The sequence below is a fragment of the Micropruina sp. genome (assembly GCF_047602085.1).
Taxonomy (GTDB): Bacteria; Actinomycetota; Actinomycetes; order Propionibacteriales; family Propionibacteriaceae; genus Micropruina.
In genome coordinates this window covers 286,426-401,768 of the sequence record NZ_JASGID010000007.1, presented here as the reverse complement: position 1 = coordinate 401,768, position 115,343 = coordinate 286,426, and the positions used below count along the sequence as shown (strand labels likewise).

General features: G+C 68.8%; 98 protein-coding genes, 2 tRNA genes, 2 pseudogenes and 2 riboswitches (2 of these 104 only partly in view). Of the genes and pseudogenes, 52 read left to right on the top strand and 50 right to left on the bottom strand.

Annotation, left to right across the window (positions count from 1 at the left end; translation table 11 throughout):
* The 7 genes in view from QM721_RS14370 to QM721_RS14340 are tightly spaced (at most 1 nt apart) and all read left to right on the top strand, a layout consistent with a single transcriptional unit that may run on beyond the window.
* On the top strand, positions 1-388 hold the 3' end of the coding sequence (locus tag QM721_RS14370; RefSeq protein WP_415123175.1) for an AAA family ATPase. Its footprint begins 1,310 nt before the window's first position; only the last 388 of its 1,698 coding nucleotides appear in the window; its start codon lies beyond the left edge, outside the window; its stop codon occupies positions 386-388.
* Positions 385-1,689, top strand: coding sequence for a hypothetical protein (locus tag QM721_RS14365; protein WP_415123173.1), 1,305 nt, complete (start codon positions 385-387; stop codon positions 1,687-1,689). The genes QM721_RS14370 and QM721_RS14365 overlap by 4 nt, the downstream gene beginning before the upstream one ends.
* Positions 1,686-2,816: a hypothetical protein gene (locus tag QM721_RS14360; protein WP_415123172.1), complete on the top strand. Its 1,131-nt coding sequence runs from the start codon at positions 1,686-1,688 to the stop codon at positions 2,814-2,816. Before QM721_RS14365 ends, QM721_RS14360 begins: the two co-directional genes overlap by 4 nt.
* Positions 2,813-5,113, top strand: a complete 2,301-nt coding sequence (locus tag QM721_RS14355; RefSeq protein ID WP_415123170.1) for a tetratricopeptide repeat protein — start codon at positions 2,813-2,815, stop codon at positions 5,111-5,113. The genes QM721_RS14360 and QM721_RS14355 overlap by 4 nt, the downstream gene beginning before the upstream one ends.
* Positions 5,110-6,456, top strand: coding sequence for a protein phosphatase 2C domain-containing protein (locus QM721_RS14350; RefSeq protein ID WP_415123168.1), 1,347 nt, complete (start codon positions 5,110-5,112; stop codon positions 6,454-6,456). Before QM721_RS14355 ends, QM721_RS14350 begins: the two co-directional genes overlap by 4 nt.
* 1 nt (position 6,457) lies before the next feature.
* Complete coding sequence (locus QM721_RS14345) at positions 6,458-7,738, top strand: VWA domain-containing protein (protein ID WP_415123166.1); 1,281 nt, start codon at positions 6,458-6,460, stop codon at positions 7,736-7,738.
* A gap of 1 nt (position 7,739) precedes the next feature.
* Positions 7,740-8,576 (top strand): FHA domain-containing protein, encoded by an 837-nt coding sequence (locus QM721_RS14340; protein WP_415123164.1) that lies wholly within the window; start codon positions 7,740-7,742, stop codon positions 8,574-8,576.
* 181 nt (positions 8,577-8,757) lie between these two features.
* On the opposite strand, the gene QM721_RS14335 is transcribed toward QM721_RS14340, so the two are convergent.
* Complete coding sequence (locus QM721_RS14335; protein WP_415123162.1) at positions 8,758-9,513, bottom strand: dienelactone hydrolase family protein; 756 nt, start codon at positions 9,511-9,513, stop codon at positions 8,758-8,760.
* A 128-nt stretch (positions 9,514-9,641) separates the two neighbouring features.
* Here QM721_RS14335 and QM721_RS14330 point away from each other — a divergent pair, with 128 nt between their 5' ends.
* Both QM721_RS14330 and QM721_RS14325 read left to right on the top strand, forming a co-directional pair.
* Entirely contained in the window at positions 9,642-10,772 is a 1,131-nt protein-coding gene (locus QM721_RS14330) for a DUF3500 domain-containing protein (RefSeq protein WP_415123160.1), read from the top strand.
* Positions 10,773-10,788: 16 nt separating this feature from the next.
* Positions 10,789-12,198 (top strand): HupE/UreJ family protein, encoded by a 1,410-nt coding sequence (locus QM721_RS14325; protein WP_415123158.1) that lies wholly within the window; start codon positions 10,789-10,791, stop codon positions 12,196-12,198.
* Here the strand turns inward: QM721_RS14325 and QM721_RS14320 are convergent.
* From QM721_RS14320 to QM721_RS14310, 3 genes are all read right to left on the bottom strand, one after another.
* The gene (locus QM721_RS14320; protein ID WP_415123156.1) at positions 12,155-12,793 is read right to left on the bottom strand and encodes a vitamin K epoxide reductase family protein; all 639 of its coding nucleotides are present in this window, start codon (positions 12,791-12,793) and stop codon (positions 12,155-12,157) included. The genes QM721_RS14325 and QM721_RS14320 overlap by 44 nt on opposite strands.
* Positions 12,783-13,568 (bottom strand): DsbA family protein, encoded by a 786-nt coding sequence (locus tag QM721_RS14315; protein WP_415123154.1) that lies wholly within the window; start codon positions 13,566-13,568, stop codon positions 12,783-12,785. Before QM721_RS14315 ends, QM721_RS14320 begins: the two co-directional genes overlap by 11 nt.
* Before the next feature lie 133 nt (positions 13,569-13,701).
* Positions 13,702-14,178 (bottom strand): hypothetical protein, encoded by a 477-nt coding sequence (locus QM721_RS14310; RefSeq protein WP_415123152.1) that lies wholly within the window; start codon positions 14,176-14,178, stop codon positions 13,702-13,704.
* A gap of 165 nt (positions 14,179-14,343) precedes the next feature.
* Here QM721_RS14310 and QM721_RS14305 point away from each other — a divergent pair, with 165 nt between their 5' ends.
* Together QM721_RS14305 and QM721_RS14300 are read left to right on the top strand one after the other, a co-directional pair.
* Positions 14,344-14,568: a DUF3107 domain-containing protein gene (locus tag QM721_RS14305; RefSeq protein ID WP_415123150.1), complete on the top strand. Its 225-nt coding sequence runs from the start codon at positions 14,344-14,346 to the stop codon at positions 14,566-14,568.
* An 81-nt stretch (positions 14,569-14,649) separates the two neighbouring features.
* Positions 14,650-16,257, top strand: coding sequence for a DEAD/DEAH box helicase (locus QM721_RS14300; RefSeq protein WP_415123148.1), 1,608 nt, complete (start codon positions 14,650-14,652; stop codon positions 16,255-16,257).
* A 21-nt stretch (positions 16,258-16,278) separates the two neighbouring features.
* Here the strand turns inward: QM721_RS14300 and QM721_RS14295 are convergent, their stop codons facing one another.
* Entirely contained in the window at positions 16,279-16,569 is a 291-nt protein-coding gene (locus tag QM721_RS14295; RefSeq protein ID WP_415123146.1) for a hypothetical protein, read from the bottom strand.
* A gap of 294 nt (positions 16,570-16,863) precedes the next feature.
* Between QM721_RS14295 and QM721_RS14290 the strand changes: the two genes are divergently transcribed.
* The 4 genes from QM721_RS14290 to QM721_RS14275 all read left to right on the top strand — a co-directional run bounded on the left by QM721_RS14290 (position 16,864) and on the right by QM721_RS14275 (position 22,353).
* A complete protein-coding gene (locus QM721_RS14290) occupies positions 16,864-17,799 on the top strand; it encodes a hypothetical protein (protein WP_415123144.1) in 936 nt (311 codons plus the stop codon).
* A 144-nt stretch (positions 17,800-17,943) separates the two neighbouring features.
* Positions 17,944-19,026 carry an S-(hydroxymethyl)mycothiol dehydrogenase gene (locus tag QM721_RS14285; protein WP_415123142.1) on the top strand — a complete coding sequence of 361 codons (1,083 nt, stop codon included), beginning with the start codon at positions 17,944-17,946 and terminating at the stop codon, positions 19,024-19,026.
* Complete coding sequence (locus QM721_RS14280; protein WP_415123140.1) at positions 19,026-19,634, top strand: MBL fold metallo-hydrolase; 609 nt, start codon at positions 19,026-19,028, stop codon at positions 19,632-19,634. Before QM721_RS14285 ends, QM721_RS14280 begins: the two co-directional genes overlap by 1 nt.
* Before the next feature lie 997 nt (positions 19,635-20,631).
* Positions 20,632-22,353 (top strand): alpha-glucosidase, encoded by a 1,722-nt coding sequence (locus tag QM721_RS14275; protein WP_415123138.1) that lies wholly within the window; start codon positions 20,632-20,634, stop codon positions 22,351-22,353.
* A 206-nt stretch (positions 22,354-22,559) separates the two neighbouring features.
* Here QM721_RS14275 and QM721_RS14270 read toward each other — a convergent pair whose 3' ends face one another.
* Complete coding sequence (locus QM721_RS14270) at positions 22,560-23,348, bottom strand: nitrilase-related carbon-nitrogen hydrolase (RefSeq protein ID WP_415123136.1); 789 nt, start codon at positions 23,346-23,348, stop codon at positions 22,560-22,562.
* A 20-nt stretch (positions 23,349-23,368) separates the two neighbouring features.
* Between QM721_RS14270 and QM721_RS14265 the strand changes: the two genes are divergently transcribed.
* Positions 23,369-24,001: a GntR family transcriptional regulator gene (locus QM721_RS14265; protein WP_415123134.1), complete on the top strand. Its 633-nt coding sequence runs from the start codon at positions 23,369-23,371 to the stop codon at positions 23,999-24,001.
* 14 nt (positions 24,002-24,015) lie between these two features.
* Here QM721_RS14265 and QM721_RS14260 read toward each other — a convergent pair whose 3' ends face one another.
* On the bottom strand, positions 24,016-25,341 hold the full coding sequence (locus tag QM721_RS14260; protein WP_415123132.1) for an MFS transporter: 1,326 nt from the start codon (positions 25,339-25,341) through the stop codon (positions 24,016-24,018).
* Positions 25,342-25,451: 110 nt separating this feature from the next.
* On the opposite strand from QM721_RS14260, the gene QM721_RS14255 reads away from it, so the two are divergent.
* Entirely contained in the window at positions 25,452-26,147 is a 696-nt protein-coding gene (locus QM721_RS14255) for a DUF2848 family protein (protein WP_415123130.1), read from the top strand.
* Positions 26,148-27,717: 1,570 nt separating this feature from the next.
* Here QM721_RS14255 and mnhG read toward each other — a convergent pair.
* The 11 genes from mnhG to QM721_RS14200 all read right to left on the bottom strand — a co-directional run bounded on the left by mnhG (position 27,718) and on the right by QM721_RS14200 (position 38,783).
* Complete coding sequence (gene mnhG, locus QM721_RS14250; RefSeq protein ID WP_415123128.1) at positions 27,718-28,128, bottom strand: monovalent cation/H(+) antiporter subunit G; 411 nt, start codon at positions 28,126-28,128, stop codon at positions 27,718-27,720.
* The gene (locus QM721_RS14245) at positions 28,125-28,445 is read right to left on the bottom strand and encodes a monovalent cation/H+ antiporter complex subunit F (RefSeq protein ID WP_415123126.1); all 321 of its coding nucleotides are present in this window, start codon (positions 28,443-28,445) and stop codon (positions 28,125-28,127) included. The genes mnhG and QM721_RS14245 overlap by 4 nt, the downstream gene beginning before the upstream one ends.
* Positions 28,442-29,002 carry a Na+/H+ antiporter subunit E gene (locus QM721_RS14240; protein ID WP_415123124.1) on the bottom strand — a complete coding sequence of 187 codons (561 nt, stop codon included), beginning with the start codon at positions 29,000-29,002 and terminating at the stop codon, positions 28,442-28,444. Before QM721_RS14240 ends, QM721_RS14245 begins: the two co-directional genes overlap by 4 nt.
* Positions 28,999-30,516 (bottom strand): Na+/H+ antiporter subunit D, encoded by a 1,518-nt coding sequence (locus QM721_RS14235; protein WP_415123122.1) that lies wholly within the window; start codon positions 30,514-30,516, stop codon positions 28,999-29,001. Before QM721_RS14235 ends, QM721_RS14240 begins: the two co-directional genes overlap by 4 nt.
* Entirely contained in the window at positions 30,513-30,941 is a 429-nt protein-coding gene (locus QM721_RS14230) for a Na(+)/H(+) antiporter subunit C (RefSeq protein WP_415123120.1), read from the bottom strand. Before QM721_RS14230 ends, QM721_RS14235 begins: the two co-directional genes overlap by 4 nt.
* Positions 30,938-33,898: a Na+/H+ antiporter subunit A gene (locus QM721_RS14225; protein WP_415123118.1), complete on the bottom strand. Its 2,961-nt coding sequence runs from the start codon at positions 33,896-33,898 to the stop codon at positions 30,938-30,940. The genes QM721_RS14230 and QM721_RS14225 overlap by 4 nt, the downstream gene beginning before the upstream one ends.
* 428 nt (positions 33,899-34,326) lie before the next feature.
* Positions 34,327-34,977 carry a uridine kinase gene (locus tag QM721_RS14220; RefSeq protein ID WP_415123116.1) on the bottom strand — a complete coding sequence of 217 codons (651 nt, stop codon included), beginning with the start codon at positions 34,975-34,977 and terminating at the stop codon, positions 34,327-34,329.
* Positions 34,961-36,670 (bottom strand): type II CAAX prenyl endopeptidase Rce1 family protein, encoded by a 1,710-nt coding sequence (locus QM721_RS14215; protein ID WP_415123114.1) that lies wholly within the window; start codon positions 36,668-36,670, stop codon positions 34,961-34,963. Before QM721_RS14215 ends, QM721_RS14220 begins: the two co-directional genes overlap by 17 nt.
* Complete coding sequence (ndk, locus tag QM721_RS14210; RefSeq protein ID WP_415123112.1) at positions 36,667-37,077, bottom strand: nucleoside-diphosphate kinase; 411 nt, start codon at positions 37,075-37,077, stop codon at positions 36,667-36,669. The genes QM721_RS14215 and ndk overlap by 4 nt, the downstream gene beginning before the upstream one ends.
* A 33-nt stretch (positions 37,078-37,110) precedes the next feature.
* Positions 37,111-37,446 (bottom strand): DUF4233 domain-containing protein, encoded by a 336-nt coding sequence (locus QM721_RS14205; RefSeq protein ID WP_415123110.1) that lies wholly within the window; start codon positions 37,444-37,446, stop codon positions 37,111-37,113.
* A gap of 5 nt (positions 37,447-37,451) precedes the next feature.
* Positions 37,452-38,783 (bottom strand): bifunctional folylpolyglutamate synthase/dihydrofolate synthase, encoded by a 1,332-nt coding sequence (locus QM721_RS14200; RefSeq protein ID WP_415123108.1) that lies wholly within the window; start codon positions 38,781-38,783, stop codon positions 37,452-37,454.
* Between the two features lie 512 nt (positions 38,784-39,295).
* Between QM721_RS14200 and QM721_RS14195 the strand changes: the two genes are divergently transcribed.
* The 5 genes from QM721_RS14195 (at position 39,296) to QM721_RS14175 (ending at position 44,709) form a co-directional block, all read left to right on the top strand.
* Entirely contained in the window at positions 39,296-39,826 is a 531-nt protein-coding gene (locus tag QM721_RS14195) for a MauE/DoxX family redox-associated membrane protein (RefSeq protein ID WP_415123106.1), read from the top strand.
* Positions 39,823-40,596, top strand: a complete 774-nt coding sequence (locus tag QM721_RS14190; protein WP_415123104.1) for a DsbA family protein — start codon at positions 39,823-39,825, stop codon at positions 40,594-40,596. The genes QM721_RS14195 and QM721_RS14190 overlap by 4 nt, the downstream gene beginning before the upstream one ends.
* Positions 40,589-41,329, top strand: coding sequence for a DsbA family protein (locus QM721_RS14185; protein WP_415123102.1), 741 nt, complete (start codon positions 40,589-40,591; stop codon positions 41,327-41,329). Before QM721_RS14190 ends, QM721_RS14185 begins: the two co-directional genes overlap by 8 nt.
* 327 nt (positions 41,330-41,656) lie before the next feature.
* On the top strand, positions 41,657-44,245 hold the full coding sequence (valS, locus tag QM721_RS14180; protein WP_415123100.1) for a valine--tRNA ligase: 2,589 nt from the start codon (positions 41,657-41,659) through the stop codon (positions 44,243-44,245).
* Entirely contained in the window at positions 44,242-44,709 is a 468-nt protein-coding gene (locus QM721_RS14175) for a septum formation family protein (protein WP_415123098.1), read from the top strand. Before valS ends, QM721_RS14175 begins: the two co-directional genes overlap by 4 nt.
* Positions 44,710-44,921: 212 nt before the next feature.
* On the opposite strand, the gene ptsP is transcribed toward QM721_RS14175, so the two are convergent.
* A complete protein-coding gene (gene ptsP, locus QM721_RS14170) occupies positions 44,922-46,607 on the bottom strand; it encodes a phosphoenolpyruvate--protein phosphotransferase (protein WP_415123096.1) in 1,686 nt (561 codons plus the stop codon).
* Positions 46,604-46,873, bottom strand: coding sequence for an HPr family phosphocarrier protein (locus QM721_RS14165; RefSeq protein ID WP_415123094.1), 270 nt, complete (start codon positions 46,871-46,873; stop codon positions 46,604-46,606). The genes ptsP and QM721_RS14165 overlap by 4 nt, the downstream gene beginning before the upstream one ends.
* Positions 46,874-47,286: 413 nt before the next feature.
* Between QM721_RS14165 and QM721_RS14160 the strand changes: the two genes are divergently transcribed.
* Positions 47,287-47,988 carry a helix-turn-helix transcriptional regulator gene (locus QM721_RS14160; RefSeq protein WP_415123092.1) on the top strand — a complete coding sequence of 234 codons (702 nt, stop codon included), beginning with the start codon at positions 47,287-47,289 and terminating at the stop codon, positions 47,986-47,988.
* A 19-nt stretch (positions 47,989-48,007) separates the two neighbouring features.
* Here the strand turns inward: QM721_RS14160 and clpX are convergent.
* From clpX to QM721_RS14135, 5 genes and pseudogenes are all read right to left on the bottom strand, one after another.
* Positions 48,008-49,304: pseudogene (gene clpX, locus QM721_RS14155) on the bottom strand (ATP-dependent Clp protease ATP-binding subunit ClpX).
* Positions 49,305-49,380: 76 nt separating this feature from the next.
* Positions 49,381-50,031, bottom strand: a complete 651-nt coding sequence (locus QM721_RS14150) for an ATP-dependent Clp protease proteolytic subunit (RefSeq protein ID WP_415123090.1) — start codon at positions 50,029-50,031, stop codon at positions 49,381-49,383.
* An 8-nt stretch (positions 50,032-50,039) separates the two neighbouring features.
* The gene (locus QM721_RS14145) at positions 50,040-50,672 is read right to left on the bottom strand and encodes an ATP-dependent Clp protease proteolytic subunit (RefSeq protein WP_415123449.1); all 633 of its coding nucleotides are present in this window, start codon (positions 50,670-50,672) and stop codon (positions 50,040-50,042) included.
* A gap of 200 nt (positions 50,673-50,872) precedes the next feature.
* Positions 50,873-52,252 carry a trigger factor gene (gene tig, locus QM721_RS14140; protein ID WP_415123088.1) on the bottom strand — a complete coding sequence of 460 codons (1,380 nt, stop codon included), beginning with the start codon at positions 52,250-52,252 and terminating at the stop codon, positions 50,873-50,875.
* Between the two features lie 64 nt (positions 52,253-52,316).
* Positions 52,317-52,387: transfer RNA gene (locus QM721_RS14135), tRNA-Gly, on the bottom strand.
* 131 nt (positions 52,388-52,518) lie between these two features.
* Here QM721_RS14135 and QM721_RS14130 point away from each other — a divergent pair.
* Both QM721_RS14130 and QM721_RS14125 read left to right on the top strand, forming a co-directional pair.
* Entirely contained in the window at positions 52,519-53,052 is a 534-nt protein-coding gene (locus QM721_RS14130; protein WP_415123086.1) for a GNAT family N-acetyltransferase, read from the top strand.
* 353 nt (positions 53,053-53,405) lie between these two features.
* Positions 53,406-54,557, top strand: a complete 1,152-nt coding sequence (locus QM721_RS14125) for a hypothetical protein (RefSeq protein WP_415123084.1) — start codon at positions 53,406-53,408, stop codon at positions 54,555-54,557.
* Between the two features lie 181 nt (positions 54,558-54,738).
* Here QM721_RS14125 and QM721_RS14120 read toward each other — a convergent pair whose 3' ends face one another.
* On the bottom strand, positions 54,739-55,230 hold the full coding sequence (locus QM721_RS14120) for a MarR family winged helix-turn-helix transcriptional regulator (protein ID WP_415123082.1): 492 nt from the start codon (positions 55,228-55,230) through the stop codon (positions 54,739-54,741).
* Between the two features lie 105 nt (positions 55,231-55,335).
* Between QM721_RS14120 and QM721_RS14115 the strand changes: the two genes are divergently transcribed.
* From QM721_RS14115 to QM721_RS14105, 3 genes are all read left to right on the top strand, one after another.
* On the top strand, positions 55,336-58,959 hold the full coding sequence (locus QM721_RS14115; RefSeq protein ID WP_415123080.1) for an efflux RND transporter permease subunit: 3,624 nt from the start codon (positions 55,336-55,338) through the stop codon (positions 58,957-58,959).
* Between the two features lie 269 nt (positions 58,960-59,228).
* Positions 59,229-60,011 carry a YggS family pyridoxal phosphate-dependent enzyme gene (locus QM721_RS14110; protein ID WP_415123078.1) on the top strand — a complete coding sequence of 261 codons (783 nt, stop codon included), beginning with the start codon at positions 59,229-59,231 and terminating at the stop codon, positions 60,009-60,011.
* 164 nt (positions 60,012-60,175) lie between these two features.
* The gene (locus tag QM721_RS14105) at positions 60,176-60,748 is read left to right on the top strand and encodes an HdeD family acid-resistance protein (RefSeq protein ID WP_415123076.1); all 573 of its coding nucleotides are present in this window, start codon (positions 60,176-60,178) and stop codon (positions 60,746-60,748) included.
* Between the two features lie 182 nt (positions 60,749-60,930).
* Here QM721_RS14105 and QM721_RS14100 read toward each other — a convergent pair whose 3' ends face one another.
* Complete coding sequence (locus QM721_RS14100) at positions 60,931-61,431, bottom strand: hypothetical protein (RefSeq protein WP_415123074.1); 501 nt, start codon at positions 61,429-61,431, stop codon at positions 60,931-60,933.
* Positions 61,432-61,580: 149 nt separating this feature from the next.
* Here QM721_RS14100 and QM721_RS14095 point away from each other — a divergent pair, with 149 nt between their 5' ends.
* Positions 61,581-62,462, top strand: coding sequence for a hypothetical protein (locus QM721_RS14095; protein WP_415123072.1), 882 nt, complete (start codon positions 61,581-61,583; stop codon positions 62,460-62,462).
* 504 nt (positions 62,463-62,966) lie between these two features.
* Here the strand turns inward: QM721_RS14095 and QM721_RS14090 are convergent.
* Positions 62,967-63,042 (bottom strand) — tRNA-Pro (locus QM721_RS14090).
* A gap of 118 nt (positions 63,043-63,160) precedes the next feature.
* On the opposite strand from QM721_RS14090, the gene QM721_RS14085 reads away from it, so the two are divergent.
* Together QM721_RS14085 and QM721_RS14080 are read left to right on the top strand one after the other, a co-directional pair.
* Entirely contained in the window at positions 63,161-65,215 is a 2,055-nt protein-coding gene (locus QM721_RS14085) for an alpha/beta fold hydrolase (protein ID WP_415123070.1), read from the top strand.
* A 269-nt stretch (positions 65,216-65,484) separates the two neighbouring features.
* Entirely contained in the window at positions 65,485-66,807 is a 1,323-nt protein-coding gene (locus QM721_RS14080) for a threonine/serine ThrE exporter family protein (protein ID WP_415123068.1), read from the top strand.
* Between the two features lie 56 nt (positions 66,808-66,863).
* Here QM721_RS14080 and QM721_RS14075 read toward each other — a convergent pair whose 3' ends face one another.
* Genes QM721_RS14075 through QM721_RS14060 form a run of 4 tightly spaced genes read right to left on the bottom strand, consistent with a single transcriptional unit; the run spans position 66,864 to position 70,211 of the window.
* Positions 66,864-68,294: a hypothetical protein gene (locus QM721_RS14075; protein ID WP_415123066.1), complete on the bottom strand. Its 1,431-nt coding sequence runs from the start codon at positions 68,292-68,294 to the stop codon at positions 66,864-66,866.
* Entirely contained in the window at positions 68,267-69,085 is an 819-nt protein-coding gene (locus QM721_RS14070; protein ID WP_415123064.1) for an Fpg/Nei family DNA glycosylase, read from the bottom strand. The genes QM721_RS14075 and QM721_RS14070 overlap by 28 nt, the downstream gene beginning before the upstream one ends.
* Positions 69,086-69,110: 25 nt before the next feature.
* Positions 69,111-69,566, bottom strand: a complete 456-nt coding sequence (locus QM721_RS14065) for a ribose-5-phosphate isomerase (protein WP_415123062.1) — start codon at positions 69,564-69,566, stop codon at positions 69,111-69,113.
* Positions 69,567-69,611: 45 nt separating this feature from the next.
* Positions 69,612-70,211, bottom strand: coding sequence for a DsbA family protein (locus QM721_RS14060; protein WP_415123060.1), 600 nt, complete (start codon positions 70,209-70,211; stop codon positions 69,612-69,614).
* A gap of 284 nt (positions 70,212-70,495) precedes the next feature.
* On the opposite strand from QM721_RS14060, the gene pepN reads away from it, so the two are divergent.
* Positions 70,496-73,051: an aminopeptidase N gene (gene pepN / locus QM721_RS14055; RefSeq protein WP_415123058.1), complete on the top strand. Its 2,556-nt coding sequence runs from the start codon at positions 70,496-70,498 to the stop codon at positions 73,049-73,051.
* A gap of 167 nt (positions 73,052-73,218) precedes the next feature.
* Here pepN and QM721_RS14050 read toward each other — a convergent pair whose 3' ends face one another.
* Positions 73,219-73,389, bottom strand: coding sequence for a hypothetical protein (locus QM721_RS14050; protein WP_415123056.1), 171 nt, complete (start codon positions 73,387-73,389; stop codon positions 73,219-73,221).
* Between the two features lie 168 nt (positions 73,390-73,557).
* On the opposite strand from QM721_RS14050, the gene pyrR reads away from it, so the two are divergent.
* From pyrR to QM721_RS14030, 4 genes are all read left to right on the top strand, one after another.
* Positions 73,558-74,103, top strand: coding sequence for a bifunctional pyr operon transcriptional regulator/uracil phosphoribosyltransferase PyrR (gene pyrR / locus QM721_RS14045; protein ID WP_415123054.1), 546 nt, complete (start codon positions 73,558-73,560; stop codon positions 74,101-74,103).
* The gene (locus QM721_RS14040) at positions 74,103-75,032 is read left to right on the top strand and encodes an aspartate carbamoyltransferase catalytic subunit (protein WP_415123052.1); all 930 of its coding nucleotides are present in this window, start codon (positions 74,103-74,105) and stop codon (positions 75,030-75,032) included. Before pyrR ends, QM721_RS14040 begins: the two co-directional genes overlap by 1 nt.
* Entirely contained in the window at positions 75,029-76,297 is a 1,269-nt protein-coding gene (locus tag QM721_RS14035; protein ID WP_415123050.1) for a dihydroorotase, read from the top strand. Before QM721_RS14040 ends, QM721_RS14035 begins: the two co-directional genes overlap by 4 nt.
* A 142-nt stretch (positions 76,298-76,439) precedes the next feature.
* Positions 76,440-76,742, top strand: coding sequence for a GIY-YIG nuclease family protein (locus QM721_RS14030; RefSeq protein WP_415123048.1), 303 nt, complete (start codon positions 76,440-76,442; stop codon positions 76,740-76,742).
* Between the two features lie 118 nt (positions 76,743-76,860).
* Here QM721_RS14030 and QM721_RS14025 read toward each other — a convergent pair whose 3' ends face one another.
* From QM721_RS14025 to QM721_RS14015, 3 genes are read right to left on the bottom strand one after another with little or no spacing between them, the layout of a single operon-like run.
* Entirely contained in the window at positions 76,861-77,502 is a 642-nt protein-coding gene (locus QM721_RS14025) for an FGGY-family carbohydrate kinase (protein WP_415123046.1), read from the bottom strand.
* A complete protein-coding gene (locus QM721_RS14020) occupies positions 77,499-78,386 on the bottom strand; it encodes an FGGY family carbohydrate kinase (protein WP_415123044.1) in 888 nt (295 codons plus the stop codon). Before QM721_RS14020 ends, QM721_RS14025 begins: the two co-directional genes overlap by 4 nt.
* Before the next feature lies 1 nt (position 78,387).
* Complete coding sequence (locus QM721_RS14015; RefSeq protein ID WP_415123042.1) at positions 78,388-79,749, bottom strand: mannitol dehydrogenase family protein; 1,362 nt, start codon at positions 79,747-79,749, stop codon at positions 78,388-78,390.
* A 129-nt stretch (positions 79,750-79,878) separates the two neighbouring features.
* Here QM721_RS14015 and QM721_RS14010 point away from each other — a divergent pair, with 129 nt between their 5' ends.
* The 3 genes from QM721_RS14010 to cobU all read left to right on the top strand — a co-directional run bounded on the left by QM721_RS14010 (position 79,879) and on the right by cobU (position 82,918).
* Positions 79,879-80,631 (top strand): hypothetical protein, encoded by a 753-nt coding sequence (locus QM721_RS14010; protein ID WP_415123040.1) that lies wholly within the window; start codon positions 79,879-79,881, stop codon positions 80,629-80,631.
* Between the two features lie 190 nt (positions 80,632-80,821).
* Complete coding sequence (gndA, locus tag QM721_RS14005) at positions 80,822-82,270, top strand: NADP-dependent phosphogluconate dehydrogenase (RefSeq protein WP_415123038.1); 1,449 nt, start codon at positions 80,822-80,824, stop codon at positions 82,268-82,270.
* A gap of 114 nt (positions 82,271-82,384) precedes the next feature.
* Complete coding sequence (gene cobU / locus QM721_RS14000) at positions 82,385-82,918, top strand: bifunctional adenosylcobinamide kinase/adenosylcobinamide-phosphate guanylyltransferase (protein WP_415123036.1); 534 nt, start codon at positions 82,385-82,387, stop codon at positions 82,916-82,918.
* 208 nt (positions 82,919-83,126) lie between these two features.
* Here cobU and QM721_RS13995 read toward each other — a convergent pair whose 3' ends face one another.
* Positions 83,127-83,885 carry an adenosylcobinamide-GDP ribazoletransferase gene (locus QM721_RS13995; protein ID WP_415123034.1) on the bottom strand — a complete coding sequence of 253 codons (759 nt, stop codon included), beginning with the start codon at positions 83,883-83,885 and terminating at the stop codon, positions 83,127-83,129.
* Positions 83,882-84,919, bottom strand: a complete 1,038-nt coding sequence (gene cobT, locus QM721_RS13990; protein ID WP_415123032.1) for a nicotinate-nucleotide--dimethylbenzimidazole phosphoribosyltransferase — start codon at positions 84,917-84,919, stop codon at positions 83,882-83,884. The genes QM721_RS13995 and cobT overlap by 4 nt, the downstream gene beginning before the upstream one ends.
* A gap of 143 nt (positions 84,920-85,062) precedes the next feature.
* Between cobT and QM721_RS13985 the strand changes: the two genes are divergently transcribed.
* Positions 85,063-86,532 carry a cobyric acid synthase gene (locus QM721_RS13985; protein ID WP_415123030.1) on the top strand — a complete coding sequence of 490 codons (1,470 nt, stop codon included), beginning with the start codon at positions 85,063-85,065 and terminating at the stop codon, positions 86,530-86,532.
* Between the two features lie 93 nt (positions 86,533-86,625).
* On the opposite strand, the gene QM721_RS13980 is transcribed toward QM721_RS13985, so the two are convergent.
* From QM721_RS13980 to cbiT, 4 genes are all read right to left on the bottom strand, one after another.
* A complete protein-coding gene (locus QM721_RS13980) occupies positions 86,626-87,171 on the bottom strand; it encodes a histidine phosphatase family protein (protein WP_415123028.1) in 546 nt (181 codons plus the stop codon).
* 133 nt (positions 87,172-87,304) lie between these two features.
* A complete protein-coding gene (locus QM721_RS13975) occupies positions 87,305-88,102 on the bottom strand; it encodes a CbtA family protein (protein ID WP_415123024.1) in 798 nt (265 codons plus the stop codon).
* A gap of 19 nt (positions 88,103-88,121) precedes the next feature.
* Positions 88,122-88,343, bottom strand: a complete 222-nt coding sequence (locus tag QM721_RS13970) for a CbtB domain-containing protein (RefSeq protein ID WP_415123021.1) — start codon at positions 88,341-88,343, stop codon at positions 88,122-88,124.
* 29 nt (positions 88,344-88,372) lie between these two features.
* A riboswitch (cobalamin riboswitch) is annotated at positions 88,373-88,512 on the bottom strand.
* 21 nt (positions 88,513-88,533) lie between these two features.
* Complete coding sequence (gene cbiT, locus QM721_RS13965; RefSeq protein ID WP_415123019.1) at positions 88,534-89,103, bottom strand: precorrin-6Y C5,15-methyltransferase (decarboxylating) subunit CbiT; 570 nt, start codon at positions 89,101-89,103, stop codon at positions 88,534-88,536.
* 58 nt (positions 89,104-89,161) lie between these two features.
* Here cbiT and cobO point away from each other — a divergent pair, with 58 nt between their 5' ends.
* The 3 genes from cobO to cobC are packed head-to-tail and all read left to right on the top strand — an operon-like array spanning position 89,162 to position 92,185.
* Positions 89,162-89,767 (top strand): cob(I)yrinic acid a,c-diamide adenosyltransferase, encoded by a 606-nt coding sequence (gene cobO, locus QM721_RS13960; protein ID WP_415123017.1) that lies wholly within the window; start codon positions 89,162-89,164, stop codon positions 89,765-89,767.
* Positions 89,764-90,585 carry a cobyrinate a,c-diamide synthase gene (locus QM721_RS13955; RefSeq protein WP_415123015.1) on the top strand — a complete coding sequence of 274 codons (822 nt, stop codon included), beginning with the start codon at positions 89,764-89,766 and terminating at the stop codon, positions 90,583-90,585. Before cobO ends, QM721_RS13955 begins: the two co-directional genes overlap by 4 nt.
* On the top strand, positions 90,530-92,185 hold the full coding sequence (gene cobC / locus QM721_RS13950) for an Rv2231c family pyridoxal phosphate-dependent protein CobC (protein WP_415123013.1): 1,656 nt from the start codon (positions 90,530-90,532) through the stop codon (positions 92,183-92,185). The genes QM721_RS13955 and cobC overlap by 56 nt, the downstream gene beginning before the upstream one ends.
* On the opposite strand, the gene QM721_RS13945 is transcribed toward cobC, so the two are convergent.
* Together QM721_RS13945 and QM721_RS13940 are read right to left on the bottom strand one after the other, a co-directional pair.
* A complete protein-coding gene (locus QM721_RS13945) occupies positions 92,169-92,906 on the bottom strand; it encodes a cobalt-precorrin-6A reductase (RefSeq protein ID WP_415123011.1) in 738 nt (245 codons plus the stop codon). The two genes, cobC and QM721_RS13945, sit on opposite strands and share 17 nt — an antisense overlap.
* Entirely contained in the window at positions 92,903-93,838 is a 936-nt protein-coding gene (locus QM721_RS13940; protein ID WP_415123009.1) for a cobalamin biosynthesis protein, read from the bottom strand. Before QM721_RS13940 ends, QM721_RS13945 begins: the two co-directional genes overlap by 4 nt.
* A 41-nt stretch (positions 93,839-93,879) precedes the next feature.
* Positions 93,880-94,009, top strand: a riboswitch (cobalamin riboswitch).
* A gap of 30 nt (positions 94,010-94,039) precedes the next feature.
* On the opposite strand from QM721_RS13940, the gene cobI reads away from it, so the two are divergent.
* The 6 genes and pseudogenes from cobI (at position 94,040) to cobF (ending at position 100,994) form a co-directional block, all read left to right on the top strand.
* Positions 94,040-94,807, top strand: coding sequence for a precorrin-2 C(20)-methyltransferase (gene cobI, locus QM721_RS13935; protein WP_415123447.1), 768 nt, complete (start codon positions 94,040-94,042; stop codon positions 94,805-94,807).
* Positions 94,804-95,614 (top strand): annotated as a pseudogene (gene cobM / locus QM721_RS13930) (precorrin-4 C(11)-methyltransferase); the annotation flags it as partial. The gene cobI and the pseudogene cobM, both read left to right, overlap by 4 nt.
* 184 nt (positions 95,615-95,798) lie before the next feature.
* Entirely contained in the window at positions 95,799-98,327 is a 2,529-nt protein-coding gene (gene cobJ, locus QM721_RS13925) for a precorrin-3B C(17)-methyltransferase (protein WP_415123007.1), read from the top strand.
* Complete coding sequence (locus tag QM721_RS13920) at positions 98,324-99,589, top strand: CbiX/SirB N-terminal domain-containing protein (protein WP_415123005.1); 1,266 nt, start codon at positions 98,324-98,326, stop codon at positions 99,587-99,589. The genes cobJ and QM721_RS13920 overlap by 4 nt, the downstream gene beginning before the upstream one ends.
* Positions 99,586-100,233 carry a precorrin-8X methylmutase gene (locus QM721_RS13915; RefSeq protein WP_415123003.1) on the top strand — a complete coding sequence of 216 codons (648 nt, stop codon included), beginning with the start codon at positions 99,586-99,588 and terminating at the stop codon, positions 100,231-100,233. Before QM721_RS13920 ends, QM721_RS13915 begins: the two co-directional genes overlap by 4 nt.
* Positions 100,230-100,994, top strand: a complete 765-nt coding sequence (gene cobF, locus QM721_RS13910; protein ID WP_415123001.1) for a precorrin-6A synthase (deacetylating) — start codon at positions 100,230-100,232, stop codon at positions 100,992-100,994. Before QM721_RS13915 ends, cobF begins: the two co-directional genes overlap by 4 nt.
* 163 nt (positions 100,995-101,157) lie before the next feature.
* Here the strand turns inward: cobF and QM721_RS13905 are convergent, their stop codons facing one another.
* Positions 101,158-102,030, bottom strand: a complete 873-nt coding sequence (locus QM721_RS13905; protein WP_415122999.1) for an acyl-CoA thioesterase — start codon at positions 102,028-102,030, stop codon at positions 101,158-101,160.
* The gene (locus tag QM721_RS13900) at positions 102,027-103,847 is read right to left on the bottom strand and encodes an AMP-dependent synthetase/ligase (protein ID WP_415122997.1); all 1,821 of its coding nucleotides are present in this window, start codon (positions 103,845-103,847) and stop codon (positions 102,027-102,029) included. Before QM721_RS13900 ends, QM721_RS13905 begins: the two co-directional genes overlap by 4 nt.
* Before the next feature lie 470 nt (positions 103,848-104,317).
* On the opposite strand from QM721_RS13900, the gene QM721_RS13895 reads away from it, so the two are divergent.
* From QM721_RS13895 to ettA, 3 genes are all read left to right on the top strand, one after another.
* Entirely contained in the window at positions 104,318-104,776 is a 459-nt protein-coding gene (locus tag QM721_RS13895) for a MarR family winged helix-turn-helix transcriptional regulator (protein ID WP_415122995.1), read from the top strand.
* A gap of 4 nt (positions 104,777-104,780) precedes the next feature.
* Positions 104,781-107,741, top strand: a complete 2,961-nt coding sequence (locus QM721_RS13890; RefSeq protein ID WP_415122993.1) for an FAD-binding and (Fe-S)-binding domain-containing protein — start codon at positions 104,781-104,783, stop codon at positions 107,739-107,741.
* A 255-nt stretch (positions 107,742-107,996) separates the two neighbouring features.
* The gene (gene ettA / locus QM721_RS13885; RefSeq protein WP_415122991.1) at positions 107,997-109,679 is read left to right on the top strand and encodes an energy-dependent translational throttle protein EttA; all 1,683 of its coding nucleotides are present in this window, start codon (positions 107,997-107,999) and stop codon (positions 109,677-109,679) included.
* Between the two features lie 189 nt (positions 109,680-109,868).
* Here ettA and QM721_RS13880 read toward each other — a convergent pair whose 3' ends face one another.
* The 4 genes from QM721_RS13880 to QM721_RS13865 form a co-directional block, all read right to left on the bottom strand.
* Positions 109,869-110,366 carry a single-stranded DNA-binding protein gene (locus tag QM721_RS13880; protein ID WP_415122989.1) on the bottom strand — a complete coding sequence of 166 codons (498 nt, stop codon included), beginning with the start codon at positions 110,364-110,366 and terminating at the stop codon, positions 109,869-109,871.
* A gap of 296 nt (positions 110,367-110,662) precedes the next feature.
* The gene (locus QM721_RS13875) at positions 110,663-112,252 is read right to left on the bottom strand and encodes a GTPase (RefSeq protein WP_415122987.1); all 1,590 of its coding nucleotides are present in this window, start codon (positions 112,250-112,252) and stop codon (positions 110,663-110,665) included.
* Positions 112,249-114,105, bottom strand: a complete 1,857-nt coding sequence (locus tag QM721_RS13870; protein ID WP_415122985.1) for a GTPase — start codon at positions 114,103-114,105, stop codon at positions 112,249-112,251. The genes QM721_RS13875 and QM721_RS13870 overlap by 4 nt, the downstream gene beginning before the upstream one ends.
* Before the next feature lie 9 nt (positions 114,106-114,114).
* A protein-coding gene (locus tag QM721_RS13865; protein ID WP_415122983.1) for a PrsW family intramembrane metalloprotease crosses the window boundary here: on the bottom strand, positions 114,115-115,343 show its 3' portion. It continues 190 nt past the right edge of the window; the window shows 1,229 of its 1,419 coding nt (coding positions 191-1,419); its start codon lies beyond the right edge, outside the window; the stop codon is at positions 114,115-114,117.

Here is a 115,343-nt window from a genome sequence, read left to right as displayed (position 1 = left end):
CGGCGCCGACTACGACCTGGGCAAGGGCTGTCTCGACACGTTCCGGGCCCTGCTGGGTCGCCAGGTGCGCGACCAGACCTTCGGCAACGGACGCTTCGCCCGCAATGTGCTCGAGGCCGCCATCGGCAAGCACGCCTGGCGGTTGCGCGACGTCACCGAGCCCAGCATCGACCAGCTACGCACCCTGCTGCCCGACGATCTAGAGACCGATCCGGCGCCGGTGGTCGACTGGACGGGCGTGCCCGGTGCAGGTCTGCAGCCACCGGCCGATCCATCGGCCACCACCGGCGCTCGGCCGTCTCCTGCTGCCTCGTCGCCCGACACGCTGTCGGCCGCGCCACCCCCCGGCAGCGCCGCTGACCCCAGCCAGCCGGGCGGAGCGGCATGAGCCCCACCCCTGTCACCGTGACGACGCTCCGCGGGCCTACCCCCACGGCGCCCGGCACTCCCCCCGCTCCGGGCACCCTCGGCGTACTGCCCCGCACCTCGCCGCCTGCCCCGCCGCGCCGCGCGTCCACCCCGCGCTCGGTGCGCCGGTTGCGTCGTCTGCAACTGGCCGCGGTGGCACTGCTGCTGGCCTTCGGCGCGTTCGCGATCACAGCCCTGGCGGTGTCGTTCAACGCTGCCGCGCACGCCGCGGAGAGCCTCACCCAGTACCACCGGCTGGCCGATGCCCGGGTGCAGGCGTTGCGGGTGCAGCAGAGCGCCAATGCCTGGGCGCTCACCCCCACCACCGCCGTTCGCGACCAGCTCGACGACCAGTTGGGCACGCTGGCCACCACGCTGGCCGACGCTGCGGGGGTGGCCGACGACCGCGACCGGGTGGTGCCGCTCACCGGCGCACTGGTCAACTACGCCATGACCCTGCAGAACGCCCTGAACGCCGACGGAACCTCGTCGGCAGCCATCGCCAGCAAGGCCAACGACCAGTTGGCCATCGACCTGATCACCCCGCTCGAGGCGGCCACCGCGGCTGCGGGCGATCGGGTGGCGAGCGACCTGAACACCAACTGGGTGTACTGGGTCGCCGGGGCCGCGGTGCTGGCGGTCGGCGCCCTGGCGGCGATCGGCGTCGCGCTGGCCCGGGCCTCGCACCGCTACCTGAACATCGGCGTTGCCGCCGGGCTGCTGTGCGCGGTGGTGTCGGCGGTGGTGGTGTGGTCGGTTGCCGGGGCCGCCAGTTCGGTGGCCTTCGACTTCACCGACTCAAGCCGCGCCGACCTCGACAACATCGCCGTCGCCCGCCAGCAGATTCATCAGGCCCGTGCCGACGAGTTGCTCGCCATCGGCCTGCAATCGGACGGCGGCAGTTACCTCACCCAGTGGACCGCCGGCTACACCGCGGCCACCTCCGCGGTGGCCGAGGTGACGAAGTCGAGCAAAGTCACCAAGGCGCTGACCACGTACAACACCGCGCACACCACGGTGGCGAACCTGATCGCCAAATCGCAGTGGGCCCAGGCCAGCAATGCCGCGATCGGGTCGTCCGGAGCCGGCGCAGAGGCCTTCGCCAACCTCGACAGCGCCCTCAGCACGTTGAACACCACCCTGCGCAGCCCGGTCATCTCGAGCGTCACCGGCGTCGGCAATGCGGTGATCAGCGGCATCGCCGGGGTGATCCTGCTCACCCTGGCCGGTGCCGGGCTGACATTCTGGGGCGTGGCCCGGCGCATCGAGGAGTACCGATGAGCCCGGTCATCGCACCGTCGGCGCCGGGCCGGCTGAACGAACCCGTGCAACCCCAGGCGATGGTTGGCTACCTGGCCGAACTCGACGCCTGGGTGGCTGCGCGGCGCAGCGAACTGGCCGCCATCGATACCGAGATCCTGGGCCGCAAGCTCGACACGCTGACCGCCGACCTGCAGTTGTCGCTGGCCCTTTGGCAGGCGGTGAAGAGCCGCTACGACCTGCTGCTGGTTACCTGGGACTCCGGACGGGTCGGGCCCGCCGAATGCGCCCGGCTGTCGTCGCTGATCTGGGGACGGCTCGACCCCGGCCCCTCACCCTCGGCCCAGTTGGCCGGTATGGCGGTGTCGCTGCCCGAGGCCAGCCGGCTCTCGGACGCCCTGGTCGCCCAGTTGCGGCAGAAGCTGAACTTCGACCCCAATGCCGAGCAACTGGCCCGCCGGTTGCTCGACCTGCGCGCCCAGGTGGAACGCATTCGCGAACAGGCGGCCAACGAGCCGTCCACCGCGCGGCCGGCTGCCGCCGCGCAGGTGTCGCAGATGGCCGCGCGAGTGAGCGACCTGGAGGGCAAACGGGAGCGCGGCGGCGACATCGGCGGCCTGCTCGGCCCGCTCGAGATCGACGCCGCCCGCTACGAACGCGACCTGATCGTGGGGGGCGCCAAGCGGCGCGAGAACCGCGACGCGCTGGCCCGGGCCCGCGAGCTGACCGACGAGCTGACCGCGCGCGAGCTGGCACTGCGCCAACTGGTGGCCAACACCGTGGCTGCGGTGTCGCCGGCCCCCAAGTACGCGGTGCCGGACGTCGCCGCACTCGGCCCCGTGCCCAACACCCGGCAGGCGATCGACGTTCACCTCGAACGGCTCGGTCAGGTGGGCCGAGCCATGCAGGTGGTGCAGGACGCCTACTCCGGGGCGCTGGCCGAGCGTGACGCCCAGTTGGGGCTGGTGGCTGCGCTGCGCGCCAAGGCCGATGCGCTGGGCTTGGGCGGCAACCAGGATTTCACCGCGATCGCCGATCACGCCGAGCGACTGTTGCAGCGCCCTCCGGCCCCGATGGCGGTGGTGCGGCAGTTGCTGCCGGCCGCGCAGGCGATGCTCGACTGGCTGGCCGAAGGGGGCAGCCGATGAAGTGCCGCCAGCCGGGTTGCACCGGAACCATCACCGACGGCTACTGCGACGTCTGCGGCATGCCCGGCAATGCCGCCACCATGCCGGTCGGGCGCGGGGTGGCCGGGCGCAAGCCGTCCGCCACCGGCAGCGGGCCGTGCCGGCAGCCCGGCTGTTCGGGAGAGATCGTCGACGGCTACTGCGACACCTGCGGCATGCCGCCCGAGGCGGCGCTGACGCCCACCGTGTCGTCGGTCACCCGGGCCTCGGTGCAGTTGGGGTCGACGGCCCTGGGTTCGGCCCGCGCCACCTCGTTCGGCGCCCGTCCGGCCAGGCGTCCGGCAAGCGCGGCGCGGCTGCGCATGGGCCGCATCGGCCAGGGGCTCACCGTGGTTCCGCCCGCGCCGGCGGTCGACCCCGCCAAGGCCGTGATGGTGCGCGCCGAACTGCCCGAAGACAAGCGCATCTGCCCCAACTGCGGCGCCCACGTCGGACGCTCCCGCGACGACGCCGCCGGACGCTCCGACGGTTTCTGCCCCCAATGCGGCGCCGGCTACTCGTTCAGCCCCAAGCTTGCCGCCGGCGACCTGGTGGCCGGCCAGTACGAGGTGGTCGGGCCGCTGGCGCACGGCGGCATGGGGTGGATCTACCTGGCCCGCGACAAGAACGTGAGCGACCGCTGGGTCGTGCTCAAGGGTCTACTCAACACCGGCGACGCCGACACCCTGAAGGCCACACTGAGTGAGCAGCAGTTCCTGGCCCAGGTGGAGCACCCGCTGATCGTCGAGATCTACAATTTCGTCAGCCACGACAAATTCGCCTACATCGTGATGGAGTACGTCGGCGGTCGCTCGCTGAAGCAGTTGCTGCAGCAGCGCATGGAAGCAGGCGGCGGCAGCTACGACCCGCTGCCGGTCGACCAGGCGCTGGCCTTTCTGATCGAGATTCTGCCGGCCTTCAGCTACCTGCATGACTTGGGCCTGCTGTACTGCGACTTCAAGCCCGACAACGTGATTCAGGTGGGTGACTCGCTCAAGCTGATCGACCTCGGCGGGGTGCGCCGAATCAGCGACGACGATTCGGCGATCTACGGCACGGTCGGCTACCAGGCACCTGAGGTGGCCACCGCCGGTGCGAGCATCGCCGCCGACATCTTCACCGTCGGACGCACCCTGATGGTGCTCTGCGCCGAGGTGCCCGGCTACCAGACCGAGTTCGAGTTCAGCACTCCGCCGGCCGACCAGTTGCCCGCGTTTGCCCAGAACGACTCGCTGTATCGGCTGCTGCTCAAGTGCTGCGCCCACGACCCCCACGACCGGTTCGACTCGGCCGAAGACCTGCGGCTGCAGATGCTCGGGGTGCTGCGTGAAGTGGTGGCCACCCGCACTGGCACGACCGCCAGCACCTCGGTGTCCTCGCCACTGTTCGAGGCACCCACCGTGTCGGGCAACCGGTTCGACTGGCGGCAACTGCCGCAGTTGCGCACCGATGCATCCGACCCGCAGGCGGCGTGGCTGGCCTCGCTCGACGCCGGCGACCCGGTGGAACGCCTCGGCGACCTGCTGCGGGCGCCTGCCGCGACCAGCGGCGTACTGCTGGCCCGCTGCCTGGCGGCGCTCGAGACCGGCAACCAGCGGGTGCTGGACGACGCAGTGAACACCCTGCTGACCAACGATCCGTGGGAGTGGCGGGCGGTGTGGATGGCCGGCCTGGGCGCGCTGCTGCGCGGCGACCACGCCACCGCGCTGTCGTCGTTCAACGCCGTCTACGGCCAGCTACCCGGCGAGCTGGCGCCCAAGCTGGCGCTGGCCGTGGCCTGCGAGTTGGCCGGGCAGGCCGAGGTCGCAGAGCGGCTGTACCGCAGTTGTGCCGCCACCGACGCCAACTACGTCACCCCGGCCGGCTTCGGGCTGGCTCGGCTGCGCGCCGCCCGTGGCGACCTGCCCGGGGCGCTGGCGGCACTGGAGCTGATTCCGCAGACCTCGCGCGGATTTCTGGAGTCGCAGAAGCTGAAGACCGAGGCGCTGATCAGCCTGGGCAACGACGCGGCGCACCTGGGTGAGGCGCTCAAGGTGCTGCAGCACGCCCGGTTCGACGAGCACAGCCAGCTCGGGTTCGAGTCGGCGATCTACGAACGGGCGCTTCCGCTGGCCGCGAAGGGGTCGGTGAAGTTGGGGTCGGCCACGTTCACCGAGGCCAACCTGCGCGACCGGCTCGAGGCCGGTTTCCGTCGGCTGGCCCAGTTGAGCGCCGACCCGGTGGAGCGTGCCGAGCTCGTCGACCGGGCCAACGCGATTCGAGTCTGGAGCCTGTTGTGAACGATCAGGGTGCGAACTGGCCGCTGTGGACGACCTCGCAGCGGGCCCGCGAACTGGCCGCCGAGCGGCAGCCGGTCGTCGAGCAGCAGCCGGTCGTCGAGCAGCAGGCGGTCGTCGAGCAGCAGGCGACAGCTCAGGCGCTGCCCGGCCAACAACAGTTTCCGGCCGAGGCACTGGTCGTCGGCCAGGAGTTCTCCAGTCTCGCCCTGGCCGCGCCCTGCCCGCGCTGCCTGCGCCAGGTGAGCCCCGACGTGCGCTATTGCGAGAACTGCGGCTACGACGTGCACCCCGAGGTGGGCGCGCTGGCCGCAACGGGCGTGGCGTCGGAGGCGACGGTGAAGCTGAACCGGCTGGCTCAGCGGCGTCCGGCCTGCCTGGAGTGCGGCGGCCTGGTGGACGCCGACGGCTACTGCCAGACCTGCGGCAGCAAGGCCCCCTCACCCCGTGACCACTTTGAGAGTTCACCGGCCGACTGGGTCGGCGGGGTCTGCGACCGAGGTGTGCTGCACGACCGCAACGAGGACGCGATGGCGTTGTGGGTCGCGCCGGCCCCAGACCGCGCCGCGGTGCTGGTGGTCTGCGACGGGGTGAGCACGTCGCAGGACTCCGACGTGGCTGCGCTGGCCGCCGCCGAGCGGGCCCGCGACGTGCTGGCCGACCGCTGGTCGAGCGATCGCTGGTCGAGCGATCGCTGGTCGAGCCCGTCGAGACCCACCGACCCGAACACCGACCCCCTGATCGACGCGGCCGCTGAAGCCCAGGCCGCCGTGGTCGCCCACACCGCCCCCGAGAGCCCGAACGCCGCCTCGTGCACCTTCGCGGCAGTACTCGTCGACGGCGACCGGGTGCACTGGGCGTCCCTGGGTGATTCGCGCATCTACCTGCTGGGCGATGAGGCGGCGCAGTTGAGCACTGATGACTCGTTGGCCGAAGAGTTGATCCGCGGCGGATCGTCCCGCACCGACGCCGAGACGGGGCCGCGGGCGCACGCGATCACCCGCTGGCTCGGCCGTGACGCCGATGACGTCGTGCCGTCCACCGGCAGCTACCGGGTGAACGGCCCCGCCTGGCTGCTGGTCTGCTCCGACGGGCTGTGGAACTACGCCTCAGAACCGGCTGCGCTCGCGGCGCAACTGGCGCGGGCCGCCGCACCGGGCGGCAGCCCCACCGAGATCGCGGCCCGGCTGGTCCGCTGGGCCAACGACCAGGGCGGAAAGGACAACGTCACCGTGGCCCTGGCTCGGCTCGCGGCTAACCTGAGCGATGCAGCACCAGCACGTGCGGACGTCCAGGCTCGGGCCGGGGCGCAGCCGTCACCGATGAACGTGGAAGAGAAGATCTGAGATGGCCCTGTTCACCTCCGCGGTGTACCAGAACGAGTTTCTGCCCGACGGTGGCACCGACGTCAACGCGATCGTCACGATCGCGTGCAGCGGCGCGGGCGCGGCCGGGCAGACCGGCAGCGGTGACGCCGGCGAGATCATCATTGTCGACACCTCGGGCTCGATGGGCAGCGCGAACATGCAGGCCGCCAAGCAGGCAGCGATGGTGGCTCTCGACCACATTCTCGACGGCACCTACTTCGCCGTGGTGGCCGGCAACCACAAGGCGTATCTGGCCTACCCGATGGTGCAGTCGGGTGCCGGGATGGTGCGGATGAGCGCCCGCACCCGGGCCGAGGCGCGACGCGCGATCAGCTTCTTCAGGGCCGACGGCGGCACCGCGATGGGCAACTGGCTGAACCTGGCCCGGGCCCTGTTCGACTCGATCGGCGGCCTGGCTCAGAAGCACGCGATCCTGCTCACCGACGGCGAGAACCACAATGAGACCGAGCAGCAGCTCGACCTGGCGATCCGGGCCAGCATCGGGCAGTTCCAGGTCGACTGCCGCGGCGTCGGCGTCGACTGGAAGGTCGCCGAGATTCGCAAGATCGCCCAGGCGCTGCTGGGCACCTTCGACATCATTCCCAACCCGTCGCAGTTGGGCCTGGCCTTCGCCGAGCTGATGCAGAAGTCGATGGGCCGGGGCGTGGCACAGGCCGACCTGCGGGTGTGGATTCCGCAGGGGGCCCAGGTGCTGTTCGTGCGGCAGGTGTCGCCCACCGTCGAAGACCTGAGCACCCGCGGCGTTCCGCTGAACCCGCTGACGGCGGCCTACCCCACCGGCTCGTGGGGCGACGAGGAGCGCGACTACCACCTGCAGGTGCGGCTGGCGGCCAAGTCGCTGGGCCAGGAGCAGTTGGCGGCCCGAGTGCAGTTGGCGGTGGGCAATGAGGTGCTCACCCAGGGCCTGGTCAAGGCCAAATGGAGTTCAGACCTCAACCTGACCGCCCAGATCAACCCCGAGGTTGCCCACTACACCGGCCAGACCGAGCTGGCCACCGCGATCCAGGAGGGCCTGCAGGCCAAGGCGGCCGGCGACGAGCGAACCGCCACCACCAAGCTGGGCCGGGCCGCTCAACTGGCCGCGCAGACCGGCAACGCCGAGGCCACGGCCAAACTCCGCAAGGTGGTCGACATCGACAACGCCGAGACCGGTACGGTGCGATTGAAACGCACGGTTGAGAAGGCCGACGAGATGGCCCTCGACACCGCGTCCACCAAGACCACCAGAATCAGGGGCTGAGATGGTGACATGCCCGGCAGGTCACACCACGGCCGCCAACGACTATTGCGACGTCTGCGGGCTGCCGATCGGAGCGGGCCAGACCGCGCCGGCCACCGAATCGGCACCGAGCCGTCCGGCCGGGGCGCGGTGCCCCAATTGCGCGGCCCTCAATGCCCCGGACGCCTTGTTCTGCGAGGCCTGCGGTTACGATTTCACCACCGGAACGCTCCCCCGGTCTGCAACGCCCCCGCCGACCGCCGAGACCCCACCCTCGCCGGCCGAGACCCCACCCTCGCCGGTCGAGCTTGTCGAGACCCCGCCCCAGGTCAGCTCCGCCCCGATGCCGTCCCAGCCCTGGGACGCGCCCGCCGCACTCGAGGCGTCCCCCGTGTCGCTCCCCCCGCACGCCGGACGCCTGCTGCACCCGCAGCCCACGACGCTCGACTGGGTCGCCGAAGTCTGGATCGACCCCGACTGGTACGCCACCCAGGGTTCGACCGATGCGCTGCCCTCGCCGGGGCTGCCCGAGGTGGTGCCGCTGCGGGCGTCGTCGGCGCTGATCGGTCGGGTCTCGGTAAGCCGCAACATCCACCCCGACATCGACTGCGACCCCGACACCGGCGTCAGCCGGCGGCACGCGCAGATCAGCACCGACGGCACCCGGTGGTGGATCGAAGATCTCGAGTCGGCCAACGGCACCTTCATCGGGGCCTCCGCCGGCCCGCTGCCCCAGCAACCGATCGGACGTGGCCGCGTCGAGTTCGCCCCCGACCAGCGGCTCTACTTGGGCGGCTGGACCCGCATCGTGATTCGCCGGGCCACCGACGACGAATTGCAGGCATTCACCGCCCACTGACCACGCTTGGCCGGCAGGCTATCGACCACCGCTGGTTGCGCTTTTCGAAACCCCTTGCCAAAGCCCATACCCGTGGTCTCGCCAAGCTCGACCCGCGAAGTGCGCGGTGAGCGCCGGCGAGATCGAGGTATTCCCAAGGTCTCGACAAGCTGTGACCAACTCGACCAGCGAAAATCAGCGTCTAGTCCGGCGTGCCGCACCCGGAGCCGAGCGTCCGGGCGAAAAGGTCTCTGAGCTGGCCAAAGGCCCACTCGGTGGCGTCGGCATTCCACGCTGCCGTGTCCGACATCGTGTAGCCGTGAGCCGCGTTGGGCACAATCACGTTCGTGCCGCTCAAACCCGCCGATTGCAGCGCCTGGTCCAGACTCTTCACGTTGTCAGGCGTCATCATGGCGTCGTTGTCGGCGTTGGCGAACAGGTACTGTGCGCGGGCCGTCGCCAAGGCGAGATGCGGCGAGTCGTCCTCGTCGCCGACCAGGCTGGCCGTGTGTAGCGCCGCGCACGCAGCGACATCGTCGGGGAGCGCTCCTGACAGGCGCACCGCGTACCGTCCGCCCATGCAGAAGCCGACCGTGCCGATCGGGCCGGGCCGCACCCCGGGAACCGCACGCAGGGCGTCCAGATACGCCGAGAAGTCGCGCTCGGCCAACTCGGTGGTCAGGTGGCCCATCCGCGGCACGCAGGTCTGAAAGAACGCACCCATGCCTTCGGGGGTCGCAATGTCGCCGGGTGGCGTGAACTCGGCCACCGTGCCGGCGCGGTAGAACACGTTCGGCGCGAGCACGACGTAGCCCCAGCCGGCGATCCGCTCGGCGATCTGCTGAATCCGCGGACGCAACCCGAACGCGTCCATGAACAACAACACGCCGGGGCCCCCACCCGGTGCCGACGCGACGATGGCTTCGGCTGTGCCGTCGGCAGTGGTGATCTGCAACATGAGTGAACCCTAGCCGCGCTGTGCCCACCGTCGGTCGCGAGGTTCACGTGGTCACATCGCTTGTTCCCGTCTCGCCGGGGTGAGAGGCTGGGGTGCCGCTCCCGATGGATTTTGCGAAAGGTGACATCGTGACGAACGACGCATTCGTCAAGTTGAGTAAGGCGGCGATCGCCCTCGGATCGGCGGTGCTGCTGGCGCTGGCGGGGTGTACCGCCACCACGACATCTGAGACGGCCACGGCCTCAACAACCGCCACGGCCTCAACAACCGCGACCAGCACGGCCACGGCGAGTTCCGCGGTCGCCGCCGTGGTGACGGCCGCCGACGCCTTTTTGGCGACCTTGGACTCGAGCCAGGTCGCCGAGGTCGTGCTCGAGATCACCAACGACAATGCGGCGGCGTGGTCGAACCTGCCGTGCGGGTCGGACTGCCGCAACGGCATCGAGTTCAGCACCCTCAGCGACACGCAGCTCACGGCGGCGAAGGCCGTGCTGCAAGCCGCGCTCAATACCTCCACCGGGGCCGGTTACGACCAGGCGATGCAGATTCTCCTCGCCGACGACGTGCTCGGCAGCGCCGGCAGTGGTGGCGGCGGCGGGGGCGGCAACTACTCCAGCGGCACGTATTTCATGGCCTTCCTCGGCCAGCCGAGCGCCGACGGAACGTGGATGCTTCAGTTCGGCGGGCACCACCTCGCGGTGAACGTGACCTATTCCAAAGGAGCGGTCGAGGGTGGTTCCCCGTACTTCATCGGGGTGGAGCCGACCTCGTGGACTGGCTCGGACGGCACGGCGTATGCGCCCCTGGACACGATGAAGGATGGCATTGAGGCGATGATCACGAGCCTGTCGTCCGACGAGTTGGCCCAGGCGAAGCTGGCGGAGTCGTACACCGATGTGCTCCTGGGCCCTGATCAAGACGGAGCGTTCCCCGAGACGAAGTCCGGCATCAAGGTCTCGTCGCTGTCGGATGCCCAGAAGAAGCTCGTGCTGGCTGCGATGACACCGTGGGTGTCGATCGTGGATGATCACAGTGCCGAAGACCTACTGGCCGTGTACGAGTCCGAGTTGGACGACACCTACATCTCGTACTCCGGATCCACCGACCTGACTGCACAGGGCGACTACGTCCGCATCGACGGGCCGAGCGTCTGGGTCGAGTTCGTCTGCCAGAACGGCGTGGTCTACGCCGACCAGATTCATTACCACACCGTCTATCGCGACCACACGCGCGATTACGGCGGCGAGCTGTCGTTCTGAGCGGCGGAGCCCGCCCATGAAGACCTGGGCACAAGCGGTGGCCGCCGGACTGCTCGCCATCGCCGGCGCCCTGGCGGCGGCCTGGCCTGCATCGGCGCACCCGATGCCGCACTCGGTGGTGGCCCTGAGCGTCGCCGACTCGCACGTCACCGCCGCCATCGAGCTGCCGCTGACCGACCTGACCCTGGCGATGGGATCCGACCCGCTGGGCAGAGACGGCGTGCTGGAGGCCGCCGAGGCCGATCAGGTCGCCGACTACCTCGCCGGCCACCTCGCGGTCACCTCACCCAACGGTGCCGCTTGGGCCGATGAGATCACCGGGATCGAAGCTTCCCAGGCCGAGCAGAGCGACACCGGCGTCTACCAGGAACTTGTCGCCCAGGTCGTGCTCACCCCGCCGGACGGCGAGTCGACACGAGCCTTCACTCTCGACTACGACGCGATCATCCACCAGGTCATCACCCACCGCATTCTCGTCGTCGTCGACAGTGACTGGTTCGGCGGCAACGTGGAGCAGACCACCGAGGTCGGGGTCATCCGAGTCGACTCGGCCACCGGCAGCATCGCCCCGCTCAAGGTCGAACTGGGCTCCGGCAGCGCCTGGGCTGGATTCGCGGCGATGTTCGGTCTCGGTGCCTCCCACATTCTCGAAGGCACCGACCATCTGCTGTTCCTGCTCGTGCTGCTGCTGCCCGCCCCGCTGTTGGCAAGCCGGCGCCGCTGGGCCGAACCGGCACCGGTCCGGCAGGCTTTCAGGCGCATTCTCGGCATCACGATCGCCTTCACCATCGGCCACTCCGCGACCCTCGCGATGGCATCGCTGACCCGGGTCGAGATCCCCGCCGCCCCCGTCGAGGCGTTGATCGCGGGCAGCATCCTGGTGGGCGCCCTGCACGCCCTCAAGCCGATCTTCCCCGGCCGCGAGGCCCTCATCGCGGGCACCTTCGGCCTGGTCCACGGCACCGCCTTCTCGTTCACCCTTGCCGAGTTACACCTGGACGCCGGGCAACTGCTGCTCAGCCTGCTCGGCTTCAACCTCGGCATCGAAGCCATGCAGCTCGCCGTGGTCGCCCTCGTGCTGCCCGCCCTGGTGCTCGCTTCCCAGAGCCGGGGTTACGCGACCCTGCGGGTCGCCGGCGCCACCCTGACCGCGATCGCCGCGATCGGCTGGATGCTCGACCGGCTCGGCCTGGCCAACCCGATCGCGCGGCTTGCCGACGGAATCGTCGGCTACCAGTCCATCGTCCTCGCGGCGCTCTGGGTCTGCGGCCTGCTGTTGTGGACACACTCCCGCCGCAAGCCTGCGGCCGACCCGCTGGCCGTTGCGGTTGGCGGCGACCAGCCCGATGGCGAACCGGTGATCGCCGACCCTGTCGGAGCAGTCACAGCATCAGCGGCACGTACTTCACCACCACCATCGCGGTGACCGTCAGGAGCCACACCACCACCAGCAGCACGTCGAGGTCGTGAGAGATCAACTTCTTCGCGACCGCGCTGGCCCGCTGCGGCAACGGCAGATTGCCGTCGCGAATGTTCACGTGGGTGAGCGAGGTGAACACCAGCGTGGTCGACAAGGTCACCAGCAGGCACCACGGGCACAGCGCCCCGATCACGAAGTAGGCCTGAAAGAACAGCCAGTAGGCGAAGATCACCCCCAGGGTGTAGACGATTTGTGCCGACAGCATGAACCAGCGCGGAAACCGCACCCCGCCGAGACTGGCCACCGCGATGGTGATCACCACCGGCTCGGCCACCAGACCCAGAAACGCGTTCGGAAAGCCGAACAGGCTGGCCTGCCAGGCATTGGCAACCGTGCCGCAACTGATCACCGCGTTGATGTTGCACGACAGGTCTGCCCCGGGGTCGGCGGCCAGCAGCACCGCGTCGATCGACAGCACGAACGACGCGGTGAGGCTGATCAGCGCCGAGAACAGCATGGTGGCGAAGATCCAGCCGTTCGACTGCCGTACCCGGCGCACCCGCTGCAGCAGCCCGCCGCCGGCCCACGCGTTACTGGCCACTCTTGCCCGCCTCGTCGATTGCGGCCTTGAGCGCGCCCGCGGTGAACAGGTTGCCGGTGAACTCGGTGCCGTTGATCTTCACCGTCGGGGTCTGCTTGATGCCAGTACCGAACGCCTGCTGGGTGATCTGCTCCACCCAGGGGGTGTAGGTTTCGCGGCTGATCGAGGCGGCCACATCGGCGGACGCCCCGGCCTGGGTCGCAAAGGCCGTCAACTGCTCATCGGTCAGGCCCGAAGACCCCTCGCTGGGCTGGTTGGCATAGACCAACTGGTTGAATCGCAGGGCCGCGGACGGGTCGGCGTTGGCGACGGTGGCGAGGGCGTTGGCCGCACGGGTGGAGAATCGGGCGCCGGACGACTGTTCGTCGAGAAACGACAGCGGGTAGATCTCCAGGGTGATGGTGCCCGCGGCCACCGCCTGGTCGAGGTAGTCGCTGTTAGCCCGCTCGAACTGGCCGCAGTAGGGGCACATGAAGTCGGCGTACACGCTGACCGTCACCGGGCCGGTGCCGAAGCGCAGGGCACCGGTGTCGGTGGCGATGGCCGGGGCGATCACCGTCGAACCGGACGAGCTGGTGGTGGTGGCGGCCGGGCGATTGCCCAGTACCGCCCACGCCATCACGCCGATCAGGACGACGATGACGGTGATGCCGCCGATCCAGGCCGAGGTCACGATGCGCTTCATTCGCCGCTCGGCGGCGGCCTGCCGTTCGCGCTGTCGCCGCAGCGCCTCGCGTTGATTGGTGTTGTGGGTGGTGTGTTGGGTCTTGCTCATGGCTTTCCTGATCCGGGCTGATAGGCCCTGCTGAGGGTTCGGGACGGCGTTTGGTCGCCGCTGCGCCAGCCGAGGGCTTGGGCGCGGGGAACGTTCCGGTGCGTCGTCGTCGGTGGGACGAGGCGTGGCCGGGTCAGGAACGCCGCGGCGGGCCGCGGCGCGGATTGCTGCGGCGGTGGGCCGGCGTGCTGCCGGCGACCGGAATCGGTGCCGGAGCAGCCGGCCACGACACAACCACCACCAGCGTGGCCAGCCGGCCGAAGATCAGCGCGAGCAACTGCCGTCCGGCCTCGGCCAGGCGGTGCGCGTGACGCAGTAGCACGGCGGCCGCGAACAGGCCGGCCGGCAAGAGCACGGCCTGCACCAGCAATGTGGCAGCCACCATCAACGTCCAGGTGACCACCGGCGCCGGAGCGGTCACGCAGTTGGCGGGGTTCCCGGCAGCGTGGGTCTCGACCAGCGTGTACAGCGGGTGGGCGGTATCGAAACAGGCAACCACCGCCACCCGCGGCAACCGGGCCAGCAGTGGCAGCAACGCCACCAGGGTGAGCGAGGCGGCAATCAGGTGCGACGCCCATCGGGACGATCGCAGCAGGCGCCACGCTCTCATGGCCTCGACCATACCCACTGATGTCACGTCGCATGCCCCGAACGAAGATTCCGGCTTCGGTCGGAACCGAAGCCTCACACGACCGATTGCGCTGACGGCGTACCGCCCACCACGGGCACCACGGCAGCGACTAGATTGGGCCAGTCATCGCGATGAGGAGAAGTCATGGAAGTCAAGGTCGGCATCGTGCAGAGCGGGCGCGAGATCGTGCTCGAGTCTGAAGAGACCGCCGCGGCGGTCGAATCGGCCTTCGCCAAGGCGGTTGCCGACGATGGCGTGCTCAGCCTCATCGACGAACGAGGCCGCAAGGTGCTGGTGCCCGCCGCACGCATCGCCTACCTCGAGATCGGCCAAGAACACGTGCGCCGGGTGGGCTTCGGCGCGCTCTGACCGGCGGCGACTCCCCGACTGAGCGCCTGGTTCGGCCGGTCGGCGCCGCACGGGCTAGACTGCCAAGTACGTACGCACACGATGTGCGTCCCCACGACCGTGGCAGCCAGTCCGCCGCCGGAGTGGGCGTTCCGATTTTCCGGCCTTGCGGCCGGTGCACGTAAGGCCACCGCCCTGAGCGACATCGCTACCCAGGAGCTGCCCGAGGCAGCACCTGAGAACCAGACCACCTTCGCCGATCTCGGCGTCATCGAACCCATCGTGCAGGCGCTGCAGAACGTCGGCATCGAGCACCCGTTCCCGATTCAGTCGCTGGCCATTCCGATCGCCATCAATGGCACCGACATGATCGGCCAGGCCCGCACCGGCACCGGCAAGACGCTGGCGTTCGGCGTCAGCCTGCTGCAGCGCCTGGTGGCCAAGAGCGACGAGGCCTACGCCGATCACCACCCCAAGGGCAAGCCGCAGGCACTGGTGATGTGCCCCACGCGTGAGCTCGCCCTTCAGGTGACCGCCGACCTCGAGGTCGCTTCGGCCGTGCGCAACGTGCGGGTGCTCACCGTCTACGGCGGTGTCGGCTACGACGTGCAGACCAACACGCTCGGCACGGGAGTCGACGTGGTGGTGGGCACCCCGGGCCGGTTGCTCGATCTGGTCACCCGCCGCACGCTCGACCTGTCGGCAGTCAAGGTGCTGGTGCTCGACGAGGCCGACGAGATGCTCGATATGGGCTTTCTGCCCGACGTGGAGCGGCTGATCAGCAAGACCCCGCCCACCCGGCAGACCCTGCTGTTCAGTGCCACCATGCCCTCGGCCGTGATGGGCCTGGCCCGTATGTACCTCAACCAGCCGGTCAACGTGCGCGCCGAAACCCAGGACGCCTCGGTCACCGTGCCCGAGGTCGACCAGTTCGTGTACCAGGCCCACGACCTCGACAAGCCCGAGGTGGTCGGACGCCTGCTGCAGGCCGAGGGCTGTACCAAGACGATCATCTTCACCCGCACCAAGCGGTCGGCCCAGCGCCTCAGCGACGAGCTCACCGAGCGCGGCTTCAGCGTCGGATCACTGCACGGCGACCTCAACCAGGTGCTGCGCGAGAAGTCGTTGAAGCGGTTTCACGAGGGCAAGGTCGACGTGCTGGTGGCCACCGACGTGGCCGCTCGCGGTATCGACGTCACCGGCGTGTCGCACGTGGTGAACTACGAGTGCCCCGACGACGACAAGACCTACGTGCACCGCATCGGACGCACCGGCCGCGCCGGGGCCAAGGGCGTGGCCGTCACCCTGGTCGACTGGGCCGACATGACCCGGTGGAAGGTGATCAACAAGACCCTCGACCTGGCCTTCGCCGAGCCGCCCGAGACCTACTCCACCTCGCATCACCTGTTCACCGACCTGGGCATCGCGCCGGGCACCAAGGGCCGCATCGCTCCCCCGAAGCCGGCCGAGCCGCGCGAGCCCCGTCCGGCCCGCGAGCGTGGGCCCAGGGCCGAGCGCGTCGAGACCACCGACGGACGGGTGCGGCGCCAGCGCCGCCGTCGCTCCGGTGACAAGCCCGCGCAGCCGGAGACCACCGAGCCCACCACCGGCGTCGACGCAGCCTCGGATTCGCCGGCCGACAAGCCCCGCCGGCGCCGGCGCCGGCGCTCGTCCGGCAATCAGTCGGCGCAGCAGGCGTCCGCGGAATAGTCCACGCCAAGAAAGCGCCGATCACCCTAACTCCGCCTGGTCGAGCCCGTCGAAACCACCCCGCTGGTCGAGCCCGTCGAAACCACCCCGCTGGTCGAGCCCGTCGAAACCACCCCGCTGGTCGAGCCCGTCGAAACCACCCCGCTGGTCGAGCCCGTCGAAACCACCCCGCTGGTCGAGCCTGTCGAGACCTCGAGGGAAGCGCTGGTCGAGCCTGTCGAGACCTCGAGGGAAGCGCTGGTCGAGCCTGTCGAGACCTCGAGGGAAGCGCTGGTCGAGCCTGTCGAGACCTCCGTCATCACGCTGGGGCAAGCGTCTTCGACAAGCTCAACCAGCGATGGGCGCATTGATTGGCAATCCCCCCAACGAGAGCACTTCGTTTGAGGTCTCGACAAGCTCGACCGGCGCGATTCAGCACTTCCCTGAACCCAAAGGAACCGTCGCCCTAACCGTTCGTGGACGGTTCCCTTCGTTCGGGGGACGAGTCCTTCGGTCACCTGCTGCTGCTTGGCGAGAGCGCGACAAAGTTGTGTCAGAGGAGCCCCCTAGCGTCGTTGTTGCTGTAGACGTCGGCGAGACAGTTGCTGCAAGAGAGGGGCCCCCACCATGTACCGCGTACCGACCATCGAGAGCATCGCCATCGGCAAGTCCGCGGTGACGGAGTACGTGACCCCCGTTCGTCTGGCTGGCAATTGCCTGGTCGTCGCGTTCGGCGGAGGCGTCCTGGCCTATGCCATCCCGGCCGCCCACCCCATCGTCTCGGTCGTAGTAACCCTCATTGGAGTCGCTGCCGGCTTCTGCATTCCACTCCTGGGGTCACGACCGGCGGAGTTCAGACGACGCCGGGCCCGTGATCTGGAGCCCGGCGAACTCGTCGAGCACGGGGCCGGATCGATGGGCTCCGTCAGCACGGCACCCGTGTTGTGCCGACTCAACGTCGACGACGGAGCCGCCCAGGTCGAGGTCACTCTCGCTGGAATCTCCAAGCCGATGATCTTGCGGCCCGATGCGGTCGTCACCGTGGTCGAGCCGCTCTGGTCCAGCCCGGCAGCCCCCAGCGAACAAGACGCCTGCGCCACACTCGACGAGATCTATACGGGGCTGCTGTCCGAGCCCACCTGGTTGACCGATCAGACGAGCACAGTGGTCGAGGCGGCGGAACGTCTCGGTCTGGTGGAGCGGGCGGTGTGGACGCGCGAACTACGGTGGACCGAGGCTGGTCAGGCTGCACAGACCTGCCTTCTCGCGCTCAGCGAAGCCAACCATCAAGTCACCGAGCCTGCGGTGGTGGTTCGGGTATCGGGCGACCTTCATCTGCACGTGGCCGGCGCCACCATCAATGCCGATCGGTTGATCGAGCAGGTGTTCGAACGTGCCACCACCGAGGCCCAGCGGGTGGCCGCGGAGGCCCTTCGCGCGGCAGTTCAGCAGGAGGATCCGCAGCGAATCCGCAACGGGTTGCTCGGTGTGGGGCGCGACGTGGTGATCGGAATTCTCGGCTCGGCCGCCTGGGAGGCCATCAGAATCAGTAGCGGTTTGTAGACTCGGTCGACGCAGCATCGCCCACAAGGCAGCCGTACCAGACAAGCACCGCAGGGAATTGATCGGGTGCCGGTTGACCGTCCGGTCGGGGCCTTCCACGATCGAACCAGGGCAGTAGTGCCGACGACGGGAGATTCGACAGACATGCAGCAGGTCAAGGGCCTCATCGCTCGCAGCAAGGGCGCACCGGTTGAACTGGTCACGATCAATGTGCCCGACCCGGGACCGGGCGAGGCGGTGGTGAAGGTGCAGGCCTGTGGCGTGTGCCACACCGACCTGCATTACCGCGAGGGCGGCATCGGCGATGACTACCCCTACCTGCTGGGGCACGAGGCTGCCGGCGTCGTCGAGTCCGTGGGGCCCGACGTTCACAATCTGGCCGCGGGTGACTACGTGATCCTCAACTGGCGCGCGGTCTGCGGCGCCTGTCGGGCGTGCCTGCGGGGGCGTCCGTGGTACTGCTTCAACACCCACAACGCCACCCAGAAGATGACCCTGGAGGACGGCACGCAGCTCTCCCCCGCCCTGGGCATCGGGGCATTCGTCGACAAGACGCTGGTGGCGGCCGGCCAGTGCACCAAGATCGACCCACAGGCCCGACCGGCCGCCGCGGGCCTGCTGGGCTGTGGCGTGATGGCAGGCCTGGGGGCCGCACTCAACACCGGCGACGTGGCCCGGGGCGATTCGGTGGCGGTGATCGGGTGCGGCGGCGTCGGTGCCGCAGCCGTCGTGGGTGCCCGGCTGGCCGGGGCAGCACAGATCATCGCTGTCGACATCGACGACCGCAAGCTCACCAGGGCGGTCGAGCTGGGCGCCACGCATACGGTCAACTCCGCCCGGCACGACGCGGTCGAGGCGATCCAAGAGCTGACCGGCGGGTTCGGAGCCGATGTGGTGATCGACGCGGTGGGCCGTCCGGAGACCTGGAAGCAGGCGTTCTACGCGCGCGACCTGGCCGGCACCGTGGTGCTGGTCGGCGTGCCCACCCCGGCGATGCAGCTCGAACTGCCGTTGCTCGACGTGTTCGGCCGGGGCGGGGCGCTCAAATCGTCGTGGTACGGCGACTGCCTGCCCAGCCGCGATTTTCCGATGCTGATCGACCTGTACCGCCAAGGCCGGCTGCCGCTGGACTCCTTCGTCACCGAAGAGATCAGCATCGACGACGTCGAGGCCGCCTTCGACAAGATGCACGGCGGCGACGTGCTGCGTTCGGTGGTGGTCTTCTGATGCCCGCCCGCATCGATCACGCGGTCACTTCGGGCACCTTCTCGCTCGACGGTGAGACCTTCGACGTCGACAACAACGTGTGGGTGATCGGCGACGACTACGAGTGCGTGGTGATCGACGCCCCGCACGATCTGGCCGCGATCACCAGACTGATCGATGGCCGCCGGGTGAAAGCCGTGATCTGCACGCACGCCCACGACGACCACGTGCGCTACGCGCCGGCGCTGGGCCGGGTGACCGGTGCACCGGTACTGCTGCACCCGGCCGATCTGCCGGTATGGCATTTGACTCACGAAGGTCCCCCCGACGGCGAGTTGTTCGACAGCGAGACGATCACCGTCGCGGGCCAGACCCTGCGCATTCTGCACACCCCGGGCCATGCACCCGGAGCGGTCTGCATCTACCTACCAGGCCTCACCACGGTGTTCACCGGCGACACACTGTTCAACGGCGGCCCAGGCGCCACCGGCCGCAGCTTCAGCGACCGCGACACCCTGGTGGCCTCGATTCGCACGACGCTGTTCACCCTGCCGGACGACACGGTGGTCAAGACCGGCCACGGTGACGACACCACCATCGGAGCCGAAAAGGCTGCCCTCGGGAACTGATCAGGGGACGGTTCCCCAGACTTGCAACCGCAGGTTTCACGCGGTCGTCTGCGACACCCGGCCAATTTGCGCATGGTCGGCTCCCTACCGGGATGCGGCGAACCGGGTTGATCTTCTCGATCTTGTCGTCGACCGCCGTGCGAACCCTTGTGCCGCCTCTCGCCGTCAGGAAAGCCCTGATTTTCGCTGGTCGAGCAAGCCGAGACCCCGGTTCGCTGGTCGAGCATGCCGAGACCCCGGTTCGCTGGTCGAGCATGCCGAGACCCCGGTTCGCTGGTCGAGCATGCCGAGACCCCGGTTCGCTGGTCGAGCATGCCGAGACCCCGGTTCGCTGGTCGAGCATGCCGAGACCCCGGTTCGCTGGTCGAGCATGCCGAGACCCCGGTTCGCTGGTCGAGCATGCCGAGACCCCGGTTCGCTGGTCGAGCATGCCGAGACCCCGGTTCGCTGGTCGAGCATGCCGAGACCCCGGTTCGCTGGTCGAGCTTGCCGAGACCCCGGTTCGCTGGTCGAGCTTGCCGAGACCCCTGATAGGGGGCTCCGATAAGGGGTTTCGACAAGCTCAACCGGCGGGGATTGATGTGAGCAGCGCTTCGCCAAAGTCGAGGAAGCACCACGGGTAGCTCCGCTAAACCACAGTCGAGCATCACCAGAGGTCCGGACCGGGTTGTCGGCTGGGCCGGCATTACCACGGTGGTCACGATTTCTCCGTCAAGGGTGACGACGACAAGGGCCACGTGCAGGGCCCAACACCGGTGCCGGTGAGCGCGCTGGGCCCGTCCGGGGTGGGCCCACGTGATCGCACGCCGGGCCGGGCCGGACGTCACCCGCCGCTAGAACATTTCCCAGACGATGATCGTCGGGGTGGTCAAGTAGGCTGACCACCGGTTCTCGCAACGAAGCCCAACCGAGCGCAGGTCTCTGGACAGGAGCGTCACATCGGCCGTGGCGGGTCTGTCCAGGGGGCACGCATTCGTTCCCGACAAGGAGAAACATCATGAGCAGCCCGGCAGAGTTCGATGGTGCGGCTCGTCCAGACCTCTGGTGGCGCTCCGCGGTCGTCTACCAGATCTACCCACGCTCGTTCCAGGACTCCAACGGCGACGGCATCGGCGACATTCCGGGCATCACGAGCCGGCTGGACTACCTCGCCGAGCTCGGGGTGGACGTGCTCTGGCTCTCGCCGGTGTACTCCTCGCCGCAGGTCGACAACGGCTACGACATCAGCGACTACCACGACGTCGATCCGCTGTTCGGCACCCTCGCCGATCTCGACGAACTGATCGCCCAGGCGCACACCCGCGGCATCAAGGTGGTGATGGATCTGGTGGTGAACCACACCTCCGACCAGCACCCCTGGTTCGTCGAGTCCCGCCAGCCGGGCTCGGCGAAACGGGACTGGTACTTCTGGCGTCCGGCCCGACCGGGTCACGAACCGGGAACTCCCGGCGCCGAGCCCGATGACAGCCAGGCCGCGTTCGCCCCGTCCACCTGGACCTACGATCCGCGCAGTGGCGAGTACTACCTGGGCATCTTCAGCTCCGCCCAGCCCGATCTGAACTGGGAGATGCCCGAGGTTCGCCACGCCGTCTACGCGATGATGCGCTGGTGGGTCGACCGCGGCGTCGACGGCTTCAGGATGGACGTCATCAACCTCATCTCGAAGCCGCCGGCGTTCATCTCGGGCGAGCCGCTCGACCCCGGCTCGGCGGGGCTCGGCCAGATTGCGAATGGGCCCCGACTGGACGAGTTTCTGGCCGAGATGAACCGCGAGGTCGGCCTCGACGTGCAGAACCTGCTCACCGTTGGCGAGATGCCGGGTGCGACGATCGAGGTGGCCCGCCGGGTCACCGACCCCGCGCGGCGTGAGTTGAACATGGTGTTCACCTTCGAACACGTCAGCCTCGATCAGGTCGACTGGAACAAATGGCATCTGGCTGACTTGCCGCTTCCGCGGCTCAAGCAGAACCTGGCCCATTGGCAGGACGGGCTGGCCCAGGCCGGCTGGAACTCGCTGTACTACGACAACCACGACCAGCCGCGTGCGGTCTCTCGGTTCGGCGACGACTCCGCGGAGCATCGGGTGAATTCGGCCAAGACGCTGGCCACCGTGCTGCACCTGCACAAGGGCACGCCGTACGTCTATCAGGGTGAGGAGTTCGGCATGACGAACGCCCCACTCACCCAGATCGAGCACTACCTCGACGTCGAATCGCTGAACTACGCGACCCAGGCGGCGGCGGCCGGCGTGCCCGAGGAGCAGATCCTGCGGTCGCTGGCCCGCAAGGCCCGCGACCATGCCCGCACCCCCGTTCAGTGGGACCAGAGCCCCCACGCCGGCTTCACCACCGGCGTGCCATGGATGGGTGTCAACCCGAACTACCGCCAGATCAATGCCGAGGCGGCACGCCGCGACCCGGATTCAGTGTTCGGGCACTTTCAGCGGCTGATTCGGTTGCGGCACACCGACGAAGTGGTGCGCGAGGGCCACTTCGTCCTGCTGCTGCCTGAGCACGACCAGCTCTGGACGTTCACCCGCAGCCTGGGCGATCGGGTTCTGCTGGTGATCGCCAACTGCTCGTCGACGCCGGCCGAGCTGCCGCCGGGAGCACTGCCGAACCTGGACCAAGCCATGCTGCTGCTAGGCACCCATCCGGACTCCGCCGGCGGCACGCTGGCCCCGTGGGAGTCACGGGTGTTGCGGCTTGCCGCCGACTAGGGAAGCGCTGATCCGCGCCGGTCGAGCCTGTCGCGACGCCGACCATGCCGCTGGTCGGGCGATCGAAATCCCTTGCCACGGTGACATATTCGCGGTCTCGACAAGCTCGACCAACGGGGTCGACCGACGGGCTCGACAAGCTCGACCAACGGGGTCGACCGACGGGCTCGACGAACGGGGTCGACGAACGGGGTCGACGAGCGGGCTCAGGGCCTCCGCAGCACCGGCACCCGGGCCCGGACGTCGGCCACCAGGGTGGGTTCGACGTCGGCGAGCAGAATGCCCTCCCCCGCCGCCAGCCGGGCCCGAACCCCGCCGAGCGGATCGATGCAGGCGCTGCGTCCGATGCCCAGCGGGTCGGTTCCCGACGGCGCCGTCCAAGCCTGGTCGCAGGCCAGCAGCCAGGCCTGGGCGTCCATGGCCCGGGCCCGAACCAGCAGATCCCACTGCTCGGCCTTGCCCGGCCCCTCGCCCCAGGACGCCGGCACCAGCACGATCTCTGCGCCCCTTCGCCCCAGCTCGGTGAACTGGCCGGAGAACCGCAGGTCGAAGCAGGTGGCCAGCCCGAAGGTAGTGCCGAAGGCTGAGAAGGTGACCAGCGAATCCCCCGGCGCGACCGTGTCCGATTCCCGGGAACCGAAGGCGTCGAAGAGGTGGATCTTGTCGTAGCGGGTCTCCACGCCGGCCCCGGTGACCAGCAGCGTATTGTGCACCCGGCCGTCGCCCGACGGGGTGAACATGCCGGCCACGATCAGCAGCCCGGTCTCGGCTGCTACGTCGCGGACGCCGGTCGCGAACGGGCCGTCCAGTGGCTGGCACAGCGCGCGAAGGTCGCTGCCGAAACAGGCCATGCTCGCCTCGGGAAAAACCGCGACCCGGGCGCCACCCTCGGCCGCGGCCCGGGCGTCGGCACGCACCCGTTCCAGGTTCGCCACCCAGTCGCCGCCCGCATTGGACTGACAGGCGGCAAGACGCAGTGCTGTGGTCATCGTCATCTCTCCGGTATACATGCCTCATGTCGCCTCGGACAGGACGTGAAGCCGCGTATCAGCATCTCTTGACCGCACTGCTGTCCGACCCGTCCATGGTCGGCACGTTCATCGACGAGGCTACGATCGCGAAGCGGATCGGAGTGAGCCGGACGCCGGTTCGCGAGGCATTGCTGCTGCTGTCCGCGCAGGGCCTGGTGCAGCTCATTCCCAACCGAGGCGCCTTCGTGCCGGCTCTGTCGGCCGAAGAGGTGCACCAGATTCTGCAGGCCCGCTCGGTGATCGAAGTGTGGGCGGCTCGTCAGGCGATGCGCAACCTGGCCGTGCCGCTCGACCAGATGCAGGCGGCTCTGCAACGACAGCGACAACTGCCTGCCGATACTCCCGCCCACGAGTTCGTCGCCCTGGACCGCGACTTTCACACCGAACTGGTGGCAGCAGGAGGCAACCCGATCATCACCCAGATGTACGAGGCTGCCCGGGTGCGACATGTGGTGATCGGGGTCGCCGCTTTGGAACGCGACCCCGACGGACGCCACCAGGTGATCGCCGAACATCAGGCCATCGTGGACGCTCTCGCCTCGGGTGCCGAGAACGCCGTCGAACACGCCCTGCGGGCCCATCTGCTGCACACCGCCACCCGGCACGCGCGCGGCTGACCTGGCGGTATGGGTCACGACGCCACGTTCTCGAGTAGTGCCTCGTCGACATCATCGACCACGGCCCGCCCCATGGCCAAGCCGACCAGGGTGAGCAGGCAAGCGCCGGCGATGTAGATGGCGATCGCCCAACTGTTGTGGCCGTTGGCCCAGAACAGGGCGAACATGGTGGGCGCCAGCCCGCCGGCGAAGATGCCCGCGAACGTGTACGCCAGTGAACTGCCGGTGTACCGCAACCGCGCCGGGAACTGTTCGGCTACGTGTGCCGCTTGTGGGGCGTACATGAACGAGTGGAACAGCAGGCCCACGATGACTCCGAAGATCGCCAGCCCGAATGAGCGTTCTTGCTGCATCCCGATGAACACGAACCCCCAGATCGCACCCAGAACGCAGGCGACCGCGTACAGCATCCGGCGATTGATCCGGTCCGACAGCCAGCCGGCGAACGGCATCGTGAACACCTGAATGAGGCCGGCCGTCATGGTCGCGGTGAGGGCCTGTTGGTTGGTCAGCGGGTTGGGTCCGTTCTGCAGCCAGGTAATCACGTACACGGCGAAGAAGGCATACAGCACGTCGGGCCCGAAGCGCACCAGAATGGCACCCAGCAGCGCGCGGCCCTGGGTGCGGAAGACCTCCGAGACCGGGGCCTCGGGCGCGTCGCCGAGTTCCACGATCTTCTGAAAGACCGGTGTCTCCTCCAACTGGTGACGAATCCACAGCCCGAACCCCACCAGCACCAGCGACAGCATGAACGCCACCCGCCAGCCCCACGAGAGGAAGGCCTCAGGCGACATCGAGATAGTCATCACGACCAGCAGCAGGTTGGCCAGGAAGCTGCCCAGCGGCACCCCGGTCTGTGCCGCGGACGCCCACAGCCCGCGGGTGCCGGGCCGGGCGAACTCCGAGGACAGCAGCACCGCGCCGCCCCATTCGCCACCGACCCCGACGCCCTGGGCGAAGCGGAGCACCACGAGCATGATCGGCGCCCAGATGCCGACCGTCTGGTAGGTGGGCAGCAGGCCGATCGCGAAGGTGGCCACGCCGATCAGCGTCAGCGTCCAGACCAGCACCTTCTTGCGGCCGATCACGTCGCCGAGCCGGCCGAAGACGATCCCGCCGACGGGCCGGGCGACATAGCCGGCGCCGTAGGTCAGGAACGCCTTGATCATGTCCATGCCCGGGTCGGAGCCGTCGAAGAATAGTTTGCTGAACACGGTGCCGGTGACGGCTCCGAACAGGGCGAAGTCGTACCACTCCAGTGCTGTGCCGGACAGGCTGGCCACGAACGCCTTGTGCAGGTTCCGACGCTCGGCGGCTGTGTGGGGAACTGTGTCGGTCATTATTCCGTCTCCCTTGTCATGGCCTCATGCTCTTGCTTGTCGTGGCTTAATACTCGTTGTATACAGATGGGGAGGCAAGGCATTCAGCCAATCCGATACAAGGAGGAAACATGGCCACCCTGGCCTTCAGGCTCGCCGGCGACGGCACCGCGCGGCTCGACCCGAGTTACGTCCTCAACGGCGGCTACGCCGGTCGTGACATCGAGCAGGCCCAGCACCACATCGACGAACTCGCCGAGCTGGGCATTCCGGGGCCGGCCACGATTCCCACCCTCTACCCGCTGGCCCGGTTACTGGCGGTGCAGGGCGATCACGTTCAGGTTCCCCATGGCCGCACCTCGGGCGAGGCCGAGTGGGCGCTGCTGGTGCCGGCGGACGCGACCTCGCCCGACGACTACCTGGTGACCGCCGCCTGCGACCACACCGACCGTGCCCTGGAGGTGCATGGGGTGGCCTGGAGCAAGCAATCGGCGCCCGACTTTCTCGGCGACGTGGCCTGGCGCTGGGGCGACGTGCGCGACACCTTCGACTCGTTCACGCTGCGCGCCTGGGTCACCAACGACGGCGTCGAGCAACTCATCCAGGACGGCTCGCCGGCATTGCTGCTCTCCCCCGACTACTGGATCGAGCGGCTGGCGCAGGCGGGACGGCTGCAGCCCGGCACCGTGGTGATGAGCGGCACCATTCCGATGCTGCCCGGCATCGACCAGTTCGCCGACGCCTGGCGGGTCGAGCTGGCCGCCCCCGACAAGACGGTGAGCCGGGTCGGTTACACGGTGGAGGTGCTGCCTCCGGCCTGGGACTGAGCCCGGGAAGCCAGCAGTCCACTGGCGGGTCCGGCTGGCTGGTGCGGCTCAGCACCGACCAGGTCCACCGGCATCGCGTTGAGCATGGCGACCAACAACACTGCTCGACGCAACCGCCGCTGGCTGGGCTTTTCGAAACCGCCTCACCATCCGCGACTTCCTGCAACGCCTTCGTGACCGCGTCAAGCAACACTGCGACGACCGCCACCAGGCATGGCCACCCAGAGCGCGATTCAGCCGATACCTCGCCGAATCCGCCAGGCGATCAGACGTCGATCAAACTTGCGAAGCAATGGCAACAGGCGGCTGGTCGGCGGATCACGAAAGCATGGCGGGCTCGATCGTGGCCCAAAGCGGGCTCGAGAAACGTGACCGAGACTCGGTGTGAACGGAAAGACGCTGGCCGATGCCGTGGCTTCCGTATTACAACCGGACACGCCGACACTCCACACTCGGCTATTTGACACCACACGAATACGAGCTAGGATACAGAAACATCAATCAACTCGCGGCATAAATACCGCACCTCTACCTTTTCGGGAACACTCCACTGTCGTGCTGACCAGCCAGAAAGGGTGCAGGTGTTGCTGTCGACTTTGGCGGCCAATGCTGCCTGGAGAGATCCCGACGCAACCTGCGCCACGCCTCTGGCGCTCGCTAATCTAATGAAGAGTCTGGATAAGCGGATAAAGATAGGATTGAAGTTCCGACGGGGGGGACTCCAGAACCCAGCCTTCATTCTCCGAAACAAGCAGGTTTGGCCACACGTTGCGCCTTGTATATGCGTAATGAACTGTCTCAACTGTTGTGGCCCATACATCCCAATCCCAGTCAGTTTCTGGGTGAAGTGTGCATCGAAATGCAGCGGAACCGAAGAGTTCCTGCGCTTGAGGTGGGGTTCCAGTGTGGAAGTAGCCCACAAGAACGACATCTTGAGGGCGATGAGCGACCAAGTCGAGGAATCTCTCAAGCCTTGGCCACGCGTCTTCACCGCCGCTCCCTTGTAGATGCATCACCACGCAGAGCGCGGATTGCGAATCCGACGCAAAGGGATTTCCCAGACTGGCGCGTAAACGCTCCGGCCAGCGCGCCAACTCTAATCTAGATTCTCCGGTACTGCCCATCCGCCGCCTCCCCCGCCACCATTTCCGACGCCCGCGATCGGAGTCGTCGCGCTGTACTGCCATGAGGACTGGGTGTTGACACGTCGCATCCGTATGTATCTGCATGCGCCGGGCTGGCGAATGCCATTCGTAGACGCAAGCAATCCTGCTCTCGCCAGCAGAGCTGTAGACACACGGAAGGGTCCACGCTTCATGATGACCTCCTCGAAGCTCCTAGGGTGCGCCAAACATACAGACATCGCCACTATCTAGCGAGGCTCCGCCTCAGACCGCGGGACAACTTTTCCGCTTCTTCGTTCCCATCAAGGACATCCTCTCCGGCGGACGCTGACAATGGGAACCCGCCAAGACGGTGTCCGGGCTACGGGGTCAACCTCACGCATCCAGTCTTCGCTGCGGGTGGGGTCGATCCCTGCCAACTCCATCGAACCGGGGACGACCCCCGCTCACTCCGATGACGGCCGGGGCCGGTCCTGCTCCCGCTCGGGCTGGAACTCCTCGTTGCGCACGAAACCCGCGTCACGCAGGTCGTCCGACAGTTCGTCGACCACCAGGTCGTCGGACTCCCAGGCGCCGGAGCGGTAGGCGGTGCGTCCGATCAGGTGGCCGGCCACCGGCGCGGTGAGCACCTGCAGCACCATCACCAAAGCCAGAGTGAGCCAGGTCTTGCCGTCGTGTATCGAGAAGCCGACACCGGCGAGCACCAGCAGCAGGCCGAATACCTGCGGCTTCGTGGCGGCGTGCATGCGGGCCAGAATGTCGGGAAAGCGCACCAGGCCCAGCGCACCGCCCAGGCAGAAGAAGGCACCGCCGGCCAGCAGTGCGGCACCGATCAGGTGAAACCACTCCTCGCTCACGCCGCACCCCCTCGGTCGCGGCGGTAACGCTGCCGATCGGCCGACTTGGGTGCCATCAGCCGGGCAACGCTGACGCCACCGGTGAAAGCGACCATCGACAACACCAGCAGAATCGGCAATGCAGTGGTGTTGTGGAACACCACCATCGACACCCCGATGCCGGCCAGCACGGTCGACACCATCACGTCGGCGCTGACGATCCGGTCGAGGGTGGACGGGCCGTTGGTCAGCCGCCACAGGGTCAGCGCGGCGGCGGCCCCGATCATGATCACCGCCGCCCACAGCAGCACCTGGGTCAGCACGGCGACGACGCTCACGACTGCTCCTCTTTGCCACGCAGGGCGGCGATCTCGGCCTTGCTGCCCATCGCCTGGAGCACCCGTCGCTCCACCCGCACCGCCTCAGCCTTGGCCTTCGCGACCCCGTCGCTCGCGCGGACGTCCAGCAGGTGCAGGTAGAGCACCCGTGTCGCCCGGCGGGCGTCGATCACGATCGAGCCGGGCACGATCGAAATGATCTCGGACGTCTCCACCTGGTACAGGTCACTGTTGGTTCGCAGCTTCACCCGCACCACCGCCGGGTTGAAGTCGATGCGGGGGGCGAACGCCGACAGGGTCAGCCGCCACGAGGCCACGGCCAGGTCGCGCAGCACGGTCGCGCCCAAGACGACCACCCCGACCGGATGCAGCCGTCCGTGGTAGCGAATCGGGGGCAGCGGAAAGGTGACCGTGATCAGCCACGCCACGGCCACCCCGACCAGCAGGTCGACCAGCGAGTAGTTGCCCCACAGCACCACCCACACCAGCGCGAGCACCACGATCGCCCGCCACTGCAGCCGAAACCGCAGTCGGCGACGATAACTCGAGCCCTTCATCGCACCACCCCCGACAGCACGGCCTCGATGTAGGAGTTGCCCAGCAGCCCCAGCGCCGCCCGGTTGACGTAGTCGTACAGCGGGCCGGCCACCAACGTCAGCGTCAGGCCCAGCAGCACCAGCGCGGCCGTGCCGGCCACCATGATGCCGGGCAGCCGACCAGGCACCGCACCGTCATCGGAGGGCCCGTGCGGGCCGAGCATCGGTGTGCCCCAGAACGCCCGGTTCCACACCTTGGCCACCGTGTACAGGGTGAGCAGGCTGGTCAGCACGCTGCCGGCCACCAGTGCCCAGGCCAGCGGGGTGCCGACCTCGACGCCCGCGCCGAGCAGGGCCAGCTTGCCGACGAACCCCGACAGCGGCGGAATACCGGCCAGGTTCATCGCCGGCACGAAGAACAGCACCCCCAGCACCGGCGAGAGCGAGGCCAGCCCACCCAGCCGGTCGAGCGACGTGCTGCCGCCGAAGCGTTCGATCAGGCCGGCCACGAGAAACAGCGACGCCTGCACGGTGATGTGGTGGGCGGTGTAGAAGATCGCCCCGGACAAGCCGGCCGGGGTGGCCAGCGCGATGCCGAAGATCATGTAGCCGATGTGCGACACCAGCGTGAACGACAACAGGCGCTTGATTTCGGACTGTGCCACCGCGCCCAGAATGCCGATCAGCATGGTGGCAAGCGCCGCCCAGCCCAACAGGTCGGTGAGCGGACGGTCGGGAAAGATCGCGGTCTGGGTTCGCAGAATCGCGTAGACGCCCACCTTGGTGAGCAGTCCGGCGAACACCGCGGTGACCGGCGCCGGCGCGGTCGGGTAGCTGTCGGGCAGCCAGAACGAGAGCGGGAACACTGCTGCCTTGATCGCGAAAACCACCAGCAGGAGCAGTTGAATCGGCAGGGTCACGTCGGGTGGCAAATCGGCGAACCGCAGGTTCAGTTGCGCCATGTTGACCGTGCCGGTGGCGGCATAGATCACGGCCAGCGCGGTGAGGAACAGTAGCGAGCTGACCAGGTTGATCACCACGTAGATCGAGCCAGCGCTGATTCGTTGCCCAGTGCCGCCCATGGTGAGCAGCACGTAGCTGGCGAACAGCAGCATCTCGAACCCGACGAACAGGTTGAAAAGGTCGCCGGCCAAGAACGCGTCCGACACCCCGGCGCTGAGCAGCAGAAAGGTGGGGTGGAAGATCGACACCGGGGTTTCGCGGTGCACCTCCTCCTCGTCCTGGCCGGTGGAATAGATCAGCACGCCGAGGGTGACCAGCGAGGCGACCGTCAGCATCAGGGCGGCCAGCCGGTCAGCAACCAGCACCACGCCCAAAGGCGCCCAGGCACCCACCCACAGCGCCTGCACACCGTAATTGTCGGTGATCCAGATCAGACCACCGGCCACCGCGCAGACCGCTACCAGGGTGAGAATCGACACCGCGCGCTGGGCCCGCGGACGACGTCCGAGCAGCAGGGTCAGCGCGGCCCCCAGCATGGGCAACAGCACCGGCAGCGGCAGCAGGTTGTTCATTCGCTCACCACGTCCGCCCCGGTGTCTGAGAACCGGATCTCTTCGAACGAGTCGGACGCTTCGTCGAGTTCGGCCAGTTCGCGAATGCGGGCGTCCTCGACGTCGTCAGCCACCTCGTCGTGGCCGTTCAGTTGAAACGACCGGTAAGCCATGGTGACCAGAAAGGCGGCGGTGGCCAGGGCGATCACGATGGCGGTGAGCACGAACGCCTGGGGCAGTGGGTCACTCATGTCCGCTTTGGCGGTCACCCCGATCAGGGGTGGGCCGCCCGCCCGTCCGGACGCCATTAGGAACAGCACGTTGACGCCGTTGCCGGCCACCATGACGCCCATCAGAATGCGGCTCAGAGAGCGCTCGGTGATCAGGTACACCCCGCACGCCACCAGCGCGCCGGCGATGATCGCCAGGGTCAGGTTGGGGCTCACGGCGCCACCCCCGACGTGCTGCCCGACAGCGCGGGCGGGCCCGCCTCGACGGCCGGATGTGCCCGGGTCGACTCCGGCTGCGGCACCGGTGCCTGGTCTTGCTCGGCCTGCACGTCGATGCCCGCACCCAGACTGCGGGTGAGATCGAGTACGACGCCGATCACGATCAGGTACACACCGATGTCGAAGACGGTCGAGCTGACCAGGTGCATCTGGCCGAAGAGCGTCCAGTCACCCCACGGCGTACGCAGATACTCCCAGCCGGGTATCACCAGCTCAAGGTCGTAGCTTTGAAAGATCTTGCCGCCGAGCAGGGCCGGGGTGACCGCGGCGAACACCGCGACGGCCAAGCCGATGCCCAGCAGCCGTCCGGCATCGAACGGGGCGGCCTCGTCGAGCTCGCGGCGTCCGGCGGCCAGGTAGCGCACCATCAGTGCGATGCCTGCAACCAGCCCCCCGGCGAAGCCGCCGCCGGGTGCGTTGTGGCCGGCGAGCAACAGGTAGACCGACACCAGCATCATGACCGTGAACATGATCCGAGTGACCACTTCGAAGATCAGCGAGCGCGAGATCGGGTCGAGTGCCCCGCTGGTCCGCAGCCACAGGCCACGGGCGCCGAAGGCCTGGTCGCCCTGCCGGGCCGCCACCCGCTGCACCCGCGAGCGCAGAAAGATCAAGCTGGCCACGCCGGTGGCGGCGATCACCAGCACCGAGATCTCACCGATGGTGTCCCAGGCACGGGTGTCGACCAGCGTGACGTTGACGATGTTCTTGCCGTAGCCGAAGCTGTAGGACGCCTCGTAGTAGTCGACCGAGACCGGCTCGGCCACCCGCGCACCGGCCGCGACGATCGCCAGCAGGGCGACGGTCAGCCCGACACCGGCAGCCAGAATGATGCGCCACCAGCGGGTGGAACCCAGCGGCCGGTTGGTGAAGTACTTCGGCAGCCGGCGCAGCACCATCATGAACACGATCAGCGACACCGTCTCGACCAGCACCTGGGTGAGCGCCAGGTCGGGGCCACCGTGCAGCAGGAACAGCAGCGCGGTGCCGTAACCGGTCACCCCCACCAACAGCAGCGCCCGGACCCGCCCGCGCGAGGTTGCCGCCAGCACGCCGGCCGTGATGATCAGCACCCCGACCAGCGCCTGCGGCAGGTAGTCGAACGGGGTGACCGAGGCCGGCCAGTGCACCGTCCACAGCAAGGAGCCACCCGAGAGCACCACCACGACGGCCAGCACGATCGCGGTGTAGCTGGCCAGCGAGCCGCGCTGCACCCGGGCGGTCACCTCGACGGCGAGAGTGTCGAGCTTGCGAATCGCGTCGATGTACAGTTCGTCGGCGCCCTTGACCACCGGAAAGGTGGCCTGGGCCGCGGCAATCGCCGAGCGCTGCCAGAACAGCACCGCACCCAGCCCGATGGCCAGCAGCGACAAGCCCAACGGCAGGCTCAGCCCGTGCCACAATGCCAGCCCGTGGCTGGGGTGACCGGTGCTCAAGGTGACCGAGTACACCTCGATCAGGCCGGTCAGCGGCCCACCGAGAAAGCCGCCGGCCAGGCAGGTCGCCGCCAGCAGCGCCGGCACGCTCACGAAGCCGACCGACGGCCGGTGCAGCGGCGGTGCCGTGACGTTGCGCTTGTCGGCGAACGCGCCCCACCACCAGCGCAGCGAGTAGCCGACGGTCAGCATCGAGCCGGCCACGACCGCGGCGAGCAGCAAGACCGCCAACGGCGGCGTGAGGTGCGTGCTGTCGCCGTCGTAGGTGACCAGGTAGCTGAGCGCCTCGAGGGCAGACTCCTTGGCGATGAAGCCGAGGGTGGGCGGCAGCCCGGCCATGGACGCCGCCGCCAGGCCCCCGATCACGGCCACCGCCGGCATGGCCCGGGCCAGCCCGGTCAACTGGGTGAGGTCGCGGGTGCCGGTGGAGTGGTCGATCACCCCCACCACCAGAAACAGGGTCGACTTGAACAGGGCATGACCGACCAGCATGGCGATGCCGGCCAGTGCCGCGGCCTGGGTGCCGAAACCGCTGAGCAGCACCAGAAAACCGAGTTGGCTGACCGTGCCGTAGGCCAGCAGCAGCTTGAGGTCGTTTTGCCGCAGTGCCCGCCAGCCGCCGACGATCATGGTGGCCGCGCCCAGCAGACTCACAGCGGGACGCCACAGCGGCACGGACGCGAACGCGGGGGCCAATGCCGCCACCAGGTACACCCCGGCCTTCACCATGGCGGCCGCGTGCAGGTAGGCCGAGATCGGCGTGGGCGCGGCCATGGCGCCCGGCAGCCAGAAGTGGAACGGCACCAGTGCTGATTTGCTCAGGGCGCCCACCAGCATCAGCAGGGCGGCGGCGGTGGCCACCGGGCCGATGGGTGGCGCGTCCAGAATCGCCGAGAGCCGAAACGAGCCGCTCAGCACGCCCAGCGACACGATGCCCACCAACATGGCCAGGCCGCCGGTGGTGGTGACGATCAGAGCGGTGAAGGCGGCCGAACGGTTGGCGCGGCGGGTCGGGTCGTAACCGATCAGCAGGTAGCTGAACACGGTGGTCAGCTCCCAGAACACGTACAGCATCACCAGGTTGTCGACGGTGACCAGGCCGAGCATGGCGGCCGCGAACGCGGTGAGTACGCCCATCGCCCGGCGGCTGGCAACCCCCGCGAAGTACCAGCGACAGTAGACCAGCACCAGTGCCCCGATGCCGGTGACGATCAGCGCCAGCAACCACTGCAGCATGCCCATGCGGTGGTCGATGCCAACACCGAGCTGCGCGATCCAGGTGGTTGACTCGGTGTAGTAGCCGCCGGCGATGACCACCGGTGCCAGCGTGAGCAGCCAGCCGAAGGCCAGCGCCGGCACCAGCGCCATCACCAGATAGCCGCGAGCGCCGATGCGCGCCGAGAGCACCGGCGCGCACAGTGCCACCGCCAGGTGGGCGACGATGATGGCGCTGAGCACGGCTTGCCTCTCTCGACCGGACGGACGGGGTTGGGGGGTGAATGGGTGAGTCTAGCGGGGCGCCGTCAACCGATGGTCGAACTGCTCGACGGCTTGGGCGTGCCGATCAGGACACCGGTTTCGACACGTTCCACGTGCCGCGGCCACGGCAACGAGGCCGCCTGTGGGTACCAGGCCTGCGGCATGCCCGCGGGCTTGGTACCAGCGGGTCGTGACGTGACGAGTGCTCGTGGCTGCCGTCCTCGTTTGCGCCGGCCGTGGCCAGGCACCTCGGTCGATGTTCGATGGAAGCTGCCGGCCGTTCAATGGGCACCCGGCGCGTCGGGGTGAGCGACACCGTCACCGTCCCAGGGTTGTTCCCAGAGCCGGTTGTTCCCAGAGCCTTTGCAGGCAACGAAATTCGCCAGTCGACCTGCTTGCGGAGCCGCTCAGAAGTTGTCGATCACCAGATCGGCCCGATCTGCCGGGTGGATCATCGCGATGTACAGCTTCTGGCCTTCGACGTAGCGGGCGATCCGCTGGTCGTTGGGGTCGTCCGGGGTGCCGTCGCGCTGAGCCAGCCGGTGCACCGACACCTCAAACGGGACTTCGAGCCACACCGACAGATCCCAGATCTTGCGACCCCGCGCGTTGCGCAGCCGGTTGCGGTGCAAGAACATGCCGTCGACGATCACCACGGCCTGGTCGGGCGCCACTTGCCAGGGCGGGCTGAGCGGGCTCTCGGTGGCGGGGTCGTACGACTTGGCCCGGTACCGTCCGCAGCCCTCGGGGCCCAGTGGGTCGAGCACGTCGTCGATGAACCGCTCGTAGTCGTAGGTGTCGGCCACGAAACCCTCGGGCGAGTTGCGGCCCTGCCGGTGCCTGATCGTCGGCGGATTGAGAAAGTCGTCGAACGAGATCCGAATCACGCTCAGCCCTGCATCGGTCAACTCGGCGGCCAACTCGTCGGCGAAGGTCGTCTTGCCTGCACCGTCCACGCCGTCGATGGCGACCATGGTGCGTCCGGCCCGCTGGCGGATGCGTGACCCCAGCCAGGGCAAGGCGGCCGCGCGGCCCAGGTGCTCAGGCTTGGTTTCCATGGTCCTGCCTCCACGGCTGTGGCCACGCCGCCGGTTGGGTGAGTTGCGGGGCAGATTGGGGTTCCGGACGGCGCCCGTCACCGGCCGCCATCGCCACCACGTTACGCCGCCGGGCCCGCCACAGCACCAGGGCTGCGGCGCCCAGCATGATCGCCACCTGAACCAGTACCCACGGGCTGCCCACTCCGGCTTCACGGTTGAACATCTCAGAGATGTCGCTGAACGGCAGAAAGGTCATCGACACCACATTGTTCACCACGTGCATGGCAATGGCCGCCTCAAGACCCCCGGTGCGCCAGACCAGCACCGAGGCGGTGACGGCGAAGAGCAGGTAGAACACGTTGAGCCACGGGTCTCCGGCGCCGTGCAGCCACATGAAAATGCCCGCCGTGACCACCGCGCTGACCACCAGCCCGGCCCTACGAGGCAGCCAGGCGCCGATCGCCCGGGCGCCCAGCCCCCGCAACAGATATTCCTCGCCGGCCGCCTGCAACGGTGTGGTGAGCAGAATGGCCGCGATCATGAAGCCGGTGGACGACGTGATCTCGAGGGCCGGCGGGCCACCCAGCACCACCTCGACCAGCAGGCTCAGCACGAACACCGGCAGCAGCCACGCCACGCACTCGCCGAACCAGCGCCAGCGAAAGCGCCCGACCACCGAAGCCATCCAGCGCGGACTCTGGCCGAAGCAGGCCCACTGGGTGAGGCCTGCGATCGGAACCGCCGCCGCCAGCGCGAGATTGTTGCCCAGAAAGAAGGCCGGTGTGGTCTTCAAGTCGTCCATCGAGGTGTAGTCGGCCCACGTGGTGTTGCCGACCGCGATGTCGTAGGCCATGGCTGCCCCGGTGAAGACCACGTTCGCCACCAGAAACAAGACCGCGGCCATCGCCAGGGCCAGCACCGGCCGCCACCACCGCAGGCGGGGGGCGCGCAGAAACTCGTGGTACTGGCGCGGCTGGTCGGGCAGCGCGGACGGCTTCGGCTGGGGCATGTGCGGCCCCCAGGGTTGGGCGGTCGGCTGGGCGCCCAACGGATAGCCCAGTGCGCCCTTCGGGTCAGCGGCTGGATCCACCGCGTAGCCGGGTGCGTCGACCGGGTAGCCGGGTGTGCCCGAATGATCCGGCGTTGCAAAGCGGCCGCGCGTTCCCGAATAGTCCGGCATTCCCGAGTGACCGGGTCCGTCCACGTAGTCCGGCATTCCCGAATAGTCCGGCGTTCCCGCGGGCTGGGGCGCAGCCCCGCCTTCTGGGTAGCCGGGCATGGCAACCGGAGCGCCCGACGCCCTCACTGGGGCGCCCGGCGTACCGTGCGGGTTGCCCGGGTTGCCCAGGTTGCCCGGGTTGCCCAGGTTGCCCGAGTTGCCCAGGTTGCCCGAGTTGCCCAGCGAACCCTGCGAGTAGCCCGACGGACCAGCCGGGTACCCCGGTGATCCCTGCGCATAGCTGGGCATCCCCATCGAGTGGCCCGGCCCGCTCTGCGGGTAGCCCGACACCCCCGCCGAGTGACTAGGAGCACCCTGCGGGTAGCCCCGCTCGCCCTGCCCCGGCGGCTGGTCCACCCCGCTGCCAAACGCTCGTGTCGGCTGCCACGACTGCCCGTGCGGCGCCGGCACCCAGCCCCGACCCAAGGATCTCGGGGTGCCGCCGCCGTCCGCCACGTCGCCAGGCACGTTGGCCGGTGAGGGTTGGTTCACGACAGTCCCGGAAACCACAGCGCGATCTCGCGCTCGGCCGAGTGTGGCGAGTCGGAGGCGTGCACCAGGTTCTCCCGGTTCGACAGCGAGTAGTCGCCACGAATCGAGCCGGGCGCGGCAGCCACACCGTTGGTCGCGCCGTTCATGGTGCGCACCGCTTCGATCGCCGCGGGCCCCTCGAGCACCACGGCCAGCAACGGCCCGGAGGTAATGAATTCGCGCAGTGCGGGGTACCACGGCTGCGCCACGTGCTCGGCGTAGTGCTGGTCGGCCATGGCCGCGTCGATGGTGCGCCAGTCCAGCGTCACGATCTCCAGGCCTTTGCTCTCGTAGCGGGCGAGCACGACGCCGACGAGCCCACGGCGGACGGCGTCGGGCTTGATGATGACGAAGGTCCGATCGGTCATGGTGCACCACCCTACCGGCGCGCCGGCATCGGCTCAGCCGGCGGCCTTGATCGCCTCGAGTCGCTTGCCGAGGGCGAAGGTGATCACGAACAGCACCAGGAACATGCCCCCCACGGCGAACATCATCTCGACCACGAACCCCAGTGCCACACAGGCGGCCTGCGCCAACCAGGCGAGCACCCAACCGAACGGACGCCGCAAGGTACCGGCAGCGGTCAGGCAGAGCAGCAGCGCCAGCCCGCCGGCGCTGAAGGCCAGGGCCAACGACACACTGGAAACCTGGATCATGCCCGGAACGGCCAGCCCGCAGCAGATCGCCTCGAAGCCCAGAATCGCCGCGAGCACCCGGTTCATCGGATTGGTGGGCACCAACCTCACGATCGGCCCTCTCGCACCAGCAGCGCCCGGGCCTCGCCGGCGGCGATCACCGACCCGGCGATCAGTACCCCGGCCCCCGGGCCGGCCTCGTCGGCCAACGTCACAGCCAACTCGATCGCGTCGGCCATGCTGGACGCCACTCGTACCCGGTCGTCACCCACGATGCCCGCGGCTCGCTCGGCCAGTTTCTGGGCCGGCAGCGCCCGCGAGGTGCCCGCCACGGTGGTGCACACGATCGTGGTCATCTCTTCGGCGAAGACCTGCAGCAGGCCGTCCACGTCCTTGTCGGCCATCGCCGCCACCACGCCGATCAGCGGTGCGAAGGTGAACGATTCGGTGAGCGCGTCAATGGTGGCGCGGGCGCCGTGCGGGTTGTGGCAGGTGTCGAGCAGCACCGTCGGCGAGCGTCGGACGACTTCGAGCCGGGCCGGTGCGGCCACTGCCGCCAGCCCTTCGGTGACGATGTCGGACGCCAGTGGCTTGCCACCCAGAAACGCCTCGACGGCCGCCACCGCCAAGCCGGCATTGCGGGCCATGTGCGCGCCGAACAGCGGCAGCAGTACATCGTCCACGGGCCCACCGGCGGCATCAAGTCGCAGCACCTGCCCACCCACGCCCGGGGTGCGCTCCAGCAACGCGAACTCGATGCCCTCGCGGTACACAGTGGCACCCACCTCGGCGCAGCGTTCGATCAGCACCGCCGCCACCTCGGGGTGTTGGGCGGCCAGCACCACCTGCGATCCCGGTTTGATGATGCCGGCCTTCTCGCGGGCGATCTCGGTGAGCGAGGTGCCCAGCAGGTGGGTGTGGTCGTAGTCGATCGGGCAGATCACCGCTACCGCGGCGTCCATCACGTTGGTGGCGTCGGTGCGGCCGCCGAGGCCCACCTCGACCACCGCCACGTCGACCGGCGCCTGAGCGAACGCCTCGTAGGCCAGCGCGGTGATCACCTCGAAGAAAGTCATCGGCACCCCGTCGATGGCCCGGACGTCCACCAGGTCGTTCAGCGGCTGGGTGTCGGCCACCAACGCGTCGAAGGTGTCGTCGGCGATCGGCTCACCGTCGATACAGATGCGTTCGTTCAGCTCCACCAGGTGCGGGCTGGTGAACCTGCCCGTGCGCAGGCCCAGCGAGCGCAGCAGCGCGTCGATCATGATCGCGGTGCTGCCCTTGCCGTTGGTGCCGGCGACCTGAATCACCGGGTAGGCCCGCTGCGGCGAGCCGAGCAACTCGCACAGGGCCTCGACCCTGGCCGTCCCGGGTGCGATGCGGTGCTCGGGCCAGCGGGCGATCAGCCGCTGAACGATCTGCTGGTGTGTCTCGGCCATGGTGGTCTCAGCCTAATGCCAGCCGTCCGCCACCCGGCGAGCAGACGCCCCGACAGCCCGTCCGACCCCCCAGCCTCCAGCCCCCAGCCCCCCCAGCCCCGACGTTGCTCAGGTTCGGGTTCGTTGCAGGGGTTTGAACCTGCGCAACGAAGCCAAACCTGAGCAAGGTGGACGGGGCCGGGCCCGGCCCGGCTGTCCGGTGCCCGGTGCCCGGTGTCCCATGGGGCCGGTGGGGCCGACGGGTTCGGCCTCGGGTTCGCCACCAGCGCGGAGGCAGCGCGAGCGGCGCGTCCGGAGGGGCGTCTGGCATTGGCACCTCCGCCTGGCCGACACCCGGCACCGCAACGCCTGCCCCGACGTTGCTCAGGTTCGGGTTCGTTGCAAGGGTTTGAACCTGCGCAACGAAGCCAAACCTGAGCAACGTGGGACGGGGGCGGGCTTCCCGCCCCTGCTGCCATTCGATCAGACCCAAGCCCGATCCACGGATCGAGGCTTCGCCTACAATGCGATGCATGCTGCACCCACCTGCCGGACGCCGCTGGGTGTGTTGGGCGACATTCGGCGCGCGGCAGATCCTGGGCATCACCCTTATCGTCGCCGGGGCACTGAAGCTGCCCTGGCCGGAGGCGTCCGTTCAAGCGGTGCGGGCCTATCAACTGCTGCCTTTCGACATCACCCGGCCGGTCGGCTACGTCCTGCCGGTGCTTGAGGTGGTGATCGGCCTGCTGCTGGTGCTGGGCTTGTTCACCCGCCTGGCGGCCTGGCTCGGCGCGCTCACCATGGTGGCCTTCATCATCGGCATCTCGTGGGTTTGGGCAAACGGCATCTCCATCGACTGCGGCTGCTTCGGCGGTGGCGGCGCCAGTGAGAACGGCATGGCCCAGTACCCTTGGGAAATCGCACGGGACGTGGGGTTGCTGGCCTGCGGCGTGTGGGCTGGGGTCTTCCCCCGCTCGCCGCTGGCATTGGACAACTGGCTGTTCGCAGTCGGACCCACCCCGGCCGAGGCCGACAACGAACAACGCGAGGAGTCCCGAGCATGACCCAGAGCCGACGCGAAGCCCTTCGCCGCCAGCAAGAGGCGCAGGCCCGCGCCAAGCGCATGCAGCGCATCTTCATGGTGGGCGCCATCGTGCTCGCGGTCGTGGTGGTCGGGGTGTTCGGCAGCATCTTCTTCAGCCGGCTCAACCAGAGCGACACCACCAGCACCGGCACCGCGGCCACCCCGGCCAATGCCACCTCGGATGGCAGCGGCATTGTGGTGAACCCGGGCGCGTTCAAGGATGGTGTGCCCAAGGTCGAGATCTTTCTCGACTACCAGTGCCCGATCTGCAAGCAGTTCGAGACGACGTTCGGCGGCACGCTCGATGACATGGCCAGCAAGGGCGAGATCGAGTTGATCTACCGCACCATGACCTTCCTCGACACCAACCTGAAGAACGACTCGTCGCTCAAAGCGGGCATCGCCGCTGCGTGCGCCGACAACGCCGGCGCCTACAGCGCTTACCACAACGCGATCTTCGCCGGGCAGCCGACAACCGAGGGCGCCGGGTACACCACCCAGCAGTTGCGCGTCGACTTCCCCGCCACCGCGGGCATCACCGGCGACAAGCTGACCGACTTCCAGCAGTGCTACGACACCCGTGCCACGTCCGCCTTCGTGAATGGCACCAACGAGAAGGCCTCGGCCGCCGGCGTCACCTCGACCCCGACGCTCATGGTGAACGGCACCAAGCTCGACAACAACACCGTCTTCCAGCAGACCACCGACGCCTTCCGCCAGACGGTGCTGAGCACCAAAGCCAATGGCTAACTCGTCGCAGCGCGAACGACTGCGCGCGGCGCAGGTGGCTGATCAGAAGCGTCGCAGGGTGCGAGTCGGGGCCGCGATCGGCGTCGGCGTCGTCGCCCTGGTCGCCATCGGGGCGATGATCTGGTCGTCGCTCGGCGCGGCGAGCCCGGGCGCGGTGCGTCCGCCCAATGCCACCGCCGCCGGTGACGGCATCGTGGTGAACCCGAGCACGGCACAGCCGAATGCCCCCGTTGTGGGCCTGTACTTCGACTATCAGTGCCCGCACTGCGTCACGTTCGAAGAGAAGTACGGCCTCACCCTCAACAACCTGGCCAACGCCGGCGACATCGAACTCGTGCATCACACCAAGGTGTTTCTCGACAAGGGCAACGCCGATGGACTGTCACACAAGGCCGCCAACGCCGCAGCCTGCGCCGATGTCGCCGGCGTCTACAAGGACTACCACCAGGGCATCTTCACCTCGGCCTATCAGGGCGCCTACACCGACGAACTGTTTCGGGTGACGCTGCCCGAACAGGTGGGCATCACCGGCGAGGCGCTGACCACATTCCAGGCCTGCTACGACAGCAAGACCATGGCGAGCTTCGTGCAGGGCGTGGAAGACGCGGCCGCCAAGGCCGGCGTCACCAGCACCCCGACACTGATGATCAACGGCAAGGCGCAAGATCTGTCCACCCTGCCCGACGACGTTTCTCAGTTGAAGAGCTTCATCGACGCAGCCGCCAAGGGCTGACCACGCCGGAAGGAGTGGACCTACCGCGGCGCCGGCAGAGGCGGACGAGCCGATCAGCGCAGCCCCGCTGGCTGAACTCCGGGATTTGTGGTTGGGGAGCCGCACGCGGGTTCTCGTTTTACTCGATGCGTGCGACGTCGAGCCGCCGGCACCGCTGGTCAATGGCCGAAGCCCCCGATCGGCGCCCGCGTCGTGGGCTCGCCACGCTCACCACCAATGGCGTTCACCTTCCAGGTCCGGCACCCGGACGCCGGTTGGTGAACCCGGTGCCGTGCTGCGAGCTTGGCGATTGGGTAGCGACCGACCCCCTTTCGTAAGATGCAGCCCATGACCCTGTCTTCGCATCCGACCGTGCCCGCCGCGACCCCACAGCCGGGTTCGGTAGCCGTACCGGATCGTCCGGCGCTGGAGGGACTGGAGTCCAAGTGGTCCGCGACGTGGGCACAGGACGGCACCTACACCTTCGTCCGGCCGGACTCCCGCGAGCAGGTGTTCTCGATCGACACTCCCCCGCCGACGGTGTCCGGGTCGCTGCACGTCGGGCACGTGTTCAGCTACACCCACACCGACCTGGTGGCCCGCTACCAGCGGATGCAGGGCAAGCACGTCCTCTACCCGATGGGCTGGGACGACAACGGCCTGCCCACCGAGCGCCGGGTGCAGAACTTCTACGGCGTCCGTTGCGACCCGTCGGTCCCCTACGACCCGGACTTCACCCCGCCGGCCAAGCCGGACCCGAAGCGCCAGGTGTCGATCAGCCGGAAGAACTTCATCGAGCTGTGTCACCAACTCACCCAGGTCGACGAGCAGGCGTTCGAGAACCTGTGGCGCACCCTCGGACTGAGCGTGGACTGGGACAACCACCTCTACGCGACCATCTCCACCCGCTCGATCCTGATCTCGCAGAAGGCCTTCCTGCGCAACTGTGCCCGCGGTGAGGCGTACCTGGCCGAGGCTCCGACGGTATGGGACGTCACCTTCCAGACTGCGGTCGCCCAGGCCGAGCAGGAGGCCCGGGACTACCCCGGCCACTACCACCGGGTCGCGTTCCACCGTCCGGACGGCGAGAAGGTCTACATCGAGACCACCCGGCCCGAGTTGCTGCCGAGCGTGTGTGCGTTGATCGCCCACCCCGACGACGCCCGCTACACCCACCTGTTCGGCACCACGGTGACCTCGCCGGTGTTCGGCGTCGAGATCCCGGTGCTGGCCCACCCTGCCGCCGAGCCCGACAAGGGCGCCGGCATCGCGATGTGCTGCACCTTCGGCGACGCCACCGACGTGCAGTGGTGGCGCGAGTTGCGGCTGCCGATGCGCACCGTCATCCAACGCGACGGACGGCTCGCCCGGGACACCCCGGAGTGGCTGGCCAATCCAGGCCCGTACGCCGACCTCGCCGGCAAGACGCCGTTCTCGGCCCGGGCCGCGATGGTCGAGAAGTTGCGCGAATCCGGCGACCTGGACGGCGAGCCGACCCCGACCACCCGGAAGGCGAACTTCTACGAGAAGGGCGACAAGCCGCTGGAGATCGTGTCCAGCCGGCAGTGGTACATCCGCAACGGCGGCCGGGACGACGACCTCAAGCAGGCCCTGCTGGCCCGCGGCGACGAACTGAACTGGGTGCCCGACCATATGCGGCACCGCTACTCCAACTGGGTGAACGGACTGAACGGCGACTGGCTGATCAGCCGGCAGCGCTACTTCGGCGTCCCCTTCCCGGTGTGGTATCCGACCGATTCCGACGGCGAACCGGACCTCAACCGCCCGATCTTCGCCGCCGAGGATTCGCTGCCGATCGATCCGTCCTCGGACGTCCCGCCCGGCTACACCGCCGAGCAGCGCGGTATGCCGGACGGCTTCGTCGGCGACCCGGACATCATGGACACCTGGGCCACCTCGTCACTGACCCCGCAGATCGTCTGCGGCTGGGAGTCCGACCCGGAGCTGTGGAAGCTCAGCTTCCCGATGGATTTCGCCCCCTCAGCACACGAGATCATCCGCACCTGGGTGTTCGGACGGGTGGTACGCGCCCACTTCGAAGAACACCAGCCCCCGTGGAAGACCGTCGGCATCTCGGGCTTCGTGGTCGACCCGGACCGGAAGAAGATGAGCAAGTCGGTGGGCAACACCATCGTGCCGACCGACGTGCTGGAACGCTATGGTGCCGACGCTGTCCGCTGGCGGGCCGCGATGGCGCGTCCGGGCATGGATTCGCCGTTCGACGAGACCGGAATGAAGGTCGGACGCCGGCTGGCGATGAAGCTGCTCAACGCGTCCAAGTTCGTGCTCGGCATGGGCGACGGCCCGGTCGGGCCGGAGGCGATCACCGAAACCGTCGACCTGTCCATGCTGGCCGGTCTGCGCCAGGTGGTGGTGCGCGCCACCGACGCCTTCGAGGCGTTCGACTACAGCACTGCACTGGAGGTCGCCGAGCGGTTCTTCTGGTCGTTCTGCGACGACTACCTGGAACTGGTCAAGGAACGTGCCTACGGCGCCCAGGGCACGGACGCCGCGGCGTCCGCCCGCGCCGCGCTGCAGCTCGCCCTGACCATTCAGCTGCGGCTGTTCGCCCCGTTCATGCCCTACGTCACCGAAGAGGTGTGGTCGTGGTGGCAGGCCGGCTCGGTGCACCTCAGCCGGTGGCCGCTGCCCGAGGAGATCCCGGCCGGTGGCGATCCGGCGGTGCTCGCAGACCTGGCCGAGGTGCTGATGGGCATTCGGGGCGCCAAGTCGACGGCGAAGGTGTCGATGAAGACCGAGGCGAGTTCGGTCACCATCACGGGCGCCGAGCCGACGCTGTCCCGGCTGACCCCGGCGCTGGCCGATCTTGCGGCCGTGGGTCGCGTCACCGGTGAAATCGTCCTTACCCCAGCCGATCAGCCGCTCCAGGTCGCCATCGAGCTGGTCACCCCGTGAGGCGCCTGGGTGCCGGGGCGGCCTCGGCGTTGCTGGCCGGGTTGACCCTGGCCGGCTGCAGTACCGACGCACCACGCGACAACGCAGGTCAGGTGACGGCCACGGCGTCCATCGACGCGTTTCAGATCGCCCTGGGCGACTGCACCGGCCCGATGAAGGAGGGCAATGTGATGAGCCTGCAGGTGGTGCCCTGCGAACAGGAGCACTACTTCGAGGCCTACGCCCGCACCGACCTGCCCGATGGTGATTACCCGGGTGAGGACTCCGTGGCCGACAAGGCCGATTGGTTTTGCTCCGACGAGTTCAAGACGTTCATCGGCGTGACTGCCACCAAATCGGACTACGACATGTTCTACCTGTACCCGATCGAGGACTCGTGGGCGACCGGCGACCGCGAGGTGATGTGCCTGGTGGGCTCGTCCAAGGGCGGCGTCAAGGGCACCCTGAGGGGCGCCGAGAAGTAGTTGGACGGCGGTTCCGCCGTTTACCCGGGGAACGCTGATTTTCGATGGTCGAACTCGTCGAGGCCCTCGAACAAGCCCCTCCGGCAGAATGTTTCGACACGCTCAGCCAACGGTGGTTGCGTCGATCAGCATTGCCAAGGAGGAACCGTCCCCTGAACCAAAAGGAACCGTCCCCTTGGTTCAGGGGACGGTTCCTTTTGGTTCACACTGCCTCAGAGCAGATCGATCAGCACCGGATCGGCCATGCTGATCACGATGTCGCGTGCCTCCTTCGGCCCGACGGACGCCCGCGCTGCCGCGGCCATCTGCTGACACTGGCGCAGATCGTGCAGCGCCAGCGCCGTACGCACCGCGCGCACCTTGCTGGGCGCCATCGACAGGCTGGCCACGCCAAGGCCGGCCAGCACCAGGGCCAGCACCGGATCGCCGCCCGCCTCACCACACACCCCGACCGGGTGACCGGTCTTGGCGCCGCCGTCGCAGGCGTAGGCGATGATGTCGAGCAACGCCGGCTGCCACGGGTTGAGCAGTTCGGAAAGCTCGCCCTGCATGCGGTCAGCCGCCATCGTGTACTGCCCGAGATCGTTGGTGCCAAGGCTGGCGAAGTCGACCTCGCTCAGCACATCGAACGACCGCAGGGCCGCCGCCGGAACCTCGATCATCACACCGACCTTGGGCAACCCCTTGGCTCGCACCAGGCCGGCAAACCAGGCCGCCTCTTGCCGGGTGGCGATCATCGGCGCCATCACCCACAGGTCTGCACCGGTGGCCTGGTAGGCGTTGGCGAGGGCCTGCAACTGGTCGTCGAGCAGATCGGTGCGCACCGCACCGAGACGGATGCCGCGACGGCCGAGCGCCGGGTTCTCTTCATGCCCCAGATCGGCGAAGGCGAGCGGCTTGTCGGCGCCGGCGTCGAGCGTGCGCACGACAACCTTGCGGTCGCCGAACGCCTCGAGCACCTCGGTGTAGGTGGCGGTCTGCTCCTCGACTGTCGGTGCGGTGTCACGATCGAGGAACAGGAACTCGGAGCGGAACAGCCCGACCCCCTCGACATCTTGCGCCGCCGCCTTGCGGGCATCTGCCGCCGTGCCGATGTTGGCCAGCAGTGCGACCGGGTGACCGTCTTTGGTCATGCCCTTGCCGGAACCGGCCGCCAGCGCCTTCTCACGGCGGGCCTTGCGGTCGAGCAACAGTTGCTGCTCGTCGCCGCTGGGGTCGATGATGATCTCGCCGACCCCGCCGTCGAGCGCTACGGGGGTGCCGAACGGCACGTCGAGAATGCCCGCCGCCTGCACGATCGCCGGAATGCCCAACTGCGCCGCGAGGATCGCGGTGTGGCTGGTGGGCCCGCCTGCCGAGGTGATGATGCCCAGGCAGGTCTCGACCGACAGGGTGGCGGTTTCAGCGGGCGCGAGGTCGACCGCCGCCAGCACGCTGGGTTCGGTGAGCGACGGCACGCCCGGTTCGGGCTGGCCGAGCAACCGGGCGATCGTGCGGTCGCGGACGTCCTTCAGGTCAGTGACCCGCTCGGCCATGTAGCCGCCCAGCGACTCGAACATGGCGCAGTACTCGTCCACCGCTGCCGCGACGGCATTGGTGATCCCCTTGCCGGTTTGTAGCTGGGTGTCGATCGCCCCCGCCAGCCCGGGGTCGCCCGCCATCATGGCGCCGGCCTCGAGAATCGGTTTGGCGTGTGCATCGGCCTTCGCGGCCTTGGCCAATAACCCGTCGGCCACCGCCTTCAGCGTGTCCCGCACCTGCGTCGAGGCAGCAGCGGCATCGGTGGTGGGCGCCTCGTCGGACGGCGCGCTGGGCGGCGGGCTGACGATGACCAGCGGCCCGACCGCCACCCCCGCACTGACTCCGATGCCACTCAGCGTGGAGTGGAGTGCGCTCATTCGGCGTCCAGATCCCGCTCGAGCAGGGCAACCAGCGAGTCGAGGGCTGCGTCCGCGCCGTCGCCGTCGGCCGACAGGGTGACGACCTCGCCGTTCTTGGCGCCCAGTGCCATCACGCCGAGAATGCTGCGGGCGTCGACCGGGTTGCCCCCTGCCTTGGCGATGGTGACCGGCACACCGGTGGCCGTTGCGGCCTGGACGAAGATCGAGGCGGGACGCGCATGCAGACCGACGGACGAACCGATTGCGACTTCACGGGTAGCCATGAATGGAACTCCTTTGTACGTGTGGCCCAGAGGACCTGAGTGGTGACCGGGCAGGGCTTGTCTACGATCTGAACGGCTCCGGTCCCTGCCAATATATGGCGCCGCGCCACGGGCTCACAAGGAAACTCGCACGTCCGTGGGCACTTGGCACCCTTCCCGTCGATTCACCGATCTGCGGCAACCGCGTGCCGCCTGGGTGGATCGGGGCGGAATCTCGACGCTCAATGACCCCGCGCCCCTTGTTACCGAAGATGCGCGTGTGCCACCGTATTTACCCAAGCCTGTGTGGCTCCTGTGATCAAACAGGAGGAGCTGCGATGATTGACACTTGCACTATTGCCCGAAGGGACCAGCAGGTGGCTCGGGATGAGACGCGTCTGACGCACGCCGATCCAGCTGGGGTCGTCCTTGACATGCTGTGCGAGGTCATGCACGCCCTCACCCTGGGGTGCCCTGCCGACGACATCGTCTGCCGCCACTTGGGCCGCGCGCTGGGTGCCGACGCCTCGGTGACCTTTGCAATCGCGCCCGACCTGTCACCTTCGGTCGTCACCCTCTACCCCGAGACCGCCGAATCACACGCCGTTGGGCTGCAACTGCTCGCACGCGGGCTGCAGTCGGGCGAAGAACAATTTTGTGTCGAGTACATCGAGGGAATCGGGCACGTGGCGTCGATGTCCATTCAACCCCTCGCCCCGCAGCACCGGGGCCAGTCGTCCGGCCACGGCCGCGTGCTGATCTATGCGCGCAGGGTGCCGTTCGACGCCGGAGACCGGCTGCTGCTCGACCGGGCTCGTGACGCCCTGGTGGCCCTATGGCCGCACGCCGAACGCTCCATACGTGCCCACCAGGCGAAGGAATGGGTCCGCGAGACGGTGGACGAGACCCGCATGACCGAGCGTGAGTTGCAGGTGCTCAGCCTGCTGGCCGAAGGGTTGCTGGCCACCTCGATCGCATCGCGGCTGCGGCTGTCGCCACGCACCGTGCACAAACATCTGGGCAACATCTACCGCAAGCTCGGCGTACACGACCGGCTGGTGGCGGTGAGCCTGGCCCGCTTGCAGGGCCTGGTCGACAGTTACCCCTCGAGCCCGAGCAGCCCGATGCACGAATAGCTGGGCTGAAGGCGTCGGGTCAGGCGCTCTTCTCGCGCCGGTCGGTGCGAGCGACCTGCGCCCGCGACACCAGCGTGGGCGCGACCCCATCACGCACCACGTCTTCGGTGACCAGCACCCGCGCCACGTCGTCGTCACTGGGCACGTGGTACATCACGTTGAGCAGGATCTCTTCAAGAATCGAGCGCAGGCCGCGCGCACCGATGCCGCGGTGCAGTGCCATCTCGGCCACCGCACCGATCGCCTCTTCGGTGAACTGCAGGTCGACGCCGTCCATTTCGAACAGCTTGCGGAATTGCTTGATCAGCGCGTTCTTGGGCTCAACCAGAATGCGGACCAGCGCGGTGGAGTCGAGCGAGGCCACGGTTGAGATCATCGGCAGCCGGCCGATGAACTCGGGGATCAGCCCGTACTTGTGCAGGTCTTCGGGACGGACCTCTTCGAACGGGTTCGCCGAGGCCGGCTTGCGGACGGCGGCGTCGTTGTTGAAGCCGAGCGGGCGCTTGCCGACCCTGGCGTTGACGATCTCTTCCAGCCCGGCGAAGGCACCACCGACGATGAACAGGATGTTCGTGGTGTCGATCTGAATGAAGTCCTGGTGCGGGTGCTTGCGGCCGGCCCTGCGGCGGCACCGACGCGGTGGTGCCCTCGAGGATCTTCAGCAGCGCCTGCTGCACGCCCTCGCCCGACACGTCGCGGGTGATGGACGGGTTCTCGCTCTTGCGGGCCACCTTGTCGATTTCGTCGATGTAGATGATGCCGGTCTCGGCCTTCTTGACGTCGAAATCGGCGGCCTGGATGAGCTTGAGCAGAATGTTCTCGACGTCTTCGCCGACGTAGCCCGCCTCGGTGAGGGCCGTTGCGTCGGCCATTGCGAAGGGCACGTTGAGCATCCGGGCCAGGGTCTGGGCCAGGTAGGTCTTGCCGCAGCCGGTGGGCCCGATCAGCAGGATGTTCGACTTGCCCAACTCCACCGATTCTTCTTCGGCGGCGCGGCGGCTGGGGGTGGTGTTGGCTTGAGCCTGTACCCGCTTGTAGTGGTTGTAGACGGCGACGCTGAGCGCCTTCTTGGCCACGTCCTGCCCGATCACGTAGGAGTCGAGGAACGAGCAGATCTCGCGCGGCTTCGGCAGATCGTCGAGCAGGCCCACATCGGCGGCCTCGGAGAACTCCTCCTCGATGATCTCGTTGCACAGATCGATGCATTCGTCGCAGATGTAGACACCCGGACCAGCGATCAGCTTCTTGACCTGCTTCTGGCTCTTTCCGCAGAACGAGCATTTGAGCAATTCGGACGTCTCTCCGATTCGTGCCACGACCCCCTCCTTTCCGTGCACGCCACCCTAGCCCGCTGGCGAGCATCCGCAAGGGACGCGCGCCAGCAACGCGAGGTCAGGCGTTGGCGTCCTTGAGCGAAGTCAGAATGGCGTCGACGATGCCGTACTCGACGGCTTCCTCGGCGGTCAGGTACTTGTCGCGCTCGATGTCACGCGAGATCTTCTCGACCTCCTGACCGGTGGCTTCGGCGAGCATGCCCTCCATCAGCGACCGGATGCGCAGGATCTCGCGGGCCTGGATCTCAAGATCGGAACTCTGCCCGTAGCCGCCCTCGGTGGCCGGCTGATGAATCAGGATGCGGCTGTTCGGCAGCGCCAGCCGCTTGCCCTTGGTGCCTGCGGCCAGCAAGACCGCGGCCGCCGATGCGGCCTGGCCCAGGCAGACCGTCTGCACGTCGGGCTTGATGTAGCGCATGGTGTCGTAGATCGCGGTCAGCGCCGTGAACGAGCCACCGGGGCTGTTCAAGTAGATGCTGATCGGTCGTTCCGGGTCCATCGACTGCAGGCACAGCAACTGGGCCATCACCGCGTTGGCGATGTCGTCGCTGATCGGGGTGCCCAGAAAGATGATCCGGTCTTCGAACAGCTTGGTGTAGGGGTCGACGCGCCGAACGCCGTAACTGGTGCGCTCCTCCCACTGCGGAATGTAGTAGTCCATGGAGGGACCGGCGGGAGCCAGTCCACCGGGCAGGGCGGGCATGGTCATGGCTGGCCTCACTGGTTGGGCGAATCGGTGGAGATCTGGGCGGCGCGTTCGTACACGTGGTCGATGAACCCGTACTCGAGCGCCTGTTCGGCGGTGAACCACCGGTCGCGATCCGAGTCGGCCTCGATCTGTTCGACGCTCTGCCCGGTGTGCTCGGCGATCAGGTGCGACATCGTCTTCTTGATGTGCAGCGACTGCTCGGCCTGAATGCGAATGTCGGACGCCGTGCCGCCCAGGCCACCGGACGGCTGGTGCATCATGATCCGCGCGTGCGGCAGCGCGAACCGCTTGCCCTTCTGGCCGGCGCTGAGCAGGAACTGCCCCATCGACGCGGCCAGACCCATGGCGACGGTGGCCACGTCATTGCTGATCCACTGCATAGTGTCGAAGATCGCCATGCCCGAGTCGACCGAGCCACCCGGGGAGTTGATGTAGAGGTAGATGTCTTTGTGCGGATCTTCGGCGTTGAGCAGCAGCATCTGGGCGCAGATGGCGTTCGCGTTCTCGTCGCGCACCTCGGAACCCAAGAAGATGATTCGGTTGGCCAGCAGGGCCTGGTAGACCGAATCGTTGATACCGGCCGGACTGATACCGGCCGCGGCCCGCAGCGGTGCGGCGGCCGTGAATGGCAGGGGTCGCATCTCGTTCACGACGCCGAACCTATCGGGCGGCGGCGACAAACCTAAGGGCATCCGCGCGCTGTTCGCTGACGGCGCAGCCGGGCGGCGCCCCTCCTCGTCCGGCTCACCGGCCCCACAACGCAACGTAGCTGCCCGGGGCACGTGACTGCCTGGGTTACAGGCGGCCACGTGGCCCCGAGCAGCTACGTGAGAAGTGCCGGTCAGGCGTTGGCCGGCTGCGCGTCGTCCGCGTCGGCCTCGGTGGGCTCTTCGCTGTCGATCGCCTCGGGCTTCACGTCGACCACCGCGCCGGCCTCGTCGGTCACCGTGGCCTGTTCCAGCACGAGGCTGAGCGCCTTGTTGCGACGGATCTCCTGCATCCAGGCAGACATGTGGTTGTGGTCCATCATGTGCTGCAGTTCTTGCTCGGGTGAACTGCCGTTGGCCTGCGCCTTGCGCACGATCAACTCGGTCAGTTCCTGCTGCTCGACCCCGACCTCGTTGCGGTCGGCGATGGCGTCGAGCAGAATCTGCGCGCGCAGGCCCTGCTCGGCCCGTGAGTCGACCAGTGCCCAGAACTCGTCCGGCGTCGAGGCCTCGTCGTCGGCGGACTCCAGGTAGCGCTCCAGGGTCATCCCGGCGCGCTTCAGTTGCTCGTCGATCTGGCTGCGCCGGGCCTCGGTCTCGTTGGCCAGCAGCTTGGCGGGCAGTTCGAACTCGACCTTGCCGACCAGGTCTTCGAGCACCTTGTCGCGCGCGTCGTTCACCTGGTCGTAGCGCAGCATCTGGGCCACGCCGCCGGCCAGGTCGGCCTTCATCTCTTCCACGGTGTCGAACTCAGACACTAGCTGGGCGAAATCGTCGTCGAGGTCGGGCAACTGCTGCTCTGACACCTTGCTGACGGTGACATGAATGTCGGCCTGCTCACCGGTCAACGGGCCGCCGACCAGGGTGGAGCTGAAGTCGGCCGACTCCCCCGCCTTCAGGCCGGTGACGGCCTCGTCGAGACCGTCGAGCATGCCGCCCGACCCGATGGTGTAGCTGATCCCCTCGGCGGTGGCGTCCGGCAGCGGGTCGCCGTCACGGGTGCCGACCAGGTCGATGGTGACGACGTCGCCCGCGGCGGCCGGGCGCTCCACCTCGGTGCTGGTGGCGAACCGCTCGCGCATCACGGCGATCCGGTTGTCGACCTCGGCGTCGAGATCGACCAGCACCGGCACGGTGGCGCTCAAGGTGCTGAACGCGGGCAGCTCCAGCTCGGGGCGCACGTCCACCTCGGCAACGAACTCAACCAGGTCGCCGTCGTCGAGCTTGGTGATCTCGACCTCGGGATCGCCCAGCGGAATCAGCTTGTTGGCCTCGATCGCCTCGCCGTACGCGGTCGGCAGGGCGGCGTTGATCGCCTCCTGCAGCACCATGCCGCGGCCGAACCGTTGGTCGATCACGGCCGAGGGCACCTTGCCCTTGCGAAAGCCGGGAATGGTGACGCTCTGCGCGATCTCGCGGTAAGCCTTGGTCAGGTGGGGCTGGAGGTCACTGAACGGGATCTCCACGGTCAGCTTCACCCGGGACGGGTTGAGCTGCTCGACGGTGCTGGGCAACGTGATGCTCCTGGTGGTCGTTGGTGTCTGTTGTCGTCGGTCTGGTGGTGCGGTGGTGAACCGGAGCGGATGACGGGAATCGAACCCGCGTAGCCAGTTTGGAAGACTGGGGCTCTACCATTGAGCTACATCCGCAAGAGTCACCAGCGTAGCGGGCGCCGCCCGGTGCGGCCTAAACGCCGTAGTCCCGTGAGCGTGCGGCGCCGTGGCCCGGCACGATAGACCCGGTTCGTGACAGCGGCCACGATCGGTGCTGAACTGACCCAGTGAACGAGCCCGAGGTGCGGCTGCGTCCGTTGCGCGCCGGCGACGCCGCGGACGTACTGGCCGCGTTCACCTCTGCCGCCGACATGGCACCCCAGGGCGATGTGACGAGCCTGGCCGCCGCCACCGCGTATGTGCGGCGGCTGCGGGAGCGGCATCACCTGGCGTTCGGGGTGATCTTCGGCGACCACGTCGTTGGCGCGGTGGGCATCACCGTCGACCACGCCAACCGCAACGGGTGGCTCTGGTACTGGCTGCACGCCGACTACCGCGGCCGCGGTTGGGCCTCGCGAGCTACCGCGACCGTGGCGGACTGGGCTCTCACCGATGGAGGACTCCAGCGGCTCGAGTTGGGCCACCGAGTGAACAACCCGGCCTCGGGCAGAGTCGCGCAAGCGGCCGGCTTCGTCTGCGAGGGCCTGCAGCGGCGCAAACTGCTGCTCAACGGTGAGCGCATCGACGTGCTCAGCTACGGACGACTCTCCGACGATCCCTGGCCGGCCTACCAGCCGCTGCCGTTGTCACTGCCGTTGTGACCGCAATCACCGCTGACTCATCGCTGGTCGAGCCTGTCGAGACCTCGACCTGAGCCCTCTGACTAGGGGTTTCGGCGCACAACCGGCGACGGTTGCGTTGATCAGCGCTTCCTGTTCGAGGTCTCGACAAGCTCGACCAACGAGAAGAAGACGCATGGTCGAGGTCTCGACAAGCTCGACCAACGAGAATCAGCGATTCCCGAGGGGCCGAGAACATGCGTGGCGCGCACACGGTGCGAGCCGACGTCGCGCCGAACGTCATAATGAATGCGCGCCGCGCCCCCAGGACCGGCCGCCCCAGCCCGGCCGCCGTGCCGGTGCACATTCAGCACCAAGGCCAGAAAGCACCAGCAGTGACCGACTTGAACCAGGCGTCGCAACCCGATCATGAGTTGCCCCGCCCGATTGGCACACCCACCCCCGAGACGGACCAGAAACCGCAACCGAGGTCTGGCCGTGCGCTGTTCGCCAAGCTCAACCCGGAGGCCCTGAAGGCGGCCTGGGTGGGCCGGTTGGTGATGATCGTGCTGGCCGCGCTGCTGGTGATGCTGATCGGGCGGCTGATTCGCCGGATCGACTGGGCGTACGTGTGGGCGGCGCTGAGCCAGTTGTCGTGGTGGCAGCCGGTGCTGTTGTTCGTCATCGTGTTGCTGCGCCAAGTCGCCAACGGGGCGCCGCTGATGTACAACATTCCCGGCACCAGCCTGCGGCAGGCCGTCATCTGCGACATGGCCGCCGCCACCATGGGCGTGCTCGCCCCGCCACCGTCCGAATCGGGGTTGCGGATCGCCATGTTCCGGTCGTGGGGAACCGCGATCTCGGTGGCCGTGTCTGGCGCGGTGCTCAACTCGGTGACATTCTTCTTGATCCGCTTTTCGGCTCCCCTGCTGGGGTTCATGATTGTGGCCGTGGCCGGACGACCCCTCGGGTTTCGCTGGCTCGACGTGTTCAGCCTGCTGATCGCTGCCGTGCTGTTGGTCGGCGTGCTGCTGGTGGTGCGCTCGACGAACCTGGCGCGCTGGGTCGGGCGGCAATCGGGGCGACTGGTGCGACTGGTGCGGCCCGGGGTCGATCCCGAAGCATGGGCGGACACCTGCGCCGACTTTCGTCAGGACGTGGCCGGCCGGTTCGGCTACGGCTTTCCACGCTCGCTGTTGGCCAACCTGGTGATGCTGGTGCTGGACGTGCTGATCTTGTTCCTGTCGCTGCGCTTCGTCGGGCTCACCCCCGAACAACTGCCCGCCGCCGACATTCTGATCGCCCACCTGTTCGCGTTTCCGCTGACCGCTTTTCCGATGTCGGGCATCGGGGTAATGGACGCGGCCGCGCTGGCGTCCATGGTCGAGGCCGGAGGCCCCGGCATCACCGAACGTGTCCTCGCCGGCCTGATCATCTGGCGGGTATTCACCGTGCTGTTGGTGTTCGGCCTGGGCCTGATCGCCCTGGTGGTGTGGCGCCGGTCCGGCGCCACAGCCACCCCCGACGACGAGCCTGCCGCCGGTTGAGCTTGCCGAAACGCCTAGGGCGGGCACTGTGTCCGAGGTCTCGACAAGCTCGACCGAGGATGCTGAGGTCTCGACAAGCTCGACCGACCATGCTGAGGTCTCGACAAGCTCGACCGACGATGCTGGGGTCTCGACAGGCTCGACCGACGATTGGGCAACGGTGCGCTGAGCAGGGGCCGGGTCAGTCCGCTTCGCGCTCACCCCGGGCCCGTACGCGCTCGACCGCGGCCAGCATCACCCGCGCACCCTGGCGCAACAACTCAAGGTCGGCGGTGGAAAGCTCACCCAGCACCACGCCGAGCGCACGACCGAACATCGAGTCGAGCTCGCGCATCACCGCCAGGCCCGCCTCGGTGGGCCGCAGCCGGCGAACCCGGCGGTCGTCGGGATCGTCGGTACGGCTGACCAGACCCTTCTCGACCATGCGATCGACCAGACCGCTCCCGGTCGGGGCGCTGACCCCGAGCAAGCCACCCAGCTCCTGCCCCGAAAGGCCCGGCCGCTTCACCACGTGATCGAGCACCCGAAGCTGCTGAATGGTCAGATCGGCGGGCACCGGCATCGGCCCGACCAGGCCGATCGCCCGGTCATGGATGCAACCGTTCAGCCGCACCACCTCGGCGGCCAGCACGGCTCGCTGCGCATCGACCTCGACCCCATCGATTGGTCCCACCGGATCGCTTTCTGTGACAGAAATAGTTAGGGTTACACTAACCAATGTGGTCGGCACGGGCCACGCATTGCCCGTTGATTTTCGAGGGCCGGCGAAGGGGAAGAAGTGCTCCGCCTGACCAAACTAAGCCTTGCCAACCGCACCGTGGTGCTACTGCTCAGCCTGCTGACCGTCGGCCTGGGGCTCTACGCCACCACCGCGCTGAAGCAGGAGCTGATCCCCTCGATCGACGTGCCCCGCGGCAACGTCGTGAGTGTGTACGCCGGCGCCAGCCCCGACGTGGTCGAGGCCCAGGTTTCGAAGCCGATCGAGACTGCCGTCAAGGCGGTGGACGGCGTGACGTCGGTCACCTCGGTGAGCTCGAGCGGGGTCTCGCAGGTCACCGTGCAATGGGACTACGGCATCGCCGCCGACGACATGGCCGGCAAGCTGCGCAGCGCGATCGACTCCATCTCGGGCGGCCTGCCGGCAGGCGTCGAGGCGACGGTGATCACCGGCGGCACCGACGACATACCGGTGGCCGTGCTGGCATTGTCGTCCGACGAAGACCTGAACGCGCTCTCGCAGAAGGTGACCGATACTGTCGCTCCCGACCTCCGGTCGGTGCCGGGCGTGCGCGACGTCACGGTCTCGGGCAAAGAAGAGCACGAGATCGTGATCACCTACAAGCAGGCGAAGCTGACCGAGTACGGCGTCGACCCCACCACCATCGCGCAACTGTTCGCAGCCAACGCGACCGCGATTCCGTCCGGCACGATGCGCACCGACACCACCAACCTCGACGTGCAGACCGGCACCACCTATGCGAGCGTCGAAGAGATCGAGAACCTGCGCCTGCAGGGCACCGACGGCCCGGTCAAACTCAGCGCGCTGGCCACGGTGAAAGAACTACCGGTCGACACCACCAACATCTCGCGGGTCGACGGACGCACGTCGCTGACCCTGTCGATGACCAAGACCCCCGACGCCAACACTGTCACGGTCGCCCACGGCATCAACGACAGGCTGGCCGACTTGGAGCATGCCCTGGGCAACAACGCACGGTTCGTCACCGTCTTCGACCAGGCCCCCTACATCGAGCAGTCGGTGCACGACCTGACCGTCGAGGGCGGCATCGGCCTGGCCATGGCGGTGCTCGTGATCCTGGTGTTCCTGGGGTCACTGCGGCCCACCCTGATCACCGCGATCTCGATTCCGCTGTCGCTGCTGATCGCGCTGATCGCCCTATGGGTGGGCGGCTATACCCTCAACATGCTCACCCTGGCCGCGCTGACCGTGGCCATCGGACGAGTTGTCGACGATTCGATCGTGGTGATCGAGAACATCAAGCGGCACCAGGGCTACGGCGAGTTCGGCCGCCGGTCGATCACCAACGCGGTCAAAGAGGTGGCCAGCGCCGTCACCAGTTCGACCTTGACCACCGTCGCGGTGTTCCTGCCGATCGGCCTGGTCGGCGGGCAGGCGGGCGAGATCTTCCGTCCGTTCGCCGTTGCCGCCGTGGTGGCGCTGCTGGCTTCGCTGGTGGTGTCGCTCACCGTGGTGCCGGTCTTCGCATCGTGGTTCATGAAGCCCACCGCAAAACAGCAGGCGAAGATCGCCGCGGCGGGGGCGTCCGAAGCCGAAGACACCTGGCTGCAGCGGGCCTACCTGCCGGTGCTCAACTGGTCGCTCGGACACCGCTGGCTCACCCTGCTGCTGGCCGTGCTGGTGTTTGCCGCGACGCTGGCTCTGGTGCCGCGGCTGAAGACCGACTTCATCGGCGGCACCGGCACCGAGAGCCTGGCGATCACCCAGAAGCTGCCGGCTGGCACCGGGCTGAGCGAAACCGACAAGGCCGCCCAGAAGATCGAGGGGTTGCTGTCGCAAGACCCGTCGGTTCAGACCTATTCGACCACGATCGGTAGCGGCAGTTCGGCGGTGTTCCTGGCCGCGCGAGCCGACTCGAACGAGGCCCGGTTCACCGTGCCGCTGAAGGCCGGCAGCAACGCCACCGACACCGCCACCCGGCTGCGCCAGCAGATCGCTCAGCTCGGCACCGACGTCGGCGAGGTCGAGGTGGCGATCGGGGCCGGCAGCTCGAGCACGGGGGTCGTGGTCTACGTCGAAAGTTCAGATTCGGCGCAACTCCAGGCTGCCAACGACAAGGTACTGGCGATGATCCAGGGCGTCGACGGCCTGACCAATGTGACCAGCGACCTGGCCGAGGCCCGCGAGATGCTGTCGGTGAACGTCAACGAGGGCAAGGCCGCCGACCTGGGCATGACGCAGGCGTCCATCGGGCAGGCGGTCGCCCGCTCGGTGCGCGGCCAGTTGATCGGCACCCTGGCCCAGGGCGACACCACGCTGAACGTGTTCCTGCGCTCGCAGACGCCGGTGCAGAACATCGACGAGCTGCGCGACATCAAGCTGCCGGTCACCCAGGTGATGAACGCCAACGCGAAGTCGGACGCCGCCGACGCCGTCCAGAAGCGCTCCGACAAGGTGACGGCCGACTCGAAGCGCGATGCGACCACCGCCTACAACGACCAGGTGGCGGCGCTGAAGAAGAGCCGCGCGCAGGCGGTGAAGGCGCAGAAGACGCTGACCAAGCAACTGAACCGCTCCAAGAAGAAGCTGGTCACCCTGCAGAAGAAGCTGGCCGCCCTGCAACAGAGCCTGCCCACCCGCTGCGCCAAGAAGCCGCTCGATCAGGCGTGCACCGCGGTGCCGTCCAGCGTCTATGCGCTCACCGCCCAGCTATCGGCCACCGGTGCGCAGGTGGCGCAACTGGCCACCGCGCTGGCGCAGGCCAAGTCGGGCGTCACCACCATCGACAAGCAGCTCGACGCGCTGGCCGAGTCGCGCAGCAAGTCATTGGACGCCCAGGCCACCCAGCAGTCCATTCAGGACGACAGCAGGGACGCCGCCAAGGCGACCGCCGACCCGGTGAAACTGTCGCAGGTAGCGAGCGTGAAGCTGGTGCAGGCACCGGCCTCGATCACCCGCGTCGACGGCATCCGGGCCGCGACCATCTCGGCGAGCTCCGAGTCGTCCGACCTGGGCACCACGACCACCCTGATCACCCAGGGCATCGCCGCCCTCGACCTGCCCGACGGCGTCACCGTGCGCATCGGCGGGGTATCGCAGCAGCAGCAGGAGTCATTCGCCCAGTTGGGGCTGGCGATGGTGGTGGCCATCGCGGTGGTGTACCTGATCATGGTGGCCACCTTCGGCTCGTTGCTGCAGCCGTTGCTGCTGCTGGTGTCGATTCCGTTCGCGGCGACCGGCGCGCTGGGGCTGTCGCTGATCACCGACACACCCCTGGGCGTGGCCAGCATGATCGGCCTGCTGATGCTGATCGGCATCGTGGTGACGAACGCGATCGTGCTGATCGACTTGATCAACGCCAAACGCAAGACCGGCGCGGGCGTCGACGAGTCGATTCAAGCCGGAGCGCGGCTGCGGGTGCGTCCGATCGTGATGACGGCACTGGCCACCATCTTCGCGCTGGTGCCGATGGCGCTGGGGCTGACCGGCGGCGGCGTGTTCATTTCGAAGCCGCTCGCGATCGTCGTGATCGGCGGCCTGGTCAGCTCGACGCTGCTGACCCTGATTCTGGTGCCGGTGCTCTACGACCTGCTCGAAACCTGGCGGCAGAATCGGCGCGACCGCAAGACCCGGCGCGCTGCAGACAGCCAGGCGAGCGGCGACGAAGCGGCAGTGGACACCGAGGATTCGCCGAAGGCATAGAGCCCCCGCCCGCACGACCCGACCCGCGGACGACCCCGCTGAGGGAAGCCCTGGTTTTCGCCGGTCGAGCATGTCGAGACCTCAGAAACGCCCCTGCGACAACCCCACCGGGCAGCTGCTTTTCGCCGGTCGAGCGTGTCGAGACCTCAGAAGCGCCCCTGAGGCAAAGGGTTTCGAGGTAGCTCACACAGCGGTGGTCGCGTTGATCGCCGCTCCCCTCTGCCCAGGCCCGCCGAGCAAAGGGAGCCGATCGGGATAGCGTGTGAGTCATGACCGCCGACGACCAAGCTGCACAGCCCGGCTACCAACCCGCGGTCACCGTGGACGACTTCGTAAGCAACCTCGCGGGAGTCCGAGCCCGCATGGCGCAGGCGGCGGCCCGGGCCGGACGCGACCCGCTGGAGGTCCGGCTGCTGCCGGTGAGCAAGACGGTGAGCGAAAACCGGCTGCGCAACGCGATCGCGGCCGGGTGCCACCGGCTGGGCGAGAACAAGGTGCAGGAGGCAAAGCGCAAGAACGACAACCTGGGCGACCTCGACGTGTCGTGGGCCGTGATCGGGCACCTGCAGACCAACAAGGCGCGCGATGTTGCCGCGTTCGCCGCCGAGTTCCAGGCTCTCGACAGCCTGCGGTTGGCCGAGGCGCTCGATCGCCGGCTACAGGCCGCCGGCCGCGGGTTGGACGTGTTCGTGCAGGTGAACACCTCGGCCGAGCCGTCCAAGTACGGGCTGGAGCCTGCCGCCCTGCCGGCGTTCTTGGCTGCGCTGCCGCAGTACACGTCGCTGCGGGTGCAGGGCCTGATGACCCTGGCCATGTTCACCAGCGACCTCGACCGGGTGCGCGCCTGCTTCGTGCAATTGCGCAGGCTGCGCGACCAGGCCCGCGACACCGACCCCGACCTGATCGGGCCGGGCGGGTTGTCAATGGGCATGTCAGGCGACTTCGAGGTGGCGATCGAAGCGGGAGCCACCTGCGTACGCGTCGGCCAGGCCATCTTCGGCAGCCGGGCGCCACGTCACGACGACCAGCACTACTGGCCACCGGGCGGTTGAGGCCGGCTAGAGGCTCTGATTATCGTCGGTCGAACTGGTCAAGACCGCACCGGACCACCCAACGGCCGTCGCGCGGCGACACCCGGCGGTAAGCCTAGATTGAGGTCAGGGTCGGCCTGAGCCGGCACCGCAACCCGAAGTTCCAATCAGACCAAGGAGTAACGATGGCTGACTCAGCCTTCGATAACAACATCAACAACCCCGACCGCACCGCCACGAATGGCATTCGCTCGGCCCTGGGCATCGCAGGCACAATCTCGCTCATTGTCGGCATCGTCATTCTCGTCTGGCCGGGCAAGTCGGCCATGGTGGTCGCCGGCATCATCGCTGTCTGGCTGCTGCTGGCCGGCATCGTGAACCTCGCGATCGGCGTGTTCTCACGTCAGGTCGGCACCAGGCCGCGGATCGGCTACCTGGTGCTCGGCGCTCTGCTGCTCATCGCAGCCGTCTTCACCTTCGGCAACCTCGGCACCGCGGCCGCGAGCCTGGGCGTTCTGCTCGGCATCATCGTGGGCATCTCGTGGGTGATCGAGGGCCTGGTCGGTCTGACCATGCTTGGTGACACCGCCTCGAAGGTGTGGACTCTGCTGTTCTCGCTGCTCAGCATCGTCGCCGGCATCGTCGTGCTGTTCTCGCCGCTGTGGGGTGCCACCGTGCTGTGGCTACTGCTGGGCTTCTCACTGGTGATTCTGGGCATCGCCCAGATCGTGCGCGGGCTGCGCTTCGGCACGCGGTAGCACCAGAGGCGAGGGGCTGCCCCACCGTCCCCGCCGTCAACCCGACGAGAATCGGTCGCCCGCCCATGGGCGTTCCGCCACCGCTACGCACCTGGCGCCCGGCTACAGACATATTCGTGGCCGGGCGCCAGGTGCATGGCATCGCGGCCGCGGTTCGGCCTGGAGTGCCCGACCAACCCGAGTCAGGGCGGCAGCAGCATCGAACACACCAGCACCGCACCCTCCCGTCGGGCGGCAGCCAGCACCGCCTCGACGTCGGCCAGGGTGCCCTCGACGAGCAGCGGCTGGTCTTGGCTGGTGTCGCCCGACCAGGTCACCGCGGTCTCGGGCGGTGGCACGAAGCGGTGCCCGGGGCGGGTGTGCACCACACCGGCGGCCAGCACCTCGGGCGAGTCGGCAGGCACCATGGTGACCGACTCGACCCCAGACAAGCCCATCAAGGTGCGTTGGATCTGACCGTGCAGACGCGGGCTGGCCGCGAACACGAATATGAGCAGTACGCTGCTCCCTCGTCGCTCGCCGCTGACGAAGAACTCCACGCTGACGCCACGCCCACTCACCACCTCGGCGACCGCGGTCAGCGAGCCCGGACGGTCGGCGGCACGCACGTAGGCCACGAAACGCACGCGCCCTTGGCCACTCGCCGCCACGTTTCGCATCGGCTGGGCACCCATCGGGTCCATGTTCGCCACCTCCTGCGTGCAGGGTAGGCGGTGGAGATTTCGCCCGTGTTGCGGGGGCCTTGCGCGCCCGGTGCAAGAGCAACCACGACCGCACGCGCCTACGCTGGTGCCACTGCCGTGCCCGCCATCGGGGGACGAAGGAGGAGACCATGGCCGGAGCCCAGCACCCCTCGGCGACGGGGATGGATGAGCGCACGCTCGGCCGTATCGACCTGATCATCTTCGACGCCGATTATCACGACGCGAAAGCCGCCATCGAAGATTCCTGGCGGGTCGCAGTGCTGGCCTGCGACCCGCGCACCCGCGCCGCGCACGACCGGGTGCGCGCCGCCGCGGTCGGGGCTGCGAACCAGCGCCGCGACCCCAGCGCTCCCACTGTGCCCACCTCCACCGCCTTGCACCGCGCAGCGCTGGGTGTTGCCCTGGTCGCCGGCGTCTTGGCGGCGGCACTGCTGACCGCCCCGCGCAGCAGCGGCCTCTCGATCACCGACGCAATGCTGCCCGCCGGCTTGCTCGCTGTGGGCTCGGTCATCCTGCTGTGGTGGCTCGAGCCGCGTCGCGCCAACGGATCCCTGTGGGGCTCACGGGCACCCGCGCTGATCCATCTCGGCGCCGGAGGCCTGTGGCTGCTCACCGCTGCCGTCGCGTTTGTCTTTCGTTGGGCTGAGGTCGGCACCGTGGGCGCCTTGCCTGCCCTGGCGGGTCTCGCCCTGCTGGTCAGCGCCGGTCTGGCCGTCCTGATCCTGGGTGAGCATGCTCGCCGGGCCGATCGATCGGGACGGCAGACCGGTCTCGCCCAGCTCACCGGTGACTTGATCGACCAACGGGACGCGCCCGAGGTCGTCGATGCACTGGATGCCTGGTGGTCAGCGGCGGGCCCCGAGGCGCTACAGCATTCCGGGGCCCGCGTCCGGGCCGTCCGGCGCGAGGTGCTCGCCCGGCTGAGAGCCGGCAGGGTGATCACCGAGCGAGAGGAGCGAGGGGCCTGTTTCGACCCAGAACCCGTTGGGTGGGCCGAACGCCGGCGCTGATTCGCGGGCGGGCGCGTCAACCCGGCCCCAGCGCCTGCGAGTAGCACGATGACCGAGTGGGCCCGACCGTGGGCCAGGGCAGCTTTTGCCGGCGGACCACAGCAGCGCATGCACCGGACGCATCCGCCGGCGCGGTTGACCCAGAAGGCCAGCCGAACTGCCCAGTGGCAAGCAGCAGAGCCACCGCCTGACCATCCACACGACCGTCGCCGTTGGGGGCGCGGAGCCTCGTAGCTCACTACCCATTCGGGTAGACATCTCGCGCGGAACTACTCAGTACGGCGTTCGATGCTGCCGACGGCCGGCGCTGCCGGCTCATGAAAACCTCCCGATCGGCAGCAAACCCGACACCCAAACCACGGGTTTCGCGTGCCCCCGCTACGCCCCCAACTGGCAGCCCCAATGTCTTGACATGGGCTCTTGCGACTACTGGCCGCCTGTCACCACTGCGGCGTTTCGCCTAGTCAGCAAGGTGCAATAGCGTGCCCCAACGGGCGGCATCAATGGTCGGGGCGACAGGACTCGAACCTGCGATCTCCTGCTCCCAAAGCAGGCGCGCTAGCCACTACGCTACGCCCCGGCAGTCGACCCACCGACCGACCAGCCGCCACGATTCTAGGGCAGCAGCGAAGGAGTCAGGTAACCGACCTCCACAGTTACGTTCGTGCCTGACCTTTGTTCGCACTAAGGTCGACAAGATGCAGACACCCTTCCACGATCTGGACGCCTATCTCGATCTGCCCCGATGTTCCGGCCTGCGCCTCTCACCCGACGGCACCCGCCTGATCACCACCGTCACCACCCTCAACAGCACCCGCAGCCAGTACCGCAGTGCCATCTGGCAAGTCGACCCCGCCAACACCGAACCGGCCCGACGGCTGACCCGATCACGCAAGGGCGAGTCGTCCCCGGTGTTCACCGACGCCGGCGACGTACTGTTCACCTCCACGCGCCCCGACCCCGGGGCCGACGACGACGATGACGGGCCCGCCACCCTGTGGCTGCTACCCGCGAGCGGCGGCGACGCGCGGCTGATCGGTAGCCGGCTGGGCGGCTTCGGCAAGACGCTCAGCCACGCCGACGTGGTGGTGACGGCGGCCTCGCGACTACCCGGCAGCGCCGACGATGTGGCCGAAGACCTACTGCGCAAAGCGCGCAAGGACCACAAAGTTGCGGCCATTTTGCACAGCAGCTACCCGATTCGACACTGGGACCACGATCTCGGCCCGGGCGCCGTCCATCTGCTGTCGGGCCTCCTGCCCGGCCCCGGCGGCACCGATGCCGACCAGAACCGGTTGGAGCTGACCGACCACACCCCACAGGCTAAGGCCAACCAGCTGCAGGACTTCGACCTCTCCCCCGAGGCAGGCTTCGCCGTGACCTCCGAGGCCAGGATCACCACCGTCGGTGAGCGTCGCACCGTGCTCACCAGGGTTGACCTGGCTACCGGCGAGTCGACCACCCTCTACGACGACCCGGACGCCGAGGCCGATGCCCCGCTGATCTCTCCCGACGGCTCGTCGGTGCTGTTCGTCCGCTCGTCACTGACCAGCCCGACGCGTCCACCGCACATCGAGCTGCACCTGCTCGACCTCGTCGACGGCAGCTCCCGCCGGCTCGTCGCCGGCTGGGACCGCTGGGCCGCCGGCTACACCTGGCTCCCCGACTCCACCGGGGTCGTGCTCACCGCCGACGACAACGGCCGTTCGCCGGTTTTTCTGCTCGACCTCGGCTACTCCGCGATCAGGCAGGTGACCAGCGACGACGCCGCGTTCACCGACCCGCAGGTCTCGCCCGACGGGCGCTGGGTGTACGCCCTGCGCACCTCGCACGCCGCGCCGCCCGAGGTCGTCCGGATCGATCTGGACGCCTTTCGCGCCTCCGGCGAGCCCGTCGCTGCCGAGCCGCTGCAGCACCCGACACCCGCGCCGGCACTGCCCGGCACGCTCACCGAGGTGTGCGCCGAGGCGTCCGACGGCCACCCGCTGCGGGGCTGGCTGGCCCTCCCCGAGGGTGCGGACGCCGCTCACCCCGCCCCGCTGTTGGTATGGATTCACGGCGGTCCGCTGAGCTCGTGGAACGCGTGGAGCTGGCGCTGGTGCCCGTGGCTGCTGGTCGCCCAGGGGTATGCGGTGCTGTTGCCCGACCCGGCGCTCTCCACCGGCTACGGCGAGGCGTTCATCGCCCGTGGCTGGAGCCGCTGGGGCGCCGAGCCGTACACCGACCTGATGGCGATCACCGACGCCGTCGAGGCCCGCGACGACATCGACCACACCCGCACCGCGGCCCTGGGCGGCTCGTTCGGCGGCTACATGGCCAACTGGTTGGCCGGCCAGACCGATCGGTTCTCAGCGATTGTCAGCCACGCCTCACTGTGGGCGCTCGACCAGTTCGGCCCCACCACCGATCACGCCTACTACTGGGCACGAGACATGAGCCCCGCGATGACGCGTGACCATTCACCGCACGCCTTCGTCGAGAACATCAGCACCCCGATGCTCGTCGTGCACGGCGACAAGGATTACCGGGTGCCGATCGGTGAGGGCCTGCGGCTGTGGTGGGAACTGCTCAGTCGCTCCCAGCTCGCGATGGACGCCGACGGCAACACCCCGCATCGGTTTCTGTACTTTCCCGACGAGAACCACTGGGTGATCGGCCCGCAGCACGCGGCGATCTGGTACGGCACCGTCTCGGCGTTCCTCGCCGAGCACGTCCTCGGCGAGCCGGTGCCGTACCCGAAGCTGCTGGGCTGAGAGATTCCGCGAAGAGCGCTGATCATTCGATGGTCGAGCTTGTCGAGACCTCGGACGTGCCACAGACGCAAACGGTTTCGACGCAGCTCAACCAGCCAAATCGATGGTCGAGCTTGTCGAGACCCCGCACGCACCACAGACGCAAGGGGTTTCGACATAGCTCAACCAGCGGTCGGGACGTGACCAGCCCCCAGCGTCACGCTCGGCTCCGGGCCGAACCGAATTCGGAACCGTCCCCGTGTTCCATGCGCCCGGTCTAGCGTGGAGCCATGGCTGAAGTGCAGGACGAGCCGAGCCCCCCGATCAGCGACCACGAGTACGAGGACCAGCTCGAGCCCACACATCTGATTCGCCGCTCGCACGTGGTGCTCCGGGCCGGAACGATGATGCTCGGTGCCGGCACCAGCGCCCTGCGAGTGCGTGAGGTGATGGCGTCGGTAGCGCGCACGGTGGGCATTCAACAGATCGACGCGCAGGTCACCTTCACCCAGATCGTGCTCACCGTCGGACGCCGCGGCATCTTTCGCACACAGGTCGGCGAGACCCGTCCGAGCGTCAATGCCGACCGCATCGCCCGGCTGCACCAGTTCAGCCACGAGCTGCCCGAGCGCGAACGCACGCTCGACGTCGAAGCCCGGCTCAATGCCATCGACGATCGACCATTGCGCTACCCGGCCTGGCTGTTGGTGCTGCTGGTGGCCCTGGCCTGTGCCTCGGTAGCGGTGCTCTCGAACGGCGGCTGGCGCGAGACGTCGGCCATACTGCCGGCCTCAGCTTTGGCCTACGGGCTGCACCGGCTGCTGACCAGGCTGCAGCTCAACCTGCTGGCCGTGGTGCTCACCTCGGCAGCCCTCGCCTCTGCCCTGTACGTCGCGTTCGCCGCACTCATCACATTGCTCCTCGGCTCGCCCAGCCCGCGCTTCGCAGCTGGGTTCATCTGTGCCTCGATCTTTCTGATTCCCGGCTTTCCGCTGGTAACGGCCGGGCTCGACCTGACCCGGCTTGACCTTGATGCCGGCGTGCCCCGCCTGACCTACGCCGCCATGGTGCTGCTCGCCATGGCGATCGGCGTGTGGTTGGTGGCCTCACTGACCGGCGTCTCACCCGACCCGGTGGCCGCCCTGGACGGCCCACCCGCACTGGTCTGGACGGCACTGGTCGCGGCCAGCTTCCTGGCCGTGTTCGGCTGGGCGAGCATGTTCAACGTGCCGCCCCGCACCGCAGTGGCGTCCGGCGCGATCGCGATCGTCGGCAATGTGCCACGCGAGCTGCTACTGGGCTTCGGGATCAAGCCCCACGTGGCCACATTCGTCGCCTGCGTGATCATCGGACTGGCCTGCGGCCTGGTGGCCCGTTGGTTCAAGATGACCAAGATCATCATGACCGTACCGACCCTGCTGGTCTCGATTCCCGGCTCGTCGGCGCTGCGCACCCTGATCTACTTCGACCAGGCCGACATCACCGCCGCCATCGAGTCAGGCGTCTCGACCGTGCTGGTGGTGGTCGCGATGGTGGCGGGCCTGTCCGGCGCCCGCATGCTCACCGACCCCGAATGGGCCTTCACCCGAGCCCCCGGCAAGTCGGACGCCTGACGAGGTCTCGACAAGCTCGTCCACCAGGGGTCTCGACAACGGCAATGAGACAAGGCTCAGACGAGCGACTCCCCCAGCGCCAGCCAGGCCAGCACCGCCAGATCGTCCGGCCCGCCGAAGCCCGATGATGCCACCGCGGCGAGCAGCCGCCGCGAGTTCTTCGTGGCGCACACCGCCGCAGCCCCGGCCATCGGCCACTCCTCGGGGCACAACTGCAGCAGGCCCGTCAGTTGCGCCTGCTGGACGGCGCTCAGCCCGACCGGCTCCCCCGGCAGGTCACCGCCCAATGCGTTGATCAACCCGTCGAACAGCGGGCCCGCCACCTCGACGCTGCGCAGGTTGAGCACGTTCAGTTCCAGGCCCACCCAGTCGGCGCCGCTCGGCCTGGTCAGCAGTGCCACGGCGTCGTCGCGCGCATCGTCGCCCAGAGCCAGCCCAGCCAGCCAGGCCGCCATCACCACCCGTCCGAATCCCAATTGCGGGTGCACCACCCGCAGTCGTCGCAGCGCCGCCCGCACCGGACGCGCGTTGCCCGCCCGCTGGCCTCGCACAATGCCGCTGGCGATGGCGAGCAGGTCGGTCTCGCGTTGCCAGTCATAGTCGTCGAGCCATTCCTCGGCGGCCAGGGGCTGGCTGATCAGGCTGCGGCCCAGGGCCTCGGCCACCACGAACGCGGCAGCCGGGCTGGCCGGACGGTCGCCGCGCAGCACGGCCGAGGCCACCGCCGCCAGCAGCGTGTCGAGCGTGGGCGCGAACGACAGGGTCAGCGCGGTCAGCCCCCGAGCCGAATGCAGCAGGACGCCGGCCCGCCCGGCCCCGCCGAGCACCTGCACGGCGTCACCCTCGGCGCGGGTGGTGGCGGGCGGCTGCACGACCAGGGCCTGGTCGGGCTGCCGAAACTCCCAGGGCTGGCCCGCGGTCAGCTCCAGGGGGGCCAACCAGGCGGGCAGCCGGGCCCCGATGCCACGCAGGTCGGGGAGCAGTTCGGCTCGCAACGAACCCACCCAGCGCCTGCCGGGCGCCAGCAACAGACCCTCGGGGGCTAGCGCGAAGCCGTCGCAGTCGGCACCCAGCCAGCCCTGGGTGAGCCGCAACCCCACCACCGGACCGCCCCGTCGCCGCGGCCCGATCGCCAGCACCGCCTCGGCCCCGGCCGGCCACGCCCACACCACGCTCGCCGCCCCCGGACGCACCCGCAGCAGGGGCGGCTCGTCCAGCTCGGACGGCTGGGCGGCACGCAGCGCCCAGCGGATCGTCCAGTTCTGCGCGATCGAATGCCGTACCGCACCGTGCAGGTCGTCGAGGGCGAAGCTGTGCTCGACCTCGTCGGCGTCATCGGTGAACCGTCCGGTCGGAGTCATCCGGTGCAGGCTGAACGCCGCCCACTCGTCCGCGCCGTGCAACAGCCGGAAGCCGGCCCCGTCGGGAGCCACCTCGACGGTGAACGCGCCCCACTGCATCAGCGTTTCCGCTGGCAGCGCGGACACCAGTAGAGGTTGCGGCCCTCGAGCAGCTGGGTTCGCACGGGCGTGCCGCAGACCAGGCAGGGCAGACCGGCGCGGCGGTACACGTAGACCTCGCCGCCGTGCCGATCGACCCGGGGCGCCCGACCCATCACCTCGGGCAGATGCTCCTCACGCACCGAGTCGATTCGGCCCTCGCTGACACCGTCGCGCATCAGCCCCACCAGGTCGGCCCAGACGGCGCTCCAGGTGCGCCGGGTTATCGTTTGGCCCGGGCGGAACGGGTTGATCCGGTGCCGGAACAGCACCTCGGCGCGGTAGATGTTTCCGACTCCGGCGGTGACTCCTTGGTCCATCAGCAGCGCCGCGATGCTGCGTCCACTACGGCTGATGCGCGCCCACGCCCTGTCGCCGGTGGAATCGGAGCGAATCGGGTCGTCGCCCGACTTCGCGATCACCGCGTCGCGGGTCTGGTCGGTGATCAGTCGGCACCACTGCGGGCCGCGCAATTCGGCGCTCAGCTCACCGCGGGCGATCCGCAGCCGCAGGGTCTCGGGCCCGGCCGGCGACGTGGGGTCGCCCTCGATCAGCCAGAGCTTGCCGATCAGCCCGAGGTGAATGTGCACGATGCGGTCGGGGCCGAAGTCGACGAACAGGTGCTTGCCGTAGGCCTCGGCACCGTTCAGCACCCCGCCGTCAAGCAGCGCCGCCTCGTCGGCGAACCGACCCTGCGGACTGCTGACCCGCACCGGACGGCCCCCGAACCAGTCAGTCAGGCCGATGGCGAGCCGATGGATCACGTGCCCCTCGGGCATGGGCTACTCCTGCCTCACCGGGCGGTCAGCGCTGGTGCTGGGCCTCGTAGTCGTCGAGCATCTGCAGCCGTCGCACCTGCCGCGGATCGTTCGAGAACGGCGTTTCGAGGAACATCTTCACCATGGCCAGCGCGTCGCTGAGCGACTGCATGCGTCCGCCCAGGGCGACGATGCGGGCGTCATTGTGCTCGCGGGCCAACCGGGCCATCACCGTGTTGTACACCAGGCCTGCACGCACGCCCCTCACCTTGTTCGCCGCGATCTGCTCACCGTTGCCCGAGCCGCCCAGCACGATGCCGCGGCTCTCTGGGTCGGCAGCCACCGCCTCGGCGCAGGGCAGCACGAAGACCGGGTAGTCGTCGGACGAGTCGTAACTGTGCGCCCCGTGGTCGACCACGTCATGCCCGGCCGCAGTCAACTCTTTGGCCAGGAACTCCTTGAGGTCGTAGGCCGCGTGGTCGGCGGCGATGTGAACGCGCATGCCGCCAACATAGCCGACCCCGCCGACGTCGCCCGAACGGCACCGTCAGTCGAAGATCGGCCCGACAGTGCGGGTTCGCTTGGCCTCGAAGAAGCCCGGGTAGGCGGTCAGTTTGACGAAGCCGTCGAACAGTTCACCGGCCTGTTCGCCCTTGGGGGCCGGCGAGATCACCGGGCCGAACAGCGCCATGCCGTTGAGGTGGATCACCGGGGTGCCCACCTCGTCGCCCACTGGATCCATGCCCTCATGGTGCGAGGCGCGCAGCTCGTCGTCGGCCGCGTCGGTGTGGGCGGCGTCCAGCAGTTCGCCGGGCAGCCCCGCCTCGGCGAGCGCCGCCGCGATCGTCTGGTCGCTGAGCTCTTCGTGCCCGGGGTGCAACCGGGTGCCGATCGCGGTGTAGTAGTCGGTGAGCCGATCGGGGTGGTCGCGCTGCACGGCCAGCGCCACCCGAGCCGGCCCCCACGCCCGGGCCATCGCCTCTTGGTAGCCCTCGGGCAGGTCGCGGCCCTCGTTGAGCACCGACAGGCTCATCACGTGGAACTGAACCTCGACGTCGCGCACCTTCTCGACCTCGAGCAGCCAGCGCGAGGTGAGCCAGGCCCAGGGGCAGATCGAGTCGAACCACATGTCTACGCGTTGCGTCATGAGCTCAAGCCTAGTCAGCGCCGCGAGCCGGGTGGCCGGGTCCGAGCCTTGGTCGCCGGCATGTATCAAGACCGGCTACACGCGTTCATCACGAGCGCCAGAGAGGGTGCCTCACGGAAGTGCCGATCAACGCACCCACCGCTGGTCGAGCGTCGAAACCCGTTGCCACAGCGGTACATCTGAGGTCTCGACACGCTCGACCGACGATTGATCAGCGCTTCCTGATCCTGCCCGACCGGCTCCGGTACTGTGCAGGGCGGAACCGATACCGTTACGGGAGGAACATGTATCCGGCCAATATCACCCGTGCTGAGGCTCGCGCCCGCGCGGAACTGCTGCAGACCCGCAGCTACCACGTCACCGTCGACCTGACCGGATCGCCGACCACCTTCACGTCGACCTCGACGGTCACCTTCAGCTCAGGGGCGGGCAGCAGCTTCGTCGACCTGATCGCGGAGTCGATCATCCAGGCCACGCTCGACGACCGGGCGCTCGACACGTCGGCCTACGACGGTGAACGGCTGCTGCTCGAGCTGACCGAGGGCGAGCACGTGCTGGCCGTCACAGCCGTGTGCCGCTACAGCAACACCGGCGAGGGCCTGCACCGGTTCGTCGACCCGGTCGACGATCGGGTGTACTGCTACACCCAGCTCGAGGTCGCCGACGCCCGACGGGTCTACGCCTGCTTCGACCAGCCCAACCTGAAGGCGACCTTCGAGTTCGCGGTGATCGCCCCCGCCCACTGGACGGTGCTGTCGAACTCGCCTGAGGTTGAGCCCTTGGTGGCGGGCGCGCTGGGCCGCTGGCAGTTCGCTCCCACCCCGCCGGTGTCGACCTACATCACGGCCTTGATCGCCGGCGAATACCACACCGTTCGCTCCGGCTTCCGCGGCCGCGAGGCCGACATCCCGTTCTCGTTGAGCTGCCGGGTGTCGATGGCACCCCATCTGGACGCCGACCGGCTGTTCGAAACCACCCGGCGCGGCTTCGAGGTGTTCGAACAGCACTTCGGCGAGGCGTACCCGTTCACCGACTACGCCCAGGTCTTCGTGCCCGAGTTCAACGCCGGGGCGATGGAGAACGCCGGTTGCGTGACCATTCGCGACGAGTACCTGTACCGCTCGCGGGTGACGGCCGCCGCCTACGAATCCCGCGATAACACGATCCTGCACGAGCTGGCCCACATGTGGTTCGGCGACCTGGTCACCATGACCTGGTGGGACGATCTGTGGCTGAACGAGTCGTTCGCCGAATGGGCGTCCCACTTCGCCCAGGACGAGATTCGCCAGGTGCACGGCGGCACCGACCCGTGGGCGACGTTCTGCAACCAGCGCAAGACGTGGGCCTACCGGCAGGACCAGTTGCCCTCCACCCACCCGATCGCCGCCGACATGGTCGACCTGCAGGCGGTCGAGCTGAACTTCGACGGCATCACCTACGCCAAGGGGGCTTCGGCGCTGCGGCAACTGGTCGCCTTTGTCGGCCTGGAGCCGTTCCTGGCCGGGGTACGCACCTACTTCGCCCGGCACGCCTGGGGCAACACCACGCTGGCCGACCTACTGCGGGCACTCGAGGAGTCCTCGGGTCGCGACCTGTCGTTCTTCACCGGTCAGTGGCTGCAGACGGCCGGGGTGAACACGCTGACCAGCGACTACGAGATCGGCGCCGACGGCAGGTTCACCCGCTTCGCCGTGGTGCAGCAGGCTGCCGAGCAGTGGCCGACGCTGCGCCGGCACCGGATCGGCATCGGCTGCTACCAGGCCGACGATGACGGCATCGAACGAGTGCACCAGATCGAGCTCGACATCGACGGCGAACGCACCGACGTGCCCGCCCTGGTGGGCGTGCCGGCACCGTTGGTGGTGCTGCTCAACGACGGCGACCTGTCGTATGCCAAGATCCGCGTCGATCGTGGGCTGGACGCCGTGGTCGAGCACATTCAGGACTTTCGCGACCCGGTGGCCCGTGCCCTGCTGTGGGGCGCGACCTGGGACATGTGCCGCGACGCCCAGTTGAGCGCATCCGACTACGTCGATCTGGTGGTGCGCGGGGTGGCGATCGAAACCGACCTCACCGCGGTGACCGCGGTGTTGAACCAGGCCGAGAGCGCCGTGCGCCACTACACGCCCCGGCAGCGACGCGCCGAGGTGTCGGGTCGCTGGACGGCGGGGCTGGCCCGGCTGCTCAAGCAGGCCGAACCCGGCTCGGACCATCAACTGGCTATCGTCCGGGCCCTGGCACTGTCACTCACCACACCGCAAGGGGCTGAGTTGCTACGGGCCTGGCTGGCCGGGGAAGAGGTGCCGTCCGGGCTGGTGGTCGATGCCGACCTGCGCTGGCGGTTCGTCACCCATCTGGCCCGGCTCGGCGGGCTGGACGATGCCGGCATCGACGCTGAACTGGCTCGCGACCACACTGCCACCGGTGCCGAGAAGGCGGCCGGCGCCCGGGCGGCACGGCCGGACTCGGAGGCGAAGGCGGCCGCATGGCGACGGATCATCGACGATCCGTCGGTGCCCAATGAGACGCACACCCAGCTCTGTCTGAACTTCTGGCAGTTCGACCAAGAGGCCGAACTGAAGCCGTACGTCGACGCATGGTTCGAGGTGATGGGCGACATCGCCGCGCAACGCCACGGCTGGGGTCACCGGTCACTGGCGATTCGCCGCAATGTGGGCGAACTGCTGTTCCCGCGACCGTTCGGCGACCAGACACTGGTGCAGCGCATCGACGACTGGATGGCCAGCACCGAACTCAACGACTCGGTGCGGCGCATGGTGAGCGAGCGGCGCGACGACCTGCAGCGTGCGCTGCGCTGCCAGAAGACGACCGAACGCTGATCAGCACGACCACCGCAGGTGGTGCGCATTGATCAGGGCTGAGCGTCGGTCGAGCGTGTCGAGACCCCTAGCGAGAGCACGTCGTCTGAAGTCTCGACAAGCTCGACCCGCGAAACATCGGCGCCTCCTTAGCGAAGCGCAGGAGCCGCAGATCGGTGGGTCGATGCTTACCCGCGGCCTTTGCCGAACCAGGTCGGCGCCAGGCCGAGCAGCAGAATCACCGCGAAGATCGAGGCAGGAACGCCGAGCAGCAGGGTCAGTACCTCGATCGCGGACGGGTTGGCGGCCGATTCCCAGCCCGGCAGCGTCTGGGTCTCGAGCGGGATCAGTCCAGTCATGCGCACACAGTACTGGGAGGGTCCGCTCCGGTCACGTGTCGACGCCGCAAACCCTCACCCTGGTCACCCGGTTGGCGCGGCCATGACGACCGGCGCTAGATTGCGGTCCTGAGGCGACCCTCCGCCGGTGCGGGTGGGGGTTGCCGAAGACCTGCTAGGAGCTTTCGCGTGACCAACACCACCGCCCGTGTCGTGTGGGACGGCCATCAGATCGCCCGCGCCATCGCCCGGATGGCACACCAGATCGTCGAAGCCAATGCGGGCGGCGAGGGTCTGATGTTGTTGGGCATTCCCACCCGCGGGGTGCTGCTGGCCCGGCGGCTGGCCGATCAGATTCGCAGCATCGAGGGCGCCACGGTCGCGGTCGGCGAACTCGACATCACCATGTACCGCGACGACCTGCGCAGCCAGCCCACCCGAGCCGTCGGACGCACAGCGATCCCCCGGTCGCTCGACGACCAGACCGTCGTGCTGGTCGACGATGTGCTGTTCACCGGACGCAGCATCGCCGCTGCCCTGGACGCCCTGAAAGAGGTCGGACGCCCCCGGACCGTCCAACTCGCCGTGCTGATCGACCGCGGGTACCGCCAACTGCCGATTCAGGCCGATCATGTGGGCCGCCAGTTGCCGGTGCCGGCCGAGGCGCGGGTGAACGTCCGCCTGACCGAGATCGACGACGGCGACGCCGTCACGATCAGCCTGACGGAGGCCTGATGCGACACCTGCTGAGCGCCGGAGACCTGAGCCTGGCCGAGGCCAGCGCGATACTCGACGTGGCCGACGAGATGCACACCATTCAGCAACGGCAGATCAAGAAACTGCCCACGCTGCGCGGCCGCACCGTGATCAACATGTTCTTCGAGGACTCCACCCGAACCCGGACCAGCTTTGAGATGGCCGGCAAGTGGATGTCGGCCGACACCATCAACATCTCGGCCAAGGGGTCGTCGACGTCGAAGGGCGAGTCGCTGCGCGACACCATGCTGACCCTGGACGCCATGGGCACCGACTGCTTCGTGATCAGGCACGGGTCGTCGGGCGCGGTGGCGCAGGCGGCCGGCTGGGTGCGCGCCCACGTGGTGAACGCCGGCGACGGCACCCACGAGCACCCCACCCAGGCCCTGCTCGACGCCTTCGCGATGCGCCGTCACTTCGGCGAAGGCGGCGAGGATGCCTTCGCCGGCAAACGGATCGCGATCGTCGGCGATCTGCTGCACAGCCGGGTGGTGCGCAGCAACGTGCTGCTGCAGCGCACGCTCGGCTCGCAGGTCACCCTGGTCGCTCCCCCGACCCTGCTGCCGACCGGGGTCGAACAGTGGGGGGTAGCGGTGACCAGCGACTTCGACGAGGTGGTCGGCGCGGCCGACGTGGTGATGATGCTGCGGGTGCAGCGTGAACGCATGCAGGGCGGGTTCTTCCCCACGGCACGCGAGTACACCGAGCTGTACGGGCTCACCCCCGAACGGCTGGCCCGGCTGAAGCCCGGCGCGGCGATCTGTCACCCCGGCCCGATGAACCGTGGGCTCGAGATCAGTTCCGAGGCCGCCGATGCCGCCAACTCGCTGATTCTCGAGCAGGTCACCGCCGGCGTCTCGGTGCGGATGAGCGTGCTCTACCACCTGCTGGGAGGAAGCTCCGAATGAGAGACCTGCTGATCACCGGGGCTCAGTTCGCCGACGGCTCGACCGCCGACCTGGGGGTCTCGGCCGGGCGTTTCGTGGCGCCGTCCGAGGTGCACGATGCCGAACACATCGGCGCCGACGGCCTGCTCGCACTGCCCGGCCTGGTCGACTCGCACACCCATCTGCGTGAGCCCGGACGCGAGGACGCCGAGACCGTTGCCACCGGCACGCTGGCGGCCGCCCGCGGCGGGTACACCGCGGTGCACGCGATGGCGAACCTCGACCCGGTCACCGACTCCGCCGAGGCCGCCGAGCACCTGGCCGCGCTGGCCGGACGCACCGCCAGCGCTGAGGTGATCGTGGTCGGCTCAGTGACCAAGGGCCTGGCTGGTGCAGAGCTGTCCGAGATGGGCTTGATGCATCGCTCGGCGGCCGGCGTCCGAATGTTTTCCGACGACGGCAAATGTGTGATGGACTCGCTGGTGATGCGCCGGGCCCTGACCTACGCCAAGACTTTCGACGCGGTGATCGCCCAGCACGCCCAAGACACCCGGCTGGCCGGCCCCGGCGCCTGCTGCCACGAATCCGAGATCTCCGGACGGCTCGGCCTGCCCGGCTGGCCCGCGCAGGCCGAGTCGGCGATCATCGCCCGCGACGTGGAGCTGGCTCAGCTCTCGGGCGGACGGCTGCACGTGTGTCACGTCTCCACCGCCGAGGGTGTCGAGGTGATCCGCTGGGCCAAGGCCCGCGGGGTGAACGTGACCGCCGAAGTGACCCCGCACCACCTCTACCTGGGCACCCGCGAGGTCGAGCGTTACGACACCACCTTCAAGGTGAACCCGCCGTTGCGTACCGACGAGCACATCGAGGCCGTCCGGGCCGGCCTGGCCGACGGCACCATCGACATGGTCGGCACCGACCACGCCCCGCACGCCCGGCAGGACAAGGACCACCCCTTCGACATCGCGTTGCCCGGCATGCTCGGCCTCGAGCAGGCCTTGGCCGTAGTAATCGAAACCATGGTGAACTCCGGACGTCTCGACTGGCCCGGCGTGGTGCGGAGCATGTCGGCGGCGCCGGCGGCCCTGACCCGCTCAGCCACGCAGGGCCGTCCGATCGCCGTCGGGGAGCCGGCCAACCTGGTGCTGGTCGACCCGTCTGCCCGGGCGGTGGTCGACCGCGACGACTCCGCCTCCAAGTCGCGCAACAACCCCTACCACGGCCGCGACCTGCCCGACCCGATCGTCGCGACGATCTGGGCCGGACGGATCACCCACCGCCGCTGACACCGGTCGAGTTTCCACCGCCGGTCGAGCTTCCATCGCCGGTCGAGCTTGTCGAGACCCAAACCCCCACCGCCGGTCGAGCTTGTCGAGACCCATCCGCCGGAGATGAACACTCTTGGCGGCAGTGGCACACACTGACGGCATGGCTAGCGTTTACATCCTCCAGTGCGCCGACGGCTCGTTCTACGTCGGCAGCACCACGGACGTGGATCTTCGCCTCGAGCAACACCAGCGCGGCCTCGGCGCCGCGTACACCCGACGTCCGGGTCGTCGGCCAGTCGAACTGGTCTGGACGCCTGACTGCGACAGCGTCGGTGAGGCATTCCAGTTGGAGAAGCAGATCCAAGGTTGGGGACGGGCCAAGCGCATCGCACTCATCGAGGGGCGGTTCCGCGACCTTCCGGAGTTGGCTCGGGGCCGAACTGGACGCCCGCGCAACGACTGAGCGGGGGTCTCGACAAGCTCGACCAGCGGTGGATCAGGGCAGGCGAAATCCCCCAGGAACGGTCTCGACAAGCTCGACCAGCGCCACTCCCGTCTCGACAAGCTCGACCAGCGGCGGATCAACTGAACAGGGTTCGGACCTCGTCGTAGCGGGCTAGCAGGGCAGGGATCTGGGCACGGACGGCACGGTAGGCGGCCACCTCGTCGGGGTCGGGCACCAACTCGTCCGTGCCGGCATCGGGGTCGGCACCGAGCGCGATCAGCGCGTCGCGCAACGATCCGGCCTCGCCCAACCCGTACAGAGCGAGGGCGGACGCCCCCAGTGCGGTGCCCTCGGCACCGTCGGTGACCACCAGTGGACGCCCCAACGCAGCCACCAGCACGTCACGCCACACCGTGGAGCGGAACACCCCGCCGGTCGCCCTGATCTGCCGCACCGGCGTCACTTTGCCCAGTTCACCCACGATCGTGGCCAGCATCAGCGCCACCCCTTCGACCGCCGCCCGCACGAAATGCTCCCGCCCGTGGCCGCGACGCACCCCCAGGTACCCGCCCGGAATGGTCGGGTTCCACAGCGGTGCTCGCTCGGCCATCAGAAACGGCAGCATGACCAGGCCGTCGCAGCCGATCGGCACCTCGCGCGCCAGGTCGAGCAGCATGCCGTCGGGGTTGCCACCGGTCTCGGCGGCGAAGTCCACCCCGAAAACGTCACGGCCCCAGCGCGCCACGATGCCGCCGTTGCTGACCGCCCCGCCGATCACCCACGCTCCCTCGGCCAGGTTGTAGCAGAACAATTTCCGGCCTCGTCGACGTAGGGCCGGTCAGTGATCATCCGCACCGCGCCGGAGGTGCCCAGCGAGAGCCCCACCACACCCGGCTCCAGTGCGCCCACGCCGAGGTTGCCCAGCGGCCCGTCGCCCGCGCCCAGCACCACCGGCAAACCGGCCGGCAACCCCACCTGGTCGGCCAGCGCCCGCGACAAGGGCAAAGACTCCGTCGTGGGCCTAACCGGCGGCAGCCGGTCGGCCGTCAGCCCGACCAGTTCGAGAGCCTCCGGGTTCCAGTCCAGCGTCTGGAGGTCGAGCAACCCGGTACCGGACGCGTTCGACACCTCGGTCACCAGTTCACCGGTGAGCTGGAACAGGATGAAGTCCTTCAACCCCACCCACCAGCGAGCGCTGCGCAGCAGCTCGGGTTCGTGCTCGCCGAACCAAAGCAGCTTGGTCAGCAGCGACATCGAATGCACCGGGGTGCCCGAGGTTCGGTGCAGCCGCCGGCCCAGCTCGGTGTCACGCAACCGCATTGCCTGGTCGGCCGCCCGCGAATCGGCCCAGGTCAGCAGCGGGGTGAGCGGACGGTGGTCGGCGTCCAGCCCGATCAGCCCGTGCATCGCGGTGGAGACCCCGATGCCGATCAGTTCGGCCTCGCCACAGGCCTCGGCCACCTCGGCCAGACCCTCGCGCAGGGCCCGCCACATGGCGTCCGGGTCTTGCACCTCCCACCCCGGCTGCGGCTGCTGCAACGGGTACTCGTTCGCCACGCTGGCACGCCAGCCGCCGCCCAGGGCGAAGGCCGACACCTTGGCGGCGGTGGTGCCCACATCAAGACCGATCACCACCCGGGCATCGGACGGCGCCACTGTCATATCAGCCTCCCAACTGCTGAGCCAGGGCCAGGATGCTGGCCTTCGAATCCCGGTCGTCGATCTCGAGAAACTCGCACACCTTGCCGACCGACTGCTGCAGCGAGCCGTTGCCCAACTCGGCAACCTTGTCGGCCCGGGCGTCGTTGACCGGGGCGCCCCGGCCGCGCAGATGCAGCGTCCAGGCGGCGATCGCACGTTCGGCACCCAGTGGGCTGTGGCCGGCCTTCCGGTCGGCGAGCAGGGCCGGCACGATGCGAATCGGGAGCTTCTGCGACCCGTCGGCTGCGATCCGGCTGAGCTGGTCGCGCATCCGGGGGTTGCCGAACCGCTGCAGCAGGGCGGCCCGATAGTCGGCCACGACATGCTCGTCCAGTGGCAGTTGACGTTGCGCTACATCCCACCACTCGTTCACCCAGCCCCGCACCACCGGGTCGGCGATCGCCTGCGCAACCGTCTGGTGCCCCTTGATCGTGGCCGCGTAGGCGAGCAGCGAGTGGGCGCCATTGAGCAACCACAGCTTGCGCAGTTCGTGCGGCACCACGTCGTCGACCAACGTGGCACCGGCGCCGGCCCAGTCGGGGTGCGGCGAGGTGAACCTGCCTTCGAGCACCCATTCGCTGAACGGCTCGGTGGCGATGGCGGCCGGATCGTCGACGCCCTGCTGGTCCAGCACCGCCTGGCGGGTGGCATCGGTGGCCCGCGGAGTGATGCGGTCGACCATGGTGGTGATGAAGCCCACCTGGTCGGTCAGGTAGTCCGACAGGTCGGGGACGGCCTGGTCCGCGAACTCGCGCAGCACCCGCTCCAACATGGCGCCGTTGTCGGGCACGTTGTCGCAACAGACCAGGGTGATCGGGCTGGCCCCGGCGTTGCGCCGGGCGATCAGGCCCGCCACCAGCTTGCCCGGTGCCGTGCGCACCGCCTGAATGGTGCCGGCCGCGACCGCGGCCAGGTCAGCGGCGACGTCGGGGTTGGCGGTGTCGAGTCCCCCGCGCTCGGTGCGCCGGTAGCCGGCCTCGGTGATCGTGATCGTGACGATGCTCACCTGCGGGTCGGCACAGTAGCCGAGCAGGGCGGCGACATCGGTTCCGCTGTGGGTGGCCGCCAGCGAACCGATCACTCGGTACTCGTTACCCTCGGGCCCGACGCTGACCAGCGTGTAGAGGTTGTGCTGCCGCTGCAATTCGGCAGCAATCCCCATCGAGCGGCCGGCGAAGGCCGCGATGCCCCACTGGTCGGCGTCCGGGGCCCGGTCGGTATACCAGGCCTGATGGGCCCGGAAGAAGTTGCCCAGCCCCAGGTGGACGATGCGCACCGGAGGCGTCGGACGCCCGTCCTGGGGGCGGGAGAGTCGACGGGCCACGTCGCCTGCCTTTCATCGGTGAGATCACCGAGCCTATGGCATGGCTGCCGTCCGGTAGCACGGCGTGCCGTTGGTTGCCCACCGCCTGGCCGGTGGTCGAGGGACGGTCGGGTCACTACTGTTGCCCGCGTGTTCGACCCGACCGTACCCACCAATCCGCAGCATCTCGACGCGGGGTCGGTGCGGGCCACCGTGGTGCGGTTGGACGCCCGGATCAAGACGCGTTTTCCGGCGCGCAACCTGACTCGGCTGCCCGGCCAACTGATCGAGGTGATCGACCATCTGAGAGCGCGGCAGGACGTCTGGCGCGACCGGCGGCGGTGGCTGGAACTGGCCTGCCGATTGGGCATCGCACTGGTGATCATCGGCCTGTTCGTGGCCCTCGCCCTGATCGCGTTCCAGTCCTCCGCCGACGGCGAAGCCCACGGCTGGGGTTGGCTGGGCGTGTTCGAGTCGCTGGTCAACGACGCGGTGTACGCCGGCATCGCGGTGTACTTTCTGTGGGCATTGCCCGACCGGTTGCAAAGGCATGGCGATCTGGCCACGCTGCAACGGCTGCGCTCGCTGGCCCATGTTGTCGACATGCACCAGCTGACCAAAGACCCCGAGCGACTGCGCTCCGATTTCTCCAGCACCACCGCCACTGTGCCGCTGGGCCTGACCGCGATCGAACTGGCCAACTACCTCGACTACTGCTCCGAATTGCTGTCGATGGTGGGCAAGACGGCGGCCCTGTTCGGCGAGCACACCGACGACCGCACCACCCTGGCCACCATCGCCGGCATCGAAGAGCTCACCACCAACCTGTCGAACAAGATCTGGATGAAGATCAGCCTGCTGCCCGCCGCGGTGCGTCGCACCGGTGCCCGCGGCGACGAATGAGCCATAGCGGCAGACGACCCGGGGCAGGCAACCGGCCGATCGGGGGCGCATGCGTGTGCCGACGGCCACGATGGTGACCCGCGGACGGCCTCGACGGCCGGGTTTTGTCCATCACGCCGGGTCATGGCCCCCAAACCCGTCCCGACTTTGACATGATCGACGCGGCAGTTCTTCGACAATGAGGTGGCAGATGAGCGACAAGACGGGCAGTGCACAAATCGGCGTGGTGGGCATGGCTGTGATGGGGTCGAACCTGGCGCGCAACTTCGCCAGCAAGGGCTTCACGACCGCCGTCTTCAACCGCACCTACGCCAAGACCCAGGCGGTCGTGGCGGCACATCCCGAGGCGAACTTCATCGCCTCCGAGACCGTCGAGGATTTCGTGGATTCGCTGGAGAAGCCACGCCGCATCCTGATCATGGTCAAGGCCGGCCCGGCCACAGATGCCACCATCGACTCGCTGCTGCCCCACCTCGACCAGGGCGACATCATCGTCGACGGCGGCAACACCCACTTCCCCGACACCCGTCGGCGCGAGAAGCGGATCGCCGAGTTGGGCTTCAACTTCATCGGCTGCGGCATCTCCGGCGGCGAGACCGGCGCACTGCTCGGCCCGGCGATGATGCCGGGCGGCCCGAAGGACTCCTACGCCCACATCGGCCCGATCCTGGAGAAGATCTCCGCCCAGTACGACGGCGAGCCGTGCTGCACCTGGATCGGCCAGGACGGCGCCGGCCACTTCGTGAAGATGATCCACAACGGCATCGAGTACGCCGACATGCAGTTCATCGGCGAGGCCTACGACCTGCTCAAAGCCGCCGGCCTGTCCGCCGCCGAGGCGGCCGACGTCTTTGCCCAATGGAACACCGGCGACCTTGACTCGTACCTGATCGAGATCACCGCCGAGGTGCTGCGCCAGGTGGACGCCACGACCGGCAAGCCGCTGGTCGATGTCATCGTGGACGCCGCGGGCATGAAGGGCACCGGCACCTGGACGGTCCAGTCCTCGCTCGATCTGGGCGTGCCTGCCGCCGCGATCGCCGAGGCTGTGTTCGCCCGCGCCGCGTCCGGCAGCGCGTCACTGCGGGCCGCAGCCCGGGCTGCGCTGCAGGGCCCCGACGGCACCATCACGGTGGACGACCGGGAGGCGTTCGTCGCCGACGTCCGCCAGGCGCTGTGGTGCGCCAAGGTGATCGCCTACGCCCAGGGCTTGCACCTGATCAAGGTCGGCGGCGAAGAGTACGGCTGGGACATCGACGTGGCCGCCTGCGCCCGGATCTGGCGCGCGGGCTGCATCATCCGGGCGAAGCTGCTCGACCGCATCTCCAACGAGTACGCGGCCGGCAACCTGGAGACCCTGTTGGAGGCGCCGTCGATCAGTGCCGAGCTCGCGTCCAGCAACGGCGCCTGGCGCCGGGTGGTGGCCCGGGCGACCGAGGCCGGCGTACCGATTCCCGGTTTCAGCTCGGCGCTGTCCTACTACGACCTGGTGCGTGCCGACCGGACCAACGCCGCACTCACCCAGGGCCTGCGGGACTTCTTCGGTTCGCACACCTACCGGCGGATCGACAAGCCGGGCACCTTCCACACGGTGTGGTCGGGCGACCGGTCCGAGATCGAGGCCGAAGACACCCACTGATCGGGCTGCCCGCTGGTCGAGCGGGTGGCCCTGGCGGGCGGCAGCCTCCAGCACGGCCCCACCTGTTGTCACCGATCACCGCGAGACTCGCCCGGGGCGAGATATGGTTCGGCGGTGGCTCGTGTGCTGGTGACCGGTGGAGTGCGTAGCGGCAAGTCGCGCTACGCCGAGGCACTGGTTGACGCGTCGGCGCCGGCGATCTACCTGACCCCGGGCTTTCCGGCTGATCCGGCGGCTGACCCGGAGTGGGCCGCGCGCGTGCGCGCACATCAGGCCCGGCGTCCGGCCGGTTGGCGCACCGTGGAAACTCTCGACCTGGCCACAGAGATCTCAGCGGCCGAATCGCCGGTCTTGGTGGACTGCCTGGGCGTTTGGGTCACCCGGCTACTCGATTCGTGGCAGGCCTGGAGCGCCGACCCCAGTGCCTGGGGCAACGACTTCGACACCGAGGTGAGCAGGCTCGTCAAGGCCGTGGCCCGCTGCCCACAGGTGGTGCTGGTGACCAATGAGGTGGGCTGGGGCCTGGTTTCGGAACACCGCTCGGGCCGGCTCTTCGCCGATCAGTTGGGGCGGGTGAACCAGGCCGTTGCGGCGGCCTGCGACCAGGTTGTGCTGCTGATCGCCGGACGGCCCTTGACCCTCAGTTGACCCTCGCCGAAATGCCAGGTCTCGACAAGCTCGACCAACACACCCACCGCTGGTTGAGCCCGTCGAAACCCCTACCCAGAGCACCCCGCCAGAGATCTCGACAAGCTCGACCAACACACCCACCGCTGGTTGAGCCCGTCGAAACCCCTACCGAAAGCACCCCGCCAGAGATCTCGACAAGCTCGACCCGCCAAAGCTCAGCGCCTTCCTAGGCGCAGGTCACCACGACCAGCAGGGTGAAGGTGAGTTCGACGAGCGCCCCCAACACGTCCCCGGTGATGCCGCCGAACCGCCTGATGCAGCGGCGCAATAGCAGCACCGAGCCCAGCAAAGCCACCGCGACGGCCAGCACACCCAGCCACCACGGCCGGCCGGCGAGCACACCTAGTCCGCCGAGCGCGACGGCCGATCCGGTCCACAGCGCTGCGGCCGCGGCACGGGGTACGGAGCCGGCGAACAGGGCACCCAGACCATCGTGGCGGGCGGCCGGCACACCGCGGGCGCAGCCGAGCGGCAGCGCCACACGCGAGGCGACCACCAGCCCGGCCACCTGAAGCCACCCCCACGGCACCCCGAGCACAGCGCCCAGTCCCGTGGCCTGGGCGATCAACACGAGCACGAGGGTTGCGGCGCCCATCGGGCCGATGTCGCCGCTGCGCATCACACGCAGCGCCTTGTCGCGGTCGGGCCCAGAACCGAGACCGTCCACGGTGTCGGCCAGCCCGTCCAGATGAATGGCGCGCGTGCCGAGCGCGAGAACGCCGATGCAGACGACGCCCGCGAGCAACGACGGCAGCCCCAGCCGCGACCCGGCCCAGCCGGCCAACCCAGCAGCCAGCCCGACCGGCGCAATGGCCAGCCACCCCAGCAGCATCGCGGCCCTGGCCTGGCGGCGCCCGATGGACGCCGTCACCGGCACCGGAATGACGGTCAAGAAGGCCAGCGCGAGCCGCAAGCCACCGATCACAGGAGGTCCCTGAGCTGAGCGACGTCGACCAGCCCGGCCACGGCGGCACGCAGAATCGGCACCGCGACGAGCGCCCCGGTGCCTTCGCCGAGCCGCATTCCCAGGTCGAGCAGCGGCACGAGGCCAAGGCGTTCCAGCGCGGCGGACTGGCCCGGTTCGGTCGAGCGGTGACCGACCTGCAACCACGGAATGATCGCCGGGTCGATGGACGCAGCAACTGCGGCCTCGGCGACCGCGATCAGCCCGTCCAGCAACACCGGCACGCCCCGACGAGCGCTGCCGAGCATGAAACCCACAGCGGCGGCGATGTCGGCCGAGCCGAGTGCTGCCAGCCGACTCACCGGATCTGTGACCGATCCCGCGGCGCGTGCCAGGGCGGCCTCGATGACGGTGGTCTTGTGAGCCAACGCCGCGTCGTCGATGCCGGTGCCACGGCCCACCACGGCACCGGCAGCAAGCCCATGAGTCGCGGCGATCAGCGTGGCGGCAACGGTGGTGTTGCCGATGCCGAGGTCGCCCGCGATGAGCAACTGGGCACCATCGGCGACCTCTTCGCCGGCGATCCGGTCGCCCGCCGCCAGCGCCGCCTCGACCTCGTCGCGGGTCAACGCGTCTTCGACATCGATGCGCCCCGAGCCGCGGCGCACCTTGAAACGAGTGATCTGCGGGTCGAGATCGTCAAAGTCGGCGTCCACCCCCAGGTCGTAGAGCCTGACCGCCACGTGGTTCACCGCGGCCAGCGCCGACACCCCGGCGACCCCGGCGGCGATGCCACGCACCATCGCCGGAGTGACCGCGGCCGGATAGGCCGAGACGCCGTCGGCCGCCACCCCATGGTCGCCGGCGAAGACGACGACCCGCACGTCGTCCAACTGTCGCGGCGGGCACACCCCCTGGCACCCGGACAACCACGCGCCGATTTCCTCCAGCCGCCCTAGTGCGCCCAACGGCTTGGCCTGGCCGTCGCTCAACTGCCGAGCCGCCGCGGCCATTGCCGCAGCCGGGGGCGTGATGGGGCCGGCACTGATGGTCATATCTGCCTTTCGGGGTAGGGCGAGCGTCCGTCTCTTGCACTGTTTCACGTGAGGACGACCCGTACCGGGCAAAGTGTGATCTAGGCCAGGCTTGTGATCGGGCCAGAGCAAGAGAAGCAGTGCGATCGGTGGAGGGAGCGCCCGTGACCGGATTGTTGATCGCCGGGACCAGTTCGGACGCCGGCAAGTCGCTGATCACAGCCGGGCTGTGCCGGCTGCTGCATCGCCGCGGCGTGCGTGTGGCCCCGTTCAAGGCGCAGAACATGTCGAATAATTCGATGGTCTGCTCCGACGGCTCCGAGATCGGAAGGGCCCAGTACCTGCAGGCCATCGCGGCCGGCCTGGAGCCCAGTTCGGCGATGAATCCCGTGCTGCTCAAGCCCGGCACCGATCGGCGATCGTTCATCGTGCTGCGCGGCGAACCGGCCGGCACCCTGGAGGCCGGACAGTACGCCACCGGGCGCGCCCACCTGGCCGAGGCTGCCTTCGCCGCCTACACCGAACTCGCCGCTCGCTACGACCTGGTGCTCTGCGAGGGTGCCGGCTCCCCGGCCGAGATCAACCTGCGCGCCGGCGACTACGTGAATTTCGGCCTGGCTCGCCAGTTCGGGCTGCCGGTGGTGCTGTGCGGCGACATCGACCGCGGCGGCGTGCTGGCCTCCATCTACGGCCATTGGGCGATCGCCGACGAGCCCGACCGCGACCGGCTGGCCGGGTACCTGATCAACAAATTTCGCGGTGACCAGTCGGTGCTCCACCCGGGCCTGGCTGAGCTGACCCGCCGCACCGGGCTGCCCTGCCTGGGCGTGGTGCCCTGGCTGCCCGAGGTGTGGCTCGACGGTGAGGACGCTCTGGCGTTCGCGAACTGGCCCCGCATTCCCGGCCGAACCGGCACACTGCGAATCGCCGCGATCAGGTTTCCGAGAATCTCGAACGCCACCGACCTGGACGCCCTCGCCGCCGAACCCGGAGTGGACGTGGTGGCGACGACACGTGTCGCCGAGGTGGCTGAGGCCGATCTGGTGGTACTGCCGGGCAGCCGCTCGACGCTGGCCGATCTGGCCTGGCTGCGGGAGCGCGGGCTGGCCGACGCCCTTGTCGCCCGGGCCGCGGCAGGTCGTCCGATTCTGGGAATCTGCGGCGGTTATCAGATGCTCGCCCGCAGCATCGACGATCCAGTGGAGTCGTCTGCCGGCATGGCCAGCGGGCTCGGGCTGCTGCCGACGCAGGTCAGCTTCGGCGCGGCCAAGGTGCTGGCCCGGCCCAGCGGAGGCTGGCGGGGGCACCCGGTGACGGGCTACGAGATTCACCATGGGGTGGTCACCGCTGACGGCGGCGAACCCTTTCTCGACGGAGTCCGGCAGGGCAACACCTGGGGGACGATCTGGCACGGCACCTTTGAGAACGACGCGTTCCGCCGAGCCTGGCTCAGCGAGCTGGCCACCACCGTCGGTTCCACCTGGACACCCGCTGCCGACGCCCGCGGGTTCGCCGCCCGCCGTGAGCACATGCTGGACAGTCTGGCCGACGCCCTGCAATCGTGTCTGGACGTGGAAGGGCTGCTCGCCCTGGCTGATTTTCGCTGGTCGAGCTTGTCGAGACCTCGAATATGAATGCTCCGGCAACGGGTTTCGACAAGCTCAACCAGCCAGGCAACGGGTTTCGACAAGCTCAACCAGCGATGGGCGCGATGATCTGCGCTTCCTTCAGCCGCGGCTGGGCGGCACCAACGATTGCAGCCGCCAGGTGCCATGGGTGAGGCTGACCCGGGCGATGGTGCCGGGGGCGACGTCTAGGTGCAGCAGCGACTCGGCGTGAGCGCCCAGCGCGTGCACGCCGGCAGCTCGAACCGTGAGCGCCGAGGCGATCACCGTGGCGCCGCGCACCGGCCACTCCCCCGCATCGAGCACCGACCCGATTCGCTGCAGGTGAGTGGCGAGCGACTCGCCACCGTGTGGGCAGGCGGTGGGGTCATGCAGCCAGTCCTGCAAGCCTGCTGGGTCACGTTCGATGACCTGCCGCAGCGCCAGCCCGTGCCAGGCGCCGAAATCGGGGCCGGCCAGACCGGCCAGCGGCACCGGCAGCGCACCGGTACGGGCGGCCGCCTCCCGGCAGGCGACTTCGGGTGCGCAGTAGACGGCACCCTCGGGGCGAATCGTGATCGGCACACCCCCCAGCGGGTCTCCGGCGTCCCCGAAGACCGCTTCCCGGTGAGTTGCGGCGGGCCCGGGAGCAACCAGGATCAGTTTCATCGCAGATCTCCTCCCCAGCACCCCAGCCGCTGTCTCGACAGGGTCGACCAGTGTCTTCACCGCTGGCCGACCCTGTCGAAATCCCTCCTCACGCGGCCCAGCCGAGGTATCGACGGGCTCCACCAACGCTGCTCTACCGAACGCCGGCCAGCGACGCCTCGCGAACCGGCGCGACCCGGCTGACGGACAGCCGGTGTGTAAGCTCGCCGAGCACGACTCCCATGACGGCCCAGAGCACGGCCTGGGTGACCAGGCTGGAAAGCCGGAACTCGTACAGCAGCGAAGCCGGAAATTCGGCCGGAACCTCGTCGTAGCGCGGCATCGCGGCCAGCGCGATCAACGAGATCACCAGGTAGGTGCCGACGCCCGCCAGCCCGGCGTACCAGGCGCCGAGCCTCGGCAGCAGGTGGCGGGCCAAGTAGAGAGCGAGCGCGGCCGCGATCGCCGAGATCGCCATCATCCCGAAGTAGAGGGCGGTCCGATAGCCGATCGTCTCCCCGTGACCGACCGCCGGTGGATTGGGCGGGTAGATCAGGAAGGGCACGAAGAAGATCGTCACGAACCCGACCCCGACTACTGCCATCGACGTGGCCCGGGCACTCCTGCGCCCGAACCGGCCGAAGGCCAGGCCAGTGCCGATGCCGGCAAGGCCGCCGAGCGCGGTGCCGAGCACCAGCATTCCGGTCGCCAAGCCGAGGGTGGACTGGAGGCTCCGGGGCACCTCGGTGCCCGAAGCCTCTTCATCGGCCGCCGGCTCGTCGGCCGCTGGCTCGTCGGCCGCGGTGCCATGGTCGTGGCTGCCTCCGGACTCTTCGATCGCGATCGACGCGGCGACCGCCGGCTCACCGCTGACGTACCCCACAACGAAGGCGGCCAGACCGGCAACAAGACCAGCCAGCAGGCCACGAACAAGAAAATCCCGCAATGTCATCAGAACAAACCCTCCGGGCTCAGTGGCAGGGGAAGCCGAGCAGGTGGCGGGCGTCATGCACCCACTCATGGACGGCATTGCCGGCCACCATCTGGGTGGCACCCTGCTCAGCACCGACGAAGTAGATCGCCAGCAGCGCGATCAGCGCGGCGAACAGGATCCACGGCCAGGATTCGCGGATCGACAAGGTGGGCAGTTCGACGGCGATAGGTTTCGCCGAGGCGGTAGAGGCAAGACTCACGGTAGGGCTCCTTCCGAGCTGATGCGGCCCGTCAACGGTCTGCGGGGGTCGGGTCTGACTCGGGGGATTCCCCTCACAGTGGCGCAACCGCGTCGGATTTTCACCGACTTCCGGATCGCCCCGCACGGCCATTATTGACCTACGGGGCGACCGCCGCAGGCGCTTCGAAAAACCCGCTGCGCCGGGGCACTCAGCCCCGCACGACCGCCCAGGCGGTGACCGTGCGGGCGGGACGGAACCCGGTGAACCGTCCGATCGGTTCGGCGGTCTCGACCGCGACCCGGCTCAACTCCCCGCCCCAGGAACGGTAGGCGCCCAGCAGCACGGCATCGGAGTCGGCCGTAACCGAGTGCACGACCAAGCGGCCCCCACGACGCAGCACACCCCAGCAATGCCGCAGCACCGCCTCGTCGACGCCACCGCCGACGAATACCGCATCGGGGTCGGGCAGCACGCCCAGCGCGGCAGCGATGTCGCGCTCGACGATCCGCACCTGGTCGTTCACCGCATGGCTCGCGACGTTCGCCCGAATTCGCTCGGCGCGTTCGGCGTTGCGCTCCACCGCGATCGCGCGGTTGCCCCGCGACAGCCGGCACCACTCGATGCCGATCGAACCGGTGCCCGCGCCGAGATCCCACAACAACTCGTCACCGACCGGGGCAAGGGCAGCCAGCGCACTTGCCCGCAACACCCGTTTGGTGAGCAGCCCGTCGCTGGCAAAGGCATCGTCGGGCAGGCCAGCGGTCAGTTGTCCGGTCACGGCCCGACTCTAGGGGAGCCTGGATCGTGGGCCGCTTCGATGCGGCAGAATCCCTGCCATGACCATTACCCCGGGTTGCGGCCACGCCCTCACCACCCGGCAGCGCCGACGGCAACCGGCCCTGATCGTCAATACCGGCGACGGCAAGGGGAAATCCACCGCCGCCTTCGGCACGGCGTTGCGCGCCTGGCACCAGGGCTGGTCGATCGCGGTGTTTCAGTTCATCAAGTCACCCGATTGGCGCAGCGGTGAGCGGGAAGTCTTCGAGCGGCTCGACCGGCTGCACCGCGAGAGTGGGGTGGGCGGACCGGTGAGCTGGCAGGCGGTCGGGGCCGGCCGGACGGCCACCCGCAAGGGGTCGGATCGTGAGGAGCAGGCACGGGCGGCGACGGCGGCCTGGGCGGAGGTGCGCCGGCGGCTGGCCGCCCAGCAGCACGACTTCTACGTGCTCGACGAGTTCACCTACCCCCTGTCGTACCAGTGGCTGGATCTCGATGACGTACTGGCGGCGTTGGCCGGCCGTCCGGGCACCCAGCATGTGGTGATCACCGGACGCCGGGCGCCGCAACCGTTGCTCGACGCCGCCACCACGGTCACCGAGATGACCAAGGTGAAGCACCCCTTCGACGACGGCCAGAAGGGGCAGGCGGGCATCGAATGGTGACCCTGCCGCGCCTGGTGGTGGCCGCGGCGGCGTCCTCGGCCGGCAAGACGACGATCGCCACCGGCCTGATGGCCGCCTTCACTGCCCGGGGGTACCAGGTTGCCGGGTTCAAGGTGGGCCCCGACTTCATCGACCCCGGCTATCACGCGCTGGCCACCGGCCGGCCGGGTCGCAACCTCGACCCGGTGCTCACCAGCGAACGGTTGGTCCCGGCCCTGTTCCGCCACGGCATGCAGACCGGCTCACCCACGCCGGCGCGACTGGCGATCATCGAAGGCGTGATGGGGCTGTTCGACGGCCGGCTGGGCAGCGACGGGTTCGGGTCGACCGCCCACGTTGCCCGGCTGCTCAGCGCGCCGGTGCTGCTCGTGGTCGACGCTGCCGGCAGCTCGCGCACCGCCGCCGCCGCGGCACTCGGGGTGCGCGATTTCGACCGCCGGCTGAACGTGGCCGGGGTGATCGTGAACCGGGTGGCGAGCGCACGTCATGGCGCCGAATTGGCCCGGGTATTCGAGGCGGCCACGCTGCCGGTACTCGGCATCGTGCCCCGCACTGGCCGGGTCGTGGCTCCGTCGCGGCATCTGGGGCTGGTGCCGGCCGCCGAACGGCACGAGTCGTCGGCCACCATCGACGCCCTCGCCGAGCACCTGGCCACTCACGTCGACCTGGCCGCCGTAGCCGACCTGGCCGCGGCCGGCACCCGACCTGGGCGCCTCGCCCTGGCGGCCCGACGATGTCGTCACGCCGGTCGTCGGGTCGCCGATGGTCGGGGTGCTGGCCGGACGAGCCTTCACCTTTCGCTATGCCGAGACCACTGAGTTGTTGCAGGCGTTGGGCTGCCGGGTGCTGCCGATCGACCCGATGCACGACAACGAACTGCCGGCTGGCCTGGCTGCGCTCTACGCCGGCGGGGGGTTCCCGCAGGTGCATGCCGCCGAGCTGAGCGGCAATGCCTCGTTGCGAGCCGAACTGGCCTGTGCGATCCGCGACGGCCTGCCGACAGTCGCCGAATGCGCGGGGCAGCTCTACCTCGGCGAGCATCTCGACGGCCACCCGATGGTCGGTGTGCTGCCCTCCTCGGCCCGCATGACGCCGCGGCTGAGCCTGGGCTACCGGGTGGCGACTGCACCCAGCGACACGCTGCTGGCTGCCGCCGGAACCGAAGTCACCGGCCACGAGTTTCACCGCACCCAGACCCTGCCCTCGGCGGGCCCACGACCCGCCTGGCAGTGGAACGGCCAGGCCGAGGGCTTCTCAAGCGACCCAGGCGAAACCGGCGTCGCGAGCCTGCACAGCTCGTACCTGCACCTGCACTGGGCCGGTCACCCCGGGCTGGCGCAACGGTTCGCCGAGGCTGCCGCGCAATTCGCCACGCCTGGTGCCCACCAGCACCGCACGGCACCCGCCAGGGCGGACGGCATCGACCTGCGTCACCACGGCGACCGCGACCTGTCCCCCGGCCTGGTCGATCTGGCCGTCAACGTGCTGCTGCCCGAGCCGCCCGCCTGGCTGGCTGCGGAGATCGCCCGGCTCACCCCGCCGCTGGGTACCTACCCCGACGCTCGCGAGGCGCGGCGAGCGATCGCCGCCCGGCACGGCGTCGACCCGGCCATGGTGCTCCCCACCGCCGGCGGCGCCGAGGCGTTCACCCTGATCGCCCGCACCCTGGCACCGGCCCATCCGATGGTCGTGCACCCTCAGTTCACCGAGCCGGAGGCGGCACTGCGCACCGCAGGCGTAGCCGTCCAGCGCTGGCTGCTGCCGTTGCTGGACGATCCCCCGGCGCTGGCCGACCTTCCGGCCTGGGCCGATGCGGTGTTCGTCGGCAACCCGACCAATCCGACCGGACGGCTGCACCGGCGATCCGACCTGCTGGCCGCGGCTGGCGATCGGCTGCTGGTGGTGGACGAGGCCTTCATGGACGCCACCGACGAGGCCGAGTCACTGATCGAGCCAGCGATGCCCGGCCGGCTGGTGCTGCGTTCGCTGAGCAAGACCTGGGGGCTGGCCGGGCTGCGGGTCGGCTATGTGGTGGGCGATCCGAAGCTGGTCGCTCGGCTGGCCGACGCCCAGCCGCCGTGGTCGGTCTCGTCCCCCGCCCTGGCCGCGATGATCGCCGCCAGCAGCGACCGGGCGATCGCCGAGGCCCGGCATCGCTACGCCGAACTTGCCCGGGGCCGGCAGGAGTTCACCAGCCGGCTCGCCGCGGCCGGCTTTCCCAGCCTGCCCTCGTCCGCGCCCTTCGTGCTGGTGAACACCTCTGCCTGCGGGGTGGCGTCGGTGCGTCCAGCCCTGGCCGCGGCCGGTTTCGCCGTCCGGCGCGGAGAGTCTTTCCCGGGCCTGGGCCCCACCTGGATTCGGGTCAAGGTGCCAAACGATCCGGACGCCTTCGTCGCCGCCCTCAGTGCCTGCCGGTGACCCAGCGCAACGCCGCATCGACCGAGTCGACGATGGGCACGCCGGGCAGGTCAGGCGGACGGGCCACGATCACCACCGGAATGCCGAGTGCGGCTGCTGCGTCGAGTTTCGCCGCGGTCTGGTCGCCGCCGGAGTCCTTGGTGACCAGAACGTCGATCCGGCGGCTCAGCAACAGGGCGCGTTCGGCGGCGAAGTCGAAGGGTCCACGGGCCGCCAGCACCTCCCAGCCGTCGGGCACCGGGGTCTGGGGAGGTTCGACCACTCGGAGCAGCACGTAGCCGCCCTGCCAGCCGGTGAACACGGCGGCCGACTGACGTCCGACGCTGAGAAAGACCCGATGCCCCACACCTTCCGCGACGGCCCGGGCATCGGCCAGCCGGGCCACCCAGTGCCAGCCCGATGCGTCGGGCCGAGTTCGCCAACTGGGGCGTGACAGGCGCAGCAGCGGGGTGCCCTGGTGCCGGCAGGCAGCGGCCGCATTCGTGCTGATCTGCGCGGCGAACGGGTGCGTCGCATCCACGACGCGGGCGATCCGGTGGGTGCGCAGGTAGTCGACCATTCCGGCGACGCCACCGAAACCGCCGACTCGCACCTGGCCGGCCGGCAAAACCGCCGGTGAGGCCGCCCCCGCCAGCGAACTGACCACCGGCACCCCCGCCTCGGCCAGCCTCGCGGCCAGGGCGCGGGCCTCCCCGGTTCCGCCCAGCAGCAGAACGGTCATCGCCGCCGACGCCAGGCGATCGCCATCGCCAGCACCGCCGAACCGAGCCCGACAGCGTGCGCCAGTCGCACCCCCCGGGCCAGGTCGGGCGGGGTTGGCGCCGCTCCGGTGCCGAGTTCGCCGCGGTCCTCGGCAACCCCGTCATAGACGTTGGTGCCGCCCAGGGTGACCCCGAGCGCCCCGGCGAAGGCCGCCTCGACCACGCCACCGTTGGGGCTGGGGTGGGCGGGCGCCTGTTCGGCGACCGCGTGGGCGGCATCAGCCGGATCGCCGCCCACCACCGGGGCCAGGCCGGCGGCCAGCGCGCCGGCGAGCCGGGCGGGCAGCCAATTGGCCAGATCGTCGAGCCTGGCGGCAGCCCAGCCGAAGTTGCGGTAGCGGGGGTTGCGGTAGCCGACCATCGCATCGAGCGTGTTGACCGCCCGGTAGCCGAGCAACCCGGGAATCCCGGCGACCGCACCCCACAGCAGCGGAGCCACCACCGCGTCGGAGGTGTTCTCCGCGACCGACTCCAGGGTGGCGCGGGCGATCTGGTCGGCGTCGAGTCCGGTCGGGTCGCGGCTCACCAGGTGCGGCAGTCGGGCGCGGGCGGAGTCCAGGTCGCCGGCCGCGAGCGCGTCCGAGATGATCTGCGCCTCGCGGGCCAGTGAACGTCCGCCCAGCACCGCCCACGTGGCCACGGCGGTCGCCAGACACTCGGCCACCGGGTGACCCCGGCAGGCCCATCGCAGCACCCATCCGGCCCCGGCGGCGGCACCGACCAGGGTGCTCGTGAAGACTGCGCCGGACGAGCGCGAGTCGGCGTAGACCCGCTGTTCGAGCTCGTCCGCCACTCGCCCGAAACCGGCGACCGGGTGGTAGCGCGCCGGGTCACCCAGCGCCTGGTCGGCCAGCCAGCCCAGCCCTAGGCCGGCCGCTGTGGCGATTGTCATACCTTGTCACCCGATTGTGCTGAAGCCCCACATTGCGTCGTCGAGTCTGCCAGACTGAAGAACCGACGCGGCAACGATTATGAGGAACTCCGGTGTGATTCCGGGGCGGTCGCGCCACTGTGACCGGAGCGATCCGGAAGTCAGGAACTCTTCGTTGCCGCCGAGCGACACCCATCGGGCGCGAAACCTGAGGAGGCTCCCTTGACGCACCCTGCCCTGATTCACTCGCCCACGCTGATCGGCGTCGGCGTGGGGCCCGGCGACCCCGAGTTGATCACGGTGAAGGGCGCAGCAGCCCTGCGCTCGGCCGACGTCGTGCTGGTTCCCGAAACCGACACCGGCACCGGTGAGGTCGGCCGCGCCGAACAGGTGGTGCTGTCCGCTTGCCCCGAGGTCGCCGCGCGCGTGCGGCGGGTGCCGTTCAGCATGTCCCAGCGCGCCGGTGTCGGCGCCCAACGGCGCAAGTCGTGGGAGGCGTCCGCCCACGCGGCCGTCCAGGCCTTCGCCGGCGGAGCCGCCAGCGTGGCCTTCGCCACGGTGGGTGACCCCAGCGTCTATTCGACCTTCTCGTATCTGGCCGACCACGTTCGCGCAGCGGTACCCGACCTACACGTCGAGGTGATCCCCGGCATCACAGCCATGCAGGCGCTGGCCGCCGTCAGCCGGACGCCCCTGGTCGAGGCACAGGAGGTGCTCACCCTGGTGCCGGTGACCGCAGGGCTGCAGCAACTGGCCGAGGCGCTGGAGCATTCCGACACCGTGGTCGCCTACAAGGGCGGACGCCACCTGGCGGCGGTGCTCGACCTGGTGCGGCAATGCCGTCCGGAAGCCACTGGCGTGCTGGGAACCGACCTAGGGCTGCCCGAGCAGCGACTGGTCGCTCTCGATGCGATCGACGCGACGTCGGCGCCCTACTTCTCCACCCTGCTGGTCGCCCCGGCCCGCACCGCGACGGGGGGTCGGTTGTGAGCAACCCACCAGATTCTTCTCGTGCGCCACACTCCTTGGGGCAACGCCACGGTGAGGTCGTGTTCGTCGGCGCCGGCCCGGGCGCACCTGATCTGATCACGCTGCGCGGCGCCCAGGTGATCGCCGAGGCCGACATCGTGATCTGGGCCTCCAGCCTCGTGGACGCCGCCATCGTCGCCGGCGCCAAGCCGGGCGCCACGGTGATCGACTCGGCCAGCCTGCCGCTGGAGGGCATCGAACCGCTCTACCGGCGGGCCAGGGACGAAGGGTTGCTGCTGGCCCGGGTGCACACCGGTGACCCGTCGATCTACGGCGCGACGGCCGAACAGCGCAGAATCTGCGAGCGGCTCGGCATCGCCCACCGCACGATTCCGGGAGTGTCAGCCTTCTCGGCCGCCGCTGCCCGAGCAGACGCCGAGATCACCGTTCCCGAGGTCTCCCAGACCTTGATCCTGACCCGGCTGGAGGGCGGCCGTACCCCCATGCCGCCCCGAGAGACGGTTCGCGGCTTCGCCGCCCACGGCGCCACCATGGCGCTGTATCTGTCGGCGGCGCGCAACAAGGCTTTGCAACACGAACTGCTGGCCGGCGGCTACCCGCCCGAGACGCCGTGCATCGTCGGTTACCGGGTGAGTTGGCCCGATGAGCTCATGCTGCGCTGCCATCTGGGCGAGTTGTCGGCCACCATGGCGCAGTACAAGCTGTGGAAGCACACCGTGGTGCTGGTCGGCCCGGCGCTCGGCGCCCAGGGCGAAACCCGTAGCCACCTGTACCACCCCGGCTTCCGCCACGAGTACCGCGATGCCGAGGGCGCCCCGCCGGTGCCAGCACCGGACACCATTCATCGACGGCCGCGCGGCTCGTCTGACTCCACCGGTGACCGGTCGGCGACACCCGGCGCCGGGCCGGGTGGGCCGCCCGCCGCACCCCCGAGTGCGCAGACCCGCCGCTCGGCGTCGGCAACCCTCGCAAGCAACGTTCAGAGGCCACGATGATCACCGTGTACGGCTTGCTCGGCGCGCCAAGCCCACAGCTGCGCGAGGCCGCCGCACGCGCCGACGTGGTGGTGGGCGGACGCCGCCATCTCGACGCCCTGAACGTCGAGCCGGAACGCCGGATCACCCTGGGCGCCCTGCGAATCGCGGTGCAGCAGGTGCGGCAATTGCGCGACTCCGCCGCGGTCGTGGTGATCGCCAGCGGTGATCCGCTGTTCTTCGGCATCGTGCGTTCGCTACGGGCGGCAGGCTTGCGTCCGGCCGTGGTACCCGCCGTCTCATCGGTCGCCGCCGCCTTCGCCGCAGTCGGGCTGCCCTGGGACGACGCCGCCGTGGTGAGCGTGCACGGGCGTCCGTTGCAGCCCGCACTTCGGCTGGCCCGGTCCACCGGCAAGGTGGCGGTCTTCACCTCGGCCGAGAATGACATCCGGCGACTCGCTGAAAGCCTGGCCGACCTGGAACGCTGGTATGTGCTGGCCGAGCGCCTGGGCGAAGCCGACCAGCAAGTACGCGTGCTGACCACCGCTGAGGCGATGGTGACCGAACCCCGCGAACCCAACGTGGTACTGATTCTCGACCGCCCACCGTCCGCCGACGACGCACCCTGGCCCGGTGACATCGCCGGTGCCCAACCGATCGGCTCCCCCGAGTCCGTCGGGGACGGTTCCCGATGGTCCATCGGCCAGGTCACCTCGGGCGCCGCCAGCCTGGCGCGAGCGGATCAGATCGACGCCATTCTCGGCGTCGAAACGAAGCGCTACACCGAGGGTGCCCGCGCCGGCCTTCCCCAAGCCTGGGCTGCGTGCGACCTGATCGTCAGTCATCTAGCCCTGGGTGCCACCACCCGGATCATCGCTCCCCTGTTGCAATCAAAGAAGACCGACCCCGGCGTCGTGGTGATCGACGAGACCGGACGGTTCGTCGTGCCGCTGGTCGGCGGGCACAGCGGCGGTGCCAACGCCCTGGCCAGCCAGCTCGCCGAAGGGCTGGGCGCCACAGCGGTGCTCACCACCGCGACCGATTCGACGGGCGTGGCGGCACTGGACACCCTCGGCTGGGCCTACCGCGGCGATGTCGCCGCGGTCACCCGGGCGATCCTGGACGGGCATCCGGTCGATCTGGTGCGCACCAGGCCGTGGCCGCTGCCCCCGCTGCCGCCCAACGTAGGCTCGACCTCCAGCATCGTCGGACGAGATTGCCGCGAGGGTGCCGCCACCGAGACTTCGACAAGCCCAACCAGCGGCGGCCGCGTTGAACAGCCGCTCATGGCCGGTGCCGGCGGATCGCCAGCGGTGGCCCGGATCGTCGTCACCGACGAGTTGGCCGCCCCGCTGGCAGCCGCACGCGAATCGGGCGGGTCAGCGATGGCCGAGCCGGCCCGCACCACACCCACCGTCGTCTTGCATCCTCCCTCGTTGATCGCGGGCATGGGGTGCAATCGCGGAACAAGCGCCGCCGCACTTCGCGACCTGCTCGAACGAACGCTGACCAAGGGCGGGCTGGCAATCGAATCGCTGGCGGCGATCGCCTCGGTGGACGCCAAGGCCGACGAGGCCGGCCTGATCGAACTGGCAGCAGAGTTGCGGGTTGGGTTCCGCACCTTCGACGCCGCCACTTTGGCGGGCTTCGACGTGCCCAACCCCAGCGCTCATGCCCAGGCCGCCGTCGGCACCCCAAGCGTCTCCGAGGCGGCGGTGCTGGCCGGCGGGGCTGACCTGGTCGTGCCGAAGCAGAAGACTCCCGAGGCCACCTGCGCCATCGGACGGCTCCCGGCCAGCGGCAAGCTGTGGGTGGTCGGGCTCGGCCCCGGCTCCCGCGATCTGACCACGCCCCGGGCACAGCAGGCGATCCGCAATGCCGCGGTGGTGGTCGGCTATCGGCCCTACGTCGAGCAGGTCACCGATCTGATCCGGCCGGGCACCGAGGTGCACTCCTCGGGCATGGGCACCGAGGAGGCGCGCACCGCGCTGGCTATCGCCAAGGCCCGCGAGGGCCGCCGGGTGGCGCTGGTCTGCTCGGGCGATCCGGCGATCTACGCGATGGCCTCTCCCACCTTGGAGCAAGGCACCGAGGGCATCGAGGTCGAGATCGTGCCCGGGGTCACGGCCAGCCTGGCGGTGTCGGCCATTCTGGGCGCTCCGCTGGGCCACGACCACGCCACCATCTCACTGTCAGACCTGCACACCAGTTGGCAGAACATCGAGCAGCGGCTGCAGGCCGCCGCCGAGGCCGATCTGGTCACCGTGCTGTACAACCCGCGCAGCCGCACGCGCCTGATGCACCTGCCCCGGGCGCTGCAGATCTTCTCCGCGCACCGGCCGGCCGGCACGCCGGTGGCCGTGGTTGAAGAGGCCTGCCGTCCCGACCAGAAGGTGACCACTGCCACCCTGGCCGATTTCGACCCGGCCTGGGTCAACATGAATTCCCTGGTCGTGATCGGTTCGTCGACCACTCGCTACCTGCCCACCGGACGCGGTGCCACTGTCATGGTGACCCCGCGTGACTACCACTGGATGAACCAATGACTACTGCCCACGTTCCCGCCCCGACTGATCCGGCTGCTGTCCCGGCCAGCCCGCCGCCCCTGGTGATCGCCGGTCACGGCACCCGGGTGAACGCCGGCGCCGAGGCTGCTTTCGCGCTCGTCGAGAAGGTGCGCGCCCTGCTGCCCGGGGTGCGGGTCGAGGCCGGTTTCGTCGAGCTCACCCCACCGACCATCGATGAGGCGCTCACCGAGGTGCTGGCCGACGAGCCCGCCGCTGTGGTGGTGCCGCTGATGATCGGCACCGGCGGCCACGTCCGCGAAGACATTCCCGAGGCGATTCGAACCGCCAAGACCAGCTTTCCCGACGCAACGGTGGTGTACACCCGCCACCTGGGTTCGCCGGCCCCGATGATCGCCGCCGTGCATGCCCGGATCGCCGCTGCCCGCGGCGAATGGGCCGCCGATCAGACCGACGTGCTGATGGTCGGACGCGGCTGTCAGGTCACCGATGCCAATGCCGACCACGTGCGGCTGTCGCGGGTGATCTTCGAGTCCGGCGGGTATCACCAGGTGCTCTCGGCGTTCATCCAGGTCGCCCGGCCGTCGCTGCCCGAGATTCTGCGCCAGTACTACGCCTCAGGCAGCCGCCGGATCGTCGTCATGCCGCACTACCTGTTCACCGGCCGGCTCGACCAGTGGGTGCACCAGCACGTGGCTGATTTTCGCGCTGAGCATGCCGATGCCGAGATCCGGGTGGCCGAGGTGATCGGCCCCTGCGACGAGCTCGCCCACGTGGTGGCCCAACGCTATAAAGAGGGTGCCCTGCGGGCCCGGACCAGCGCCGGTTCGCCGGCCTATCTCGCCGGCCTGCTGCTGAACGGACGCAAGGTCGTTGTCGTCGGCGGCGGCTGTGTGGCTCGCCGGCGCGTGCCCGCCCTGCTGAAGGCCGGCGCCAGAGTCGAGGTGATCTCTCCCGACCTGCACGCCTCGCTGAATCCGCTGGCCGAGTCTGGTGCGATCGCCTGGCATGCCCGGCCGTTCACCCCGTCCGACCTGGACGGCGCCTGGTACGTGCTGGCCAGCACCGATTCGGCCGCCACCAATGCGGCGGTCGCCCAGGCGGCCGAAGAGCGTCACACCTATTGCGTGCGAGCCGACCGGGCCGCCGACGGGTCTGCCTGGACCCCCGCCACCGGCGAGGCCGCCGGTGTGACCGTGGCCGCGATCACCAGTCACGACCCGGTGCGCGCCCGGCGAATCCGTAACCGGTTCATCGAAGTGGTCAACGAGGAGTCGCTGTGACCGACCCGACAGCGGTGACCTATCAGTACCTCACCGACGGCGCCGAGATCTATCGGCGTTCGTTCGGCACCATTCGGGCCGAGGCGAACCTGTCGATCTTGCCGGCGGACGTCGCCCACGTGGCGACCCGGATGATCCACGCCGCAGCCCAGACCGACCTGCCCGAGCACCTGGGCTACAGCGCGGGCGTCGTCGAGGCCTGCCGGGCCGCCCTGCAGGCCGGCGCACCCATTCTGTGTGACTCGCAAATGGTGGCCAGCGGGGTGATTCGGGCCCGGCTGCCCGCCCACAACGAGGTTGTCTGCCACCTCGGCGAACCGGCACTGGCGCAACTGGCCCAGCGATTGAGCACCACCAAGACCGCCGCCGCGGTCGAACTGTGGAAGCCCCGCCTGGCTGGCGCCGTGGTGGCGATCGGCAATGCCCCGACCGCGCTGTTTCACCTGCTCGAAGTGGTCCGCGACACCGGGTTGATGCCGGCCGGCGTGATCGGCATACCGGTCGGCTTCGTCGGTGCCGCCGAATCGAAGCGGGCCCTGGCCGACAACCCGTTCGGGCTGGAATACCTGGTGCTGCACGGCCGCCGTGGCGGCTCGGCGATCACCTCCGCCGCCCTCAACGCGATCGCCAGCGATACCGAATGAGCCGTGAACTCGCGTTGATCGGCATCGGTGCCGGTGATCCCGACTGGGTGACGCTGCAGGCGGTCGCCGCCCTGCAGCAGCTCGACGTGCTGTTCGTCGTTCTCAAAGAACAGGAACTGGACGATCTGGTCGAAGCCCGGCAGGTCGTCGTCGAGCGTCACCGCACTCGGCCACTGCGCACCGTCGAACTACGCGACCCGCCCCGTCCTTGGCGAACGGCACCCGACTACCCAGCGGCGGTGGCCCGGTGGCGCGAGCAACGGCTGGAGCAATGGGGCGCGGCGATCTCCTCCGAACTAGGGCACGGCCAGACCGGCGGCTTTCTGGTCTGGGGCGACCCCAGCCTGTTCGAGAGCACCCTGGCGATCGTCCAGGAATTGCGCCGTACCAGTCCCGAACCGATCGAACTGCGGGTGATCCCGGGGGTCAGCTGCGTCCACGCGCTCACCGCCCGCTTTCAGATTCCGCTCAACCGCCAGGGCCGAGCTGTTCAGATCGCTCCCGCCCGGCTGCTGGCAGACGGCGTTCCAGCCGGGGTCGACGATGTGGTGGTCATGCTCGACGGCCGTCAAACCTTCGCAGCGATCGACCCCACCGGCCTGGACATCTTCTGGGGTGCCTACCTCGGCACACCCGATGAGATCCTGATCGCGGGCGACCTCGCCCAGGTGCGCCAGCGGATTCTCACGGTCCGAGCCGAGGCCGCCGCCGGTAAGGGCTGGATGTTCGACACCTACCTGCTGCGGCGCCGAATCAGCTAGCGACGCGCTCATTTTGCGCCGGTCGAGCTTGCCGAGACCTCGATCTGATTGCTCTGGCTAGGGGTTTCGACAAGCTCAACCAACACTCGACACGCCGACCAGTCGCCGGTCGAGCTTGTCGAGACCCAACGGCGAGTGCGGCGCAGGGCGAACTCCCCGCGAGTCAGCGGGATGCAACCACCGCCGGCCAGGTCTCCAGACCGTGCCGCAGCTCGTCCGGCACCGGAACCGGACGGCCCTGCAGATCGCCGCACACGATCACCGTGCGCGCTCGGGCAAACACGGTGCCGGCGTCCGGGTCGGTGACCTCGGCGACCAGGCTCATCGACGTGCGTCCGATGTCGGCGACCGCCACCCGGGTCTGGTACGGCTCGAGCCGATGGTCGAGCTGGGCGAGATAGTCGATGTCTTGGCGCACCACCATCCACATTTGGCCGGCCTCGGTCGCCGCGCTCATCCGGTTGCCGGAGCGGTCGGCATCGCTCGACATGTGCACCCGGGCCTCGGCCACGAAGTCGAAAAAGCGCACGTTGTTGACGTGCCCGTAGGCGTCGAGGTCAGTCCAGCGCACCGTCAGCGGAGCCTCATACGCCGACGGCCCACAGCGCCACCTGCCGAGCGGGCGCAGCGGCTCGAGCGGCGCGCTGCGGGCCACGAACCAGCCCCGCTCGTCGGGGGTCATGCGCCGCGGTCGTCCGGCCTCGAAGTCGAAGATGCACAGCAGCGAGCGCGCCCGGGCACACACCCGACCCGCCTGCACCACCTCGTAGGCGATGGTGAAGCGTGACGCACCCACGTCACCCACCAACAGCCGCACCTGCACCGGATCGTTGGCGAACTCCACCGGCGCCAGGTACTCCACCTGATGAGCGACGACCAGGGTGCCGTCGCCGAGCAGCGCAGCGTTGTCACCGGCCAGCAAGAACTGCACCCGCGCCTCTTGCAGATAATCGGCGATCACGGCGTTGTTGACGTGGCCCTGCGCATCGAGGTCGACCCATCGCAGCGGTACGTCGATGATCACGGCGGGGGTCACTCGTCGTCCATCTCCTTGTCGTACATCGCATCGATCTCGGTGCCGAATTGTTTGGCGATCGAAGCCCGGCGAATCTTCATGCTGGGGGTCACCTGGCCCTCGTCGACACTGAACTCGTTGGGCAGAATCGTGAACTTCTTCACCGTCTCCCACCGCTCCAGGCTCTCGTTGGCCCGATCGACCAGCACCTGGACGCCCTGCCGCAGGTTGTCGCTGGCCACAAGCTGGTCGTAGCTCGCGTCGGCCATGCCGTTGACGGCGGCCCAGCGCTTCACGTTGTCGACATCGACGGTGAGCAGTGCCGAGATGTACTTGCGGCCGTCACCCACGGCCACGGCCTGGCTGATGAACGGAATCGCGGCGACCAACGCCCCCTCGACCTTCTGCGGAGCGACGTACTTGCCGCCCGAGGTCTTCATCAGGTCTTTCTTGCGGTCAGTCAGGGTCAGGTTGTTCTCGGCGTCGAGGCGACCCAGGTCACCGGTGTGAAACCAGCCGTCGACGATCGCTTCGGCGGTGAGCTCGGGAGCATCGTGATAGCCGGTCATCACGCCGGGCCCACGCAGCAGCACCTCGCCGTCGTCGGCGATCTTCACCTCGGTGCCGGGCAGCACCTGGCCCACTGTGCCGAACCGGGGGTGCGTGGGCACGTTGACGAACGACACGGCCGTGGTCTCGGTCAGGCCGTAGCCCTCGATCACCACCAGACCGGCGGAGTAGAACCAGCCCTGCACCTTGGCGTTCAGCTTGGCCGAGCCCGACACCATGAACCGCATCCGACCGCCCAGCCGATCGCGCAGCTTGCTGAACACCAGCTTGTCGGCGATCGTGTACTGCACGCCGAGCAGACCGGGCAGCCGGCGTCCGGCGAGCCGGTACTCGTGGCTCCGCTTGCCCACCGCGAAGGCCCAGCGAGAGATGGCACCCTTCGCCCCGGTGGCATTGGACGACAGCACCGTGGCCCGCACCTTCTCGAAGATGCGCGGCGCTCCACACATGAAGGTGGGTTTGGTGACACCGAGGTTGGGCACGATGCGCTCGATCCGGCCGTCCACCGCGGTGGTGAAGCCGATTACCAGTTGCACCGCGATCAGGCATTTGCCGAACACGTGCGATAGGGGCAGCCACAGGTACTGCAGATCGTCGGGGGTGATGATCGCGAGCCGATCGGCTCCGAAACCCACCGAGATCCAGTTGCGCTGCACCAACTCGACGCCCTTGGGGCGTCCGGTGGTGCCCGAGGTGTAGATCAACGTGGCCAGGCTGTCGAGGCCGACCCCCGCCCGGGCCACCTGCACGCAGTCGGGCTGCTCGGCCAACCGCTGCCGGCCACGCTCGATCAACTGCTGCCACGACAAGGTGTATTCGCCGTCGCCGTCGCCGTCGAGCAGCACCACCACCCGCACCTGGCTGTCGGAACCGTTCAGCTTGGCGGCCTGCTCGGCGTTCTCGGCCACCAGCACCTGCGAGCTCGAGTGCCCGACGATGTACTGAAAGTCTTCGGGGGCCGTGTTGGGGTAGATGGTCGTGGTGGCGGCACCGATGGCGTTGATGGCCAGATCGGCCAGAATCCACTCGATGCGGGTGGCGGCGGCGATCGCGACGCGCTCGGCGGGGGCAACCGACAAGGTGAGCAGCCCGGCGGCCAGTTGCTGCACCCGGTCGTGGGTCTGCGCCCAGGTCAACGACACCCAGTTGTCGGACGCGTCTGGGTAGCGGAATGCCTCCTTGCCGGCACTCTGCTCGACCCGCCAGTCGAAAAGGTCACCGATCGAGGTGGGCTTGCCCTGCAGGAGGGCCTCGGCCTCGGCGTTCATGTCACTCCTGTTTCCCCGCCAGCGCCGTCGGTGGCGAATATTCGATTGCGGAAGCGCTGACCAACACAGCCCCGCTGGTTGAGCCCGTCGAAACCCCTTGCCACAGCGGTACGACTGAGGTCTCGACACGCTCGACCAACGATTGATCAACGTTTGCACAATAGTAAGGGCACGGTGCGAATCGGCTGCGGGCGGACGCGCCGCCCGCCTCACGGCTACGACTGGACGCGGCGGCGATCCCGTCAACCATCGGCGTATCGTCGCGCTTCGGCCGAGTTGCTAGGGAAACGCCGGGCTCTCGCTGGTCGAGCCTGTCGAGACCTCGGACAGAGTGCCCTCACTAGGGGTTTCGACGTAGCTCAGCCAGCGGTGGGCGCACTGATCAGCACGTCCCTTGACAATTCACAAGCGAGGCACACCCAGGGCAACGCTGTGATTTAGCCTTCAACCATCTTTGCTATGATGCGCGCGTGACGAGCAACGGTGAGTGCCTATGGCTGACCAGCGAGCAGCAGCTGATCTGGCGCGACTACCTGGCCGGGGTGAGCCGAATCAACGATCGCCTCGACGCGGAGCTGCGCCCGTTCGGCCTCGATCTGGGCGAGTACGAGATTCTGGTCAACCTCTCGGAGGCCGACCACCTCGAAATGCGCATGTCTGAGCTGGCCCAATGCGTGCGGCAGTCCCGCTCGCGACTCACCCACACGGTTGCCCGGATGGAGGCCAAGGGGCTGATCCTGCGCAAGAGCTGCCAGGGTGACCGGCGCGGCGTGATCGCCGTGCTCACCGCCACCGGGCTGAACCTCTTGCAGACCGCCGCCCCGTGCCACGTGGCCTCGGTGCGGGCCGCCCTGGTCGATGTCGTCACCGCCGACGACTTCGAGGCGCTCGGTCGCGCCATGAAGGCCGTCGTCGAGGTGGCAGACTGAGGCTGTGCGGGCCCCTGCCTTCGACCGCTCCACCCTCAGCCGCGCGCTCTATTCGTCCGACGCCTCGCTGTACCGGGTGGTGCCCGAGGCGGTTTACGTACCGTCCGATTCGCTGGAGTTGAGCGCGGCCGTCGACCAGGCGCTGGCCGAGCGGCTACCGATCACCATGCGCGGGTCTGGCACCTCGTGCGCGGGCAATGCGATCGGCCCCGGGCTGGTGATCGACACGCGCCGGCTCGACGCCATCACCTCCCTCGACCCCGGCGCAGCGCTGGCAGTGGTGCAGCCCGGCGTGGTGCAGTCAGTGCTGAGTGCCGCCGCAGCGGCCCATGCGCTGCGGTTCGGCCCCGACCCGTCCTCGTCCAGCCGCTGCACCGTGGGCGGCATGATCGGCAACAACGCCTGCGGACCGAGGGCCCTGGGTTACGGCAAGACCAGCGATGTGGTCGAGGGGCTGGAACTGATCAACGGAGCCGGTGAGCGGCTCAGTCTGCGGCGCTCCACCGACCTGCGCGAGCACCCGTCGCCGACCCTGCACCGGCTGCACCGGCTGGTGCAGGCCAACCTGGGCGTGATTCGCACCGAGTTCGGGCGTTTCGGCCGCCAGGTGTCGGGCTATTCGCTGGAGCACCTGCTGCCCGAGCGGGGATTCGACGTCACCCGCTTTCTGGTCGGGTCGGAGGGCACGCTGGGGGTGGTCACCGAGGCGACCGTCCGGCTATCGCGCGACCCGGTGCAGCGGTGTCTGGTGGTGCTCGGCTACCCTTCGCTGGCCGCGGCGGCAGATGCGGTGCCGGCGGTGCTCGCCTTCGAGCCCACCGCCTGCGAGGGTCTGGACGCCCGGATCGTCGACACGGTGCGCGCCCGGCACGGCGCCGCTGCGGTTCCGGCGCTGCCGCCGGGGGCCGGTTGGCTGTTCGTCGAACTCGCCGGCGACGACCCCGACGAGGTCGCGCAGCGCGCCTTCACCCTGGCGGCGGGCCACCAGGCGTCCCGGGTGATCGCAGCTGCGGCCGAGCAGGCCACGCTGTGGCGGCTGCGTTCCGATGGCGCCGGCTATGCCGGAATCGCCTTGACCGAGCCCGCCCACCCGGGCTGGGAGGACGCCGCCGTGCCGCCGGAGCGGCTGGGCGACTACCTGCGCGACTTCGAGGCCCTGCTTGTCAGGCATGGCCTGCACGGACTGCCGTACGGGCATTTCGGCGAGGGCTGCGTGCACTGCCGCATCGACTTTCCACTCGGCCGCAGCTCCGGCAGCGCGACGTATCGGCGCTTCGTGGAAGAGTCGGCCGACCTGGTCGCCGGCTATGGCGGCTCGCTGTCGGGCGAGCACGGCGACGGCCGGGCGCGCTCGGACCTGTTGGGCCGCATGTACTCACCGGCGGCGCTGCGTCTGTTCGCCCAGGTCAAGGCCCTGTTCGACCCCAACGAGCTGCTGAACCCCGGGGTGCTGGTGCGGCCGGCAGCGGTGGATGCCGACGTACGCCTGGCTCAGGCGCCGCACCCCCTGGACGCCCTGGCCGCCGACGTGCACCGCTGCTCCGGGGTCGGACGTTGTGTGGCCGCCGGGGCCGTTGACGCCATGTGCCCGTCGTACCAGGTGACCCGGCGCGAGCGGGATTCCACCCGAGGCCGGGCGCGCGTGCTGCAAGAGCTGGCTATCGGGGGCCTGGTCAGCTCGCCCCGCTCCCGGGCCGTGACCGAAGCCCTTGAGCTGTGCCTGGCCTGCAAGGCCTGCGCGACCGACTGCCCCACGGGGGTCGATCTGGCCCGGGACAAGTCCGTGGTGCTCGAGCGCGCCCATGCCGGCAGGCTGCGGCCGCTCACTCACTACACCTTGGGCTGGCTGCCCCGCTGGACCCGGCTGGTGACAGCGGTGCCCGGACTGGCGGCGTTGGCCAACGCACTCACGCACACGCCGGTGCTGCGGACTGCGCTGCTGCGACTGGCCGGCGTGGACGCTCGGCGCACCCTGCCGCAGTTCCGCACCGGTCGGCTGGCCGAGATCGTCGACCGCACGGCTTCAGAGCTCGACACGTTCGACTCGCGACCACCGCTGGTCGAGCCCGTCGACCGCACGGCTTCAGAGCTCGACACGTTCGACTCGCGACCACCGCTGGTCGAGCCCGTCGACCGCACGGCTTCAGAGCTCGACACGTTCGACTCGCGACCACCGCTGGTCGAGCCCGTCGACCGCACGGCTTCAGAGCTCGACACGTTCGACTCGCGATCACCGCTGGTCGAGCCCGTCGAGACCCCCCGCCTGGGCCGCGTCGCCGTGTGGGCGGACTCGTTCTCGCTGGGCTTCGCCGGCGGGCACGTGAAAGCCATGATCCAGGTGCTGGCCCGGGCAGGTTACCAGCCCGAACTGATCGGTGAGCACGCCTGCTGCGGCCTGACCTGGATCACCACCGGCCAGCGCGCCGCAGCAGCCGCCCGGCTGCGTCGCTCGCTCGACGTGCTGACTCCCCTGGTGCAGGCGGGCGTCCCCATCGTCGGCGTCGAGCCGTCGTGCCTGGCGGTCTGGCGCGACGAGGCGTCCGAACTGGTCGACGATCCGCGGCTGGCAGTCGTGCAGCACGGCCTGCACACCCTGGCCGAACTGCTCGGTGGTACTACCGGCTGGCAGCCCCCCGATCTAGCCGGACGCACCGTGGTCGTGCAACCGCACTGCCACCACCGCGCCGTGCTGGGCTGGGCGTCCGACGCCACGCTCCTGCGCCGCACCGGCGCGCGGGTGGTGACCGTGACCGGATGCTGCGGACTGGCCGGCAACTTCGGTGTGGAGCGCGGCCACTACGACGTGTCGGTGGCAGTGGCGGGGCTGCACCTGCTGCCGGCCCTGGCCGCGGCTCCCCCGGACGCGCTGGTGCTCGCCGACGGCTTCTCATGCCGCACCCAGATCGCCGACCTGGCGGGACGACCGAGCATGTCTCTGGCCGAGCTGCTGGCGAACTCGCACTGACCTGTCCGCCACGCCCCGCGATCTGGGTCTGAATCGGCTCGGCCAGCGACCGCTCACTGCAACGACCGCGTTCGACCAACCGCCACTCGCCGCCCAACCAACGCCCTTGTGCCGGGCAACGACGTCGCGGCGAGCAACCACTGGCGCCCTGCCCGCGGCCTTTCGCCGCCGGGCTGCCCGCGACCGTCCACCTGTCGGCTCGTTATACTCGGGGGCGGTCTGTTCCCAATCCCTTTCGCTCACCGAGGTCTTCGTATGCCCGAGTTCGTATTCACGATGCACAACGTTCGCAAGAAGCTGGGCGAGAAGCTGGTGCTCGACAACGTCACCATGTCGTTCTTCGAGGGGGCCAAGATCGGGGTGGTCGGCCCCAACGGCGCCGGCAAGTCGACCATGCTGAAGCTGATGGCCGGGCTGATCCAGTCCGACAACGGCGATGTGACGCTCAAGAAGGGCGCCAGCGTCGGCATTTTGCTGCAGGAGCCGCCGCTCACCGAGGGCAAGACGGTGATGCAGAACATCGAAGAGGCAGTCGCCGAGACCAAGGGCCTGCTCGACAGGTTCAACGAGATCGGCATGGAGATGGCCGAACCCGACGCCGACTTCGACGCCCTGATGGACGAGATGGGCAACCTGCAGACCGAACTCGACCACCGCAACGCGTGGGATCTGGAGTCGCAGCTCGAACAGGCGATGGACGCGCTGCAGTGCCCGCCGGGTGACACCGTGGTCGATGTGCTCTCCGGTGGCGAGCGACGTCGGGTGGCGCTGTGCAAGCTGCTGCTGCAGCAGCCCGACCTGCTGCTGCTCGACGAACCCACCAACCACCTGGACGCCGAGAGCGTCAACTGGCTGGAGGGTCACCTCAAGACCTACCCGGGTGCGGTGCTGGCCGTCACCCACGACCGCTACTTTCTCGACAACGTGGCCGAGTGGATCTGCGAGATCGACCGCGGCCGGCTGCACCCCTACGAGGGCAACTACTCCACCTATCTCGAGACCAAGCGTCAGCGCCTGCAGATCGAGGGCAAGAAGGACGCCAAGCGCGCCAAGATCCTGGAGAAGGAACTGGAGTGGGTGCGGGCCAACCCGAAGGCCCGGCAGGCCAAGAACAAGGCCCGCCTGGCCCGCTACGAGGAACTCGCCGCCGAAGCCGAACGCAACCGCACAGTCGATCTGGCCGAGATCAACATTCCGCCCGGCCCACGGCTGGGGTCGGACGTGCTCGACGCCAAGAAGCTCACCAAGGGCTTCGGCGACCGGGTGCTGATCGACAACCTGTCGTTCACCCTGCCCCGCGCCGGCATCGTCGGCATCATCGGCCCCAACGGCGTGGGCAAGACCACCCTGTTCAAGATGGTGGTCGGCGAGGAGCAGCCCGACGCCGGCACCCTGGAGGTCGGCAAAACGGTCAAGCTCTCGTACGTCGACCAGTCCCGGGGCGGCATCGACTCGAGCAAGAACGTCTGGGAGGTCGTCTCGGACGGCCTCGACCACATCAAGGTGGGCAGCTTCGAGATGCCGTCGCGCGCCTATGTCGCCTCCTTCGGTTTCAAGGGCCCCGACCAGCAGAAGCTGGCCGGGGTGCTGTCGGGCGGTGAACGCAACCGGCTGAATCTGGCGCTCACGCTGAAGATGGGCGGCAACCTGCTGCTGCTCGACGAGCCGACCAACGACCTCGACGTCGAGACCCTGCAGTCGCTGGAGGATGCGCTGCTGGAGTTTCCCGGCTGCGCGGTCGTGATCTCGCACGACCGCTGGTTTCTCGACCGGGTGGCCACGCACATCTTGGCGTGGGAGGGCAGCGACGCCGACGAGGCGAACTGGTTCTGGTACGAGGGCAACTTCGCCGACTACGAAGAGAACAAGATCGCCCGGCTCGGCGCCGAGGCCGCCCGCCCGCACGCCAGCAAGCACCGCCGCCTGACCAGGGGCTAAGCCAGAACCTGCACGGCTTCGCTGAAACCCTCCGAGCCCGCTGACCCTCCGAGCCCGCTGACCCTCCGAGCCCGCTGACCCTCCGAGCCCGCTGACCCTCCGAGCCCGCTGACCCTCCGAGCCCGCTGACCAGGGCTGGTCCTGACCGCGGCCGTGTCGACACGCTCGCCGAAGACGATCAGCGGGTACTCAGGCGGCCTTCGGCTCGCGTGCGGCGGGCTCCGTAGCGTCCATCGCACCGTCAGGCTCGGTCTCGCCGGATTCGCCTTCGGGCGGCTCCATGTCGAAAACCGACGGATCGGGCGCCGGAGGCTCGGGCAGGGCGCGCTCGGTGCGCTGGAACGTCGTGGTACCGCGACCCAGGTCATGCCCCACCGAGACCGCCTCGAGCACGATGCGCTCCTGCACCTCGCCGGTGTCCTTCTTGATCCAGGTCCAGGTGGTCAGTCGGCCAGTGACCATCACCGGGTCGCCCTTGGCGATGCTGGCGTGCACGTTGAGCGCCAGCGATCGGTTGCGGCAGTTGATGTTCAGCCAGGTGGTGTCGCCGTCTCGCCAGTGGCCCTGGCGCAGCACCCGCGGCGTCGAGGCCAGCCGAAAGGCCGCGTAGGCCCACTCATTGTTCGGGCCGGTGCGCAGGTCGACGCCGCTGCCGACATTGCCCGTCACGGTGATGGTTGCGTCCATGAACTCACTCCTTGGTTTGAAAGTCCGACACCATCACTGTGCGCCCGCGCCGACCGAAGTGTTCAAACTGGTGCGCGATCACGTCCGCCCATGAATCTCTGCGCCAGACCCCCCAGGTGTCGCGCCACGTTCGACCAACGCAGGTTGAGCGGGCCGAAATCATCGGAACTTGATGCTCCTCTGGATGTCAAGCGGGGTCACACGCCCCCTGGCCGGGAGGCACTTACATCCTCTACGTCGAAACCCCTAGCCAAAGCACTCCGTTCGAGTCTCGACACGCTCGACCAGAACCTCGCTCAGCGGGCCCGCTTCACGGCCTCGACCGCCCGTCGGTGCCGATCGAGTTCCTCCTGCACCGGGCGCAGCAGCTCGGCGTCGGTCACGCCACCGATCGCCGCGAGCAGTGTCCGTTCGGCACGGTTGGCCTTTGCCCGGGCGCCGAGCGCCACCCCGACCCGCGACAGTCCAGCCAGCACCAACCCGGCCAGCACACCGCCGACCAGCAGCACGAACTGGGCCGGCCACCCCCACCAGTACACCGTCGGCATGCCGATCAGCCCCAACGCCGGCGCGAACATCATGAACAGCGTCCACAGCACGCCGGCCAGCACGCCGGCCATCAGCACCCACTGCAGCGCCCGGACCACCGCGAGCCACCCGGTGCCCCGGTCCAAAGCGAGGTCGGCCCCGGCGATCGCGGTGTCGAGCCGGTCAAGCAGCAGTGCCTCTCGTCCCCGAGCGGTGTCACGCACCGCCGCTGCCCAGCCGCGCGGCAGGCCCGACGAGGTGGCGTCCACCAGCTCGCGCAGACCCCGGTCGAGTCTGGCCCGCTGCACCGCGCTGGCGCCGGGCAACGACGTGCGGCTGATCGCCGTCGGCGTGAGCGCCTTGCGATCCGACTGGTCCAAGCGCAACGCGCGCAGGGGGTCGGGCCTGAGCTTCGCCACCCAACTGACGAACGGCCATCCGGTGGCCTGCCCGCCGCGCAGCTTCCAGGCCTCGCGGACTCCTTCGACCGCGATCGGCACCCCGGCTGCGTCCGCCAGCGCCTCGACCAGCGGCCCACGGCGCACGCGATCGAGGCTGGGGGTGACCGCGCCCAACTCGTCGCCGAGCGCGGCGGCGGCCGCGCTCACATCGGCGGCGATGCGGGCGCTGACGGCCTTCTTGTCGGCCACCGTCCGGGCCAGCACCTCACGCAGTTCGGGCACCCCGGTGCCGTCCAGGGCCGACATGGCCATCAGCCGGGCCTTGCCCAGGCCCTCGGCGTCGAGCAGGCCGCGCAGGTCGGTCATGGCTGCGGTGAGCTCGTCCGGGCGCAGCAGGTCGCTCTGGTTGAGCACCACGATCATCACACCGGCATAGCCCGCCAGCGGTTTGAGGTAGCGGTCGTGCAGCGCCGCGTCGGCGTACTTCTGCGGGTCGACCACCCAGATCAGCATGTCGACCAGTGGCACGAGTCGATCGACGGCGATCCGGTGCTCATGCTCGGTGGAGTCGTGGTCGGGCAGGTCGAGCAGCACCAGGTTCTCGAACGCGCTGCGCCGCGCCGGCACCAGGTGCCGCCGGGGCACGTCCAGCCAGTCGAGCAGTTCGCCCGGCAACTCGGTTCCCCACGCCACCGCCATGGTCTGCGATGTGGTCGGACGACGCACGCCGGTCGGGGCGAACTCGGTGCCGCTGATCGCGTTGAACGACGTGGACTTGCCCGAACCGGTGGCCCCGGCCAGCGCGACCACGGTGTGATTGCCCGAGAACGCGACCCGCTGGCCGGCCCGCCGCACCACGCCGTCCGCCCGGTCGACCACCGCGTCGGACGACCGTCCGCGGCTCAGCTCGACGGCCTCGTCCAGCGACTTCAGCCGCTCCGGCAACGGCCGGCTCACCGGGGTTCCTCCCCCGGCTCGACAGCCGCTTCGGACGAACCCGGCCGCGCCACCAGCTCGGCCTCGACCACGTCGGTCAGGGCCGGACGGTCGGGCACCTGGGTGGCGATGCCCGTGAACCCTTCGATCTCCTCGCGCGCCGGCGCGGTCAGCCGATGGTCGTCACCCCGCATCTGGTTCACCCCGCCGACCGCCTCACGAATCGCCGCCGCCGCCTCGGGACGCGCCCCGGCATCGTCGAGCGCGGCCTCGTAGCGGGCCAGTTCACCGGCCATCAGCGCCTCGATGCGGGCGTCCAGATCGGTCTTGGCGCGCAGGGCGAGCCGCCGCACGGCGTCTTCGCCGAAGACCGCCTCAAGCACCCGCTGCGCGAGCACCGCGGTGCCTCCGGCCACGCCCACCTCGGCTCCGGTCAGGCCGCCGGTGGTCGAGAACACCACCATCATCAAGGCGATGCCCACCCCGTTGGCGCCCAGCGCCAAGAACCGCGCCCGCGACTTCTTCGACGCGCCCTCACTGCTCACCAGCTCGAGCACGTCGGCCTGCCAGTTGCGAATGGCCAGCGCGACCTGCGCGGGGAAGCCGTCCGAGGCGCGGCTCAGGTCGGTCTTACCGGCGGCGAGCAACTGACGTCCGGCCGGCTGGTTGGCCCAGGCCACCTCGGCTCGCTCGGCGGCCGCCTCGCCCTCTTCGCGAATCAGGATCTCCATGCCCGACTCGACGGCCAGCTTCACCTCGTTGATCTGCTTCGGCTCGCCACGCAATGACGCGACCAGCCGGTCGCGCAGCCAGCCGATCTTCTGTTCCACGGCCCTGAAGAACTCACCGGTGCCCACGAAGTCGTGCCAGCGCGCCAGCACCTCGCCGCGCAGCAGGGTGCCGTCGGCGGTCTGCACCCCCACGGTTCGGACGGCCTCGCGGTACGACCCTTCGGCGTCGGCCCGCAACTGCTCGATGGCCGCGGCCTGCTCGTCGAGCGCCTTGGCCACCTGCGGCGCATTGCGGCAGACCGCGGCGATGGCCCCGTCGAGGGTCTTCAGCACCACCGATGCGCGCACCTGCGAGTCGGCGGCCAGTGCGGCCAGCCAGTCGCGGATCGGCGCGACCGCCTGATCGGGTAGCAGCCCCTCGTCGTCGGTGACGGTCTCGGGTACCGCGAACAGCGGCGAGTCGCCCAGGCCCTGCTCGGCCATCATCTGGCCCAGGTGCGGCGGCACCTCGGTCATCGCGGCGGGAGGCACCCGCTGCAGCACCACCGCCAGGGCGACGCTACGGTCGGCGGCCGACTTGAGGTACTCCCAGGGCACGGCGTCGGCGTAGCGAGCCGCCGAGGTGACGAACAGCCACAGGTCGGCTGCGGCGAGCAGTTGCGCGGCCAGTGCCCGGTTCTCGGCCACCACCGAGTCGATGTCGGGGGCGTCCAGAATGGCCAGCCCCTGCGGCAGGGTCCGCTCGGCCACTAGCTGCAAAGTGCGAGTGTCGTTGGCCGCCTCCAGCGAACGGGCCAGGCCGGGCAGAATCCGGTCGGGGCCGAACCACTGCGCGTCGGCGGGGTGGTGCACCAGGACGGGCGAGCGCGTGGTCGGACGGATCACGCCGGTGCGGCTCACCAGCCGTCCGATCATCGAGTTGACCAGGGTGGACTTGCCGGCCCCGGTCGAGCCGCCGATCACGGCGAGCAGCGGAGCGTCCAATCGGTCGAGGCGTGGCAGCAGGTAGTCGTCGAGCTGCGCCACCATGTCATGCCGCAACTTCGCCGTGGGCGTACTGCCGGGCAGTTCGAGCGGCAGCCGGGACTGCTGCAGAGCGTCGCGTAGGCTCCTGAGCGAATCCGCCAGTTGGCCAGCGCTCATGCATCTCCCCTACCTGGTGGGTGGCCCCCAGGTTGGGTCCACTCTGGAATATCCCTGCGATCCTAATGGTGCCGAGCCCGGCGTTGCTGGCCAGTTGCCGCCGAGTCCTGCAGGACCTGGATAGTTGGGCGGCGGATAGTCGACCGGCTTGGGCTTGCGGAACCGCGGCAGGCTGAGTTTTTGCCCCGCCGGGTCGTCGATCGCCAGCCCGCGCAGCGATCGGGCCAGGTACAGCAGTTCGGTGGCGCGGTGCTGACCGGCGGTGTCGATGACGCCCTTAACCTCAGCGTCGCGCAGGTACGCCAGTTCGGTGAGCATGCGTTGCAGGCTGAGCGTGGCGCGCAGCACAGCCCACCCGCGGGTGGCCGCCACCAGCAACGCCCAGGCCCGACGCCGCACCCGTGAAGCCGTTTCGGGGTCGACCGGGTTCAACCAGCCCATGCGGACGTAGTCGGTCAGCCGAGCGCGAATCTTGCGGCTCTCGGCGAACAACTGCCGCACGCCGTAGATGACGGCGGAGGCGACCAGCGGCAGTGCCACGGCGAAGTAGATCAGGTAGCGCATCTGGCCCGAGGCGAACGAAGCCTGCGAGTTGAACATCATGTGCAGCAGTGCCGCCAGTAGATAGCCGACCAGGGGCGCCAGCACCCGCACCACCTTGCTGTGGGTGCGCAGCGCCACCATCAGCCCCAGACCGGTCATCATGGTGAACAGCGGGTGGCCGAAGGCGGTCCAGAAGCCGCGCAGCCAGACGATCTCGCGCACCGCGTCTTCGACGTTGCCGGTGCCGATGGTCGAGCTGGCGTACATGATCGCGCGGGCGTAGTAGATGATGTTCTCGGTGAACGCGAAACCCGCCGCCGACAAGCCTGCGAGCGCGATGCCGTTCAGCTTGGTGACCAGTTGGTAGCGCACCAGGATCGCGACCCAGAACAACACCGTGGCCTTGGCCGCCTCTTCGACGAACGGCGCGATGTAGATGGCGGCCCGCGCCGCCGTGGTGGGGTCGCCGTCCCCTCCGATGGAGAGCTGTTCGGATGCCCAGGTGTTGATGTGCAGCGACAGGAACGTCGCCACACAGGCCCCCCAGCCCAGCGCCAGCCACCACAGCAACAACCGTTGCGGACGAAACCGGTCAGCGACCACGAAGAGCACCACCCAGAACAGCAGGGTGGGCAGCGCGAACCAGAACGCGTCGCGGATCGCCGACTGGTTCATGCCCTGCACCACTCCGTCGC

Coding starts and splice junctions, on each gene's coding strand:
- QM721_RS14365 (WP_415123173.1), top strand. CDS start 385: ATGAGCCCCACCCCTGTCACCGTGACGACGCTCCGCGGGCCTACCCCC.
- QM721_RS14360 (WP_415123172.1), top strand. CDS start 1,686: ATGAGCCCGGTCATCGCACCGTCGGCGCCGGGCCGGCTGAACGAACCC.
- QM721_RS14355 (WP_415123170.1), top strand. CDS start 2,813: ATGAAGTGCCGCCAGCCGGGTTGCACCGGAACCATCACCGACGGCTAC.
- QM721_RS14345 (WP_415123166.1), top strand. CDS start 6,458: ATGGCCCTGTTCACCTCCGCGGTGTACCAGAACGAGTTTCTGCCCGAC.
- QM721_RS14340 (WP_415123164.1), top strand. CDS start 7,740: ATGGTGACATGCCCGGCAGGTCACACCACGGCCGCCAACGACTATTGC.
- QM721_RS14335 (WP_415123162.1), bottom strand. CDS start 9,513: ATGTTGCAGATCACCACTGCCGACGGCACAGCCGAAGCCATCGTCGCG.
- QM721_RS14325 (WP_415123158.1), top strand. CDS start 10,789: ATGAAGACCTGGGCACAAGCGGTGGCCGCCGGACTGCTCGCCATCGCC.
- QM721_RS14315 (WP_415123154.1), bottom strand. CDS start 13,568: ATGAGCAAGACCCAACACACCACCCACAACACCAATCAACGCGAGGCG.
- QM721_RS14310 (WP_415123152.1), bottom strand. CDS start 14,178: ATGAGAGCGTGGCGCCTGCTGCGATCGTCCCGATGGGCGTCGCACCTG.
- QM721_RS14305 (WP_415123150.1), top strand. CDS start 14,344: ATGGAAGTCAAGGTCGGCATCGTGCAGAGCGGGCGCGAGATCGTGCTC.
- QM721_RS14300 (WP_415123148.1), top strand. CDS start 14,650: ATGTGCGTCCCCACGACCGTGGCAGCCAGTCCGCCGCCGGAGTGGGCG.
- QM721_RS14290 (WP_415123144.1), top strand. CDS start 16,864: ATGTACCGCGTACCGACCATCGAGAGCATCGCCATCGGCAAGTCCGCG.
- QM721_RS14285 (WP_415123142.1), top strand. CDS start 17,944: ATGCAGCAGGTCAAGGGCCTCATCGCTCGCAGCAAGGGCGCACCGGTT.
- QM721_RS14280 (WP_415123140.1), top strand. CDS start 19,026: ATGCCCGCCCGCATCGATCACGCGGTCACTTCGGGCACCTTCTCGCTC.
- QM721_RS14275 (WP_415123138.1), top strand. CDS start 20,632: ATGAGCAGCCCGGCAGAGTTCGATGGTGCGGCTCGTCCAGACCTCTGG.
- QM721_RS14270 (WP_415123136.1), bottom strand. CDS start 23,348: ATGACGATGACCACAGCACTGCGTCTTGCCGCCTGTCAGTCCAATGCG.
- QM721_RS14265 (WP_415123134.1), top strand. CDS start 23,369: ATGTCGCCTCGGACAGGACGTGAAGCCGCGTATCAGCATCTCTTGACC.
- QM721_RS14260 (WP_415123132.1), bottom strand. CDS start 25,341: ATGACCGACACAGTTCCCCACACAGCCGCCGAGCGTCGGAACCTGCAC.
- QM721_RS14255 (WP_415123130.1), top strand. CDS start 25,452: ATGGCCACCCTGGCCTTCAGGCTCGCCGGCGACGGCACCGCGCGGCTC.
- QM721_RS14240 (WP_415123124.1), bottom strand. CDS start 29,002: ATGAAGGGCTCGAGTTATCGTCGCCGACTGCGGTTTCGGCTGCAGTGG.
- QM721_RS14235 (WP_415123122.1), bottom strand. CDS start 30,516: ATGAACAACCTGCTGCCGCTGCCGGTGCTGTTGCCCATGCTGGGGGCC.
- QM721_RS14220 (WP_415123116.1), bottom strand. CDS start 34,977: ATGGAAACCAAGCCTGAGCACCTGGGCCGCGCGGCCGCCTTGCCCTGG.
- ndk (WP_415123112.1), bottom strand. CDS start 37,077: ATGACCGATCGGACCTTCGTCATCATCAAGCCCGACGCCGTCCGCCGT.
- QM721_RS14200 (WP_415123108.1), bottom strand. CDS start 38,783: ATGGCCGAGACACACCAGCAGATCGTTCAGCGGCTGATCGCCCGCTGG.
- QM721_RS14195 (WP_415123106.1), top strand. CDS start 39,296: ATGCTGCACCCACCTGCCGGACGCCGCTGGGTGTGTTGGGCGACATTC.
- QM721_RS14190 (WP_415123104.1), top strand. CDS start 39,823: ATGACCCAGAGCCGACGCGAAGCCCTTCGCCGCCAGCAAGAGGCGCAG.
- QM721_RS14185 (WP_415123102.1), top strand. CDS start 40,589: ATGGCTAACTCGTCGCAGCGCGAACGACTGCGCGCGGCGCAGGTGGCT.
- valS (WP_415123100.1), top strand. CDS start 41,657: ATGACCCTGTCTTCGCATCCGACCGTGCCCGCCGCGACCCCACAGCCG.
- ptsP (WP_415123096.1), bottom strand. CDS start 46,607: ATGAGCGCACTCCACTCCACGCTGAGTGGCATCGGAGTCAGTGCGGGG.
- QM721_RS14165 (WP_415123094.1), bottom strand. CDS start 46,873: ATGGCTACCCGTGAAGTCGCAATCGGTTCGTCCGTCGGTCTGCATGCG.
- QM721_RS14160 (WP_415123092.1), top strand. CDS start 47,287: ATGCTGTGCGAGGTCATGCACGCCCTCACCCTGGGGTGCCCTGCCGAC.
- QM721_RS14150 (WP_415123090.1), bottom strand. CDS start 50,031: ATGACCATGCCCGCCCTGCCCGGTGGACTGGCTCCCGCCGGTCCCTCC.
- QM721_RS14145 (WP_415123449.1), bottom strand. CDS start 50,672: ATGCGACCCCTGCCATTCACGGCCGCCGCACCGCTGCGGGCCGCGGCC.
- QM721_RS14110 (WP_415123078.1), top strand. CDS start 59,229: ATGACCGCCGACGACCAAGCTGCACAGCCCGGCTACCAACCCGCGGTC.
- QM721_RS14105 (WP_415123076.1), top strand. CDS start 60,176: ATGGCTGACTCAGCCTTCGATAACAACATCAACAACCCCGACCGCACC.
- QM721_RS14100 (WP_415123074.1), bottom strand. CDS start 61,431: ATGGACCCGATGGGTGCCCAGCCGATGCGAAACGTGGCGGCGAGTGGC.
- QM721_RS14095 (WP_415123072.1), top strand. CDS start 61,581: ATGGCCGGAGCCCAGCACCCCTCGGCGACGGGGATGGATGAGCGCACG.
- QM721_RS14085 (WP_415123070.1), top strand. CDS start 63,161: ATGCAGACACCCTTCCACGATCTGGACGCCTATCTCGATCTGCCCCGA.
- QM721_RS14080 (WP_415123068.1), top strand. CDS start 65,485: ATGGCTGAAGTGCAGGACGAGCCGAGCCCCCCGATCAGCGACCACGAG.
- QM721_RS14070 (WP_415123064.1), bottom strand. CDS start 69,085: ATGCCCGAGGGGCACGTGATCCATCGGCTCGCCATCGGCCTGACTGAC.
- QM721_RS14065 (WP_415123062.1), bottom strand. CDS start 69,566: ATGCGCGTTCACATCGCCGCCGACCACGCGGCCTACGACCTCAAGGAG.
- QM721_RS14060 (WP_415123060.1), bottom strand. CDS start 70,211: ATGACGCAACGCGTAGACATGTGGTTCGACTCGATCTGCCCCTGGGCC.
- pepN (WP_415123058.1), top strand. CDS start 70,496: ATGTATCCGGCCAATATCACCCGTGCTGAGGCTCGCGCCCGCGCGGAA.
- QM721_RS14050 (WP_415123056.1), bottom strand. CDS start 73,389: ATGACTGGACTGATCCCGCTCGAGACCCAGACGCTGCCGGGCTGGGAA.
- QM721_RS14040 (WP_415123052.1), top strand. CDS start 74,103: ATGCGACACCTGCTGAGCGCCGGAGACCTGAGCCTGGCCGAGGCCAGC.
- QM721_RS14035 (WP_415123050.1), top strand. CDS start 75,029: ATGAGAGACCTGCTGATCACCGGGGCTCAGTTCGCCGACGGCTCGACC.
- QM721_RS14030 (WP_415123048.1), top strand. CDS start 76,440: ATGGCTAGCGTTTACATCCTCCAGTGCGCCGACGGCTCGTTCTACGTC.
- QM721_RS14020 (WP_415123044.1), bottom strand. CDS start 78,386: ATGACAGTGGCGCCGTCCGATGCCCGGGTGGTGATCGGTCTTGATGTG.
- gndA (WP_415123038.1), top strand. CDS start 80,822: ATGAGCGACAAGACGGGCAGTGCACAAATCGGCGTGGTGGGCATGGCT.
- cobT (WP_415123032.1), bottom strand. CDS start 84,919: ATGACCATCAGTGCCGGCCCCATCACGCCCCCGGCTGCGGCAATGGCC.
- QM721_RS13980 (WP_415123028.1), bottom strand. CDS start 87,171: ATGAAACTGATCCTGGTTGCTCCCGGGCCCGCCGCAACTCACCGGGAA.
- QM721_RS13975 (WP_415123024.1), bottom strand. CDS start 88,102: ATGACATTGCGGGATTTTCTTGTTCGTGGCCTGCTGGCTGGTCTTGTT.
- cobO (WP_415123017.1), top strand. CDS start 89,162: ATGACCATTACCCCGGGTTGCGGCCACGCCCTCACCACCCGGCAGCGC.
- cobC (WP_415123013.1), top strand. CDS start 90,530: ATGGTCGGGGTGCTGGCCGGACGAGCCTTCACCTTTCGCTATGCCGAG.
- QM721_RS13945 (WP_415123011.1), bottom strand. CDS start 92,906: ATGACCGTTCTGCTGCTGGGCGGAACCGGGGAGGCCCGCGCCCTGGCC.
- QM721_RS13940 (WP_415123009.1), bottom strand. CDS start 93,838: ATGACAATCGCCACAGCGGCCGGCCTAGGGCTGGGCTGGCTGGCCGAC.
- cobJ (WP_415123007.1), top strand. CDS start 95,799: ATGATCACCGTGTACGGCTTGCTCGGCGCGCCAAGCCCACAGCTGCGC.
- QM721_RS13920 (WP_415123005.1), top strand. CDS start 98,324: ATGACTACTGCCCACGTTCCCGCCCCGACTGATCCGGCTGCTGTCCCG.
- cobF (WP_415123001.1), top strand. CDS start 100,230: ATGAGCCGTGAACTCGCGTTGATCGGCATCGGTGCCGGTGATCCCGAC.
- QM721_RS13900 (WP_415122997.1), bottom strand. CDS start 103,847: ATGAACGCCGAGGCCGAGGCCCTCCTGCAGGGCAAGCCCACCTCGATC.
- ettA (WP_415122991.1), top strand. CDS start 107,997: ATGCCCGAGTTCGTATTCACGATGCACAACGTTCGCAAGAAGCTGGGC.
- QM721_RS13880 (WP_415122989.1), bottom strand. CDS start 110,366: ATGGACGCAACCATCACCGTGACGGGCAATGTCGGCAGCGGCGTCGAC.
- QM721_RS13870 (WP_415122985.1), bottom strand. CDS start 114,105: ATGAGCGCTGGCCAACTGGCGGATTCGCTCAGGAGCCTACGCGACGCT.